Source organism: Kitasatospora sp. NPDC101176, from assembly GCF_044768035.1.
Lineage (GTDB): Bacteria > Actinomycetota > Actinomycetes > Streptomycetales > Streptomycetaceae > Kitasatospora.
Genome location: NZ_JBIWPA010000005.1, coordinates 192003 through 307345 on the forward strand (window position 1 = coordinate 192003; position 115343 = coordinate 307345).

Annotated in this window: 94 protein-coding genes, 4 pseudogenes and 1 riboswitch (1 of these 99 only partly in view); of the genes and pseudogenes, 60 read left to right on the top strand and 38 right to left on the bottom strand. The window is 73.8% G+C overall.

Going from position 1 to position 115343, the window contains the following annotated elements; all coding sequences use genetic code 11:
• Positions 1–143 precede the first annotated feature (143 nt).
• The 10 genes from mltG (ACIRS1_RS10605) to ACIRS1_RS10650 all read left to right on the top strand — a co-directional run bounded on the left by mltG (ACIRS1_RS10605) (position 144) and on the right by ACIRS1_RS10650 (position 11922).
• Positions 144–1412 carry an endolytic transglycosylase MltG gene (gene mltG / locus ACIRS1_RS10605; RefSeq protein WP_402838387.1) on the top strand — a complete coding sequence of 423 codons (1269 nt, stop codon included), beginning with the start codon at positions 144–146 and terminating at the stop codon, positions 1410–1412.
• A 150-nt stretch (positions 1413–1562) separates the two neighbouring features.
• Entirely contained in the window at positions 1563–3488 is a 1926-nt protein-coding gene (gene mltG / locus ACIRS1_RS10610) for an endolytic transglycosylase MltG (RefSeq protein ID WP_402838389.1), read from the top strand.
• Between the two features lie 34 nt (positions 3489–3522).
• Complete coding sequence (locus ACIRS1_RS10615) at positions 3523–4353, top strand: shikimate dehydrogenase (RefSeq protein WP_402838391.1); 831 nt, start codon at positions 3523–3525, stop codon at positions 4351–4353.
• Between the two features lie 262 nt (positions 4354–4615).
• On the top strand, positions 4616–5800 hold the full coding sequence (gene aroC / locus ACIRS1_RS10620; protein WP_360214378.1) for a chorismate synthase: 1185 nt from the start codon (positions 4616–4618) through the stop codon (positions 5798–5800).
• On the top strand, positions 5800–6321 hold the full coding sequence (locus ACIRS1_RS10625) for a shikimate kinase (protein WP_360214376.1): 522 nt from the start codon (positions 5800–5802) through the stop codon (positions 6319–6321). Before aroC ends, ACIRS1_RS10625 begins: the two co-directional genes overlap by 1 nt.
• The gene (aroB, locus tag ACIRS1_RS10630; protein WP_360214374.1) at positions 6314–7405 is read left to right on the top strand and encodes a 3-dehydroquinate synthase; all 1092 of its coding nucleotides are present in this window, start codon (positions 6314–6316) and stop codon (positions 7403–7405) included. The genes ACIRS1_RS10625 and aroB overlap by 8 nt, the downstream gene beginning before the upstream one ends.
• 8 nt (positions 7406–7413) lie before the next feature.
• The gene (gene aroQ / locus ACIRS1_RS10635) at positions 7414–7842 is read left to right on the top strand and encodes a type II 3-dehydroquinate dehydratase (protein ID WP_360214388.1); all 429 of its coding nucleotides are present in this window, start codon (positions 7414–7416) and stop codon (positions 7840–7842) included.
• A gap of 95 nt (positions 7843–7937) precedes the next feature.
• Complete coding sequence (locus ACIRS1_RS10640; protein WP_387900029.1) at positions 7938–8891, top strand: AAA family ATPase; 954 nt, start codon at positions 7938–7940, stop codon at positions 8889–8891.
• A 147-nt stretch (positions 8892–9038) separates the two neighbouring features.
• Positions 9039–9848 carry a DNA-formamidopyrimidine glycosylase family protein gene (locus tag ACIRS1_RS10645; RefSeq protein WP_360214370.1) on the top strand — a complete coding sequence of 270 codons (810 nt, stop codon included), beginning with the start codon at positions 9039–9041 and terminating at the stop codon, positions 9846–9848.
• Positions 9849–9918: 70 nt separating this feature from the next.
• On the top strand, positions 9919–11922 hold the full coding sequence (locus ACIRS1_RS10650) for a hypothetical protein (protein WP_402838395.1): 2004 nt from the start codon (positions 9919–9921) through the stop codon (positions 11920–11922).
• Between the two features lie 26 nt (positions 11923–11948).
• Here ACIRS1_RS10650 and ACIRS1_RS10655 read toward each other — a convergent pair whose 3' ends face one another.
• Both ACIRS1_RS10655 and ACIRS1_RS10660 read right to left on the bottom strand, forming a co-directional pair.
• Positions 11949–13640, bottom strand: a complete 1692-nt coding sequence (locus tag ACIRS1_RS10655) for a hypothetical protein (RefSeq protein WP_402838397.1) — start codon at positions 13638–13640, stop codon at positions 11949–11951.
• Positions 13641–13691: 51 nt separating this feature from the next.
• Entirely contained in the window at positions 13692–14075 is a 384-nt protein-coding gene (locus ACIRS1_RS10660) for a metalloregulator ArsR/SmtB family transcription factor (protein ID WP_360214364.1), read from the bottom strand.
• An 82-nt stretch (positions 14076–14157) separates the two neighbouring features.
• A riboswitch (cobalamin riboswitch) is annotated at positions 14158–14351 on the top strand.
• Between the two features lie 31 nt (positions 14352–14382).
• Here ACIRS1_RS10660 and ACIRS1_RS10665 point away from each other — a divergent pair.
• The 6 genes from ACIRS1_RS10665 (at position 14383) to ACIRS1_RS10690 (ending at position 19856) form a co-directional block, all read left to right on the top strand.
• Entirely contained in the window at positions 14383–15498 is a 1116-nt protein-coding gene (locus ACIRS1_RS10665; RefSeq protein WP_402838399.1) for a HoxN/HupN/NixA family nickel/cobalt transporter, read from the top strand.
• A gap of 117 nt (positions 15499–15615) precedes the next feature.
• The gene (locus ACIRS1_RS10670) at positions 15616–16722 is read left to right on the top strand and encodes an aminopeptidase P family protein (RefSeq protein ID WP_360214360.1); all 1107 of its coding nucleotides are present in this window, start codon (positions 15616–15618) and stop codon (positions 16720–16722) included.
• 76 nt (positions 16723–16798) lie between these two features.
• A complete protein-coding gene (gene efp / locus ACIRS1_RS10675; RefSeq protein WP_350629439.1) occupies positions 16799–17362 on the top strand; it encodes an elongation factor P in 564 nt (187 codons plus the stop codon).
• A gap of 4 nt (positions 17363–17366) precedes the next feature.
• Positions 17367–17804, top strand: a complete 438-nt coding sequence (nusB, locus tag ACIRS1_RS10680) for a transcription antitermination factor NusB (protein ID WP_360214358.1) — start codon at positions 17367–17369, stop codon at positions 17802–17804.
• A gap of 153 nt (positions 17805–17957) precedes the next feature.
• A complete protein-coding gene (locus ACIRS1_RS10685; RefSeq protein WP_402838402.1) occupies positions 17958–18785 on the top strand; it encodes a thioesterase family protein in 828 nt (275 codons plus the stop codon).
• Between the two features lie 150 nt (positions 18786–18935).
• Positions 18936–19856 (top strand): hypothetical protein, encoded by a 921-nt coding sequence (locus ACIRS1_RS10690; RefSeq protein ID WP_387899997.1) that lies wholly within the window; start codon positions 18936–18938, stop codon positions 19854–19856.
• A 130-nt stretch (positions 19857–19986) separates the two neighbouring features.
• Here ACIRS1_RS10690 and ACIRS1_RS10695 read toward each other — a convergent pair whose 3' ends face one another.
• Positions 19987–20490: a transcriptional regulator gene (locus ACIRS1_RS10695; RefSeq protein ID WP_031072501.1), complete on the bottom strand. Its 504-nt coding sequence runs from the start codon at positions 20488–20490 to the stop codon at positions 19987–19989.
• 329 nt (positions 20491–20819) lie between these two features.
• Here ACIRS1_RS10695 and pyrR point away from each other — a divergent pair, with 329 nt between their 5' ends.
• The 14 genes from pyrR to ACIRS1_RS10765 all read left to right on the top strand — a co-directional run bounded on the left by pyrR (position 20820) and on the right by ACIRS1_RS10765 (position 37459).
• Positions 20820–21443 carry a bifunctional pyr operon transcriptional regulator/uracil phosphoribosyltransferase PyrR gene (pyrR, locus tag ACIRS1_RS10700; protein ID WP_360214352.1) on the top strand — a complete coding sequence of 208 codons (624 nt, stop codon included), beginning with the start codon at positions 20820–20822 and terminating at the stop codon, positions 21441–21443.
• 5 nt (positions 21444–21448) lie between these two features.
• Complete coding sequence (locus ACIRS1_RS10705) at positions 21449–22426, top strand: aspartate carbamoyltransferase catalytic subunit (protein ID WP_360214350.1); 978 nt, start codon at positions 21449–21451, stop codon at positions 22424–22426.
• Complete coding sequence (locus ACIRS1_RS10710) at positions 22423–23727, top strand: dihydroorotase (protein WP_402838405.1); 1305 nt, start codon at positions 22423–22425, stop codon at positions 23725–23727. Before ACIRS1_RS10705 ends, ACIRS1_RS10710 begins: the two co-directional genes overlap by 4 nt.
• Complete coding sequence (locus ACIRS1_RS10715; protein WP_402838407.1) at positions 23724–24287, top strand: hypothetical protein; 564 nt, start codon at positions 23724–23726, stop codon at positions 24285–24287. Before ACIRS1_RS10710 ends, ACIRS1_RS10715 begins: the two co-directional genes overlap by 4 nt.
• Entirely contained in the window at positions 24284–25441 is a 1158-nt protein-coding gene (gene carA, locus ACIRS1_RS10720; protein ID WP_360214344.1) for a glutamine-hydrolyzing carbamoyl-phosphate synthase small subunit, read from the top strand. The genes ACIRS1_RS10715 and carA overlap by 4 nt, the downstream gene beginning before the upstream one ends.
• Positions 25434–28742, top strand: a complete 3309-nt coding sequence (gene carB, locus ACIRS1_RS10725; RefSeq protein WP_360214342.1) for a carbamoyl-phosphate synthase large subunit — start codon at positions 25434–25436, stop codon at positions 28740–28742. Before carA ends, carB begins: the two co-directional genes overlap by 8 nt.
• A 105-nt stretch (positions 28743–28847) precedes the next feature.
• Positions 28848–29963, top strand: coding sequence for a quinone-dependent dihydroorotate dehydrogenase (locus ACIRS1_RS10730; RefSeq protein ID WP_402838410.1), 1116 nt, complete (start codon positions 28848–28850; stop codon positions 29961–29963).
• Positions 29964–29992: 29 nt separating this feature from the next.
• Positions 29993–30826 carry an orotidine-5'-phosphate decarboxylase gene (gene pyrF, locus ACIRS1_RS10735; RefSeq protein WP_360214338.1) on the top strand — a complete coding sequence of 278 codons (834 nt, stop codon included), beginning with the start codon at positions 29993–29995 and terminating at the stop codon, positions 30824–30826.
• 372 nt (positions 30827–31198) lie between these two features.
• Positions 31199–31525, top strand: a complete 327-nt coding sequence (mihF, locus tag ACIRS1_RS10740; protein WP_030056187.1) for an integration host factor, actinobacterial type — start codon at positions 31199–31201, stop codon at positions 31523–31525.
• Positions 31526–31574: 49 nt separating this feature from the next.
• Entirely contained in the window at positions 31575–32132 is a 558-nt protein-coding gene (gmk, locus tag ACIRS1_RS10745; protein ID WP_350601852.1) for a guanylate kinase, read from the top strand.
• Positions 32133–32169: 37 nt separating this feature from the next.
• Entirely contained in the window at positions 32170–32436 is a 267-nt protein-coding gene (gene rpoZ / locus ACIRS1_RS10750; RefSeq protein WP_030240625.1) for a DNA-directed RNA polymerase subunit omega, read from the top strand.
• Positions 32437–32678: 242 nt separating this feature from the next.
• Positions 32679–33938 carry a bifunctional phosphopantothenoylcysteine decarboxylase/phosphopantothenate--cysteine ligase CoaBC gene (coaBC, locus tag ACIRS1_RS10755; protein ID WP_360214336.1) on the top strand — a complete coding sequence of 420 codons (1260 nt, stop codon included), beginning with the start codon at positions 32679–32681 and terminating at the stop codon, positions 33936–33938.
• 134 nt (positions 33939–34072) lie between these two features.
• Positions 34073–35281 (top strand): methionine adenosyltransferase, encoded by a 1209-nt coding sequence (gene metK, locus ACIRS1_RS10760; RefSeq protein ID WP_402838413.1) that lies wholly within the window; start codon positions 34073–34075, stop codon positions 35279–35281.
• A gap of 93 nt (positions 35282–35374) precedes the next feature.
• Entirely contained in the window at positions 35375–37459 is a 2085-nt protein-coding gene (locus tag ACIRS1_RS10765; protein WP_402838415.1) for a primosomal protein N', read from the top strand.
• A 179-nt stretch (positions 37460–37638) separates the two neighbouring features.
• On the opposite strand, the gene ACIRS1_RS10770 is transcribed toward ACIRS1_RS10765, so the two are convergent.
• Positions 37639–38250, bottom strand: coding sequence for a hypothetical protein (locus tag ACIRS1_RS10770; RefSeq protein WP_402838417.1), 612 nt, complete (start codon positions 38248–38250; stop codon positions 37639–37641).
• Between the two features lie 279 nt (positions 38251–38529).
• Here ACIRS1_RS10770 and def point away from each other — a divergent pair, with 279 nt between their 5' ends.
• The 3 genes from def (at position 38530) to ACIRS1_RS10785 (ending at position 41632) form a co-directional block, all read left to right on the top strand.
• Positions 38530–39075, top strand: a complete 546-nt coding sequence (gene def, locus ACIRS1_RS10775) for a peptide deformylase (RefSeq protein WP_402838418.1) — start codon at positions 38530–38532, stop codon at positions 39073–39075.
• A gap of 40 nt (positions 39076–39115) precedes the next feature.
• Entirely contained in the window at positions 39116–40060 is a 945-nt protein-coding gene (fmt, locus tag ACIRS1_RS10780; protein ID WP_402838420.1) for a methionyl-tRNA formyltransferase, read from the top strand.
• 138 nt (positions 40061–40198) lie between these two features.
• Positions 40199–41632, top strand: coding sequence for an RsmB/NOP family class I SAM-dependent RNA methyltransferase (locus ACIRS1_RS10785; protein WP_402838422.1), 1434 nt, complete (start codon positions 40199–40201; stop codon positions 41630–41632).
• Positions 41633–41855: 223 nt separating this feature from the next.
• On the opposite strand, the gene ACIRS1_RS10790 is transcribed toward ACIRS1_RS10785, so the two are convergent.
• The 8 genes from ACIRS1_RS10790 to ACIRS1_RS10825 all read right to left on the bottom strand — a co-directional run bounded on the left by ACIRS1_RS10790 (position 41856) and on the right by ACIRS1_RS10825 (position 47912).
• On the bottom strand, positions 41856–42308 hold the full coding sequence (locus ACIRS1_RS10790) for a hypothetical protein (protein ID WP_360214322.1): 453 nt from the start codon (positions 42306–42308) through the stop codon (positions 41856–41858).
• A gap of 136 nt (positions 42309–42444) precedes the next feature.
• Positions 42445–42810, bottom strand: coding sequence for a sulfurtransferase TusA family protein (locus ACIRS1_RS10795; protein ID WP_402838425.1), 366 nt, complete (start codon positions 42808–42810; stop codon positions 42445–42447).
• A gap of 32 nt (positions 42811–42842) precedes the next feature.
• Positions 42843–43376, bottom strand: coding sequence for a MarR family winged helix-turn-helix transcriptional regulator (locus ACIRS1_RS10800; protein WP_402838427.1), 534 nt, complete (start codon positions 43374–43376; stop codon positions 42843–42845).
• 71 nt (positions 43377–43447) lie between these two features.
• Positions 43448–43801: a DUF6204 family protein gene (locus ACIRS1_RS10805; protein ID WP_360214316.1), complete on the bottom strand. Its 354-nt coding sequence runs from the start codon at positions 43799–43801 to the stop codon at positions 43448–43450.
• 155 nt (positions 43802–43956) lie between these two features.
• Complete coding sequence (locus ACIRS1_RS10810; RefSeq protein ID WP_360214314.1) at positions 43957–44661, bottom strand: alpha/beta hydrolase; 705 nt, start codon at positions 44659–44661, stop codon at positions 43957–43959.
• A gap of 321 nt (positions 44662–44982) precedes the next feature.
• A complete protein-coding gene (locus tag ACIRS1_RS10815) occupies positions 44983–46392 on the bottom strand; it encodes a serine/threonine-protein kinase (RefSeq protein ID WP_402838429.1) in 1410 nt (469 codons plus the stop codon).
• 226 nt (positions 46393–46618) lie between these two features.
• Positions 46619–47098, bottom strand: a complete 480-nt coding sequence (locus tag ACIRS1_RS10820; protein WP_402838431.1) for a hypothetical protein — start codon at positions 47096–47098, stop codon at positions 46619–46621.
• Positions 47099–47111: 13 nt separating this feature from the next.
• Complete coding sequence (locus ACIRS1_RS10825) at positions 47112–47912, bottom strand: ArsR/SmtB family transcription factor (protein WP_402838638.1); 801 nt, start codon at positions 47910–47912, stop codon at positions 47112–47114.
• 249 nt (positions 47913–48161) lie between these two features.
• Here ACIRS1_RS10825 and ACIRS1_RS10830 point away from each other — a divergent pair, with 249 nt between their 5' ends.
• Positions 48162–49673, top strand: coding sequence for a PQQ-binding-like beta-propeller repeat protein (locus ACIRS1_RS10830; RefSeq protein ID WP_402838433.1), 1512 nt, complete (start codon positions 48162–48164; stop codon positions 49671–49673).
• Positions 49674–50023: 350 nt separating this feature from the next.
• Complete coding sequence (locus tag ACIRS1_RS10835) at positions 50024–50833, top strand: alpha/beta hydrolase (protein ID WP_360214304.1); 810 nt, start codon at positions 50024–50026, stop codon at positions 50831–50833.
• 38 nt (positions 50834–50871) lie between these two features.
• Here ACIRS1_RS10835 and ACIRS1_RS10840 read toward each other — a convergent pair whose 3' ends face one another.
• The gene (locus ACIRS1_RS10840) at positions 50872–51888 is read right to left on the bottom strand and encodes a helix-turn-helix domain-containing protein (protein WP_402838435.1); all 1017 of its coding nucleotides are present in this window, start codon (positions 51886–51888) and stop codon (positions 50872–50874) included.
• A gap of 265 nt (positions 51889–52153) precedes the next feature.
• On the opposite strand from ACIRS1_RS10840, the gene ACIRS1_RS10845 reads away from it, so the two are divergent.
• Positions 52154–53548, top strand: coding sequence for an alpha/beta fold hydrolase (locus ACIRS1_RS10845; RefSeq protein ID WP_402838437.1), 1395 nt, complete (start codon positions 52154–52156; stop codon positions 53546–53548).
• 122 nt (positions 53549–53670) lie between these two features.
• Here ACIRS1_RS10845 and ACIRS1_RS10850 read toward each other — a convergent pair whose 3' ends face one another.
• The 3 genes from ACIRS1_RS10850 to ACIRS1_RS10860 form a co-directional block, all read right to left on the bottom strand.
• Entirely contained in the window at positions 53671–54228 is a 558-nt protein-coding gene (locus ACIRS1_RS10850; RefSeq protein ID WP_402838439.1) for a hypothetical protein, read from the bottom strand.
• Entirely contained in the window at positions 54225–55367 is a 1143-nt protein-coding gene (locus ACIRS1_RS10855) for a serine hydrolase domain-containing protein (protein ID WP_402838441.1), read from the bottom strand. Before ACIRS1_RS10855 ends, ACIRS1_RS10850 begins: the two co-directional genes overlap by 4 nt.
• 280 nt (positions 55368–55647) lie before the next feature.
• Entirely contained in the window at positions 55648–57105 is a 1458-nt protein-coding gene (locus ACIRS1_RS10860) for a glycosyl hydrolase family 18 protein (RefSeq protein WP_402838443.1), read from the bottom strand.
• A gap of 334 nt (positions 57106–57439) precedes the next feature.
• Here ACIRS1_RS10860 and ACIRS1_RS10865 point away from each other — a divergent pair, with 334 nt between their 5' ends.
• The 5 genes and pseudogenes from ACIRS1_RS10865 (at position 57440) to ACIRS1_RS10885 (ending at position 62313) form a co-directional block, all read left to right on the top strand.
• Positions 57440–58819: a pyridoxal-phosphate dependent enzyme gene (locus ACIRS1_RS10865; protein ID WP_402838445.1), complete on the top strand. Its 1380-nt coding sequence runs from the start codon at positions 57440–57442 to the stop codon at positions 58817–58819.
• Positions 58820–59133: 314 nt separating this feature from the next.
• The gene (locus ACIRS1_RS10870) at positions 59134–60120 is read left to right on the top strand and encodes an aldo/keto reductase (RefSeq protein ID WP_360214289.1); all 987 of its coding nucleotides are present in this window, start codon (positions 59134–59136) and stop codon (positions 60118–60120) included.
• A 130-nt stretch (positions 60121–60250) separates the two neighbouring features.
• Positions 60251–60868, top strand: coding sequence for a TetR/AcrR family transcriptional regulator (locus ACIRS1_RS10875; protein ID WP_360214287.1), 618 nt, complete (start codon positions 60251–60253; stop codon positions 60866–60868).
• A 124-nt stretch (positions 60869–60992) separates the two neighbouring features.
• A pseudogene (locus ACIRS1_RS10880) lies at positions 60993–61490 on the top strand (DUF4188 domain-containing protein); the annotation flags it as partial.
• Positions 61491–61683: 193 nt separating this feature from the next.
• Positions 61684–62313 (top strand): C39 family peptidase, encoded by a 630-nt coding sequence (locus ACIRS1_RS10885; protein ID WP_360214285.1) that lies wholly within the window; start codon positions 61684–61686, stop codon positions 62311–62313.
• 129 nt (positions 62314–62442) lie between these two features.
• On the opposite strand, the gene ACIRS1_RS10890 is transcribed toward ACIRS1_RS10885, so the two are convergent.
• Complete coding sequence (locus ACIRS1_RS10890; protein WP_402838447.1) at positions 62443–63294, bottom strand: hypothetical protein; 852 nt, start codon at positions 63292–63294, stop codon at positions 62443–62445.
• A 333-nt stretch (positions 63295–63627) separates the two neighbouring features.
• Between ACIRS1_RS10890 and rpe the strand changes: the two genes are divergently transcribed.
• The gene (rpe, locus tag ACIRS1_RS10895) at positions 63628–64311 is read left to right on the top strand and encodes a ribulose-phosphate 3-epimerase (protein WP_360214281.1); all 684 of its coding nucleotides are present in this window, start codon (positions 63628–63630) and stop codon (positions 64309–64311) included.
• A 172-nt stretch (positions 64312–64483) separates the two neighbouring features.
• Entirely contained in the window at positions 64484–65443 is a 960-nt protein-coding gene (locus tag ACIRS1_RS10900; RefSeq protein WP_402838449.1) for a pirin family protein, read from the top strand.
• Between the two features lie 114 nt (positions 65444–65557).
• Here the strand turns inward: ACIRS1_RS10900 and ACIRS1_RS10905 are convergent.
• Both ACIRS1_RS10905 and ACIRS1_RS10910 read right to left on the bottom strand, forming a co-directional pair.
• Positions 65558–65905, bottom strand: a pseudogene (locus ACIRS1_RS10905) (glycosyltransferase family 2 protein); the annotation flags it as partial.
• A gap of 158 nt (positions 65906–66063) precedes the next feature.
• Positions 66064–66378 (bottom strand): annotated as a pseudogene (locus tag ACIRS1_RS10910) (formylglycine-generating enzyme family protein); the annotation flags it as partial.
• A gap of 746 nt (positions 66379–67124) precedes the next feature.
• Between ACIRS1_RS10910 and ACIRS1_RS10915 the strand changes: the two are divergent.
• Complete coding sequence (locus tag ACIRS1_RS10915) at positions 67125–68132, top strand: DNA cytosine methyltransferase (protein WP_402838640.1); 1008 nt, start codon at positions 67125–67127, stop codon at positions 68130–68132.
• Between the two features lie 53 nt (positions 68133–68185).
• Here the strand turns inward: ACIRS1_RS10915 and drmB are convergent, their stop codons facing one another.
• Genes drmB through ACIRS1_RS10940 form a run of 5 tightly spaced genes read right to left on the bottom strand, consistent with a single transcriptional unit; the run spans position 68186 to position 80251 of the window.
• A complete protein-coding gene (gene drmB, locus ACIRS1_RS10920) occupies positions 68186–70051 on the bottom strand; it encodes a DrmB family protein (RefSeq protein WP_402838451.1) in 1866 nt (621 codons plus the stop codon).
• Positions 70048–73311, bottom strand: a complete 3264-nt coding sequence (locus ACIRS1_RS10925; protein ID WP_402838453.1) for a helicase-related protein — start codon at positions 73309–73311, stop codon at positions 70048–70050. The genes drmB and ACIRS1_RS10925 overlap by 4 nt, the downstream gene beginning before the upstream one ends.
• Positions 73308–75224: a UvrD-helicase domain-containing protein gene (locus ACIRS1_RS10930; protein WP_402838455.1), complete on the bottom strand. Its 1917-nt coding sequence runs from the start codon at positions 75222–75224 to the stop codon at positions 73308–73310. The genes ACIRS1_RS10925 and ACIRS1_RS10930 overlap by 4 nt, the downstream gene beginning before the upstream one ends.
• A complete protein-coding gene (locus tag ACIRS1_RS10935; RefSeq protein WP_402838457.1) occupies positions 75221–79987 on the bottom strand; it encodes a DEAD/DEAH box helicase in 4767 nt (1588 codons plus the stop codon). The genes ACIRS1_RS10930 and ACIRS1_RS10935 overlap by 4 nt, the downstream gene beginning before the upstream one ends.
• A 54-nt stretch (positions 79988–80041) precedes the next feature.
• Positions 80042–80251: a hypothetical protein gene (locus ACIRS1_RS10940; protein ID WP_402838459.1), complete on the bottom strand. Its 210-nt coding sequence runs from the start codon at positions 80249–80251 to the stop codon at positions 80042–80044.
• A gap of 450 nt (positions 80252–80701) precedes the next feature.
• Here ACIRS1_RS10940 and ACIRS1_RS10945 point away from each other — a divergent pair, with 450 nt between their 5' ends.
• The 3 genes from ACIRS1_RS10945 to ACIRS1_RS10955 are packed head-to-tail and all read left to right on the top strand — an operon-like array spanning position 80702 to position 84719.
• Positions 80702–82843 (top strand): helix-turn-helix transcriptional regulator, encoded by a 2142-nt coding sequence (locus tag ACIRS1_RS10945; protein WP_402838460.1) that lies wholly within the window; start codon positions 80702–80704, stop codon positions 82841–82843.
• A 2-nt stretch (positions 82844–82845) separates the two neighbouring features.
• On the top strand, positions 82846–83850 hold the full coding sequence (locus ACIRS1_RS10950) for a hypothetical protein (protein WP_402838462.1): 1005 nt from the start codon (positions 82846–82848) through the stop codon (positions 83848–83850).
• Positions 83847–84719: a DUF6339 family protein gene (locus ACIRS1_RS10955; protein WP_402838464.1), complete on the top strand. Its 873-nt coding sequence runs from the start codon at positions 83847–83849 to the stop codon at positions 84717–84719. Before ACIRS1_RS10950 ends, ACIRS1_RS10955 begins: the two co-directional genes overlap by 4 nt.
• Here ACIRS1_RS10955 and ACIRS1_RS10960 read toward each other — a convergent pair.
• The 4 genes from ACIRS1_RS10960 to ACIRS1_RS10975 all read right to left on the bottom strand — a co-directional run bounded on the left by ACIRS1_RS10960 (position 84674) and on the right by ACIRS1_RS10975 (position 88353).
• The gene (locus tag ACIRS1_RS10960) at positions 84674–86023 is read right to left on the bottom strand and encodes a DNA cytosine methyltransferase (RefSeq protein WP_402838466.1); all 1350 of its coding nucleotides are present in this window, start codon (positions 86021–86023) and stop codon (positions 84674–84676) included. The genes ACIRS1_RS10955 and ACIRS1_RS10960 overlap by 46 nt on opposite strands.
• The gene (locus tag ACIRS1_RS10965) at positions 86020–86457 is read right to left on the bottom strand and encodes a very short patch repair endonuclease (RefSeq protein ID WP_402838467.1); all 438 of its coding nucleotides are present in this window, start codon (positions 86455–86457) and stop codon (positions 86020–86022) included. Before ACIRS1_RS10965 ends, ACIRS1_RS10960 begins: the two co-directional genes overlap by 4 nt.
• A 247-nt stretch (positions 86458–86704) precedes the next feature.
• Positions 86705–87190 (bottom strand): hypothetical protein, encoded by a 486-nt coding sequence (locus tag ACIRS1_RS10970; protein WP_402838469.1) that lies wholly within the window; start codon positions 87188–87190, stop codon positions 86705–86707.
• Positions 87191–87882: 692 nt separating this feature from the next.
• Positions 87883–88353: a hypothetical protein gene (locus tag ACIRS1_RS10975; RefSeq protein ID WP_402838471.1), complete on the bottom strand. Its 471-nt coding sequence runs from the start codon at positions 88351–88353 to the stop codon at positions 87883–87885.
• 375 nt (positions 88354–88728) lie between these two features.
• Between ACIRS1_RS10975 and ACIRS1_RS10980 the strand changes: the two are divergent.
• Positions 88729–88893, top strand: a pseudogene (locus tag ACIRS1_RS10980) (pirin family protein); the annotation flags it as partial.
• Positions 88894–88984: 91 nt separating this feature from the next.
• On the opposite strand, the gene ACIRS1_RS10985 reads toward ACIRS1_RS10980, so the two are convergent.
• The 4 genes from ACIRS1_RS10985 to ACIRS1_RS11000 form a co-directional block, all read right to left on the bottom strand.
• Positions 88985–89401, bottom strand: coding sequence for a VOC family protein (locus ACIRS1_RS10985; protein WP_360214277.1), 417 nt, complete (start codon positions 89399–89401; stop codon positions 88985–88987).
• 10 nt (positions 89402–89411) lie between these two features.
• On the bottom strand, positions 89412–89849 hold the full coding sequence (locus tag ACIRS1_RS10990; RefSeq protein WP_360214275.1) for a helix-turn-helix transcriptional regulator: 438 nt from the start codon (positions 89847–89849) through the stop codon (positions 89412–89414).
• A gap of 191 nt (positions 89850–90040) precedes the next feature.
• Positions 90041–91276, bottom strand: coding sequence for a cytochrome P450 (locus ACIRS1_RS10995; protein WP_402838473.1), 1236 nt, complete (start codon positions 91274–91276; stop codon positions 90041–90043).
• Positions 91277–91434: 158 nt separating this feature from the next.
• Positions 91435–92076, bottom strand: a complete 642-nt coding sequence (locus ACIRS1_RS11000; protein WP_402838475.1) for a TetR/AcrR family transcriptional regulator — start codon at positions 92074–92076, stop codon at positions 91435–91437.
• Between the two features lie 87 nt (positions 92077–92163).
• On the opposite strand from ACIRS1_RS11000, the gene ACIRS1_RS11005 reads away from it, so the two are divergent.
• Positions 92164–92568: a DUF4345 domain-containing protein gene (locus ACIRS1_RS11005; RefSeq protein ID WP_402838477.1), complete on the top strand. Its 405-nt coding sequence runs from the start codon at positions 92164–92166 to the stop codon at positions 92566–92568.
• 37 nt (positions 92569–92605) lie between these two features.
• Here the strand turns inward: ACIRS1_RS11005 and ACIRS1_RS11010 are convergent, their stop codons facing one another.
• Entirely contained in the window at positions 92606–94219 is a 1614-nt protein-coding gene (locus ACIRS1_RS11010; RefSeq protein WP_402838479.1) for an FAD-dependent monooxygenase, read from the bottom strand.
• A 201-nt stretch (positions 94220–94420) separates the two neighbouring features.
• Here ACIRS1_RS11010 and ACIRS1_RS11015 point away from each other — a divergent pair, with 201 nt between their 5' ends.
• Complete coding sequence (locus tag ACIRS1_RS11015) at positions 94421–95047, top strand: TetR/AcrR family transcriptional regulator (protein ID WP_402838481.1); 627 nt, start codon at positions 94421–94423, stop codon at positions 95045–95047.
• Between the two features lie 170 nt (positions 95048–95217).
• Here the strand turns inward: ACIRS1_RS11015 and ACIRS1_RS11020 are convergent, their stop codons facing one another.
• Entirely contained in the window at positions 95218–95538 is a 321-nt protein-coding gene (locus ACIRS1_RS11020) for a heavy-metal-associated domain-containing protein (protein WP_402838483.1), read from the bottom strand.
• Positions 95539–95803: 265 nt separating this feature from the next.
• Between ACIRS1_RS11020 and metF the strand changes: the two genes are divergently transcribed.
• Entirely contained in the window at positions 95804–96778 is a 975-nt protein-coding gene (gene metF, locus ACIRS1_RS11025) for a methylenetetrahydrofolate reductase [NAD(P)H] (RefSeq protein WP_402838485.1), read from the top strand.
• Positions 96779–96925: 147 nt separating this feature from the next.
• On the opposite strand, the gene ACIRS1_RS11030 is transcribed toward metF, so the two are convergent.
• The gene (locus tag ACIRS1_RS11030; RefSeq protein ID WP_402838487.1) at positions 96926–97891 is read right to left on the bottom strand and encodes a hypothetical protein; all 966 of its coding nucleotides are present in this window, start codon (positions 97889–97891) and stop codon (positions 96926–96928) included.
• Between the two features lie 210 nt (positions 97892–98101).
• On the opposite strand from ACIRS1_RS11030, the gene ACIRS1_RS11035 reads away from it, so the two are divergent.
• Complete coding sequence (locus ACIRS1_RS11035) at positions 98102–99307, top strand: IS110 family transposase (protein ID WP_402838489.1); 1206 nt, start codon at positions 98102–98104, stop codon at positions 99305–99307.
• A gap of 67 nt (positions 99308–99374) precedes the next feature.
• On the opposite strand, the gene ACIRS1_RS11040 is transcribed toward ACIRS1_RS11035, so the two are convergent.
• Positions 99375–99659 (bottom strand): metal-sensitive transcriptional regulator, encoded by a 285-nt coding sequence (locus ACIRS1_RS11040; RefSeq protein WP_402838491.1) that lies wholly within the window; start codon positions 99657–99659, stop codon positions 99375–99377.
• A 277-nt stretch (positions 99660–99936) separates the two neighbouring features.
• Between ACIRS1_RS11040 and ACIRS1_RS11045 the strand changes: the two genes are divergently transcribed.
• Entirely contained in the window at positions 99937–102177 is a 2241-nt protein-coding gene (locus ACIRS1_RS11045; RefSeq protein WP_402838493.1) for a heavy metal translocating P-type ATPase, read from the top strand.
• Positions 102178–102457: 280 nt separating this feature from the next.
• Here the strand turns inward: ACIRS1_RS11045 and ACIRS1_RS11050 are convergent, their stop codons facing one another.
• Positions 102458–104251: a hypothetical protein gene (locus ACIRS1_RS11050; RefSeq protein ID WP_402838495.1), complete on the bottom strand. Its 1794-nt coding sequence runs from the start codon at positions 104249–104251 to the stop codon at positions 102458–102460.
• A 186-nt stretch (positions 104252–104437) separates the two neighbouring features.
• Here ACIRS1_RS11050 and ACIRS1_RS11055 point away from each other — a divergent pair, with 186 nt between their 5' ends.
• The 7 genes from ACIRS1_RS11055 (at position 104438) to ACIRS1_RS11085 (ending at position 115132) form a co-directional block, all read left to right on the top strand.
• Positions 104438–108547, top strand: a complete 4110-nt coding sequence (locus tag ACIRS1_RS11055) for a hypothetical protein (RefSeq protein ID WP_402838497.1) — start codon at positions 104438–104440, stop codon at positions 108545–108547.
• A gap of 191 nt (positions 108548–108738) precedes the next feature.
• Positions 108739–109164 carry a hypothetical protein gene (locus tag ACIRS1_RS11060; protein ID WP_360217914.1) on the top strand — a complete coding sequence of 142 codons (426 nt, stop codon included), beginning with the start codon at positions 108739–108741 and terminating at the stop codon, positions 109162–109164.
• Positions 109161–109961, top strand: a complete 801-nt coding sequence (locus tag ACIRS1_RS11065; protein ID WP_402838500.1) for a nucleotide exchange factor GrpE — start codon at positions 109161–109163, stop codon at positions 109959–109961. Before ACIRS1_RS11060 ends, ACIRS1_RS11065 begins: the two co-directional genes overlap by 4 nt.
• A gap of 31 nt (positions 109962–109992) precedes the next feature.
• Positions 109993–112563 carry an Hsp70 family protein gene (locus ACIRS1_RS11070; protein ID WP_402838502.1) on the top strand — a complete coding sequence of 857 codons (2571 nt, stop codon included), beginning with the start codon at positions 109993–109995 and terminating at the stop codon, positions 112561–112563.
• Positions 112560–112943 (top strand): hypothetical protein, encoded by a 384-nt coding sequence (locus ACIRS1_RS11075; protein ID WP_402838504.1) that lies wholly within the window; start codon positions 112560–112562, stop codon positions 112941–112943. Before ACIRS1_RS11070 ends, ACIRS1_RS11075 begins: the two co-directional genes overlap by 4 nt.
• A 179-nt stretch (positions 112944–113122) precedes the next feature.
• The gene (locus tag ACIRS1_RS11080; protein ID WP_360217902.1) at positions 113123–113362 is read left to right on the top strand and encodes a chaplin; all 240 of its coding nucleotides are present in this window, start codon (positions 113123–113125) and stop codon (positions 113360–113362) included.
• A gap of 99 nt (positions 113363–113461) precedes the next feature.
• Positions 113462–115132, top strand: a complete 1671-nt coding sequence (locus tag ACIRS1_RS11085; RefSeq protein ID WP_402838505.1) for an AMP-binding protein — start codon at positions 113462–113464, stop codon at positions 115130–115132.
• A gap of 88 nt (positions 115133–115220) precedes the next feature.
• Here ACIRS1_RS11085 and ACIRS1_RS11090 read toward each other — a convergent pair whose 3' ends face one another.
• Positions 115221–115343: the 3' portion of an aldo/keto reductase gene (locus ACIRS1_RS11090; protein WP_360217896.1), read on the bottom strand. The gene runs 873 nt beyond the window's last position; the window shows 123 of its 996 coding nt (coding positions 874–996); the start codon falls outside the window, past its right edge — the gene reads right to left on this strand; it ends in the stop codon at positions 115221–115223.

The following is a 115343-nucleotide window of genomic DNA, read 5'->3' on the forward strand; positions in this document are numbered from 1 at the left end:
CGGGGGGGCGGCGCCGCGGCGCGGGCGGGGGGGGGGGGGGGGCGTGGGCGCGCGGGGGGGCGCCGGGGGGGGGGGGGGGGGGGGCGCCCGCCCCCCCCCCCACCCCTCTCGTCTGTTCCGGGACCGCCGAGGGGACACGAGCCATGACCGACCAGGACTTCCACCCGGGGCTCACCCCCGGCCACCTGGGTGCGCCGGTGCTGGAGCCGCAGGGCCGTCCGCCGGGTGCGCGCCGCCCGCGCTCCGATGCACCGGATCCCCACCGGCGGCGCAACGGACTCGCCTGTGCGCTCACGGCGCTCGCCCTGGTCGCGGTGTTCGGCGGGGCCGGACTGGCCGGCTACAGCTGGCTCCAGGGACAGCGCAAGCCCCCGGCCGCCGCGGACTTCGCGGGGGAGGGCGCCGGCAGCGTCCAGGTCTCGGTGCCCGAGGGCGCCGGGCTCTCCCAGATCGCGTCCGCGCTGGTGCGCAACGGGGTGGTGGCCAGCTCGACCGCCTTCACCCGGGCGGCCAAGGGCAGCGCCGCGGCCGCCGGGCGGATCCAGCCCGGCACGTACACCCTGAAGCAGAAGATGTCGGCGGCGGCCGCGCTCGCCATCCTGATCGACCCGGCCAACGCCAACGGCCTGACCATCCCCGAGGGCTGGCGCGGCTACCAGATCTACGCGGCCATCGACAAGAAGCTCAACCTGCCCGAGGGCACCACCCAGCGCACCGCCAAGGACCAGGGCGCCGAGCTGGGCCTGCCGGACTTCGCCAACGGCAGCCCCGAGGGCTACCTCTTCCCCGCGACGTACAGCGTCACCGACGGCACCACCGCGGTCGACCTGCTGAAGCAGATGGTCGAACGGGCCGGCAAGGAGTTCAGCCGGGACGACGCGGACGTCGTCGCGCAGACCCTCGGACAGAGCCTCTACGGGCTGGTCACCGTGGCCAGCATGGTCCAGGGCGAGGCCGACAACACCGAGGACATGGGCAAGGTGGCCCGGGTGATCTACAACCGGCTGGCCAAGGGCATGCCGCTGCAGCTGGACTCCACGATCAACTACGCGCTCGGCCGCTCCACCCTGAACACCACGGTCACCGACACCCGCCTGGACTCCCCGTACAACACCTACCTGCACCCCGGACTGCCGCCCACCCCCATCTCCAACCCGGGGCGGCAGGCGATCATGGCCGCGCTGGACCCGGCACAGGGGGACTGGCTCTACTTCGTGACCGTGAAGCCGGGCGACACCCGCTTCACCGACAGCTTCGACGTGCAGCAGCGCAACGTCGCGGAGTTCAACGCCTACCGCGCGACGGCGAAACCGAGCGCCTCGGCCACGTCCCCGGGCGGCCCGTCGGGTGCCGCCTCCGGCCCGGCGGCGGCCACGCCGGGCAGCGCGCCGGCGGGCGAGGTCGGGCACTGACGCCACGTCCGCCCTGCCGGGGGCGCGTCTGCGGTACGGTAACGTCTCCTCCCAGGCGCTGCGCTAGCACGCCGGTTCGAGAATCATCCGGGACGGCGTCCCGGACGGCCGGTCCGATCCTCCGGCCGTCTTCGTCGGTTAAGGGGATCAATGACCGATCTGGGTCGGGGCTACGGCCCCCAGGGCTCCGAGCCGTGGCACCCCGGTGATCCCGGGTACGGCGGTCAGCAGCCGGTCCCCGGCCAGCAGGACGGCCAGTGGCAGCAGTACCCGCAGGGCCAGCAGGCCTACGGGGACGCGCAGCAGGGGTACCAGCAGCAGCCGATGGACCAGCAGCATCCCGGCCAGCAGGGATACCCGCAGGGGTACCAGCAGCAGATGGGGCAGCAGGGGTACCAGCAGCAGCAGATGCCGCAGCAGGGCTACGGCCAGCAGCAGACGGGGCAGCAGGGATACCCGCAGCAGCAGATGCCGCCGCAGGGCTACGGCCAGCAGCAGTACCCGCAGCAGCAGATGGGGCAGCAGGGGTACCAGCAGCAGATGCCGCCGCAGATGCAGCAGCCGATGGGCCAGCAGCAGATGTCGCAGCAGCAGATGTCACAGCAGGGGTACGCCCAGCAGCCGGGCATGCCGCAGCAGGCCGACATGCAGCAGCAGGGTGTGCAGCAGCCCGGCATGCCGCAGCAGGGCGCCCAGCCCGGGCAGCCGGGCCAGCCGCAGGGCCGGCGCCGGGCACCCCAGCCGGCCGCCCCCGCCCCGGCCTCCGGCCCCGGTCCGGACGGCATCGACTGGGAGGCCGAGGCCGCCGCGCTGGAGGCGGGCGCAGCCCCGGCCGGGCCCGAACCGGAGACCGACGAGTGGGACGGCCACGAGGACGGCCACCACGAGGACGGCGCGTACGCGGAGGAGGAGGCCGAGGCCGGGCAGTCCGGCTTCCTCGGCGACGAGGACAACTCCCGCGACGCGCAGAAGAAGCGCAAGGAGAAGGGCAAGAAGTCCGGGCGCCGCAACGGCGGGGCCTGCCTGCTGGTCGCGCTGGTGCTGCTCGGCGCCATGGGTGGCGCCGGCTGGTGGGGCTACGGCTTCTACCAGGACCACTTCGGTCCGCCGCCGGACTTCACCGGCGAGGGCACCGGCTCCGTCCAGGTCGAGGTCAAGTCGGGCGCCGTCGGCGGGCAGATCGGCCTGGTGCTGAAGAACGCCGGTGTGGTGAAGAGCGTCGACGCCTTCAGCGCGGCGTGCAACGCCGAACCCAAGTGCGGCACCGTCCAGCCCGGCTTCTACGGGCTGAAGAAGGAGATGCCGGCCGCCGACGCGCTCAAGGAACTGCTCGCGCAGGCGGGCGGCGCGGCGATCGTGATCCCCGAGGGCAAGAACTCCAGCGAGATCTACGCCATGATCGACACCAAGCTGAAGCTCGCCAAGGGCACCACCGCGGGCGTCGCCACGGCCCAGGTCAACGACCTCGGCCTGCCCGCGTACGCCCAGGGCAAGGTCGAGGGCTTCCTCTGGCCGACCCGCTACAACATCGCCGACGGCATGAAGCCCGAGGACCTGCTCAAGGCGATGGTGAAGAACGCCACCGACAAGTACGCGAACCTGGACGCCCAGGCCGCCTCGGTGGGCCTCAAGAACGGCTACGAGGTGCTCATCGAGGCGAGCATCCTGCAGCGCGAGGGCAACAACACCGCCGACTTCGCCAAGATGGCCAAGACCATCCAGAACCGGCTGGCCAACGAGCCCGAGACCCACCACCGCCTCGGCATGGACACCACGCTGCAGTACTCGCTGGGCCGCAAGGAGCTCACCAAGAAGGACATGGACGACGCGTCCAACAAGTACAACACCTACATCAACCAGGGTCTGCCGCCGACGCCGATCTCCAACCCCGGCGACGACGCGATCAACGCGGTGCTGCACCCGGCCGACGGCAAGTGGCTGTACTTCATCGCGATGTCCCCGACCGAGACCCGCTTCGCCGAGACGAGCAAGGAGCACTACGCCAACGTCAAGGAGTACTGCCAGGCGGCCGGGCAGGGCTTCGACGAGGCACGCGGCCACTGCACCGCGAAGTAGCCCGGGCCGGACGACAGTTCACGGAGACGAAGCGTTGACCAGCAAGCACCGGGCCGCGGTACTCGGCTCCCCGATCGCCCACTCGCTCTCGCCGGACCTGCACCGCGCCGCCTTCGCGGCGCTCGGTCTGGACTGTTGGCGCTACGACCGTTTCGAGGTGGACGAGGCCGGCCTGCCCGGCTTCCTCGCCGGACTGGACGAGGCCGAGTGGGCCGGGCTGTCGCTGACCATGCCGCTGAAGCGGGCGGTCATCCCGCTGCTCGACGAGGTCAGCGCGGCGGCCCGCGCGGTGGACGCGGTGAACACCGTGGTGTTCACCGCGGACGGCCGGCGCACCGGGGACAACACCGACGTCCCCGGCCTCGTCAACGCGCTGCGCGAGCGCGGCATCACCTCGGTGCCGGAGGCGGCCGTGCTGGGCGCCGGGGCCACCGCCTCCTCGGCGCTCGCGGCGCTCGCCCAGGTCTGCACCGGCGAGGTGACCGTCTACGTGCGCAGCCCGGAGCGCGCCCGCGAGATGGCCGAGCTGGGCGAACGGCTCGGCGTCGCCGTGCGCACCGCGGACTGGGAGCGCGGCGCCGAGGCGCTGGCCCGGCCGCTGACCGTCTCCACCACGCCTGCCGGCGCGACCGACGGCTTCGCCGCGGAGCTGCCGGCCGGGCCGGGGGCGCTGTTCGACGTGCTCTACCACCCGTGGCCGACCGCGCTGGCCGCCGCCTGCGCGGCGCGCGGGGCGACCGTCCTCGGCGGGCTGGACCTCCTGGTGCACCAGGCGGTGCTGCAGAGCGAGGCCTTCACCGGGCGCGGCCCGGGCCCGCTGGCCGCGATGCGGGCGGCGGGCGAACGGGCGCTCGCCGGGCGCTGACGCCGCGGCTGCCCGGTGCCGACGCGGTGCGGGCCGGGAGCCGACGCGGTGCGGCAGGGCGGTGAACCGGTGCGAGCCGGGAGCGGCCGGAGCCCGCTCCTGGCCGGAACCCGTCGTGTACCGTCCCGTCGGTTGGCCGGTTGCCGTCCGGCACGCGGACTGTGCCCACGGGTGCTGCCGGGGCATGAAAGGATTCAGGCACAAGGCACGCCCGGGCGGGCCCCGGCGGTGCCGTGGCCGGTCCGCTGATGAAGGAGCTCCGTTGGGTACGTTGCGCTGGCTGACGGCGGGGGAGTCGCACGGCCCCGCACTCGTCGCGACGCTGGAGGGCCTGCCCGCCGGTGTACCGGTCACCACCGCGGTGGTGGCCGACGCGCTGGCGCGCCGCCGGCTCGGTTACGGTCGCGGCGCACGGATGAAGTTCGAGCAGGACGAGGTGACCTTCCTCGGCGGCGTCCGGCACGGCGAGACCATGGGCAGCCCCGTCGCGATCATGGTCGGCAACACCGAGTGGCCCAAGTGGGACCAGGTCATGTCGGCCGACCCGGTCGACCCGGAGGTGCTGGCCGGCCTGGCCCGCAACGAGGCGCTCACCCGCCCCCGGCCCGGCCACGCCGACCTCGCCGGCATGCAGAAGTACTCGATCGACGAGGCCCGCCCGATCCTCGAGCGCGCCAGCGCCCGCGAGACGGCCGCCCGGGTCGCGCTCGGCGCCGTCGCCCGCGCGTACCTGAAGGAGACCTGCGGGATCGAGATCGTCAGCCACGTGGTCGAGCTGGCCGCCGCCAAGGCCCCGGCCGGCGTCGTCCCGCAGCCCGCCGACGAGGCCCGGCTGGACGCCGACCCGGTCCGCTGCCTGGACGAGGACGCCTCGAAGGCGATGGTCGCCGAGATCGACCAGGCCCACAAGGACGGCGACACCCTCGGCGGCGTCGTCGAGGTGCTCGCCTACGGCGTGCCGGTGGGCCTCGGCTCGCACGTCCACTGGGACCGCCGGCTGGACGCGCGGCTGGCCGCCGCGCTGATGGGCATCCAGGCGATCAAGGGCGTCGAGGTCGGCGACGGCTTCGAGCTGGCCCGGGTGCCCGGCTCCCAGGCGCACGACGAGATCGTCCCCACCCCCGAGGGCGTCCGGCGCACCTCCGGCCGCTCCGGCGGCACCGAGGGCGGCCTGTCCACCGGCGAGGTCCTGCGGGTGCGCGCCGCGATGAAGCCGATCGCCACCGTGCCGCGCGCCCTGCAGACCCTGGACGTGCGCACCGGCGAGCCGGCCAAGGCGCACCACCAGCGCTCGGACGTCTGCGCCGTGCCGGCCGCCGGCATCGTCGCCGAGGCGATGGTCGCGCTGGTGCTGGCCGACGCGGTCAACGAGAAGTTCGGCGGCGACCACGTCACCGAGACCCGCCGCAACGTGCAGAACTACCTCGACCACCTGATCGTCCGGTAATGGGCACCCCGATCGTGGTGCTGGTCGGCCCGCCCGGCAGTGGCAAGTCCACCGTCGGGCGGGCCCTGGCCGACCGCCTCGGCGTCGCCCTCCGGGACACCGACGCGGACATCGAGGCGCTGGCCGGCAAGCCGATCCCGGAGATCTTCATCGACGAGGGCGAGCCGCACTTCCGCGAGCTGGAGGTCCGGGCCGTGCGCGCCGGCGCCGAGGAGCACGACGGCGTCCTCGCGCTCGGCGGCGGTGCGGTGCTGGCCGAGGCCACCCGCGCCCTGCTGCGCGAACTGCCGGTGGTCTTCCTGGAGGTCCCGCTGGCGGACGCGGTCAAGCGGGTCGGCCTGGACGCGCCGCGCCCGCTGCTGGCCGTCAACCCGCGGGCCCGCTGGCGCGAGCTGATGGAGGCCCGCCGCCCCCTCTACCTGGAGGTGGCCACCGCCGTCGTCGACACCGCCGGCCGCACCCCCGAGCAGGTCGCGGACGCCGTACTGGAAGCACTGGAGCTGAAGACCCCCCATGACTGACCCCATCGTCAGGATTCACGTCGGCGGCAGCGCCGGCCACGACCCGTACGACGTGCTGATCGGGCACCAGCTGCTCGGCGAGCTGGCGCCGCTCATCGGCACCCGCGCCAAGCGGGTCGCGCTCATCCACCCCGAGGCGCTGGCCGCCACCGCCGACGCCATCCGCGAGGACCTGCTCGGCGAGGGCTACGAGGCCATCGCGCTGCAGGTGCCCAACGCGGAGGACGCCAAGAGCGCCGAGGTCGCCGCGTACTGCTGGTCGGTGCTCGGCCAGACCGGCTTCACCCGCAGCGACGTCGTCGTCGGCCTCGGTGGCGGCGCCACCACCGACCTGGCCGGCTTCGTCGCCGCCACCTGGCTGCGCGGCGTCCGCTGGATCTCCATGCCCACCACGCTGCTCGGCATGGTCGACGCGGCCGTCGGCGGCAAGACCGGCATCAACATCGCCGAGGGCAAGAACATGGTCGGCGCCTTCCACCCGCCGGTGGGCGTGCTCGCCGACCTCGACACCCTGGCCACCGTGCCCCGGCACGACTACGTGTCCGGCCTCGCCGAGGTCATCAAGTGCGGCTTCATCGCCGACCCGGCCATCCTCGACCTGATCGAGGCCGACCCGGAGGGCGCCAAGACCCCGGACGGCCCGCACACCGTCGAACTGATCCGCCGCGCCATCCAGGTCAAGGCCGACGTCGTCTCCGGGGACCTCAAGGAGTCCGGCCGCCGCGAGATCCTCAACTACGGCCACACCCTCGGCCACGCCATCGAGCGCAACGAGCGCTACAAGTGGCGGCACGGCGCCGCGATCTCCATCGGCATGGTCTTCGCCGCCGAACTCGGCCGCCTGGCCGGCCGGCTGGACGACGAGACCGCCGACCGGCACCGCACCGTGCTGGCCTCCGTCGGCCTGCCGCTGACCTACCAGGCCGCGGCCTGGCCGAAGCTGCTGGACGCCATGAAGATCGACAAGAAGTCGCGCGGCGACCTGATCCGCTTCATCGTCCTGGACGGCCTCGGCAAGACCTCCGTCCTGGAGGGCCCCGACCCGTCCCTGCTGGTCGCCGCCTACGCGGAGGTCTCGGCGTGACCCGGGTCATGGTGCTCAACGGCCCCAACCTCGGCCGGCTCGGCAGCCGCGAGCCCGACGTCTACGGGGCCACCTCCTACGCCGGGCTGGTCGAGCGCTGCACGGCGCTCGGCGGGGAGCTCGGCTTCGAGGTCGAGGTGCACGAGACCAACTCCGAGCAGCAGATGGTCGAGTGGCTGCACGAGGCGGCCGACGGCAAGGTGCCGGTGGTGATCAACCCGGGCGCGTTCACGCACTACTCGTACGCGATGCGGGACGCCGCCGCCCAGCGCACCGCGCCGCTGATCGAGGTGCACATCTCCAACCCGTACGCCCGGGAGACCTTCCGGCACACCTCGGTGATCGCCGCCGTCGCCTCCGGCACCATCGCCGGATTCGGGCTCGGCTCCTACGAGCTGGCCCTGCGGGCGCTGGCCGAACGGCTCACCACGCGCTGACACCCCGTTGACGGCCGGTCAGCGGCCCGGCGGCGGACTGTGCCCGCCGCCGGGCCGACGTGTATCGTCCCCGCTGAGAGGTGTCGGAGGTGACCGTGACGCAGTACGCCGGGAGTGGGCAGGTCCCGCCGCGACCCGTCGCTCCGCCGGTGCCGCCGGGGCCCGCCGGGCCCGGGGCCGGGCCGTCGCTCCCACCGGGAGCGCAGCCGGCGGGGACGGGCCCGATGAGCCCGACGAACCCCGTGGGTCCGATCGGTCCGACGAGCCCCGCAGGTGCGGCCGGACCGCCGCCGATGCCCCCGGCACCCGTGCCGACGCCCGCGCCGGCCCCGGTGCCCGCCGCGCCGGCCCCGCCGGTGTCCGTACCCGGTGCGCCCCCCGTGGCGAGCGCACCGAGCGCGCCCGTCCCCGCCGGGGCCACCGGCCACTTCGTGCTGCCCTCCGGCATGCCCGTCCAGCTGCCCGCCCACCCGCCGCAGCGGCACGCGCCCACCGGGCCGATCGCCGTCCTGCTGATCGGCCCGGCCGGCGCCGGAAAGACCACCGTCGCCCGGTACTGGGCCGAGCGGCGGCCCACCCCGACCGCGCACATCAGCCTGGACGACGTCCGCGAATGGGTGCAGTCCGGCTTCGCCAACCCGCAGTCCGGCTGGAACAACGCCTCCGAGGCGCAGTACCGGCTCGCCCGCCGTACGTGCGGCTTCGCCTGCCGCAACTACCTCGCCAACGGCATCTCCTGCATCATCGACGACGCCGTCTTCCCGGATCGCCCGGCCATCGGACTCGGCGGGTGGAAGCGCCACATCGGACCGGGCATGATCCCCGTCGTGCTGCTGCCCAGCCTCGACTCCGTGCTGCGCCGCAACGCCCGGCGCAACGGCAACCGCCGGCTCGGCGACGAGGAAGTGGCCCGGATCCACGGCCGGATGGCCGGCTGGTACAACTCCGGGCTGCCGATCATCGACAACTCCTACCTGGACGTGGCCGGCACCGCCGCCGAACTGGACCGGGTGATCCTCGCCCGGCTGATGGGCATGCCGGTCCGCTGACCTCCCCGGCCGGGCCCGGCCGTCGGTGGCGGCTGCGATGATGGAGCGGTCCCGTCGGAGCACCGGACCGCCGGGCCGCCAGCCCGCCGGAGCCCCGGCCCGCCGGGGCCCACCAGCCTGTCGAACCACCCGGGGGAGCTGACGCCCGTGCCCGAAGGCCACATCATCCACCGCCTCGCCGCCGAGAACCTGCGCGCCTTCGGCGGCCGACCGGTCGAGGTCTCCAGCCCGCAGGGCCGGTTCGCCGACGAGGCCAAGAGCATCGACGGGCAGCTGCTCACCGCGGCCGAGGCGACGGGCAAGCACCTCTTCCTCGGCTTCGAGGAGGGCGCCTGGGTGCACGTCCACCTCGGCCTCTACGGCGGCTTCACCTTCGCCACCGGCCCCGCCCCCGAACCCGTCGGCCTGGTGAGGCTCCGGCTGGCCAACGACGAGGGCTACGCGGACCTGCGCGGCCCCAACACCTGCGCCCTGGTCACCGGCGCCGAGAAGGCCGGCGTCGCCGCCCGCCTCGGCCCCGACCCGCTGCGCGCCGACGCCGACCCGGAGGCCGCCTGGCGCCGGGTGTCGGCCAGCCGGACGACCGTCGCCGCCCTGCTGATGGACCAGAAGGTGCTGGCCGGGGTCGGCAACGTCTACCGGGCCGAGGTGCTGTTCCGGCACGGCATCAACCCCCACCGGGCCGGCCGCGACCTCACCCGCGCCGAATGGGACGCCGTCTGGGCCGACCTGGTCGCCCTGATGCGCGAGGGCGTCGGCGCCGGCCGGATCGACACCGTCCGCCCCGAGCACACCCCCGAGGCGATGGGCCGCCCGCCGCGCGTCGACGACCACGGCGGCGAGGTCTACGTCTACCGCCGCGCCGCGATGCCCTGCCTGGTCTGCGGCACCGACGTCCGCACCGAGCAGCACGCCTCCCGCAACCTCTTCTGGTGCCCCACCTGCCAGACGACCTGACCGGCCGATCACGCCCCGGCCGGGAGCCCAGCCCGTAGGCTGGGGCCGACCGGCCGGAGGGAGCAGGCGGATGGAGCGGCGGGAGGTGGCCAACACCGTCTCGGGGACGGTGGGGGGCCACGTGGTGCAGGCCCAGAGCATCGGGGCGGTGCACCTGCACCAGGGCCCGCCGCCGCCCGGTACGCCCCGTCAGGTCCGCAGACCGCGGCCCACCTTCGTCAACCGGGAGGGTGAACTCGCCGCCCTGGTCCGGGCGCTCGGCCGGCTCGACGAGCCCGGTCCGGCGGTGGTGGCGTTCACCGGCCTCGGCGGCGTGGGGAAGACGGAACTGATCTCCCAGTTCGTCGCGGCGCACCGCGCGCACCTCCCGGACGGCGACCTCTACGCGGACCTCGCGGCCTACCGCCACCTCGGCGGGGTCGACCTCGGTGAGGTGCTGGCCGGGTTCCTGCGCGCCTTCGGGGCCGAGGTGCCGGCCACCCTGGCCGAGCGGGCCGCGGCGTACCGGACGGTGACGACCGGCAAGCGCGTCCTGGTGTTCCTGGACAACGTCGAGCAGGCGGGGGAGGTCCGCACGCTGCTGCCGTCCGACGGGCTCGTCGTGGTCGCGGGGCGGCGACGCCTGCCCGGTCTGGTCCTCGACGGCGCCGAGGTGCGGCGGCTGGACCCGCTGAGCACCCCGGCCGGTGCGGAGCTGGTGCGCCGCTGGCTCGGGCCCGACCGGGGCACCGACCGGGAGCTGGACGAGCTGGTCGGACTCTGCGGCGGACTGCCGCTGGCACTGAACGCCGTGGGCTTCCAGCTGGTCGACCACGACGAGCTCGATGTCGACCAGGTGGTGGCCGAACTCGCTGACTCGGAGCGGAGGTTGGCGTCGTTGAGCAACGAGGAGGGCGGGGTCGACCGGATGCTCGACCAGGTGTACGGGCGGCTCTCCGGGGCGGCCCGGGCGCTGTACCGGCTGGTCGGTACCGCCCCCGGGCCGTTCGTCTCCGCCGAGCTGGCGGAGGCGGCCGGCGTCGAGCGCGTCCGGGACGGGCTGAGCGAACTGCGCGCGGCCCACCTGCTGGACGAGGTGGTGGACCCGGGGCCGGGGCAGCGGTTCCGCGCACACGACCTGGTGCGTCTGCACGCCCGCCGCACGGCCGGTGAACTCCCCGACCGCACCGGCCTGCTGGCCCGCGCGGTCGCCTACTACCGGGCCCGGGCCGCCGCGGCCGACGCGCTGGTGCTCGGGGAGCGGTTCCGGCTCCAGGAGGCCCCCGACGCCCCGGGGCGGGAGTTCGCCTCCAAGGCGGAGGCGCTGGAGTGGCTCCGGGCCGAACGGGCCGACCTCCGGGAGGCGGTGCGGGCGGCGGCCGAACAGGGCTGGCACGGTGAGGTGTGGCGGTTGTGCGAATCGCTCTGGGCGCTCTACCACAGCGGCAAGAACTACGGGGACTGGATCGAGACGCACCGGCTCGGCGTCGAGTCGGCGCAGTGGGACAACCGCCCGGACGCGGTGATCCGGATGCGCAACCAGCTGGCCCGCGCCCACTACGAGCTCGGGGACCTCCCCCGCGCGGCCGAGCAGCTGGCGCTGGCCTCGGAGCAGCTGGCGCTGGTCGGGGAGCCGCAGCTGAGCGGCGTGCTGCACGAGACGCACGGGCTGCTCTGCCTGGCCGACGGGCGCCCGGAGCAGGCGGTGGAGCTGTTCCGGCTGGCCCTGGAGGACAACCGCACCGATCCGCACGGCGTGGTGGTGCAGAGCTACAACGTCGCCCAGGCGCTGGTCGCGGCCGGGCGCGCGGCGGAGGCGCTGGACGTCCTGGACGAGGCGACGGCGCGGGCGGAGGAGACCGGCGACCCGATGCTGATGCGGCTGCCGCTGGTCCGGGCCCGGGCCCAGCGCGCGCTGGGGCGGCTTGACCTCGCCGTCCGGGCCGCCGAGGACTGCGCGCGGCGGGCTCGCGAACTCGGCCAGCGGGCCAAGGAGGCCGAGGCCTTCACCCTGCTCGCCGCGCTCGCGGAGGAGCTGGGCGACGCGGCACTCGCCGAGCGGGCGCGTGGCCGGCTGGAGGAGCTGAAGGGCTGAAACCGTCACCGTGCCGGGGAAAGGCCTCAGGGCGGCGGGGTGAAGGCCACCCGGGTGCGGTGGCGGCCGGTGCGGATGGTGAGGCCGTGGTCGGGCAGGGTGCCGGGGGCGCCGCCCTCGGCGAGCCAGAGCGCGACGGCCGCGCCGAGCAGCAGCGGGTCGAGCCGGGGCTCGGCGCCGGCCCACGGGGCCTCGGCGCGTGCCTCCAGGAGCTCGCCGGTGCGCAGCCGGAGCGCGCAGCGGTCCCGGGCGAGGGCGGCCACCGTCACGGCGAGGCCGGGGATCCCGTCGGCGGCCTCGACGATCCAGCGCCCGGCCGGCTCCTCGGCGTCGACCTCCGTCCTGGCCAGGACCTCGGCCACGGAGCGCAGTTCCACCGTGGTCTCGGCGGCGTCCAGGGCGAAGAAGCCCCGGGGGTGGCCCTGCGGGTCGATCGGGTACCGGCGTACCGAGACCTCGCCGTCCGCGCACTCGCCCTCGACGTCGTAGGCGGTCGGCCGCTCCGCCGGGAGCGGTACCGGGGCCGGGTAGGGCGGCAGGGCGGTGGGGGTGGTGAGGTCGTCGACCTTGTCCGTCAGGAAGCCGAACAGGACGGGGGCCAGGGCCGGGACGGCCCGGTCGCGCTGGCCGAGGGAGCGGTCGGTGACGGGGCGCAGCAGCTCCGGGTCGTACGTCGCGACGGCCGCTTCGAGCTGGGCGTGCAGGTCGCCGTCCGGGTCGAGCGCGGGTGCCGCCTGGCCGAAGGCGTAGGTGGGGGATCCCGGGTCGAGTTCGGCGGCGCCGGTGGCCACCAGCAGGGTGGGGCGGTCCAATGCCGCGCCGTAGAAGGAGACCGATCCGTGGTCGCCGATCAGCAGGTCGGCGGCGACGAGGGCGGTCTGCCAGCCCTGGTGCGGGGGGATCAGCCTGAGGCCGGAGCCCCGGGCCGTGGCCAGCAGCAGTTCGGGGTCGTGCCGGTCCCAGACGTTGGGGTGCAGGACCACGGCCACGGTGTACTCGTCGGCGGGGAGCGCGGTGACCAGCCGGCGCGGCAGGTCGAGGCAGTGCGCCGCCAGGGAGTGCCTGCTCCAGGTGGAGGTGACGACGACGAGGCGCCGGCCGTCGACGGCCCCGAGGGCGGCGCGGTAGGCGTCCCGCCGGCCGCGGCTGGCCAGCATCCTGGCGAAGGTGAGGTCGCCGACCTCCCGTGCGTGCGGCAGCGCCTCGGGGCAGGTGGCCGCCAGCCGCTCGAACTGCTCCTCGTGTGACAGCCCGATGACCGCGGGGAAGACCCGCCCCCGGTGGGTGAGCTCCTGACGGGACAGGCCGGCGGCACTGACCCCGTCCCCGGTGGACTCGGCGACCAGGCGGTTGTAGCCGGCGCCGTGGGGGAGGACGACGAGCGGGGCGCGCAGCCGGTGCATGGAGGCGTGGACCGCGCAGGACACCGCGAGGTCGAACTCGTACCGGACGGCCTCCTCCCACGGGATGACCGTGACGGCGGGCTGCTGGTCGGCCAGGTAGGGGCCGAGGCCCGCCGTGAACGCCGAGCCCGGGTTGACGGTGAGGTAGCACCGGACGCCGAGCTGCGGGCGGACGAGCAGGGTGAGCACGTCGAGCACCCGGGTGGCCGAGGTGAGCGTGCGGGCGACTGCGAGGACGCGGGCCCGGACGGGCCAGGTCTCCCAGCGGTCTTCGTCGGGCCAGGGCCGGGGCCGGCGCCGCAGGCGGTTCAGCACACGAAGATCGTACTCATCCGGCCCCGCTCCGGCGGGTCCGTCCGGGGCGGGTCAGCCGGTGGCAGCGGTGGGTTCGTGGTGGTCGGCGGCGGCGCAGGGGTCGAGGAGGGGGCGCAGGGCGTCGTCGACGAGCCGGTAGCGCACGACGCGTCCGTCGCGGTCGCCGGTGACCACGCCGGCGGTGCGGAGCAGTCGGAGGGCCTGGGAGACGGCGGGGTCGCGCATGCCGGTGGCGACGGCGAGGTCGGTCACGGCGAGCGGACCGGCGCGGTGCAGGGCGAGCAGGAGGGCGAGCCGGCCCGGGTCGGCGAGCAGGGAGAACCGCTCGGCCCAGGTGCGGACGTGCGCGGTGTCGCCGATGGCGGCGATGGCCTCGCAGACCCGGTGTCCGTCGATGGTGCGGTGGTCCGCGCGGTCGGCCGGTACGAGATGCATGCGGACATTCTCGCAGGCCGGGGCCTGTGATCCTGGACACCTGCGCAGGTGCGCAGCCTTGCATGGGTGGAGCCGGGCCCCCTACGGTGTTGCCCGCCGTGGTGCTCGGGAAGACCGGTGACGGACCCTCAGGGGTCCCAGTCCGGAGCGGCCCTCGCCACTGTGATCGGGGGGAGTCGTCCGTATCCACGACGCCACTGGGCGCTTCGCGCGTCCGGGAAGGCGGGTACGGGTGCCCCGTAAGCCAGGAGACCGGCCACGGCATCTCACGAAGTCTTTCCACGAGGTGCTGGAGCGTGATCCCCGTATGACCCTGCCCGAAACCGCCGCCCCCGGGGCGCCGGCGGCGCCGTCCGCACTGCCGACGTTCCGCTGGAAGCGCGAGGACACCGTCCGCACGGCCGGACTGATGGGCGTGATCCTGGCCATGCACGTGGTCGCGTTCGGGACGCTGTTCTTCCTGGTCGCGCCCCACAACTACGCGGTCGGCACCCAGGTCTTCGGGGTGGGCCTGGGCATCACCGCGTACACCCTCGGCATGCGGCACGCCTTCGACGCCGACCACATCGCGGTGATCGACAACACCACCCGCAAGCTGATGGCGGACGGCAAGCGCCCGGTGTCGGTGGGCTTCTGGTTCGCCCTCGGGCACTCCTCGATGGTGGTCATCATGGCCGCCCTGGTGGCGGGCGGCGCCCAGCTGGCCAACACCCTGATGGACGACGAGTCGACGACCCACCAGTGGCTGGGGATGGTCGGCACGACGGCCTCCGGCGCGTTCCTGTACCTGATCGGCGCGCTCAACCTGGCGGCGCTGGTGGGCATCCTCAAGGTGTTCCGGGCGATGCGGGCCGGGAAGTACGACGAGGCGCAGCTGGAGGAGCACCTGAACTCGCGCGGCTTCCTGGCGAGGGTGCTGAACCGGGCGACGCGGTCGATCACCCGGCCGGGGCAGATGTTCCCGGTGGGCATGGTGCTGGGCCTGGGCTTCGACACCGCGACCGAGGTCACCCTGATGGTGATGGCGGGCTCGGGCGCGGCGGCCGGGCTGCCCTGGTACGCGATCGTCTGCCTGCCGCTGCTCTTCGCCGCCGGGATGAGCCTGTTCGACACGCTGGACGGGACGTTCATGAACTTCGCGTACCAGTGGGCCTTCTCCAACCCGGTGCGCAAGGTGTACTACAACCTGACGATCACGGGGCTGTCGATCGCGGTGGCCTTCGTCATCGGCACGATCGAACTGGTCGGCGTGCTGCACGAGAAGCTCGACCTGACCGACCCGGTGAGCGGTTGGATCGCGGACATCTCGCTGGACAACGTCGGGTACGCGATCGCCGGGTTGTTCGTGGTGGTCTGGGCCGCGGCGATCGGCTACTGGAAGCTGGCCGGGGTCGAGCAGCGCTGGCAGCCGTCCGAGCAGTGACAGCCCCCGGCGGGCCGGTCGGCCCGGGGTGCGAGCCGGGGCGTGCGGGCAGCGGTGACGTGCCCCCTCGGGAGTGCTCGGCGGGCGGAACGGGGTGCGGCTTCGTAGGCTCGACGCATGTCTGATGCGTACGCGGGTCGGCGGGAGCGGGTGAGGGAGCACTGCAGTGCGGCCGGGGCCGATGCGGCGCTGATCACCCGGGCGGCGAACGTGCGGTATCTGACCGGCTGCGCGCCCTGCGGGGCGACGCTGCTGCTCACCAGGGACCGCGCACTGCTGGCGCTGCCGGACGACCTGCCGCCGGACGACACCGGGGAGCACCTGATCGCCCCGGACGTCACCCAGGTGCCGGTGCCGGCTGGGGCGGACACCGCCCTGGCGGCGGCCGAGGCCGCGGCGCGGCTCAGGCTGGCGGCGCTGGCGGTGGAGGAGCACGACCTGACCGTCAGCCGGCACCGGTCGGTGGCCGGCCTGTCCGGCGGTGCCCGGCTGGCCGACCTGGACCGGCTGGTGGAGCGGTTGCGGGTGGTCAAGGACGAACACGAGATCGCCGACCTGCGGATCGCCGCCGAGATCGCCGATCAGGCGCTCGGCGAGCTCCTGGAGTCGATCCTGGTCGGGCGGACGGAGCGGCACCTGGCGATGGAGCTGGAACGCCGGATGATCGACCACGGCGCGGACCGGGCGGCCTTCCCGGTGTCCGTCGGCACCGGCAGCCACTCCGGCCAGCCCGCCCACCAGCCGACCGACCGCCGGGTGGAGGAGGGCGACTTCCTGACCGTGGTGATGGGCGCCCAGTACCGCGGCTACGGCATCTCGACCGCCCGGACCTTCGTGATCGGCGCCGCCCCCGCGCCCTGGCAGGTCGAGCTGCACCGGCTGGTGTTCCGCGCTCAGCGGGCCGCCCGGGAGGCGCTCGGACCAGGCGTGGAGCAGTACGTGCCCGACCGGGCCGCGCGGCAGATCCTGGAGGCGGCCGGCCACACCGAGGCGTCCCCGCACCCGGTGGGGCACGGCATCGGGCTGGAGATCCGGGAGGCGCCGCGCCTCGGCCCTTCGGACATGGGTAAACTGGACAGCCGCGTACCGGTCACCGTCGGTCCTGGGGTCCACCTCCCGGGCAGGGGCGGTGTCCGGATCGAGGACACGCTCGTGGTGCGCCCCCTCGAGGAGGGCGGGCCCGAGCTGCTCACCATCACCACCAAGGAGCTCCTCGCCCTGTGACCGCGGCCCCCGGGCCGTCGGCGGCAGGACGCACCCCTTGGTTCCTTGACAGCTATATCCAGGAGTAAGTGCGCCCGTGGCTTCCACGAACGATCTCAAGAACGGCATGGTCCTCAAGCTGGAGGGCGGCAAGCTCTGGTCCGTCGTCGAGTTCCAGCACGTCAAGCCCGGCAAGGGCCCGGCCTTCGTGCGTACCAAGCTCAAGGAGGTCCTGACGGGCAAGGTCGTCGACAAGACCTTCAACGCGGGCACCAAGGTCGAGACCGCCAACGTCGACAAGCGCGGCATGCAGTTCTCGTACAAGGACGGCGAGAACTTCGTGTTCATGGACATGGACACCTACGACCAGCTGACCATCGAGCCCGCCGTCGTCGGCGACGCCGCCAAGTACCTGCTGGAGGGCTTCGAGGCCCTGGTCGCGCAGAACGAGGGCGCGGTGCTCTACATCGAGCTCCCGGCCGCCGTCGAGCTGACCATCGCCGAGACCGAGCCGGGCGTCCAGGGCGACCGCTCCACCGGTGGCACCAAGCCGGCGACCCTGGAGACCGGCGCCGAGATCCAGGTGCCGCTCTTCATCACCACCGGTGAGAAGGTCAAGGTCGACACCCGCGACGGCAGCTACCTCGGCCGGGTGAAGTAAGTCCGTGTCGGCCGCACGCAGCAAGGCCCGTACCCGGGCCTTCCAGATCCTCTTCGAGGCCGACCACCGCGGGGTCGACCCGCAGCAGGTCCTCGCCGACTGGGTGGCCCGCGCCCGCGAGCCCAAGCCGGAGGAGGGCACCCCGCAGGTCGGTGAGTACACCATGGAACTCATCGAGGGGTACGTCCAGCACGCCCGTCGGATCGACGACCTGATCTCCCAGTACGCGGTGGGCTGGACGCTCGACCGGATGCCGATAGTGGACCGCAACGTCCTGCGGCTCGGTGCGTACGAGCTGATCTGGGAGGACGGCGTCCCGGACGCGGTCGTCCTGGACGAGGCGGTCGAGATCGCCAAGGAGTTCTCCACGGACGACTCCCCGGCCTTCGTCAACGGCCTGCTCGCGCGCTTCCTGGAGCTGAAGCCGAGCATCCGCCGGTAGGCGGTGGCGCCCCGCAGACGGCCGTCGGACCCGGATCCCGGGTGCGACGGCCGTCGCGCGTTTCACCCGGGCGGCGTAAGGTGGTGATCTACTCGCCAGTAACTTGGCGGGCGCAGCCGCACACGTCCCCGCAGTGAAGGGCAGGCCACCCCCATGACCACCGCGACCCGCAGCGAGTTCGACCGGGGCATCGCCCTGACCAGACACGCCGACGAGCCCGGCCGCTACGAGGCCGAACTCGGCCCCGGCTGGCAGATCGGCAGCGGGGTCAACGGCGGGATGCTGCTCGCCGTCGCCGGACACGCGCTGTCGCTGGAGCACGCCGACCACCCGGACCCGGTGTCGATCAGCGGTTACTACCTGTCCGCCTCCACGCCCGGCCCGGCCACCGTCCGCACCGAGGTGCTGCGCAGCGGCCGCGGCCTCTCCACCGGCACCGCCTCGCTGAGCCAGGACGGCGTCGAACGCCTGCGCGTGGTGGCCAGCCACGGTGACCTCTCCACCGTCGAGGGCGACGTGCGCACCACCGCGCAGCCGCCGCAGCTGCCGCCGCCGGACCAGTGCATCGGCGTCGAGCACGCCCCGCCGCAGCTGATCGAGCAGGCGGCGCTGCTGGAGCGCTTCGACCTGCGGCTCGACCCGTCCACCGTGGGCTGGGCACTCGGTCAGCCCTCCGGCAACGGGCGGATCCAGGGCTGGTTCCGGCTCGCCGACGGGCGTGAGCCCGACCCGCTGCTGCTCCTGCTGGTCGCCGACGCGCTGCCGCCCGTCACCTTCGACCTGGGCCTGCCCGGCTGGGCCCCGACCGTGGAGCTGACCGTCCACCTGCGGGCCAGGCCGGTCCCGGGCTGGCTCCGGGTCACCCACGCCACCCGCAACGTGGCCGGCGGCTACTTCGAGGAGGACGCCGAGGTCTGGGACGAGTCCGGCCGGCTGGTCGCGCAGTCCAGGCAGCTGGCCCGGGTGCCTCGCGGGGCCTGATTTCCGCGGAGTTCACCGCGACTTACCGTCGGTTACATTCCTGTGACACGCCGTACGTGTGCGGCGCGCGGTGATGGGGAGGAAGACGGTCAGCGGCGAGCCCGCCGCTGACCGTCACCCGGCGGTCGCCGCCGATGCCAGGAGCCACCGATGAGTAGCCGCAAGGGCCGCGCCCGCCGTAACTCCGACTGCACCGCCGCCGGCCCGCGGCCCGTCGCCCGCGCGCCGCACCGCCGGCAGCGGGCCGAGGGCGGCGAGCAGGCGTTCGTCATCGGCGTGCTGACCAGTGCGGCGGACTTCGCCCGGGCCCGCGCCTGGGGGCTGTCGGACGCACCGGACTTCGAGCGCTACCTGGCCGACACCGCCGAACTGCTGGCCGACGCGGTGGAGCGCTTCGAGGTGGTGCGGGCCCGGATGTTCCACCCGCAGGACTTCGAGGAGTTCTGCGTCCTGCACGGGCTGGACCCGGCGGAGCCGGCCGCCCGCGACCGCTACCTGGTCAACCCGCCGCTGCAGACCCAGCTGCTGGCCTATCAGGGGGAGGAGCTGGCCGGGGACTTCGTGCCGCGGCTGGTCCGGGCCCGGGAGAACGGGCTGACGCTCTGCCACGCCGACCTGCTGCTGGACGGCGGTCTGGTCGGGGGCGCGGGGGAGGCCGACGAGGACCACGCCCGCTGGGTGCGCGCCGCCTACCAGCGCGGCGGCGAGGTGTTCCGCCGGATGCTGGTCGGCGCCGGTGCCGGGGTGTACGAGCTGCGGCTGCGGGTGGACGCGCCGGGCGGCCGGCTGACGGCGGCGGCCCGGGTGCTGCAGTGGGAGGACGGCGTGGTCCGGATCAACGATGAGGACCTGGAGCTGGTCTGCGCGGTGCTCTGCGCGGGGCTGGCGCTGGAGCTGCCCGGGGTGGCGGTGCTGCACGGGTCGCAGGGCTCGGCGGCCTCCTGCGGGGAGTACCTGCCGGCCTCCTGGGCCTGGTCGAGCGGCGGGCAGGACTGGGCGCCGTCGGCCCGGCCGGTGCGGCTGGACGGCGTGGCGGCGCAGCCCGGCTACAGCCTGGGGACGGTCTGCTGACCGCCGGGCGGCGGTGGTGCGGCCGGCGCCGGACGCGCGACGGCGCGGCCCCCGGGGTCCGGGGAGCCGCGCCGTGACGTTTCTGCTGGTACCTGCGTGCTCGCGCTGGCGGGAGCCGGTGCGGCGAGCGTCAGCTCGCCTCCTCCTCGCGCACCGCGCGGCGCGCGTCGGGGTTGAGCACGCCCCAGGAGATCAGCTGCTCGGTGAGGATCGACGGCGACTGGTCGTAGATGACGGCCAGGGTGCGCAGGTCGTCCTGGCGGATCGAGAGGACCTTGCCGTTGTAGTCGCCGCGCTGGCTCTGGATCGTCGCCGCGTAGCGCTGCAGCGGGCCGGCCTTCTCGGACGGGACCTGGGTCAGTCTCTCCAGGTCGAGGACCAGGCGCGGCGGCGGCTCGGCCGCGCCGCCGGGGGTGCCGCCGGGCAGCAGCTCCTGCACGGGCACGCCGTAGAACTCCGCCAGCTCGGCCAGCCGCTGCACGGTGACCGCACGGTCGCCGCGCTCGTACGAGCCGACGACGACTGCCTTCCAGCGCCCCTGGGACTTCTCCTCGACACCGTGCAGGGAGAGCCCCTGCTGAGTGCGGATGGCTCGGAGCTTGCCTCCGAGCTGCTTCGCGTAGTCGCTGGACATTGATCTCCCCGGACGAGATTGCTTCGCGTTCAGTGGTGGGTCACGGGCGATTGCCGACGCCGTTACCGGTGGGTTCGACGTCCGTCTCGTAACTCACTGTGAGGTTACGTAGAGTAAGGTAGCTGCGTCAAGCCGAATGGGGCAGTCGTGCGAATGGCCCGCATCGGGGGTGCGTCCGGGGCGTGAACCGCCGAAGCGGAACGACGGACGTCCGTTTGCCTCCCGGCGCGCTGATACGATGACCGGAAGCCCTCGCCCGGTCGGCGGGGGTCGTCCCAGACATCCTTTAAGGCCCGTCCAGTGAGGCGGGGAAGGAGGTCCGCTTCGGCATGACCACACAGCAGGATTCGACGCCGCGACCGCCGCACCAGGTGCTGGACGGAACGGACATCGCCCGGGTCGTCACCCGGATAGCGCACGAGATCGTCGAGCGCGCCAAGGGCGCGGAGGACGTCGTGCTGCTCGGCATCCACACCAGGGGCGTCCACCTCGCCCGCCGCCTGCACGGCCGGCTGGCCCAGATCACCGGGCGCGAGATCCCGCTGGGCACCCTGGACATCACCATGTACCGGGACGACCTGCGGCTCAAGCCCGCCCGCGCCCTGGAGCACACCGAGATCCCCTCCGGCGGCATCGACGGCAAGCTCGTCATCCTCGTCGACGACGTGCTGTTCTCCGGCCGCACCATCCGGGCCGCGCTCGACGCGCTGAGCGACATCGGCCGCCCGCGTGCCGTGCAGCTCGCCGTCCTGGTCGACCGCGGCCACCGCGAGCTCCCGATCCGGGCCGACTACGTGGGCAAGAACCTCCCCACCTCGCTGCGCGAGGCCGTCCAGGTCCGCCTGGCCGACACCGACGGCGTCGACGCCGTGCTGGTCGGCGACCGCGACCACGCCGCCCGCAGCTCGCAGGCCCTGGCCTCCCAGCCCACCGAACCGCACCTCCCGGAGTAACCCGCGTGAAGCGCCACCTCGTCTCCGCCGCCGATCTCAGCCGCGACGACGCGCTGCTGATCCTGGACACCGCCGAGGAGCTGGCCCAGCTCTCCGGGCGGGCCGTCAAGAAGCTGCCCACGCTGCGCGGCCGCACCGTCGTCAACCTCTTCTTCGAGGACTCGACCCGCACCAAGACCTCCTTCGAGGCCGCGGAGAAGCGGCTCTCCGCCGACGTCATCAACTTCTCCGCCAAGGGCTCCTCGGTCTCCAAGGGCGAGAGCCTCAAGGACACCGCGCTCACCCTGCAGGCGATGGGCGCCGACGCCGTCGTCATCCGCCACCACGCCTCGGGCGCGCCGTCGAGGCTCGCCCAGTCCGACTGGCTGCACGGCAGCGTGATCAACGCCGGTGACGGCACCCACGAGCACCCCACCCAGGCGCTGCTCGACGCGTTCACCATGCGCCGCCACCTCAACCCGGGCCTGGGGCACGACCTGGCCGGGCGCCGGATCACCATCGTCGGCGACGTGCTGCACAGCCGGGTCGCCCGCTCCAACGTCCACCTGCTGACCACCCTCGGCGCCCACGTCACCTTCGTCGCCCCGCCGACGCTGCTGCCGATCGGCATCGAGAACTGGCCGTGCGACATCAGCTACGACCTGGAGAGCGTGCTCCCCAAGACGGACGCGCTGATGATGCTCCGGGTGCAGCGCGAGCGGATGAACGCCGCGTTCTTCCCCACCGAGCGCGAGTACAGCCGCCGCTACGGCCTCAACGGCACCCGGATGGCCCAGCTGCCCGAGCACGCCATCGTGATGCACCCCGGCCCGATGGTCCGCGGCATGGAGATCACCGCCGAGGTCGCCGACTCGCCGCGCTGCACCGTGGTCGAGCAGGTCGCCAACGGCGTCTCCGTCCGGATGGCCGTCCTGTACCTGCTGCTCGGCGGTGCCACCCCCGCCGACGCACCCCGCACCGACACCGTGGAGACCGCCCAGTGACGACCTACCTGATCCGCAACGCCCAGATCCTCGGCGGCGCCCCGCAGGACCTCCACCTGGCCGACGGCGTCATCAAGGCCATCGGCACCGGCCTGGCCGTCGAGGCCGACATCGAGATCGACGCCACCGGGCTGATCGCCCTGCCCGGCCTCGTCGACCTGCACACCCACCTGCGCGAGCCCGGCCGCGAGGACGCCGAGACCGTGCTCACCGGCACCCAGGCCGCGGCGATGGGCGGCTTCACCGCCGTGCACGCGATGGCCAACACCACCCCGGTGGCCGACACCGCGGGCGTCGTCGAGCAGGTCTGGCGGCTCGGCCAGGAGGCCGGCTACTGCGACGTGCAGCCGGTCGGCGCCGTCACCGTCGGCCTGGAGGGCAAGAAGCTCGCCGAGCTCGGTGCGATGCACGAGTCCGCGGCCGGCGTGCGGGTCTTCTCCGACGACGGCAAGTGCGTGGACGACGCGGTGCTGATGCGGCGCGCCCTGGAGTACGTCAAGGCCTTCGACGGCGTCGTCGCCCAGCACGCCCAGGAGCCGCGGTTGACCGAGGGCGCCCAGATGAACGAGGGCCAGGTCTCCGGCGAGCTCGGGCTCGGCGGCTGGCCGGCCGTCGCCGAGGAGTCGATCATCGCCCGCGACGTGCTGCTCGCCGCCCACGTCGGCTCCCGGCTGCACGTGTGCCACGTCTCCACCGCCGGCTCGGTCGAGATCATCCGCTGGGCCAAGGCCAAGGGCTGGGACGTCACCGCCGAGGTCACCCCGCACCACCTGCTGCTCACCGACGAGCTGGTCCGCTCCTACGACCCGGTGTACAAGGTGAACCCGCCGCTGCGCACCGCCGAGGACGTCCAGGCGCTGCGCAAGGCGCTCGCCGACGGCACCATCGACGCCGTCGCCACCGACCACGCGCCGCACCCGGCCGAGGACAAGGACTGCGAGTGGGCCGTCGCCGCGATGGGCATGGTCGGCCTGGAGACCGCCCTGTCGGTCGTGCAGCAGACCATGGTCGAGACCGGCCTGCTGAACTGGGAGGGCGTCGCCGACCGGATGTCGCACCGCCCGGCCCGGATCGGCCGTCTCACCGGCCAGGGCCGGTCCGTCTCGGTCGGTGAGCCGGCGAACCTGGTGCTGTTCGATCCCGCGTACCGTGGTGCCGTGAACCCGGACAGCTTCGCCACCCGCAGCCGCAACACCCCCTACAAGGGCCGTGACCTGCCCGGACGGGTGCACGCCACCTTCCTGCGCGGGCGCGCCACCGTGCTGGCCGGCGAGCTCGCCGAGCAGGGCGGCCTCGCGTGACCGCGCTGCTCCTCGCCCAGGAGCAGGCCAAGGTCACCAACTGGCCCGGGTACATCGGCTGGGCCGTCGGCCTGCTCGTGCTGATCGCCCTCGTGTACTGGCTGATGCGGCAGGGCTGGAACTGGCGGCGCACCCTCCAGTCCGGCATCCCGCCGCTGCCCGCCGTGCCGGACCGGGCCGGCCGGACCATCCTGGAGACCAGCGGCCGGTACCACGGCACCACCACCGCCGGGAACTGGCTCGACCGGGTCGTCGCGCACGGCCTGGGCAACCGCAGCCGGGCCGACCTCACCCTCGGCGAGGACGGCCTGCTGGTACGGCGCCCCGGCGACGTCGACCTCTGGATCCCGGCCGGGCTCCTGACCGGTGCCCGCACGGACTCCGGGATCGCCGGGAAGGTCGTTCCGGCCGGTCTGCTCGTCGTCACCTGGACGCACGGGGAGACCGAGCTGGACTCCGGCTTCCGGGCCGACCACCCCGATGAGCACGCCGCCTGGGTCGAGGCGGTCACTCACCTCGCAACACGTACGACGACGAAGACGGAAGAGGCTTCCCGATGACCGCACCTGCCCCCACCACGCAGCGCCAACGGCGGGAACGCGTCCCCGCCGTGCTCGTCCTGGAGGACGGCCGGACCTTCCGCGGCGAGGCCTACGGCGCGACCGGCGAGACCTTCGGCGAGGCGGTCTTCAACACCGGCATGTCCGGTTACCAGGAGACCCTGACCGACCCGTCGTACCACCGCCAGGTGGTCGTGATGACCGCCCCGCAGATCGGCAACACCGGCTGGAACGACGAGGACGACGAGTCCAAGCAGATCTGGGTCGCCGGCTACGTCGTGCGCGACCCCGCCCGGGTGGCCTCCAACTGGCGCTCCACCCGCTCGCTGGACGAGGAGCTGGTCCGCCAGGGCGTCGTCGGCATCAGCGGCATCGACACCCGGGCGCTGACCCGGCACCTGCGCGAGCGCGGCGCGATGCGCTGCGGCATCTTCTCCGGCGAGGCGCTGGCCGACCAGGCCGCCCTGCTCGCCCGGGTGCAGCAGTCGCCCGAGATGAAGGGCGCCGACCTGTGCGCCGAGGTGGCCACCACCGAGGCGTACGTCGTCCCGGCGATCGGCGAGAAGCGCTTCACCGTCGCCGCGCTGGACCTCGGCATCAAGGGGATGACCCCGCACCGGATGGCCGAGCGCGGCATCGAGGTGCACGTGCTGCCGGCCAACTCGACCCTGGAGGACCTCTACGCGGTCCGGCCGGACGGCGTCTTCTTCTCCAACGGCCCGGGTGACCCGGCCACCGCCGACCACCAGGTCGCCGTGGCGCAGGGCGTGCTGGAGCGCAGGACCCCGTTCTTCGGGATCTGCTTCGGCAACCAGATCCTCGGCCGCGCGCTGGGCTTCGGCACCTACAAGCTCAAGTACGGCCACCGCGGCATCAACCAGCCGGTGCAGGACCGCACCACCGGCAAGGTCGAGGTCACCGCGCACAACCACGGCTTCGCCGTGAACGCGCCGCTGGACAAGGTGAGCGAGACCCCCTACGGGCGGGTCGAGGTCTCCCACGTCTGCCTCAACGACGACGTGGTCGAGGGCCTCCAGGCACTGGACGTCCCCGCCTTCAGCGTGCAGTACCACCCCGAAGCAGCTGCCGGCCCGCACGACGCGGCCTACCTCTTCGACCGTTTCGTGAAGCTCATGGAGGGCCAGCGTGCCTAAGCGCACTGACATCAAGTCCGTCCTGGTGATCGGCTCCGGCCCGATCGTGATCGGCCAGGCCGCCGAGTTCGACTACTCGGGCACGCAGGCCTGCCGGGTCCTCAAGGCCGAGGGCCTGCGGGTCGTGCTGGTCAACTCCAACCCGGCCACGATCATGACCGACCCGGAGATCGCCGACGCCACCTACGTCGAGCCGATCACCCCGGAGTTCGTCGAGCGGATCATCGCCAAGGAGCGCCCCGACGCGCTGCTGCCGACCCTCGGCGGGCAGACCGCGCTCAACACCGCGATCGCGCTGGACGCCAACGGCGTGCTCGCCAAGTACAACGTCGAACTCATCGGCGCCAAGGTCGACTCGATCCACAAGGGCGAGGACCGCGAGCTCTTCAAGGGCGTCGTCGAGGCCGTCAACGCCAAGATCGGCCACGGCGAGTCCGCCCGCTCGGTCATCTGCCACACCATGGACGAGGTGCTCGCCGGCGTCGACACGCTCGGCGGCTACCCGGTCGTCGTCCGCCCCTCCTTCACCATGGGCGGCGCCGGCTCCGGCTTCGCCCACGACGAGGAGGACCTGCGCCGCATCGCCGGCCAGGGCCTGGCCCTCTCGCCGACCACCGAGGTGCTCCTGGAGGAGTCCATCCTCGGCTGGAAGGAGTACGAGCTGGAGCTGATGCGCGACAAGAACGACAACGTCGTGGTCGTCTGCTCCATCGAGAACTTCGACCCGATGGGCGTGCACACCGGTGACTCGATCACCGTCGCCCCGGCGATGACGCTCACCGACCGCGAGTACCAGATCCTGCGCGACGTCGGCATCGCCGTGATCCGCGAGGTCGGCGTGGACACCGGCGGCTGCAACATCCAGTTCGCCGTCAACCCCGACGACGGCCGGGTCATCGTCATCGAGATGAACCCGCGCGTCTCCCGCTCCTCGGCGCTCGCCTCCAAGGCCACCGGCTTCCCGATCGCCAAGATCGCCGCCAAGCTGGCCGTCGGGTACACCCTGGACGAGATCCCCAACGACATCACCGAGCAGACCCCGGCCTCCTTCGAGCCGACCCTCGACTACGTCGTGGTGAAGGTCCCGCGCTTCGCGTTCGAGAAGTTCCCGAGCGCCGACGCCACGCTGACCACCACCATGAAGTCGGTCGGCGAGGCCATGGCCATGGGCCGCAACTTCCCCGAGGCGCTGCAGAAGGCGCTGCGCTCGCTGGAGAAGAAGGGCTCCCAGTTCAGCTGGGTCGGCCCGGTGGGCGACAAGGCCGAGCTGCTGACCAAGGCGGTCGTGCCGACCGACGGCCGGATCAACACCGTCATGGAGGCGATCCGGGCCGGCGCCACCCCGGAGGAGGTCTTCGAGGCCACCAGGATCGACCCGTGGTTCGTCGACCAGCTCTTCCTGCTGGACGAGATCGCCGGTGAGCTGGCCGAGGCCGAGAAGCTCAACCCCGAGCTGCTGCGCCATGCCAAGCGGCACGGCTTCTCCGACCTGCAGATCGGCGAGATCCGCGGCCTGAAGGCGGACGTGGTCCGCGAGGTGCGGCACGCGCTCGGCATCCGCCCGGTGTTCAAGACCGTCGACACCTGCGCCGCCGAGTTCGCCGCCAGGACCCCGTACTTCTACTCGTCCTACGACGAGGAGAACGAGGTCGCCCCGCGCACCAAGCCCGCCGTGATCATCCTCGGCTCCGGCCCGAACCGCATCGGCCAGGGCATCGAGTTCGACTACTCCTGCGTGCACGCCTCCTTCGCGCTGGCCGACGCCGGGTACGAGACCGTGATGGTCAACTGCAACCCGGAGACCGTCTCCACCGACTACGACACCTCCGACCGGCTCTACTTCGAGCCGCTCACCCTGGAGGACGTGCTCGAGATCGTCCACGCCGAGCAGCAGGCCGGCCCGCTGGCCGGCGTGATCGTCCAGCTCGGCGGCCAGACCCCGCTCGGCCTGGCCCAGGCGCTCAAGGACAACGGCGTGCCGATCGTCGGCACCCAGCCCGAGGCGATCGACCTCGCCGAGGAGCGCGGTGCCTTCGGCCGCGTCCTGCGCGACGCCGGGCTGCCGGCCCCCAAGCACGGCACCGCCTTCTCCTTCGCGGAGGCCAAGGCGATCGCCGACGAGATCGGCTACCCGGTGCTCGCCCGCCCGTCCTACGTGCTCGGCGGCCGCGGCATGGAGATCGTCTACGACGAGGCCTCGCTCGCCTCCTACCTGGAGCGCCACGCCGGCCTGATCTCCGAGCACCCGGTGCTCATCGACCGCTTCCTCGACGACGCGGTGGAGATCGACGTCGACGCGCTCTTCGACGGCACCGAGCTGTACCTCGGCGGCGTCATGGAGCACATCGAGGAGGCCGGCATCCACTCCGGCGACTCCGCCTGCGCGCTGCCCCCGATCACCCTCGGCGGCTACGACATCAAGCGCCTGCGCACCTCCACCGAGGCCATCGCGCGCGGTGTCGGCGTCCGCGGTCTGATCAACATCCAGTTCGCGATGGCCGGCGACATCCTCTACGTGCTGGAGGCCAACCCGCGCGCCTCCCGGACCGTCCCGTTCACCTCCAAGGCGACGGCGGTGCCGCTGGCCAAGGCCGCCGCCCGGATCTCGCTCGGCGCCACCATCGCCGAGCTGCGCGCCGAGGGCCTGCTCCCGGCCGAGGGCGACGGCGGCACGCTGCCCGCCGACTGCCCGATCTCGGTCAAGGAGGCCGTGCTGCCCTGGAGCCGCTTCCGCGACGTCCACGGCCGCGGCGTGGACACCGTCCTCGGCCCGGAGATGCGCTCGACCGGTGAGGTCATGGGCATCGACAAGGTCTTCGGCACGGCCTACGCCAAGGCCCAGGCCGGCGCCTACGGCGCGCTGCCGACCAAGGGCAAGGTCTTCGTCTCGGTCGCCAACCGCGACAAGCGCAACCTGGTCTTCCCGGCCCGGGCGCTGGTCAGCCTCGGCTTCGAGGTGCTCGCCACGGCCGGCACCGCCGAGGTGCTGCAGCGCGGGGGCATCCCGTCCACGCTGGTGCGCAAGCACAGCGAGGGCGAGGGCCCGAACGGCGAGAAGACGATCGTCCAGCTGATCCACGACGGCGAGGTCGACCTGATCATCAACACGCCGTACGGCACCGGCGGCCGCCTCGACGGCTACGAGATCCGCACCGCCGCGGTCTCCCGCGGCGTGCCCTGCCTGACCACCATCCAGGCGATGGGCGCGGCCGTCCAGGGCATCGACCGGCTGCTGCGCGACGAGGTCGGCGTGATGTCGCTCCAGGAGCACGCCGAGCTGATCAACGCGGGCCGCAAGTAGCACCACCGCTGTGGGGGGCACCGACGCCAGACGGGTGCCCCCCACTTCCATGCCCTGATCCGGGTGCTCACGGCCGGATCCGGGCCCTGATCCGGGAGTTGGGTTTTGTACAAGCTGCTGTTCGACCTCGTCTTCAAGAAGATGGACCCCGAGAAGGCCCACCACCTCGCCTTCTTCTGGATCCGGCTCGCCTCCTCGGTGCCCGGCCTGCGCACGCTCGTCCGGCTGGTGCTCGCCCCGCGCGACCGCGCCCTGCACACCACCGCCCTCGGCCTCGACCTGCCGGGCCCGTTCGGCCTGGCGGCCGGCTTCGACAAGAACGGCGTAGGCATCGACGGCCTGGCCATGCTCGGCTTCGACTACGTCGAGATCGGCACCATCACCGGCGAGCCCCAGCCGGGCAACCCGACGCCCCGGCTGTTCCGCCTGGTCGAGGACCGCGCGCTGATCAACCGGATGGGCTTCAACAACCAGGGCTCGGCCCGGGTCGCCGCGCGCCTGGCCGCCCGCCCGCACACCAGCTCCACCCCGGTGATCGGCGTCAACATCGGCAAGACCAAGGTCGTCGAGGAGGCCGACGCCGTCGCCGACTACGTCAAGTCCACCGAGCGGCTCGCCAGGTACGCGGACTACCTGGTGGTCAACGTCAGCTCGCCGAACACCCCCGGCCTGCGCAACCTGCAGGCCGTGGACCACCTGCGCCCGCTGCTCGCCGCCGTCCGCGAGGCGGCCGACCGCACCACCGCGCACCACGTCCCGCTGCTGGTCAAGATCGCCCCCGACCTGGCCGACGAGGACGTCGACGCCGTCGCCGACCTCGCCCTCGAACTGGGCCTGGACGGCATCATCGCCACCAACACCACGATCGGGCGCGAGGGCCTGCGGGCCGACACCGCCCGGGTCGAGGAGATCGGCATGGGCGGCCTCTCCGGCGCCCCGCTCAAGGCCCGCGCCCTGGAGGTCCTCCAGCGGCTGCGCGCCCGCACCGGGGGCCGGCTGACGCTGGTCTCGGTCGGCGGCGTGGAGACCGCCGAGGACGCCTGGCAGCGGATCGTCCACGGCGCCGACCTCGTCCAGGGCTACAGCGCCTTCATCTACGAGGGCCCGTTCTGGTGCCGCCGGATCCACCGGGGCCTCTCCGCCCGGATCCGCGCCGCGGGCTTCCGCGACCTGGCCGCGGCCGTCGGCAGCGCCGTCGACGGCGCCGAGACCGCCTCCTGAACCCCCGTACCACCTTCGGAAAGGACGACATGACCCTCGCCCCGTTCGGCGCCCGGCTGCGCCAGGCGCTCGACACCCGCGGCCAGCTCTGCGTCGGCATCGACCCGCACGCCTCCCTGCTCGCCGCCTGGGGGCTCGGCGACGACCTCGCCGGCCTGGAGACCTTCAGCCGCACCGTCGTCGAGGCGCTCGCCGACCGGGTCGCCGTGCTCAAGCCGCAGGCGGCGTTCTTCGAGCGCTTCGGCAGCAAGGGCGTCGCGGTGCTGGAGAAGTCCGTCGAGGAGGCCCGGGCGGCCGGCGCGCTGGTCCTGATGGACGCCAAGCGCGGCGACATCGGCTCCACCATGGCCGCCTACGCGGAGGCCTTCCTGTCGCCCGCCAGCCCGCTGTTCTCGGACGCCGTCACGGTCAGCCCGTACCTGGGCTTCGGCTCGCTGCGCCCGGCGCTCGACCTGGCCCGCGCGCAGGGCTGCGGCGTGTTCGCGCTGGCGCTCACCTCCAACCCGGAGGGCGCCGAGGTGCAGCGCGCCGTCGGTGCGGACGGCGAGCCGGTCGCGGCCGCGGTGCTGCGCCAGCTGGCGGCCGAGAACGCGGGCGCCGCGCCGCTCGGCTCCTTCGGCGCCGTGGTCGGCGCCACGCTCGCCGACGCGGGCGTGGAGCTGGCCATCAACGGCCCGCTGCTGGCTCCCGGCATCGGCGCCCAGGGGGCCACCATGGCGGACCTGCCGCGGGTGTTCGGCGCCTCGGTGATCAACGTGGTGCCGAGCGTCAGCCGGGACGTGCTCAGGCACGGCCCCTCCGTGGCGGCCCTGCGGTCGGCGGCCGAGCGGTTCGTGGGCGAGTACGCGGACGCGGTGAAGTAGGCCCGGCCGGGCCCGCGGACGCGCCCCGGTAGCCGCCCGGTGACCCTGCGCAGTGTCCGCAGGACGGCGGGGCGGCGGGGCCGTTGACGTGAGCGCCGTCACATTGGCGGTGTCAAAGTTTCGCAATCGCGGTCATTTTGCCCTGGAAAGTCCTGGTCGGCCTTGGCTGACCAGGACTTTTCGTGTTCTTTTCCTGACGTGGCGCCGCAATACGGGTAGTGTCCGGCGATAGGTCATCGGAGAGCCGCGAACTCGTAGCTCCCGCAGGTCAAGGGCCCTGTGATTCCACTTGGGTTCGATCTGTGGACGGTGTCCTGGGAACCAAACCAGTCATAGCTCAATCCCTTCCTTCCACACCCTGAGGTGAACGGCGTGGCTCTTCCGCCCCTTACCCCTGAACAGCGCACCGCCGCGCTCGCCAAGGCCGCCGAGGCTCGCCGGGAGCGCGCCGAGGTCAAGAACCGGCTCAAGCACTCCGGCGCCTCCCTGCACGAGGTGATCAAGGCCGGCAAGGCCGACAACGACGTGATCGGCAAGATGAAGGTCTCGGCCCTGCTGGAGTCGCTTCCGGGCGTCGGCAAGGTCCGTGCCAAGCAGATCATGGAGCGCCTCGGCATCAGCGAGAGCCGTCGTGTCCGCGGCCTCGGCACGAACCAGATCGCCTCCCTGGAGCGGGAGTTCGGCGGCGGTGCCGCCTGACCGTGCCCCCGTGGTCCCGGGATCGTCCGCGATCCGGGATAATCGGTGCATGAGTGAGCGTCCGCGGCTGACCGTGCTCTCCGGCCCTTCGGGGGTCGGCAAGAGCACGGTCGTCGCTCATATGAGGAAGCAGCACCCCGAGGTCTGGCTCTCGGTGTCGGCGACGACCCGCCACCCGAGGCCGGGCGAGCAGAACGGGGTCCAGTACCACTTCGTCGACAACGACGAGTTCGACAAGCTGATCGCCAACGGCGAACTGCTGGAGTGGGCCGTCTTCGCCGGCAACCGCTACGGCACCCCGCGCTCGGCGGTGCTGGAGAAGCTGGAGCGCGGCGAGCCCGTCCTGCTGGAGATCGACCTGCAGGGCGCCCGCCAGGTCCGCGAGTCGATGCCCGAGGCGCAGCTGGTCTTCCTGGCCCCGCCGAGCTGGGACGAGCTGGTCCGCCGGCTGACCGGCCGGGGCACCGAGCCGCAGGACGTGATCGAGAAGCGGCTGGAGGCGGCGAAGGTCGAGCTCGCGGCCGAGCCCGAGTTCGACACGACCCTTGTCAACACCTCGGTCGAGCAGGTAGCGGCCGAACTGCTAGCCTTGCTCGGTGTAGCCTGACCTGTCTGTCTTTTCCACCCTTTCGGAAGGTTTTAGCGTGTCCTCTTCCATGACCGCGCCCGAGGGCATCATCAACCCGCCGATCGACGAGCTGCTCGAGGCCACCGACTCCAAGTACAGCCTCGTGATCTACGCCGCCAAGCGCGCGCGCCAGATCAACGCGTACTACTCCCAGCTCGGTGAGGGCCTGCTGGAGTACGTCGGCCCGCTGGTCGACACCCACGTCCACGAGAAGCCGCTGTCGATCGCGCTGCGCGAGATCAACGCGGGCATGCTGACCGCCGAGGCGATCGAGGCCGCCTGAGGCGGGTTCCGGAGCTCTCTGCTCGAAGGGTCCGGCGGAATCGTTTCCGCCGGGCCCTTCGGCGTGCCCGGGGGCCGTCGGTGCCGTGCCCGCGGGGGCCGGGGCCCGGTGCCGCCGGGGGTGCGGCGGGGTGCCGTGGTGTGGCGTGAAGGTGCCGGCGGGCTGTGCCGGGCACCACAGTGCGCGTCGCAGCTGAGGGGTCGTAGGGTGTGCACGTCCCAGGAGTGGAGGAGAGCGGGAGCATGAGCGCGACTTCGGATCCGGCCGGGGTGGAGGCGCCGCGCGTCGTCCTCGGCGTCAGCGGCGGCATCGCCGCCTACAAGGCGTGCGAGCTGCTCCGCAGGTTCACCGAGTCCGGCCACCAGGTCACCGTGGTGCCCACCGCGGCCGCGCTGCACTTCGTCGGCGAGGCCACCTGGGCCGCGCTGTCCGGCCGCCCGGCCGCCACCGAGACCTGGGAGCGCGTGCACGAGGTGCCGCACGTGCGGATCGGCCAGCAGGCCGACCTGGTCGTCGTCGCCCCCGCCACCGCGGACCTGATCGCCAAGGCCGCCCACGGCCTGGCCGACGACCTCCTCACCAACACCCTGCTCACCGCCCGCTGCCCGGTCGTGGTCGCGCCCGCCATGCACACCGAGATGTGGGAGCACCCGGCCACCCGGGAGAACGTCGCCACGCTGCGGCGCCGCGGCGTGATCGTGCTGGAGCCGGCCGTCGGGCGGCTCACCGGCAAGGACACCGGCAAGGGGCGGCTGCCCGAGCCGTCCGCGATCTTCGACGCCTGCCGGTCGGTGCTGCGCCGCGGCGGCGCGGTGCCGACCGACCTGGCCGGCCGGCACGTGGTGGTCTCGGCCGGTGGCACCCGCGAGCCGCTGGACCCGGTGCGCTTCCTCGGCAACCGCTCCTCCGGCAAGCAGGGCTACGCGCTCGCCGTGACGGCAGCGGCGCGCGGGGCGCGCGTGACGTTGGTCTCGGCCAACGCGGAGCTGCCCGACCCGGCCGGGGTCGACGTGGTGCACGTGTCGACCGCGCTGGAACTGCGGGAGGCGGCGCTGAAGGCGGCCGGGGACGCGGACGCCGTGGTCATGGCCGCGGCCGTGGCGGACTTCCGGCCCGCCGAGTACGCCACCGGCAAGATCAAGAAGGTCGAGGGGGTCGAGCCGGCGCCCGTCGCCCTCGTCCGCAATCCCGACGTCCTGGCCGAGCTGTCGGCGCACCGCCCCCGTTCGGGCCAACTGGTCGTGGGTTTCGCGGCGGAGACCGACGACGTGCTCGCGAACGGCCGCGCCAAGCTCGCCCGCAAGGGCTGCGACCTCCTCGTCGTCAACGAGGTGGGCAACGGCAAGGCCTTCGGCACGGACGTCAACGAGGCCGTGGTTCTGGGCTCGGACGGCAGTGAGACGCCCGTTCCGGTCGGTCCGAAGGAGGCCCTCGCGGACGTCGTCTGGGACCTCGTCGCGCGGCGGCTGGAAACCGGCGGGAGCCGATTGAGCCCTGCTTGAGAACGGTCTTGATTTGTGGAAGCGGGTGACGTTCCGCAGAACCGGCCCGTTACACTCCAGGAATCAAGTCTTTCCGGAAGTCCCCGGTCACCGGGGGCCTTCAGTCAGCAGCCGCTGCAACCCCAGGGAGCGCTGTGTCTCGCCGCCTGTTCACCTCGGAGTCCGTCACCGAGGGCCACCCCGACAAGATCGCTGACCAGATCAGCGACACCATCCTTGACGCTCTCCTGCGGGAGGACCCGACCTCCCGGGTCGCCGTGGAGACGCTGATCACCACCGGCCAGGTGCACGTGGCCGGCGAGGTGACCACCAAGGCGTACGCGCCGATCGCCCAGCTCGTCCGGGACAAGATCCTGGAGATCGGCTACGACAGCTCCAAGAAGGGCTTCGACGGCGCCTCCTGCGGCGTCTCGGTGTCCATCGGGGCCCAGTCGCCCGACATCGCCCAGGGCGTCGACACGGCGTACGAGGCTCGGGTCGAGGGCGACGAGGACGACCTGGACAAGCAGGGTGCCGGCGACCAGGGCCTGATGTTCGGCTACGCGTCCGACGAGACGCCCGAGCTCATGCCGCTGCCGATCACCCTGGCGCACCGCCTCTCCCGCCGGCTGACCGAGGTCCGCAAGAACGGGACCATCCCGTACCTGCGGCCCGACGGCAAGACCCAGGTCACCATCGAGTACGACGGCGACAAGGCCGTCCGCCTCGACACCGTGGTGGTCTCCACCCAGCACGCCAGTGACATCGACCTGGAGTCGCTGCTCACCCCGGACATCCGCGAGTTCGTGGTCGAGCCGGAGCTGAAGGCGCTGGCCGAGCAGGGCATCAAGCTCGTCACCGAGGACTACCGCCTGCTGGTCAACCCGACCGGCCGCTTCGAGATCGGCGGCCCGATGGGCGACGCCGGCCTCACCGGCCGCAAGATCATCATCGACACCTACGGCGGCATGGCCCGCCACGGTGGCGGCGCCTTCTCCGGCAAGGACCCGTCCAAGGTCGACCGCTCGGCCGCGTACGCGATGCGCTGGGTGGCGAAGAACATCGTCGCCGCCGGCCTCGCCCGCCGCGCCGAGGTGCAGGTCGCGTACGCGATCGGCAAGGCCGAGCCGGTCGGTCTCTTCGTCGAGACCTTCGGCACCGAGTCCGTGCCCGTGCTGTCCATCCAGAAGGCCGTCAGCGAGGTCTTCGACCTGCGTCCCGCCGCGATCATCCGCGACCTGGACCTGCTGCGCCCGATCTACTCCCAGACCGCCGCGTACGGCCACTTCGGCCGTGAGCTGCCGGACTTCACCTGGGAGCGCACCGACCGGGTCGAGCAGCTGAAGGCCGCCGTCCAGGACTGACCCCGCGCTCGCGAAAGGCGGCGCCCGCCCCGACCGGGGCGGGCGCCGCCTTTCGTGCGCACTGTCGGTGTGACCTGGTAGTACTTGGGAGCGATGAGCAGCACAGGGGAGAACGGGGCCGCCGAGCCGGAGCAGCTGGCGTTCATCCGGGAGACGGTCAAGCGGGCCAAGCCCCGGACGTGGCGCGGCGCCAAGCGCGCCGAGCACCTGCCGGTGGCCCGGGTCGTGGTGGACAAGGGCGTGCTCACCATCGACAAGTTCTTCGACTACGAGGTGCCGGCCGCGATGGCCGAGGAGGCCCGGCCCGGCGTCCGGGTCCGGGTGCGCTTCGGCGCGCGCGTGGTCAAGGGCCAGCGCGAGGGCGGCGAACTGCACGACGGCTTCATCGTCGCCCGGCTGGAGAAGAGCGACTTCCCCGGCCCGCTCGCGCCGCTCGCCCAGGTCCTCTCGCCCGAGCCCGTGCTCACCCCGCACCTCCTCCGGCTCTGCCGGACCGTCGCCGACCGCTACGCCGGCACCCTCGCCGACGTCCTCCAGCTGGCCGTCCCGCCGCGGCACGCCAAGGCCGAGGCCGAACCCTCGCCGCCCCCGCTGCCGCGCCCGCCCGCCCCCGCCCCCGGCGGCTGGCAGCGCTACCCGGCCGGTCCCGACTTCCTCGCCTCGCTCGCCGCCGGCGGCTCGCCGCGCGCCGTCTGGGCGGCGCTGCCCGGCCCCGGCTGGCCGTACGAGATCGCCCGGGCCGTGGCGGCGACGCTCTCCGGCGGGCGCGGCGCGCTCGTCGTGCTGCCCGAGGGGCGGTCCGTCGCCCGGGTCGACCGGGCGCTGACCGAGCTGCTCGGGCCGGGCCGGCACGTCGCGCTGGAGGCCGACCTCGGCCCGCGCGAACGGTACCGGCGCTGGCTCGCGGTGAGCCGCGGCTCGGTGCACGCCGTGATCGGCACCCGCGCCACCATGTTCGCGCCGGTGCGCGACCTCGGCCTGGTCGTCGTCTGGTCCGACGGCGACAACAGCCACAGCGACCCGCGCGCCCCGCACCCGCACGTGCGCGAGGTCGCCCTGCTGCGCGCCGCGGAGGAGGGCGCGGCCGTGCTGCTCGGTGGTCACGCCGTCACGGTGGAGGGCGCGCAGCTGGTCAGCACCGGCTGGGCCCGCCCGCTCGCCGCCGACCGGGAGACCGTGCGGCGGGCCGCACCGAGGGTGCGGACCGTCACGGACCAGGACCAGCACCGCGACGCCGCCGCCCAGGCCGCCCGACTGCCCTCGGTGGCCTGGGAGGCCGCCCGGGAGGCCCTGGCCGCCGGGCACCCGGTGCTCATCCAGGTGCCCCGGCGCGGCTACGTGCCCCGGCTGGCCTGCGGCCGGTGCCGGACCCCGGCCCGCTGCCGGCGCTGCGAGGGCCCGCTGGAGGCTCCCTCCGCCGACGAGGCGCTGAGCTGCGGCTGGTGCGGGCAGGCGGAGACGGAGTGGCACTGCCCCGAGTGCGGCTCGTTCCGGCTGCGGGCCCAGGTGATCGGCGCCCGGCGCACCGCGGAGGAGCTCGGCAAGGCCTTCCCACGGGTCCCGGTGCGCACCTCCGGGCGGGACGCCGTCCTGGCCACCGTCGCCGACGAGCCCTCGCTGGTGATCTCCACCCCCGGCGCGGAGCCGGTCGTCGAGGGCGGCACCGGGTACGGCGCCGCGCTGCTGCTGGACGGCTGGGCCCTGCTGAGCCGGCCCGACCTGCGCGCGGGGGAGGAGACGCTGCGGCTCTGGCTGGCGGCCGCCGCACTGGTCCGGCCCGCCGAGGAGGGCGGGACGGTCGTCGTGGTCGCCGAGCCCTCGGCCCGGCCGGTGCAGGCGCTGGTCCGCTGGGACCCGCTCGGGCACGCCGGGCTGGAGCGCGACGAACGGGCACAGCTGCACTTCCCGCCGGTGTCGCGGATGGCCTCGGTGAGCGGGAGCCCGGCGGCGGTGGCCGACCTGCTGGGGCTGATCCGGCTGCCGTCGGAGGCGGACGTCCTCGGGCCGGTGCCGGCGCCGGCGCTGCGGGGGGAGGAGCAGGAACGCGCTCTATTGCGGGTGCCGCCCGGGCAGGGGGCGGCGCTGGCGGCGGCGCTCAAGGCGGCGCAGATCGCGCGGATCGCGCTGCGGACGCCGGAGGCGGTGCGGGTGCGGGTGGACCCGACCGACATCGGGTAGCCGTGGCGGGGGCGGGGTGCCGGCCTGGGGCGCGCGGCCGGGGTGTGCCGGCCGGGGGTACGGGGGCCGGGGTGCCGGCCGGGGACGCGCTGGGGTGCGGGCCGTGGCGGGGGCGAGGGGCAGGCGCGAGGGGCGGGGTGAGTGGGCCACCCCGCCCCGGGTGGCCCGGGCCGGAAGGGTCAGCCGCGCAGCGGGATGCCGGTGCGGTCGACCGGGGCGCGGTCCGGCGCGGTGCGGTCCCCGGTGGTGCGCTCCAGCGCGCTGCGCTCGAGGGCGGTGCGCTCCAGGGCGTTGCGTTCGAGGGCGGTGCGGTCCAGCCCGCCCTGGCGGGCCGCCGGGACGGTGGCGGCCAGGCCGCCGGACGGCGCCGCCGGCAGCTCCTCGGAACGGTCCGGGCGGCCCGGGCCCGGGACGGCGCCGCTGGCGGCGAGGAGTTCGCTGGTGGGGCGGCGCATCCCGTACCGGCGGTGCACCGCCTGCTTGGTGACCCCGAGGGCCGAGCCCACCGAGTCCCAGGAGAAGCCCAGCGCCCGGTCGAACTCGACCGCCGCCGCCACCAGGGTCTCCACGCTCTCCCGCAGTTCCTGCGCCAGCCGCACCGTCGGCGCGGGCGCCCGCCCGTACACCACGAAGCCGGCCGAGGTGCTCGGGCGGCGCGGCCGGTAGACGTTGCCCAGTTGGGCGGTGAGCGTCCGCAGCGCGTCGACCTGCCGCCTCACCCGCTCGATGTCCCGCACCAGCAGGTGAAGGCTCGCCCGCGCCCGGGCGTCGTGGTTGATCTGCTCGGCCATGGCCTACGTGCCACCTTCCGTACGGTTCGGCTCGGCCGGGGCGCGGTGTCCCGTGCGCCCCGACCCCGGTCAATCTCACTTGACCAACGCCGGAGCGGGGGCCGGGGTAACGCCGCGCGACAGACTCGGGATATGCCAGTAGCCGGTGCCGGGGGTGCGGGAGGGGTGCGCGGCGGGTGCGTCCGCGGGGTCGGGGGCGCGGGCGGAGGCCCCCGCGCGTTGCATAGACTTGGCGGGACCCCAATGCTGCGGATTTCTACGGACAGGAGCCCGTTCCTCGTGGCGATCCAGCCGATCCGTCTCTTCGGAGACCCCGTCCTGCGGGCCACCGCACAGCCGGTGACCACCTTCGACAAGGAACTGCGCACCCTCGTCCGGGACCTCACCGACACCATGCTCGACGCCCCCGGCGCCGGCCTCGCCGCGCCCCAACTCGGCGTCTCCCTGAGGGTGTTCACCTACCACGTGGACGGCGTGACCGGGCACCTGGTCAACCCGGACCTGTCGCTCACCGAGGAGGAGCAGGACGGCCCCGAGGGCTGCCTGTCCCTGCCCGGCCTGCGCTACGACACCAAGCGCGCGTACGGCGTCGTCGCCAAGGGCTTCACCATGTACGGCGACCCGGTCACCCTGGAGGGCACCCGGCTGCTCGCCCGCTGCATCCAGCACGAGACCGACCACCTCGACGGCATCGTCTTCATCGACCGGCTCGACCGCGAGCAGCGCAAGGCCGCCCTGAAGGCGATCCGGGACACCGACTGGGGCGGCGGCCCCGCCCCCGTCGTCAAGGTCTCCCCGCACAGCACCTTCGGCTCCGCGCGCTGACTCCGGCGTCGTCCGCTCCCCCTCTGCAGAAAGGCACTTGATGCGCCTCGTGTTCGCCGGCACCCCCGAGGTCGCCGTTCCCGCCCTGGACGCCCTGCTCGCCTCCGACCGGCACGAGGTCGTCGCGGTGGTCACCCGCCCCGACGCCCCCGCCGGCCGCGGCCGCAAGCTCGTCGCCAGCCCCGTCGCCCAGCGCGCCGAGGAGGCCGGGATCGAGGTCCTCAAGCCGGCGAAGCCGAGCGACCCGGACTTCGTCGCCCGGCTCACCGAACTCGCCCCCGACTGCTGCCCGGTGGTCGCCTACGGCGCACTGCTGCGCCCCGGCACGCTGGAGATCCCCGAGCACGGCTGGGTCAACCTGCACTTCTCGCTGCTGCCCGCCTGGCGCGGCGCGGCGCCCGTCCAGCACGCGGTGCTGGCCGGCGACGAGGTCACCGGCGCGTCCACCTTCCTGATCGAGCAGGGCCTGGACTCCGGCCCGGTCTACGGCGTGATCACCGAGGAGGTCCGCCCCACCGACACCAGCGGCGAACTCCTCACCCGGCTCTCGTTGTCCGGTGCGCGGCTGCTCGCGGCCACCATGGACGGCATCGCGGACGGCTCGCTGCACGCCGTCCCGCAGCCGGCCGAGGGGATCACCCTCGCGCCGAAGATCACCGTCGAGGACGCGCGGATCGAGTGGGCCCACCCCGCGCTGCGGATCGACCGGGTGGTGCGCGGCTGCGCCCCCGCGCCGGGCGCCTGGACGGAGTTCCGCGGCGAGCGCCTGAAGGTCACCGGTCCGGTCCGGCTGCTGCCGGAGTCGGCCGACCTGGCGCCCGGCGAGCTGGCCGTGGTGGGCAAGAACAGCGTGCGGGTCGGCACCGGCAGCCACGACGTCGAGCTCGGCGAGGTCCGCCCGCAGGGCAAGAAGGCGATGCGGGCGGCGGACTGGGCGCGCGGCGCGCGGCTGGAGTCCGGCGAGCGCTTCGCAGCCGGGGCCTGATCCGGCCGGGCTGGCGCTTTGGCGTTACTGTTCGTGGACCGGACCGTTCGGTCCACGAGGACCAGGACGGCGGCAGCCCGACAGCAGCACCCCTGAACGACCAGTACCCGATAGCCACCGCAGCACCTTGAGGCACCGATGACCACTCCCAGCGCCAACCGCGCCCCCCGCCCGCACCGCCGCCCGAAGAAGGACCCGGCCCGGATCGTCGCGTTCCGCGCGCTGCGTGCCGTCGACGAGCGCGACGCCTACGCCAACCTGATCCTGCCGTCGCTGCTGCGCGAGGCCGAGCAGAAGGGCATGGACCGGCGCGACGCCGCCCTCGCCACCGAGCTCGTCTACGGAACCCTGCGGCTGCAGGGCACCTACGACGCGGTCATCGCCGCCTGCATCGACCGGCCGCTCAGCAAGGTCGACCCGCCGGTGCTGGACGTCCTCTCGCTCGGCGCCCACCAGCTGCTCACCACCCGCATCCCCAGCCACGCGGCCGTCTCGGCCACCGTCGAGCTGGCCCGGGTGGTGCTCGGCGACGGCAAGGCCAAGTTCGTCAACGCCGTCCTGCGCCGGATCAGCGCCCACGACCTGGACACCTGGATCGAGCAGGTCGCCCCGCCGTACGACCGGGACGCCGAGGACCACCTCGCCGTCGTCCACTCGCACCCGCGCTGGGTCGTCTCGGCCCTCTGGGACTCGCTCGGGCGCTGGCAGCCCGACGCGTCCGGGCGCACCGCGATCGAGGAGCTGCTGCGGGCCGACAACGAGCGGCCCGAGGTGACGCTCGTCGCCCGGCCCGGCCGGGCCACCGTCGGCGAACTGGCCGACGCGCTGCCCGAGGCGCTGCCCGGCCGGTGGTCCCCGGTCGCCCTGCGGCTCGCCGAGGGCGGTGACCCGGGCGCGCTGACCGCCGTGCAGGAGAACCGCGCCGGCGTCCAGGACGAGGGCAGCCAGCTCGTCGCCCTCGCCCTCGCGAACGCGCCGCTGGACGGCCCCGACCGACTCTGGCTCGACGGCTGCGCCGGCCCCGGCGGCAAGGCCGCGCTGCTCGGCGCCCTCGCCGCCGAACGCGGCGCCGGGCTGGTCGCCAGCGAGAAGCAGCCGCACCGGGCGCGCCTGGTGGCGCGGGCCCTCGACGGCAACCCCGGGCCCTACACCGTGATCGCCGCGGACGGCACCCGCCCGGCCTGGCGCTCCGGCGGCTTCGACCGGGTGCTGGTCGACGTGCCCTGCTCCGGCCTGGGCGCGCTGCGCCGCCGGCCGGAGGCGCGCTGGCGGCGCCGCCCGGCCGACGTCGCGGCCTTCGGCCCGCTCCAGCGGGACCTGCTGCGCTCGGCGGTCGAGGCCACCCGGATCGGCGGCGTGGTCGGCTACGCGACCTGCTCGCCGCACCTCGCCGAGACCCGGGCCGTCGTCGACGACGTGCTGCGCGCCGAGGGCGGCCGTGTCGAGTGGATCGACGCCCGCCCGCTGCTCCCCGGTGTCCCGGCGCTCGGGGACGGGCCGGACGTGCAGCTCTGGCCGCACCTGCACGGGACGGACGCGATGTACCTGGCGCTGCTGCGGCGGACCGCCTGACCCGGTAGCGGCGGCCGACCCCTCCCGGCGGGGAGGGGCGGCGTGCCGTCCCGGTGCGTGTCGGCGGAGGCGGAGCTTCCGGCGCCGCCGTCGACGGTCGGCGGGTGGCCGACAGGTGCTCAACGGGTTCGTGGCGCCGGGGAGTTCGGCAGTCGCACCGGAGCGGTCGGCGCGGGCCGACACGCCCGGGGCCGGCCCGGCCGCCGGTCCGTGCCGGCGGCCGTCACGGCCGGCGCGGCGGGTCGTCCCGCAGGCCGGCGAGGAAGGCGCGGGCCTGGGCGCGCAGCTGGTCGACCGGCGGGTCCTCGCAGATCACCTCCAGGCCGAGCGCGGCACCGTGACCCCGGTGGTAGTAGGACTGGTAGGCGAGGTACGGGCGGTGGTCGTCGGTGGGGTCGAGCCCGACGGCGAAGGTCGCGTAGTGGGTGTGCTCGCCCTCGGAGCCGTCGGACTCCGAACGGGAGAGGTGCCATTCGCACTCGTACGGCTCGGGGTCGGCGGGCAGGTCCAGCAGGGCCTGGGCGAGCCGGCGGACCTCGTCCCGGTCCGTGAAGGGGAGCGACTCGGACCAGTGCGGTGCGGCGGCGACCAGCTCCCAGCCGTCGTCGTGATGGCTGACGGTCAGTGCCCACTCGCCGTCCTGGTCCTGCCAGAGGCAACTGAGGATCGGATCCACGGCGGTCAACCTCCCTGTGGTGCCCGGCTGTTCGGCTCCCCTCATCGTGGCACACCGGGTCGGCGGAGGCTCCGGGGCCCGGCTGAGGGCGGGCCTGCTGTGCTCGCCCCGGCGCCTGCCGGGAGCCGGCGCGGCGTCAGTCGGCGGCCGGGGCGGTGTGCCAGGGGCGGTCGGCGCGGGTGGGGCGGGCGGCGGCCGTGAGGCGCAGGGCGTAGACCTCCCGGTCGGTGGCCGGGTGGGGGACCGGGCCGAGGTAGTCGTGGCCGGTCAGGTGGCACCAGGCGGGCAGGTCGAGCGGGGCGGCGGGGTCCGTGGTGTGGATGTGGACCACCGCGCCGGCCGGCAGGTCCGCGATCCGGGCGCGCAGGCGCAGCAGCAGTTGGACGCAGAGCAGGCCGGTGCCGTCGACGGTCAGGTCGGGGGTGGTGGTGTCGGGCGCCTGGGGCATCGTCCCGTCCTTCCTGGTGCTGGTGCTGGTGTGGGTGGCGCGGGTGATGTTCATGGTGTGGGTGGAGCTCGTGGTGCGGGTTCAGCCTAGGTCGGGGGGCGGCCGGGGCGTTGGTCGGGGGCGGTGCCGCCGAGGCGGGTGAGCAGGGTGGAGAGCCGGCCCAGGTCGTCGGCGCCCCACTGGTCGGCCGTGAACAGGTCGGCGGCGGTCCGGTGGGCGGTGTACAGCATCTCGGCGAGCCGTTCGCGTCCGGTGGGCGTCAGTGCGGCGTAGGCGACCCGGGCGTCGCGCGCCGCCGCCTCCCGGGAGACCAGGCCGATCCGTTCCAGGGGTGCCAGCCCGCGGGTGACGCCGGAGGCGGTGAGGCCGAGGGCCTCGGCGAGGTCGACGCGGCGCATCCGGCCGCCGGGGGCGGCGCCGAGGTGCAGCAGCAGGGTGAAGTCGGAGAGGCTCACGCCGTGCAGGCCGCTGAGGGTGGCGTCGAAGCGCCTGATCACGGCGGCCTGGGCTCGGACGAGGCGCAGGGCGGTGTCGAGCGGGTCCGGCCGGGTGGGGTCGCACGGTGCGGGGCCCGGGTCGGGCTGAGCTGGGTCGGGCGGGTTGGCCTGCGGGGTCATCATTGCTACCTCCTTGACTGCTCAAGCATATCGCCGTGCTCGGCCGTCAAGGAGGTAGCGGAGGGGGGAGGGGGTCAGTCGGCCCGGGCGGCACGGCGCTGCCGCTTGCCGAGCGGAGCCTGGGAGAGGTCCTCCGCCAGCGAGCGCAGGTTCTTGTAGCCGTAGCCGCGCGTGGTCAGCCACTCCTGCGCCGCCAGCTCGGCGCGCTCGGTGGCCGCCAGGACGTCCTCCTCCGCCTCGCCCGAGTCCAGGAAACGGAAGGTGAAGGCGGTGCGGGCGGCGAGGTCGTAACTGAGGTGGCCCTCGGGGGTGAAGGCGGCGCGCAGCACGTCGTGCTCGGGCGCCCGGGCGAGGAGCTCGGCACGCTGCTCGGCGCTGAGGCCGTCGAAGACGCCGCGCACCGTGATGCGGAAGGTTCGAGTGGTCATCCCCCGACCATAGGCGGCCCGGCCGCCCGGTCGCCAACACGATTCCGGGGTGCGGACGTGCGCGGCCGGGCGGGCGCGACGCGCGGCGGGGCGCTGCCCGGCCGGGCACCCGGTGGACGGGGCGCGGTTACGAACAGGCCGCCGGGAGATCGCGGTTACGAACGGGCCGCCGGAAGACGGGTGCAGACGGTGCCCGGAGCGGGCGGGGCCGGTTCGGCGTCGAGCGCGGCGAGGCTGAAGGAGGTGGTGATGGCGCTGATGTCGGCCGCCTCGCGGATCAGGTAGTGGTTGGCGCCGGGTGCCTCGTACCGGGCGAGGTCCGCGCTGACGGGCCGGGCCCGGAGGGCGTACTCGAGCGACTGGACGGCGTTGGCGGCGCTGCGGTCACCGGTGCCGTGGACGATCAGGACGCGGCGGCCGGCGAGCTGTTCGACCGGGTCGCCGCTCGGCAGCCAGGGGGCGATTCCGGCGACCCCGACGACGTTGCGGTGGCCGGCGCACCAGAAGGCGGCGCGTCCGCCGAGGGAGTTGCCGACGAGGACGACGGGGACGTCGCCGTAGCGGCGGGCGAGTTCGTCCAGAGCCCAGCGGGTGTCCACGGCGGTGTCGGCGTCGGCGCCGTTCCAGCCGCTGTAGCGGTAGCGCAGGAGGTGGACGGCGATCCCGTGCGGGCGGCCGCGGGCGGTGAGTTCGGCCGCGAGGTCGCGCAGTCCCAGCTCGGCGACCTTCAGGGGGCCGCGCCGGCTGCGCAGGAAGCCGCCGGGCAGGAGCAGGACGACGCCGGTGACCCGGCCGGTCGCGCCGTCGCCTCCTGGTGGCGGGGTCAGCTGGGCGGCGCGCGGCCGTCGTGCTCGGAACACTCGATCCCTCCCTGGTGCGTACCCGCGGATTCTACGGTTCCGCGGGCGGGTCGTGGTGGTCGGGCGGGGACCGCCGGACCCGGCCGGTGACGCGGGTGCGGGCCACCGTGACCGGGCCCGGCGCGCGCCGGGCGGCGAGGTCCGGGTGTCCACGGCGTCGACCCGAGTCGCCGGAGCGGGCGAGCCCGACGACGGTGTCCCCGCCGGTGCGGCTCGCCTGGTGCGGGTGAGCCGTGCGTGCGCCCGGCCGGCCGGGCGCACGCCGCCCCGGCGCGGGTGGTCGGCGCGGGTGGTCGGGGCGGGTGGCTGGGGCGGCCGCGGTCAGGCCCGGCCGCCCTGCTCCTGTTCGCCGTCGGCCGCCTTCCGGCCGGGGAGCAGCCGGGACAGGTTGCGGCGCTGGGCCCCGGGCGGCGGGGCGATCGCGTGCCGGGGCTCCGGGGAGGGCCCGAGCCCGGCCTTGGCGGCCGCGTCGGCGAGGAAGTCGGAGGCCTGCCGGCGGGCGTTGTCGACGCTGCGGCGCAGGCTGTCGGCGTCGGCGCGCAGCTTGTCGGTCTGACGGCGCAGCAGGTCGGTGCGCTGCTCCGCCTCGGAGAGCTGCTTGAGGCTGGCGGCGGCCCGGGCGGCGGCCTCGCGTTCGATCTCCTCGCCGCGGCGCTGCGCGTCGGCGATGATCTGCCGCGCGGTGGCCTCGCCGCGGGCCCGGACGGCGGCGATGTCCTGCTCCGCCTCGAGGCGCTGCCGGGCGATGCCGGCCTCGAACTGGAGGGCGGCCTGGGCGGCTTGGTCACGGGTCTGCGCGAACAGCCGGTCGGCCTCCTGGCGGCGGGCCAGGACGTACGGGTCCTCCTGGGCGGCGGGGACGTCCCGGACGGTGGCGTGGTGGCCGGCCGGGGTCCGTCCGGCCTGCTCGGCGATGTGCAGCAGGCGGTCGGCGACCTGGTCGGCGTGCGGGGGGCGTCGTCCGGGGTCCTTGGCGAGCAGCTCCAGGACGAGGGCGTCGACCTCGGCGGGGAGTCCGGGCCGCAGGGTGCCGGGCGCGGGCGGGTGGACCTCGCCGTGCTGGCGGATCAGTTCGTACAGGGTGCCGCGGAAGGGGGTGCGGCCGGTGAGGAGCTCGTACAGCAGGCAGCCGAAGGCGTAGAGGTCGGAGCGGGCGTCGAGGCCGCCGCCGTCGAAGCGTTCGGGGGCCATGTAGGCGGGGGTGCCGACGATGACGTTGGTGCTGGTCAGGCCGTCGTCGGCGGCGCCGACCCGGGCGATGCCGAAGTCGACGACCTTGACCGCCCCCGAGGACTGGATCATCACGTTGGCCGGCTTGACGTCGCGGTGGACGACGCCGGCCCGGTGGGCGGTGGCGAGCGCCTGGGAGATCTCGACGGCCCAGGCGAGCGCCTGGTGCAGCGGCAGTGGCCCCTCGCCGAGGTGGCGGCTGAGCGGGGCGCCGTCGAGCAGTTCCATGACCAGGAAGTACAGCGGCCGGCCCGATCCGTCGTGCTGGCCGAAGTCGTGCACGGTGACGATCGACGGGTGGTTGAGCGCGCCGGCGGTGGCGACCTCGCGGACGAACCGGGCGGCGTCCTTCGGGGTGTTGCCGGTGCCCGGGAGCATCACCTTGACGGCGACGAGTCGTTGGATCCGCGCGTCGCGCGCCTTCCAGACCGCGCCGAACGCGCCCTCGCCGATCTGCTCGACCAGTTCGTACCGTCCGTCCAGTACGTCGCCAGGCTGCATCCCCCGCCCCTTTCACGCCCCGGTGCCGCGCCCCGGCCCCGGTTCAACCTACCGCCCCGCGGGGGCGGGCCGTCACCGGTGCCGGGCCCTCGGAGCAGGGCCGGGGCCCGGTCCGGCGCGGCCCGGGCGGCGGGCGTGGGCGGAGGCCGGCGGGGGTGCCGGCCGGCCCGCCGGGCGGAGCGGGAAGTCGGCCCGGCCGACGTCCCACGCCGCCCGGCCCGGAGCGCTACGCGGCGACCAGGGCGCGGAACTGTGCCGTGTGGGCGGGCAGTTCGACGTCGGCGAGGCCGGTGAGCAAATCCCGGAGCGGGAGCGGCCGGTCGACCAGGACCGTGCCGTTCGAGAGCAGCAGGGTGGGCACCGGGGTGTCGAGCTCGGCCTCGCTCAGGCCCGGGCCGGCGAGGGCGCAGAGGGCCTCGCCCTGGACCCGGATGCGTTCCCGGAGGCCGGCGGTGCCGCCGCCCGCGAGGGCGATCGTCCGGTCGATCGTCCAGGTGTCCAGGGCGTGGCGGTTGTCGTAGCCGGTGTTCGCACCCGCGGTGACGGCCGAGACGGCGGCCAGCGTGGTGGCGGTGACCAGGGAGACGTGGGCGAGCACCTGGTCGGCCGTCCACTCGCCGTCCGGCGGGGCGGCCGGTGGGCCGGGGGCCTCGGCGGCGTCGAGGAGGGCGCGGTAGGCCGCGCGGAGCCGGGTGGTGTCGAGCATGCCGTCCGCCCCCTCAGGCCTGTGGGCGGGACATCGCCCAGGGTGCCTGCGGGAGCGCCTCGCCGGTTTCGAGCAGGGACTTGAGGTTGGCCAGCACGGCCGCCCAGCCGTGCGAGATGCCCCGGTACATCTCCAGGTTGGGCAGGTTCTCGTGGGTCACGGTGAGCCGGACGATCGACTCGTGCGGCTCGACGAGGAAGGTCACCACGGAGGCGTCCTCGGCGGGCCGCGGGTCGTCGCCGCCCTTCGGCGCGTCGTCGAAGGTGAGCACCAGCCGGGTCGGCGGTTCTGCCTCCAGGACGCGGCCCACGACGTCGAGGGTGCCGGAGCCGTCCGTCCGGCGGTGCTCCCAGCGGGAGCCGGGCCGCCAGTCGGAGACGTTGGCGTGCGCCCAGTAGCGGGCGGTGAGGTCGGCGTCCGTGAGGGCCTGCCAGACCTGCTCGGCGGTGGCGCGGATGTAGGTGACGTAGACGTAGCTGGGCACGGGGGTGCTGGTGGCGGTCATGGCGTAGTCCTCTGCCTGGTTCTTGACGGCGCTGATCAATTGCAGGTTGGGCTTCTCGAAGCCGGCGATCCAGCGTTCCTCGATCTCGTGGATCGGTACCGGGTTGAGGTAGTGCAGCCGCTCCCGGCCCCGGCGCACGACGGTGACGAGGTTGGCCCGCTGGAGCACGTCCAGGTGCTGGGTGGCGGACTGGCGGGCCATGGCGAGGTGCTCGCACAGCTCGCGCAGGGTCTGGCCGTTCTGCTCGCGCAGGCGGTCGAGGAGGAGGCGGCGGGTGGGGTCGGCCAGTGCTTTGAAGACCGAGTCCATCGCTGATGCTTCGAGGCTCACGATTCGATTATGCAGGTGTTTGCCTGCCTATTGTCAACCGGGGGACGCGCGGGTGGCGGGTGGCGGGTCACGGGCTGGGGGCCGGGGCTGGGCTGGGGGCCGGGGCCGGGCTGGGGCCGGGGCTGGGCCGGGTTTTCCACGCTCTTGGTTTTGGATCTTTCCTTGTCCTGAAATCATCCGATGATCGGCGCTCGTGTGGCGGGCGGCGCTTCACGGAGAGGGACCGGCATGGCCGACGTGCCCGGGGACAAGGGCGTCCGAACGGGGCGGGCCGGCGCGAGGCGGTTCGGGCCGTCCGGGCCCGCCCTGGACCGGGACACCTGGATGGTGGTCTCCGGGGGCCTGCTCGGCGCCTTCTTCGCGAGCATGGGCCTGGCGGTGCTGCTCGGGCCGTCCCAGGGCTTCGGCGGCGACAGCCTCGGATCCATGGGCATCGTCAGCATCCTCGGCCTGATGCCGTGCGCCGCCGGCCTGCTCTGGGCCCTGCTCCACCCCCGGCGCGGCGTCCCCGCCATCGCGGGCGGCGCGGTGCTGGGCGTCGGCGCGTTCGCGCTGTTCGCCGGGACGGGCCTCAACGACGACTGGAAGGCGCCGCCCGACCGGCCGGCCACCGCCCGCGCCGTCGGCAGCTGGACCAGCGGGAACCTCGTCGTCCGGGTCCGGCCCGACCAGGTGGTGGCCTACCGCAGCGGCACCGGCACCGTCGCCTGGCGGTGGACACCCCCCGGCGACGACTCCGTGTGCGCCATGAGCCGCGGCACCGGCCGCGGCCTCGGACTGCTCGGCCACTCCCCGCACGACCAGCCCTGCGGATCCGTGACCGCGCTCGACCTCTCCGACGGCACGGCCCGGTGGACGGCCGTGGCCGACGCCCCCGCCCGGTTCGGCGACACCGCCGAACCGGACCTGCTCGCCGTCGCCGACGACGAGGCCGTCCTCCAGGAACGGACCGACTGGCGGGCCCTGCGCCTCACCGACGGCGCCGCCGCCTGGCGCAGCGACCCGGACACCGGCTGCGCGCCGCTCCAGGTGGCCGGAGGAGCGGCGGCGGTCGTCACCGTCGCCCAGTGCGGGGCGGCCGAACCCGTGCTGCGCTCGCTCTCCCCGGCCGACGGCCGGGAGCAGACGCGGGTCGCGCTCCCCGGTGCAGGCGGACTGCGGAACCTGGCCGTCGTCTCCGTCGAGCCGCTCGCGGTGTGGGTCGACACCCAGGGCGAGCGCGGCACGCACGCTGTCCTCAGCTACGACCGGGCCGGCCGGCAGCGGGCCGCGATACCGGTCACCGGCGACGAGTACGACCTCGACGTGATGCTCGGCGGGGTCCACGCCTTCGACGAGTTCGACGCCCGGCCGCTGTACGGCGGCGTGGTCGTCGGCGACCTGCTGATCGTCCCCGGCAAACGGCCCGACGACGTGCGGATCACCGGCGGCAAGAACCCCAGCCGCACGGCCACCGGGCGGCTGGTCGCCTACTCCCTCGCGGACGGCGCCAAGCGCTGGACGGCCGGGCTGGACGACCAGGTCATCGGCGTGGTGGTCGACGGCCCCTCGGTGTGGGCGCTCACCCGGGACAAGCTCACCAGCGTCGACGCGGCCACCGGGCGGCGGCGCAGCGAACTGGACGTCAACGACACGGTGTCGGTCAACCCCGTCACCCTGTCCGTCACCGGCCGGGAGCGGTTCACCGTGGTGGCGGAGGACGGGACCCGGGACGAGCCCCCGGCGCGCGGCCTCGGCTGAGGGGCGGGGCGGGGGCGGTGACGGGGCGTCGGGGTCGGTCCGGCGGAGCCTGGCCCCGCTCCGCAGCCTGCGCACGGTCGGCCAGGGCCCTGGCCTCGTTGTGGCGGTCGTCGAGCTCGCGGAAGATGGCGGCGGCCCGGGAGAACGGGTGGGGACCCGCGGTGGCCCGGGCTACATCACCTTCGGTGACACCGACGCCCCGGCCGGGCCGTGACCGGCCGGCTCCCGCCGGGTCGGGCCCGCGTCCCCGGCGGCCGCGTCGGCGACCACCGGTTCCGTCACTGATCTGAGCCTTCCGACCGGTTGTGTCAGGCTGGTGGGGGAGCACCGCCGAGATCGGGAGGCTCGTGATGTCCGAGGTCAGGGTCAACGGGGTGTCGCTGCACTACGAGGTCCGTGGCGAGGGCCCCGGGATCGTCCTGGTGCACGGCTCGTGGAGCGACGCCGACGGCTGGGCGCGGGTGCTGCCGGGCCTGGCCGAGTCCACCACCGCCGTCGCCTACGACCGCCGGGGGCACAGCCGCAGCGAGGACCCGCTGACCCAGGGGTCGGTCCACGAGGACGCCGCCGACCTGGCCGGCCTGATCCAGGCCCTCGGCTTCGCCCCCGCCTTCGTCTACGGCGACTCCTACGGCGCCCTGGTGGCCCTCCGGCTGGCGGCCGCCCGTCCCGACCTGATGCGGGGCATCGCCGTCCACGAGCCGCCCGGCACCGGCATCCTGCTCGCCGACCCGGACCTGCGCCCGATCGGCACCGCCTTCGCCGACCGGATCGCCGCCGTCCGGGCGCTGCTGGAGCAGGCGGAGTCGGCGGCCGCCGCCGAGCTGTACGTGGAGACCCTGGCCTTCGGCCCCGGCGCGTGGGAGCAGCTGCCCGCGCCGATCCGGCACACGTACATCCGCAACGCGCCGACCTACCTGGACGAGCTGCGTGACCCCGACGCGCTGGACCTCGACCTGGCCGGCCTGGCGCACTTCACCGATCCCGTGCTGCTGACGCAGAGCGACGACAGCGCCCCGATGTTCGGCGAGGTGCTGGACCTGATCGACCTCACGCTGCCGAAGGCCGAACGGCACCTGTACGCCGGCGCCGGTCACGCTCCGCACCTGTCGCAGCCGGAGGAATGGGTGCAGGCGGTCCTGCCGCGCGCGCTGGTGTGACGCGTACCCAGGGGCGCGGGACGGGCGTACACGCCGGTTCACGAGCCGGCCTCGCCGCCGTCCTCCTGGGCCGCCACCAGTTCCTCGCCGCGCGGCGTCCGCCGGTACAGCACCTCGCGCCCGCTGCGCACCCGGCTCACCAGGCCCGCGCGGTGCAGCACCCCGAGGTGGTACGAGACCGTGCCCGCACTGAGGAAGTGCCGGGCGGCCAGGGCCGCCGTGGTGGCCGGACCGACCAGTGCGGACAGCAGGTCCGCCCGGGTCGGTCCGAGCAGCTGGGCCAGCGAGGGAGCGGGGGCGTGCGGCACGGTCGACGGCACCCGCGGGACCGGGTACATCACCGTCGGCGCGCGGTGCACGCCGTCGACCGGGTCCAGGATGAGGTGGATCTCGTGGCTCACCAGCGTCGGCACCAGCAGGACCATCCGGGCCGGCAGCGCCACCTCGAAGCGGCTCTCCAACTCGATCCGCCCCTCGGCCCAGCACATCTGCGGGGCCAGCGAGTTGAACAGCGCGCCCGAGCCGTGCCGGGCCAGGAACCGGCCCCGCTGGTCGATCTCGGCGTCCAGCACGGCCCGGGCGTCCGCCCAGTACGGGGCGAGCGCCACGTCCCAGTAGCGGCCCAGCTCGTCCGCGACCCGCTCGGCGAAGTAGCGGGGCCCGCGCGCCAGTGTGCGCAGCACGACGTCGGGCACCGGACGGCCGTTCAGCCGGGCCGCGGGCACGCCGTGCTGCACCGTGTCCAGCTCCGCCCGCACCCGCTCCGGCGGCGTCCGGCGGACGGCCTCCAGCTGCTCCGCGACGGTCGGGGCCGGGCCGGTCGGGTGGGGGGAGAGGAAGTCGGGCAGGTAGCCGCCGGCCTGGTCCAGCGCCAGTCCGGACAGCAGCTCCAGCCGCTCCCGCCGCAGCACCCGGCGGGTCCGGCCCACCCAGGCGTACGGGCCGGTGCGGGTGTTCAGCCCGGACGCCATCAGGGTGTTCACCGCCTCGTGCAGCGGTGACACCGCGAAGCGGGTGCGGGCGAGCCCGGTCGAGTCGATGGTGAGCCGGATCACGGCCGCCGTCCTTCCCCCTGCGTCCTGCCCTGCGTGCTGCCCGGTGTCCTGCCCCGCGTGCCGTGCCCGGTGTCCTGCCCCGCGTGCGTCGCCGGACTGCGGCGCACCGCCCGCGCCACCGACGCCGTCCGATGGGCCGTTCGGGTCCTCGACCCTTCGAAGCTGGTCGAATCCTGGCCCTAATCCTCGCGTCCGGAGCGGCCCAGGGCACAGGCTTTTCCGTGACCGCGTCAGTACGGCACGCGGTCCGACCGGAAGGACGAACATGACGAGCACGCGCGGCCGCATCGCCGCCCTGCTGGGCGCCGTCGCGGTGGTCGCCGGCACCACGCTGGCCACTCCCGCCGCCGCCGCCCCGGCGGGCCCCGACCGGCCCGCCTCCGGCAGCGGACTCACCGGGCAGGCCCCCTGCCCGGACCTGCCGGAGTTCACCTGCGCGACCCTCACCGTCCCGCTCGACCACAGCGGCTCCGACCCCGGCACCCTCGGGCTGAAGGTCGCCGTCGGCGGCAACACCCACGCCCCCAAGGGCGATCTGCTCTTCCTCACCGGTGGGCCGGGCCAGCCCGGCGTGCCGCTGGTGAAGCGGGTCGCGGACGGTCTGGCGCCCGTCCTGAAGGACTACCGCCTGGTCATGTTCGACCAGCGGGGCACCGGCGGCGGCGCGCTGCAGTGCCCCGCCCTCCAGGAGCAGATGGGCGCCTCCGACCTCACCCCGCCCACCCCGCAGGCCGTCCGGGACTGCGCGGCCGCGCTCGGCCCCGACCGGCGCCACTACGCCACGGCGGACACCGTCGACGACATCGACCTGCTGCGCCGCGCCCTCGGCGCCCACCGCCTCACGCTGGACGGCGTCTCCTACGGCACCTTCGTCGCCGAGCGGTACGCGCTCGCCCACCCCGGCCACGTGAACCGGCTGGTGCTCGACTCCGTGGTCCCGCAACAGGGTTACGACCCCTTGGACCTCGCCGCCCTGCCGGCCGCTGCCCGGGTGCTGCGGGCCGCCTGCCAGGCCACCGGCTGCACCACCGACCCGGGCGCCGACCTCGCCGAGACCGTCCGCCGCTACCACGACGGACCGGCCGTGCTGGACACGCTCACCAGCTACGAGTTCGTCGACCCGAACTACGGCGGGATCCCGGAGGCCCTGCACGAGGCCGCCGCCGGACACCCCGAGAAGCTCCAGGGCTTCATCGAGGGAGCGCACGAGGGCGACGCGGTGCCGGCCGAATTCCTCAGCCAGGGCCTGCACGCCAGCACCCTGTGCGCCGACGGCCACTACCCGTGGGGCACCTCGGACACCCCGGTGGAGGGCCGGTCGGCGGCGCTGGAGCGCACCCGGCAGCGGCTCACCGCCGAGCAGACCTGGCCGTTCGACCCGGCCACCGCCACCGGGCTCGGCAGCCTGCTGACCTGCCTGGACTGGCCGCGCGAGAAGGTCCCGCCGACCCCGCCCGCGCACCGGAAGCTGCCCGACGTGCCGGTGCTGCTGCTCGGCGGGGACCGTGACCTCTCCACCCCGCTGGAGTGGCTGCACCAGGAGGCCGCCATGGCGCACGACCCGCAGGTCGTGATCGTGCCGGGTGCGGCGCACTCGGTGCAGTCCCGGGACCGCAGCGGCGTCGGGCGCAAGGCGGTGTTCGACTTCCTGCTCGCGTAGCAGGGGACTCCCGCCCGTGCGGCGGGAGTGGACGGACCGTTCGGGACGGGGGTCTGAACGGTCCGTCCGCACGTGGTGCGGGGGATCCTGCCGGTGGGGACGGGGCTCGCGGTGGGCGGGCGTCAGTCCTTCGCCAGGCCCCAGCCGTCGTCCGGGACGGAGCGGTCCGGCTCGGGGCAGTCGGTGTGCTCGTAGCCCCAGAGCAGGGCCTTGTGCAGCAGCCAGTCGTCGAGCGGGGGCGCGTCGCGCTCCTCGCGGTCGACGAGGACGAACACCGCCCGGACCTCCTCGGCCACCGGCACCTCCAGGGTGCGCTGGTCGGGGAGGTTCTCGTACGTCACCGTGTTCCAGGAGCAGCCGGCGGCGGTCAGCGCGGCGACCAGGGACGACTCCGTGACCCGGGTGTCGAGGGTCTGCAACGCGCCCCCGGGAAGCGGCAGTTCGAGGTCCCCGTGCCAGACCGGAAGCGAGAGCGACTGGAGTCGGCGGCAGTGGCAGAACACCGTCACCACGTCGCCCCAGCCGAAGCCGTGCGGCCAGCGGGACGCGCGGTGGATCCGCCCGCCGTCCCAGGGATCCCCGTAGCGGGCGGCGAGTTCGGGCAGCGAGGCGTTGTAGCGGAAGTCGCCGAGGCCGCCGGTGGCGGCCATCGCGGTCAGCCGGGCCAGGAAGTCCGTCACGCCAGGCACCCGCGCAGCGCCTCGATCAGCCTGGTCGCCCGGGCGTCGCCGTGGCCGATCATCCGGTTCGCGACGTACCCGAAGCCGACGCCGAACTCGTCGTCCCCGAAGGCGAACTGGCCGCCGGCGCCGTCGTTGCCGAAGCTGCGGGCGCCGAGCAGCCCGCGGAAGCCGGGGGAGTCGAGCAGCACGCCCGAGCCCCAGCGGGCGCCCATGTCGAAGCCCAGGAAGCCCTGGCCGGAGGAGAGTTCGCGCACCACGTCGGTGACGGTCGCCGCCGCCAGCAGTCGCTCGCCGCCGTCCAGGCCGGTCACGGCCGCCGCGTACAGGCCCGCCAGGCCGGTCGCGGAGGCGACGGCGCCCGCCCCGGGCAGCTCGATCGCGTGCAGGGCCGGGTCGTTCCAGCCGTGCGGGGCATCCAGCCCGGGGAAGACCAGGGCGCCGTTCATGGTGACGATCCGGGTGAGGAGGTGCTCCGGGCCGGGCATCGGGCGGCGGCCCTCCGACTCCACGAGCCTTGCCAGGTCGCCGAGTTCGCTCTCCGGGAGGCCGATCCGGACCGGCAGGCCGAGCGGATCCGCGATCTCCTCGCGGAGGAACGCGCCCGGGGTCAGCCCGGTGATCCGGCGGATCACCTCGCCCACGGCGAAGCCGAACACGTGCCCGTGGTACTCGTGGCCGGCGCCGGGCTCCCAGAGCGGCGGCTGCTCCTCGATCGCCCGCACGACGGGCTCCCAGGCGGCGATCTCCTCGAAGGAGAGCACCGCGTCCAGCGCCGGGATGCCGGCGCGGTGGCCGAGCACCATCCGGGTGGTGACGTCCTGCTTGCCGTTCCGGGCGAACTCGGGCCAGTAGCGGGCGATCGGCGCGTCGAGGTCCAGCCGGCCCCGCTGGGCGAGGAGGTGGGCGAGGATGCTCACCGGGCCCTTGGCGCAGGAGAAGACCGGGACGACGGTCCGCGGCGTCCACGGCCGGCCGGTGCGCTCGTCGGCCGTCCCGCCGTACAGTTCGACGACCTTGCGGCCGCCGACGAACACCGTCACGGCGGCGCCGAGTTCGGGGAACTCCTCGAAGTTGCGGGCGAAGGCGTCCGCGACCGCTCCGTAGCGTTCGTCGGCCCACCCCTGGTACTGCTGCATGGCTCTGCCCGTCCTTCCGGCCCCAAGATCATCGACCGGACCACGCTACGGGAGCGGTGCGACCGGTACGAGGGGTTTTCGCAGGCCGGGGTCGACGGGACGGGCGGAGCCCGCGCGGTGGGCCGCACCGGTGTGACGGACGGGGGTGGTGTGTCGGGAGGGCCGGTGTGGCCGGCGGGACTGCGGCGACGTGCGGCGGGTCCGGTGTGACCGGCAGGACGGCCGGGGACGCGGTGGAGCGGGGGCCGATCCGCCGGCCCGCCGCTCCACCGCGGGCGGGCTACTGCTCGCGGCCGGTGACGTAGAACGGCTTCATGTCGACGACCGCCGCGGTGGCCGTGTGCCCGAGGCCCTCGCGGGCGGCGTTGGTGAGCAGGCCGGGGTCGGCGGCGGCGTGCTCGGCGAACAGGCCGCCCAGACCGCGGGCCCGCACGTACTCCGCCTTGGCGCGCACCGAGCGCGGGGTGTCGAGGGAGAGGAACACGCCGCTGGCGGGGCTGTACAGGAAGTCGGCGTTCGCGGCCGTGTCGGTGTACAGCTCGAAGCCGTTGCGGCCCCGGCCGTTCTCCAGGTCCAGGTGGTGGCGCAGCACGTCGGCGTAGGTGCTCACCCCCGGACGGAACGAACCGAGCGTCCCGCCCGCGTCCCCCTGGTAGCCGCCGCGCAGCGGCGAGACCGCGTCGACCCGGGCCCGGCGCGCATTGCGGGTGGTGGTGGCGTAGCCGACGTGGATGCGGCGCGGGTCCACGCCGAGCCCGTCGGTCAGCCGGGTGACGGCGGCGTCGACGTCGCCCAGCGAGGAGTGGTGGCCGAGCCCGGCCGACCAGGGGCTGCCGAAGAGGTCGAAGGACATCAGGTCGAGCCGGTCGGCGCCCGAGTGCAGCAGCAGCGGGACGTTCATCGCGGCCAGCTGGGCCGGGACGGCCGGGACCGCGACGGCGATGGTGGCGCGGACCCCGGCGGCGGTCAGCGCGGCCCTGGTCTCGCGGACCAGCGCCGCGTACTGCTCCGCACCGTCCGGCCAGCGCCAGTCCAGGTGGAGCGTGGAGAACATCGGGAAACGGCCGAGGAGTCGTGCGACCGAGTCCGCGAACCGGCGGCGCGCGGCGGCGTCCCGGGCGACGGCACCGAAGGCCTCGCCCAGCTCCCAGCCACCCACGTGCAGCCCGACGGCCAGGCCGGGGCTGCGCTCCTGGAGGCGGCGCGCGGCACCGAGCAGGCCCTGCGCCCGCTGCTGGTCGAACAGCGCGCGGTAGTCGTTGGAGACCCAGCCGTCGAAGCCGTAGCCGAAGTAGGCGGCGACGGCGCTCCACGCGTCCGTGAAGACGACCGCGCCGTGGTCGGTGGCCGGGACGCCGAAGTCCTGCGCGGCCTGGGCGGTGGCGGCGGCCAGCGCGCCGCGGTCGCCGACGATGCCGACCAGGCCGAGGACGAGCTCGTCGAAGGCGCCGTCCGCGGCGACGATCCCGGTGAGGTCCGCCCCCGGCCCGCCCTCGGCCCCGCCGTCCTGGGTCAGCCGGCTGTCGTAGGCCCAGGAGGTGTCCAGGAAGCCGGAGACCGTCTGGTGGCCGCTGCGCCGGTAGGTGTTGAAGACGGGCTTGGCGACCCGGCAGGGTGTGTAGGAGAGGCGGCGGTCCTCCGTCGCCGGGTCGAAGCCGTTCTCGGCGTAGGTCCGTTCGGCGGCGTCGACGGCCAGCCCGTCGAGTCCGGGGTCGGACGGGTGCACCAGTTCGCTCATGGGGGCTCTCCCTCGGCGTTTTCGATCACGGAAAGTGCCCGGACGGGTGCCGGGCGTGGTCGCGCGGGCAGCGTAGCGGCCGGGCCGGTCGGTGCGGGCGGGTTCGGGAGAACGGGTTGACGGGCGGTCGGGTGCGTGCGAGCGTGCCCGGCCTCCGGGCGTGGCGTCCGGCTCCCGTCGGGCGCGGGCTTCCGCGGTTTCCGTGATTGCCTTCCGGCTCCCTTCCGGTTCTCGTGCGGTTCCGTGCGGTTCCGTGCGGCGGGTTCGCGCCGTCGCGGCTACCGGACCCCGCGGTCGGGCAGGCTCGGTCGGACACCGAGCGAAGGAGCCCGCCATGGCGGCAGTGCACGAATCCGTTCTCGACGCGATCGGCGGGACGCCCCTGTTCCGCCTCGCCCGCCTGGGCGCCGGGCTCGCCACGCCGGTCTACGCCAAGGCGGAGTTCCTCAACGTCGGAGGCAGCGTCAAGGACCGCGCCGCGCTCTCGATGGTGCTCGCCGCCGAACGGGACGGGCTGCTCCGCCCCGGCGGGACGATCATCGAGGCGACCTCCGGCAACACCGGGATCGGCCTCACCATCGTCGGCCGGCAGCGCGGCTACCGGGTCATCGCCGGGGTGTCCGACCGCTCCAGCGCCGAGAAGTCGGACATCCTGCGGGCGTATGGCGCGGAGGTGGTGACCGCGCCCACGACCGTGCCCGCGGAGGACCCGGCGCACCTGTTCAACGTCGTCGAGCGGCTCGCCCGGGAGATCCCCGGCGCCTGGCTCGCCAACCAGTACGACAACCCGGCCAACCCGGACGCCCACGTGCGCGGCACCGGCCCGGAGATCTGGGAGCAGACCGGGGGCCGGATCACCCACTTCGTCGCGGGCGTCGGCACCGGCGGGACCATCTCCGGCACCGGCGGCCACCTCAAGCGGGTGTCCGGCGGCGAGGTGACGGTGATCGGCGCCGACCCGGAGGCCTCGCTCTACGGCGGCGGGGACGGCAGCCCCTACTTCGTCGAGAGCATCGGCCACTTCCTCCACCCCGACACCGTCGAGGACCGCTGGCCGCAGGCCTACCGGCGGGACGTGGCGGACGCCTTCGAGCGCGTGCCGGACCGCGAGTCCCTGCTGACGGTCCGCCGGCTCGCCCGGGAGGAGGGCATCCTGGCCGGCCCCTCCTCGGGCACCGCCGTCGCCGCGGCCCTGCGGGTGGCGCGCCGGCTCGGGCCGGGCGACCTGGTCGTGGTCCTGCTGCCGGACTCCGGGCGCTCCTACCTGTCCAAGGTGCACAGCGACGACTGGATGCGGCGGTGGGGCTTCCTGGAGGAGCCGGGGGAGGGGGCGCTGCGGTCCTTCCTGGACACCGCCGGCCCGCTCGCGACGGTGACCGCGGACGCGACCATCGGCGGTGCGCTGGAGGCGCTGCGCACCGCGCCGGGGGGCGTCGCGCCGGCCGTCCTGGCGCGGGCCGCACGCCCGTACGGGGTGAGCGCGACGGAGGTGGTCGGCTCGGTGTCGCACGCGGTGCTGGCCGCCGCGCTCGCGGACGGCACGGCGAAGCCCGGCGACCCGGTGGCCGGGCTGCTGGGACCGGCGCTGCCGACGGTCGGGGTCGGGCAGTCGGCGGCCGAGGTGCGGGAGGTGCTCGGCGGGACGTACCCGGCCGCGCTGGTGCTGGTGGACGGGCGCGCGGTCGCGGTGCTCCCGGCGGGGGCGGTCCGTTAGGCGCCGCGCCGCGGGCGGACAGGGGGCGGTCAGGGGGTGAGTCTGCCGGGAACTCTTCGGCAACCCCTCCGCCGCCGGCGACGCCTGGCCCGTGCAGCACGCCGTCACGGCCTCGCTGCTGTGGAGCGCCGTGCTGCTCACGCTCTGCGTGCCGCTCGCCGTACGGGAGTTCGCCACGCACGGGCGGTGAACGCCGCCGGGGCGGTCGGGCCGGCGGGGGCGTGAACGCCGTCGGGGTGGGCAGGGGCCCCGGGGCCGTCCCGGAGGGCGGGATGTGCTGGACACCGGTGCCGGTGCGGCCGAAGGTGGAGCCCATGGAGTTCACCCACCTCGGCCGCACCGGCCTGACCGTCTCCCGACTCTGCCTGGGCACCATGAACTTCGGCCCCTACACCGAGGAGTCCGACGCCCACCGCATCATGGACACCGCCCACGAACGGGGCATCAACTTCTTCGACACCGCCAACGCCTACGGACGCGACGGCGAGGGCAACCTCAAGGGCCGCACCGAGGAGATCATCGGCCGCTGGTTCGCCCAGGGCGGCGGCCGCCGCGAGCGCACCGTGCTCGCCACCAAGGCCTACGCCCCGATGGGCGACTGGCCCAACGAGGGGCGGCTCTCCGCCCTCGCGATCCGCCGGGCCGTCGAGGCCAGCCTGCGCAGACTCCGGACCGACCACATCGACCTGTACCAGATGCACCACATCGACCGGGACACGCCCTGGGAGGAGATCTGGCAGGCGATGGAGCTCCTGGTCGCCCAGGGCAAGGTCATCTACGTCGGCTCCAGCAACTTCGCCGGCTGGCACATCGCCCAGGCCCAGGAGGCCGCCCGCGCCCGGCACTTCCTCGGCCTGGTCAGCGAGCAGTCCCTCTACAACCTGCTCGACCGCACCGTCGAACTGGAGGTCGTCCCCGCCCTCCAGCACTACGGCCTCGGCTTGCTGCCGTGGTCCCCGCTGCGCAGCGGCGTCCTCGGCGGCATCCTGCGCAAGGAGCGCGAGGGCACTCGCGTCCGCGGTGCGCTGGAGCACGCCGGCGCGCTCCTGGAGACCCACCGCGAGCGCCTCCAGGCCTACGAGGACCTCGCCGACGAGCTCGGCACCGACCCCGCCGACCTCGCCCTCGCCTGGCTCCTCTCCCGCCCGGCCGTCACCGCCCCCATCATCGGACCCCGCACCCCGGCCCACCTCGACGCGGCCGTCGCCGCCGTCGACCTGAAGCTCGACCAGAAGACCCTCGACCGCCTCGACGAGATCTTCCCCGGCCACCGGCCGGCCCCGGAGGACTACGCCTGGTAGCCCGCGCCCGCCGCCGCCACCGACCGGGTCCTGCTGGCGGTGGCGGTGGCGGTGGCGGTGGCGGTGCGTGGTGCGCCGGTGCCGATGGTGCGTGGTGGTGGCGGCCGGTCGTTGTGGTAGCAAGGCGGGTATGACGGAACGGCCTGACGGGCGCAGCTCGTACCATCACGGGTCCCTGCCGGAGGCGTTGGTCGGGGCGGCGTTCGAGCTGCTCGACGAGTGCGGCCAGGACAAGGTGAGCATGCGGGAGGTGGCGCGCCGGGCGGGGGTGTCGGCGGGGGCGCCGTTCCGCCACTTCGCGGACCGGCAGGCGTTGTTGACGGCGCTGGCGGACCGGGTGCTGGCGGACTTCGCGCGCTGGCAGGAGGCCGAGGCGGCGTCGGTCGAGGCGGCCGGCGGCTCGGTGATGCGGGCGATCGGGCTCGGGTTCGTCCGGTACGCGCTGCGTCATCCGCGCCGCTTCGAGCTGGTGCGGTCGCGGGTGTTCACGGCCTCGCGGGAGCCGGAGCTGCGGGAGCAGCTGGACGGCATCGACCGGGCGCTGACCGGGATGATCGTGGCGGACCAGGAGGCCGGCCGGCTGCGCCCCGGGGACCCGTTGCTGGTGGGCCTGGCCGGGCAGGCGCTGGTGTACGGGCTGGCGCAGATGATCGTGGACGGGTACCTGCCGGCCGAGAAGGCGGAGGAGCTGGTCGTGCAGGTGCTGGACACCTTCGGTCAGGGGATCGCCAACCGCCCTCCGCAGTAACCGACTTGTGCCCGTGGGGAGCCTTGACCGGGTTACCGGGCCCTGATGTAATCACCGCTTACATGGGGTGTGGAACGGGTACGGGGAGGTCGGGATGTCCACGGGAACGACGTTCGTCCGCTCGATGTTCGCCAAGGCGGCACCGGGCTACACCACCGCGGCCGCCACCGGCGACACCGTGGTGCTGCTCATCGGCATGCGGATCAACCGCTTCTGGGCCGTCCACCACTGGGGCCCGGTGATGTTCGCGATGTTCCGGATGCTGCACGAACTCGCCCGCAGCCCGGAACGGGGCCTGCGCGGGCGCATCCTGCTCACCGCCTCGCCGCGCACCTACTACGTCGTGCAGTACTGGGAGTCCAAGGAGAAGCTGTACCGGTACACCACCGCGCCGGACGGCTTCCACCACACCGTGTGGGGCATCGCCAACCGCAAGCTGCGGGAGGGGAAGGCCCGGCAGCACGTCGGGCTCTGGCACGAGACGTACATCGTGCCGGAGGGCGGCTACGAGTCGATCTACTTCGACATGCCGCCGTTCGGCCTGGCGGGTGCCACCGGCTCGTTGCTGGTGGAGGAGCGCGGGCGGCACGCGGCGGCGCGGCTGGCGTTCCGGTCCGGGACGGGGGGCGGGGCCGGGGTGGCCGGGGAGGGCGGCGTGGGCAATACGAGCGGCGCGTCGGCCGCCGGGAAAGCCGCCGGGAAGGCTGCTGGGAAAGCCGCCGGGAAGGCCGCCGCGGAGGGCGGCGCCGCCTGACCGGGGGCCTGCAGGGAGTGTCGCGGGTCGGTCCGTCGGCGCGGTGTGGGAGCGTCGGGGGATGGCGGACGAGGCTGTGGTGCACCAGGTGCCGTACCACTCCCAGTGGGAGTCGGCGGAGCTGGTGCGGGCGATCATCGACGGGCAGGTCGACGCGGCCGAGGACCCGCGCTGGGGGCAGTCCGGCGCGGGCACCCCGGAGGAGTACGCGTGGTGGTCGTGGCGGCTCTGCGGGGTCGCCTGCCTGCGGATGGCGCTCGACCACTGGTGGGGCCTGGCGCCGCCGGCGCTGACCCTGGCCGAGGAGTGCGTGGCGGCGGGTGCCTACGTCCGGGACGGCGAGAGCCTGCGCGGACTGATCCACACCCCGTTCGCCGCCTACGCCCGGGAGCGCTGGGGACTGGCCGCGCGGGCCGCGGAGTTGACGCCCGAGGAGGTCTCCGCCGCGGTGGCCGACGGGGGGCTGGTGATGGTGTCGGTGCATCCGGCGATCCGCGAGCCGGCCGGTCCGGAGCCGGTCCGGCGGGGCGGGCACCTTGTGCTGGCGGTCGGCACCACGGAGACGGCGGTGGTCCTCCACAACCCCTCCGGGTTCCCGGGGGAGTCGCAGTCCTTCGCGCACGTTCCGTGGCGGGCCTTCGCGCGGTTCTACTCCGGGCGGGGCATCGTCCTCGGGCCGCCGGGGACGTGAGGGGGCCGCCGGGGGCGTGGCGGCCGCCTGGATGCGACGACGGTCGTCGCGCCTCTCGGCGCCCGGTCGCACGGCAGCCGGCCTTACAGCGCCCGGCCCGGACCGGCCGGGCGCCGTGAGGCCCGAGGGCTACGGCTTGTCCGGTAGTCCGGCCGGATTGACCGGGAGGCTGCCCCGACAGAGCGCCGAGATCGGCTTCAACGCGGCCGCCAGGGCGTCCAGTTCGGCCCGCGGGTAGTTCTCCCACACCCGTGCCGCGGCCAGGTCGGTGGCGGCCTCCAGGGACTGGTGCCGGATCCGGCCGAGCTCGGTCACGGTGCCCTCGGGGGTCAGCCAGCCCCGCTCGACCAGCCGGGCCGCGGCCGCCTCCCACTCCTGATCCGTCCACCCGCGCAGCGGCTGGATCATCTCCCGCCGCATGTCCATCGCGCAGCGGACCACCAGTGCCTCGCAGCCGTCCAGCCCGGCCGTCACCAGGGCGGCCACGTGGCCGTCCCCGCGATGCTCGCGCATCACGGTGGCGGCCTGCCAGAGCCGCTCGTACAGCCCGGTGGGCCGGGGGAGCGCGGCGTTGGCGGCGGCGAGCACCCGGCCGACGCAGTCCAGTCGGCCCGCGGCCCGCTCCAGCGCCTCCGCCACCAGCTCGACCTGCTCCTGCGGCACGTGCTCCAGCAGCCGGGCCAGCGCGGCCGCCGAACCCTTCAACCGGGCGGCCAGCGCCTCCTCCGGGCCGGCGTGCGTCCACACCTCGGGCAGCGCCCGCTCGACCAGCGCCGGGGCGAAGTTGAAGAAGGCGGCCGTCACCGGTGCCGCGTCCACTGCGCCCAGCGGTGCCGAACGGCTGGCGAAGTAGCCGCGCCAGGCGCCGTGCAGCCCGACCGCCTCGAAGGCGTCCCGGCCCTCGGGCACGAAGTAGGTGACGGCGTGCACCGGCTCGAAGAGCCACCACAGGGCTCGGGCGGGGTGGACGACATCGGCCATGGCGGGGACCTTCCTCACGGGGACACGGGGACACGGGAACGCGCGGTGGTGCGGCGAAGCGGGAGGGCCCGCGTCCGGCGGGCGCCGGCGGCCCGGGCGTGCGGGTCGTCCCCCTGCTGATGGCCCCGGCCGCCGCCGGGGTAACCCCGCGCGCGGTGTGATGACGGTCACGCGGGGGTGGGGGCGGGCGCCCGGTGCGCCGGTGGCGCGAGATGATGGGGGTGAGGTGTCCGTTCCCAGGGGCGCCTCGGCCACGCGTGGACGCCCGGGCGGATACCCGTGCGGACGCCCGTCGGCGCTCTCGTGTGAACCCTCGTGTGAAGGTAGTCGGTAATGGCGCAGATCAACCCCAGCATCCTGTCCGCGGACTTCGCCCGGCTCGCCGAGGAGGCCGAGGCCGTCAGGGGCTCCGACTGGCTGCACGTGGACGTGATGGACAACCACTTCGTGCCCAACCTGACCCTGGGCGTGCCGATCGTCGAGTCCCTCGCCCGCGCCACCGACATCCCGCTCGACTGCCACCTGATGATCGAGGACCCGGACCGCTGGGCCCCCCAGTACGTCGAGGCCGGCGCCGGCTCCGTCACCTTCCACGTGGAGGCCGCCGCCGCGCCCGTCCGGCTCGCCCGGGAGATCCGCGCCAAGGGCGCCCGCGCCTCGATGGCGCTCAAGCCGGCCACGCCGATCGAGCCGTACGAGGACCTGCTGCCCGAGCTCGACATGCTGCTGATCATGACCGTCGAGCCGGGCTTCGGCGGCCAGGCCTTCCTGGACATCATGCTGCCGAAGATCCGCCGCACCCGGCAGCTGATCGACAAGCACGGCCTGGAACTGTGGCTGCAGGTCGACGGCGGCGTCTCGGCGAGCACCATCGAGCGCTGCGCCGAGGCCGGCGCCGACGTGTTCGTGGCCGGCTCGGCCGTCTACGGCGCCGAGGACCCGGCCGCCGCCGTCGGCAAGCTGCGGGACCTCGCGGCCGCGGCCACCGCCGACGCCTGGTGGGCCTGCTCGCACTGAGCCCGTGGGCCGGGACCCTCGGCAGCGGCGGGTCCCTGCGCGTCCGGGCGGGTCCGAGCGGGTCGAACCGCGCTGACCCGCCCGGCGTGTGGTGGAGGAACCGCCGGCCGTCCTGGAGGATCGGTGCCGAACGCCCCTCGCCCGGCCCCTCTTCGCACGGTGGTGCAGTCACATGAGCAACCTCGACCGCAAGCCCGCCCCGACCACCTGCGGCCGCGAGGCCGACACCGGCCCGGTGCGGGACCTGCTCACCGGCCGTCAGGTCCCGCTCGGCGAGAGCACGGTGGTCCGCCGCCTGCTCCCCAACCTGGGCCGCCGGATGGTCGGCGCCTGGTGCTTCGTCGACCACTACGGCCCCGACGACATCGCCGACGAGCCCGGCATGCAGGTCCCGCCGCACCCTCACATGGGCCTCCAGACCGTCAGCTGGCTCCATCAGGGCGAGGTGCTGCACCGCGACAGCCTCGGCAGCCTGCAGACCGTCCGCCCCCGCGAACTGGGCCTGATGACCTCCGGCCGGGCGATCTCGCACTCCGAGGAGTCCCCGCGCCCGCACGCCCGGTTCCTGCACGGCGCCCAGCTCTGGGTCGCCCTCCCGGACGCCCACCGGCACACCGCCCCCGCCTTCGAGCACCACGCGGACCTGCCCGTGGTCACGGCCCGCGGCCTGCACGGCACCGTCATCCTCGGCACCCTCGACACCGCGACGTCCCCCGGTACCGCCCACACGCCGCTGGTCGGCGCCGACCTCACCCTCACCGAGGGGGCCGACCTCCGGCTCCCCCTCGTCCCCGATTTCGAGTACGCCGTCCTCGCCATGTCCGGCCGCGTCGACGTCGACGGCGTCCCCGTCGAGCCCGGGTCCCTGCTCTACCTCGGCTGCGGCCGCCGCGAACTCCCCCTCCTCGCCCGCACGGACGCCGCCGTCCTCCTCCTCGGCGGCGAGCCCTTCGAGGAGCGGATCGTCATGTGGTGGAACTTCATCGGCCGGTCCGGTGACGAGATCCTCCAGGCCCGCAACGATTGGGAAACCGGCACCCGCTTCGGCCAGGTCCACGGCTACGACGGCGCCCGGCTGAGGGCGCCGGAGCTGCCCGACATCCCGCTGAAGGCGCGTGGGCGGGAGCGCTGATCTGCGGAACTCGTTCGGCCCCGCAGGCACGGCGTCGGGGAACAGGGGGGAGGGCGGCACCATGCCCGCGTCGACGAACAGGACGGCCGGCGCCTGGGCGAGGTGGGCACCGACATTGCGGGCTGCGGCGGAGCCGCGTCGGCTGCCTGGACGCACCACGGTGGTGACCGCCGGGTGCTGGCGGGCGATGTCGAACGTGCCGTCCGTGGAGGAGTCGTCGACCAGGATCATCTCCACGTCGGCCGTGCACTGCTGGGCGCTGATCGCATCCAGCACCGTCGGCAGGGCGAAGTCGGTGTTGCCGGCGTGGATTACGACCGACAGCGCCTGGCCGGCGTCGGCGGGGGGCTGGTGCTGGCCGAGACCAGTGTGCTGGGCGGATCCCGTCGTGAAGTACCGGTGGGTGTCGGCCTGGGTCTTGAGCGTGTCCGCGAGGCTGGTGTGCGTCACGGCCACCTCCATTCGTCGAGTACGGCGGCGGCCTGGGGTCAGCCGCGGGGGGTCGGGGATTCAGTGCAGAGCCGGCCGTTCCGGCAGTGCGAGGAGGTCGGTGAGCAGGACCAGTCCGGCCGGCCTCCGGTGCCTTGCGGTGGGAGCCGCCCGTGATCACGAGGTGCCGATCACGCGGGTCTCACCACCCGGAAGCCCCTGCCTGGCGAGGTGGACTCGGCCGGCGCGGCGTTCGGGAACGTGCGCCTGGCGTACCGCGGAGAGGAGTTGTAGGAACCCCCGCGGATGACGAACCCGTCGCCGATCGTCTTCGGCGCGGTCCACTCCCAGCAGTTGCCCGCCATGTCCCACAGGCCGGTCGGTGTCCGCCCGCGCGGGTGGGAGTCGAGGGGAGTGCGCCGCCCGCAGACGTCGTGCAGATTCGCCCGGCTCTCGTCCGGTTCATCTTCGCCCCACGGGTAGGGACGGCGTTCGGCGCCCGAGACGGCTAACTCCCACTACTTCGACAGCGGCCGGGTACCCAGACGATCGCGAGCCCGGCTCGGTCCCGGCGCTGCGCCTGCTGCTCGCCGACCCCGTCCAGGTCACCGCTGTCCCCGGCCACCCCGTCCCAGCGAAGTCCGGCGGTGGCACCCTGCCCCTGTACTACGCGATCATGCTGCTGCTGGCCGGACTGCTCCCTGCCATCATGGTCACCACCGGCCTGGACGTCGCCCTCGGCTACCTCCCGATGGAACTCGGCCCGAAGCGTGTGTTCCAGCTGGCCGCACCGATCTCCCGCCCCCAGACCCTGCTCGCCAAGGCCGGCATCCGCGCCGGAGCCGCCGTGCTCAGCGGCACCGCGGTCCTCGCCGCCGCCGGCCTGCTCGGCCTCGACACCGCGCACCTGTTCCAGCTCTGGCTGCTCTCGATCGGTACCACCGTCACCGTCGCCACCCTGACCCTCTGCCTGGTCGCGGCGCTTGGCATCCCGGGCCGGCTGCTGGCCCTGCTGCTGGTGAGGATCGATCCGGCGTCCGGTCCGGTCGACGATCGGGGACGATCGCCCCGCACCGGACCTGGCCGGATCGTCGAAGCAAAGATGTTCGAATGCGGTGCAACCGGTTGCCGGCGGTTACGGGAGTGCGTCGTGTGCGTCACAACCGTCGACTGCTTGCCTATGGGAGATGCGATCATCGACGCTCGGGGGCCCGCTCGGGTCACTCTCTCCCGACGAGCACGAACGGTGATCATGGAGGAACCCCAACCCGAACGCCTCAGCTGCCTCGCCGTGTGTGCCGGTGCAGGGGGCCTCGCGCTCGGCCTTGAGCAGGCGGGCTTCGACCCCGTTCTGCTCCTGGACAACCGACCCGTGGCCTGCGAGACCCTACGGCTGAACCGTCCCGACTGGAAGGTCCTCGAAACCGACCTGCTGGACTTCGACCCGTTGGACCATCAGATGGTCTACGACGTGGACCTGCTGGCCGCCGGCCTGCCCCGGGTGAAGGCGAGCGCCGCGGTGAAACGCGAGGACAGCACCGAGGAGCTCCGGCTCCTCGAAGCGACGATCATGCTCATGCACGCCGTACGGCCGCGGGCCCTGCTCATCGAAAACCTTCCCGAGCTGGCCACCAAGCCCGCGTTCGACCCCATCCGCACGACCGTCGCAGCCGAGCTGGAGCACCTCGGATACCGGCACCGGTGGTTTGTCCTCAACGCGATGCACCACGGCGTCCCGCAGGACCGTAAGCAAGGGATCCTGGTGGCGCTGAAGGGGGACGCCATGGACGGCTTCGTCGAGCCGGCGCCCGAAACCGCGCCGCCGATCACCGTAGGGGAGGCGCTGGGCACCTCCATGGCCGCACGTGGCTGGCCCCACGCGACCGCCTGGGCCGCGCAGGCCGACCGGGTCGCCCCGACGTTGGTCGGGGGCTCCTGGAAGCGTGGTGGGGCGGATCTGGGGTTGACCGGGTCGAAGCGGGCCTGGGCTCGGATGCGCGTGAACGGCGGTACCGTCGCCGACGAGGTCCCCGGACCCGACTTCCCCTGGGACGCCTCACTCGGAGTCAAGGAGATGACGCCGCTGACCGTCGAGCAAACGGCGCGGCTCCAGGGCTTTCCGGCGGACTGGGCCTTCGCCGGCGGCAAGACCGCCCGCTACCGCCAAGTGGGCCAGGCTTCGCCGCCCCCGGTGAGCCGGGCCCTTGGGTTTGCGATCCGGACGGCGCTCGGGCGCCCGACGGATCCGGAGCACCGGTGAGCCGGGGTGGGACGGCACACGCGGCGGTCCCACCCCGTATCACTTCCGGAGCCTCACCGGCCGAGCAGGTGCGAGAAGAAGCCGATCGACGGGTCCTCCGGGGTGCCGACCAGGAGCGCCCGGTCGAGCAGGCCGTTGTTGTGCTCGCAACTGGTCTCCGGAAGCATGACGCAGGCGTGGCAGGCCGCCAGGTTGGTACCGCCCGCACCCGAGGTCTCGGTCTCGATGCAGAGTGGGTCGGCGGAACACCATTCGGCCCGATGCACCGCCGAGTGCACGGCCCGCGCGAGGCGGTCGATCTCGCCCTGGGCGACCAGGCCGCCGAGGCTGCCGGCCGAGTCGCTGGTGGCCGTGTAGATCAGCACACCGGCCATCGTCTCGCCCGAGTAGATCCGCTCGCGGAGCGAGGCGGCCGGGTAGCCGGAGTCCAGGCTCCACTCGTTGATCATCACGTGCGCGAAGGTGTGCAGCAGCGCCATGCGCGGGGTGGCGGGGGAGACCGGGACCCGGGTCGGGTCCGAGGCCCGCTCGGCGAGGACCCGCTGGTGTCGGCGTCGGATGCGCTCGACGCGTGCGGCCACGGCGGGCAGTTCGGCCCAGGCGTCGACCCGCTCCTCGTCGAACCGGAGGAAGACACCCTCGCCGTGGACCTCCATGGCGGGCAACCAGTCGGTGGGGGTCAGGGAGAGTGCCGCCTCGTGGCCCTCGTGCGAGGTCTCTGGATCGATCACCCGGGTGAACGCCTTGAGAGCGCGGACCTCGCGAAGCTTCTTCACCAGCATCGGTCCGGCCAGCCCGAGGCCGGCCGGCGGCTTCGGGTCGCCCGTCGGGGGCTCACAGACGAACTGCTCGGTGTGACCGCCGGATTCCTCCGGGTTCCCCACGCACAGGCGCTCGTACTCCACCTCGCGCAGGGCGCGGTAGCGCTGTTCCTGGTCGAGCTCGAGACCCTCCTCGCCGTCGAGGTCCTCGGCTTCCATCGCGGAGAGCAGTTCCACCACCTGCTCGGGGGTCACCGGGGGGCGGGAGCCCTGGAAAATGTAGCCCAGATGGATCCCGATCTCGGCGATGGTGGAGCAGGCGCGGAGCTTCTCCCAGTGCTCGCCCAGCGCCTGGACCCGGGTGTCGCTCCACGGGGGGATGGACAGGGCCGAGCGGAGCACCGGCTGCCACACGGAGGAGGAGCCGCGCTGCAGGGTCCGGGGCGTCAGGGAGCAGGTGTCCTTGGGGGCGTCCTTCAACCACGGACGCTCGCCCCGGCAACCGATCTGCAGCTCCTTGAGGGCACCGGCCCGGAAGGAGCCCTCCATGGACACCTCGGGCACTCCGCAGGAACAGGAGAGCACCACCGAGCGGAGCGAGGAGGTGCGGCCCGAGGACCGGAGGCTCGTCCGGCCGCCGCAGAAACCGGCCTCGCCGTCGCCGCGGTGCCCCCGATGCAGCCACGTCCAGTACGGGAAGTCGGAGAGGTGCCCGTCCTCGCATGCCACCACGAACCGGGAGGGCACCAGGGTCTCGGCGCACTCGCCGCACTCGTTGCGCCCCGCCGGGGAATTGAACTTCCGGACGTGGTCCAGTGCGTGGCACCCGGGGCAGTGGTGCCACAGTGGGAAGCGTCGGACCCGGATGCCGTCGCGACTGTCGTCGCCCGAAGCGGGCGGCAGACGGAAGTGGCTCACGTTCAGTACGCGGGCGAGGCGAGGCTCGTGGATCACGGGGGATTCGTCGCGTGGCCACTGCTCCTGCGCGGCGTCGATGCCCGCGACGATGAACGACTCCTGTTCCACGGCGATCAAGGAACCCACGCCGTAGGTCGTGATCGCCTGGGCCCGGCGGATCGCGCCGCGGCGGGGCAGCGTGCGGGCCGGTGCGGCGGAGCCGGTGCCGGCGCGTCGGCGGCGGGAAGGGGGCGGGGTCATCGGGATGCCTCCACGAAGAGGGCGGACTCGGCGTCGACGTCGCGGAGGGACCACAAGGTCTCCCACGCCTCGACGTCCTCCAGGGCGTCGTTGTAGGGCTTGAGCAGCGAGCGGGTGGGGTTTCCGCGCTTGGGCTCGTAGAACAGACCGTTGTGCGCCTCGGCCTCGTCGTACCACCAGTCGACGAACTCGTCGAAGGCCGCGGCCACGTGGGCGACCTCCTTGGCGGCGGTCTCCGGCGGGGAGACCTGCTCGACCCGTTCGAGGATCCTCGGGCGGATCGTTTCCCTGAGCTCGTCCACGAAGAGGTCGATGTCACCCGCGTTCTCGTTCTCGCGGGCGGCGGGGATCAGGATCCGGGCGAGGGCGACGATCACCGCGTGCAGGCCCCGGGCGCGGGCGCGGGCCGAGAACGGGGTGACCGAGGTGGATTCGACCTCGCGGTAGAGCGCGGAGTGGAAGTGCTGGAAGTTCTCGTAGTGGGAGCGGTCCCGGGAGCGGCCCGCGTTGAGCATCACCGCCACCAGGCCGGGGTGCGCGCGGCCGACCCGGCTGGTGGCCTGGATGTACTCGGCGGTGGTCTGCGGCTGGCCCATGACGGCCATCAGGCCGAGCCGGTTCACGTCCACGCCGACGGCGATCATGTTGGTGGCCAGGAGGACGTCCACGGCGTCCCCGTCCGGGAAGCGTCGCTCGATCTGCTTCAGACGGGCCGGGATGTCGCTGGCGTCGACCCGACTGGTCAGTTCGGAGTAGTTTTCGACGGGGCGGGGCTCGCAGCCGTCCCGGTCCGCGAGGTGTTCCAGGTACGCCACGACGTCGTCGTGGACCTGGAGTTCGGCGGCGGACAGCAGCCGCAGGCTGTTGAAGTAGCCGACCAGGGTCCAGTAGGCGTCGCGGACCCTGTCGGTGGTGTCGGCCCGCGTCGCCTGGTGGAGCAGCGTGGCATAGGTGCGGATCAACAGGGTCGACTGGCTGGTCCCAGGAGCGAGCAGACCCACGTAGCGGCGGGACGCCTTCTCGGCGGCAGCGGTCTCGACGGCGAACCAGGAATCTCGGGCATCCAGGCCGGCCGGCGGGAACTGCCGCACCTCGCGGGAAAACAGCGCCCTGCCCTGCTCGGCTGCCCGGCGGATGGTCGCGGTCGAGGCGATCACCTTGGGGCGGTCGGCGAGCACGTCGACGGCGGTCTCGTAGAGACCGGTCAGGGTGCCGAGCGGACCGGAGATCAGGTGCAGCTCGTCCTGCACGATCAGCTCCGGGGGCGGGGTGGAGTCCTGCCGGTCCCGGTTGAACAGGGCGGCGGTGTCCTTCCGCCAAGGAATCGAGGCGAACTTGTCGACGGTGGCGATGACCAGGGTCGGCCGGGCTCGGTAGACGGTCTGGTCGACCAGGTGCACGGGCAGTCCGTCGGAGAACGCGCAGCTCGGTCCGGGGCAGCGCACGTCCATCCGGACGGCCTCCTCGTCGACCGAGTAGTGGTGGGCGTCGAGGGCGGAGCCGCACCACGGGCAGGCGTGCAGTTGGACCGGGTTCTCCTTCTGGAGCACCCGACCGGCACGGGCCGCGCCGAGCTGTTCGGCGGCCGCCTTCAGGCTGTTCGGGGTGGCGGACCGCCCCACCCACATGCCGAGCGAGATCTCCTCGTCGCCCAGCTCGGCGGGGTTCTCGCGACGCATCCGCTCCATGGCGCAGATCAGGATGGCGGCTCGCTCGAACTGCTGGAGGGTCAGGAGGCGCAAGGTGTAGCGCATCAGGACGGTGACTCCGCCGCCCGCCGGTCCCAGCCGCATCCGGCGAAGGAAGGTGGTCAGTGCGATCAGACCCAGGTACGCCTCGGTCTTGCCACCACCGGTCGGGAACCACAGCAGGTCGGAGATGCTGCGGTCGGGATGCTTCGGGTCGTCCACCCCGGCCAGGCAGAGCAGCACGAAGGAGATCTGGAAGGGGCGCCAGCGCGCGGCCGCCAGGTCCGGCTCGCCGTTCCGGCCGTTGCGGACCCAGTCGCTACGGGCCCGCTGGGTCGCCATGGCCCGGTTGGCCAGGCGGAAGGCGCGCATCAGATCGGGCTTGTCACGGAGCAGGGCGATGCCCTCCCGGATCCGCTCCAGGGCCTCACCGCAGGAGCGGATCGCCGCGGACGCGGCCTGGTCGTACGGGGTGCCCGCGAGCGCCGCGGCCTCGTCCCGCTTCCGTCCGATCCACCGTTCGTAGCCCGCTGCCAGCCCTTCCAGCGCGGCGATCACCTCGGCATCGGGGGCCTCGGCGAGGCCGAGCATGGTGAGCGCCTGGTCGTCGATCTCCGGGTTGGAGTCGGTGAGCAGCACCTCGTGGGTGGGCACGAACTCGGTGCGGACCTCCGCCACGGCCGCGTGCCTCATGTCGGTGAGCCCGACCGAGGCGGGGGTCCAGTCCCAGACCGCCGCACAGCCGTGGCCGGCGGCGAAGGTCGGGGCGTGCCGGTGCAGCAGCCAGCCGGCCTCCAGCTCCGCGTCCACGGCGGCCAGGGCGGCGGGACGTTCCACGAAGGCGCTGGACCCGTCGGCGGCGCGGACCGTCAGACCGGTCTGGAAGAGGGCGAAGGCGTCCTGGAGCTCCCGTTCGCCCACCTTGCGGACGTTGACCAGGGCAACCGTGACGGTGACGGTGCCGGTCTCCGGTGCCGGGCGGCGCACGTGGACCTCCAACCGCGCCGTCCCGTCCAGGAGGTCCCGGGACGCGTCGCGGCCCGGCCGCGTGACGTCGATCGTGGTGTCCGGCAGGTCCAACTCCCTCCGGCGCCAGCGTTCCCGCTGGTCGGAGGTGGTGCGGGCCTCGCTGCGCCGGGCCGAGACCTTGCGCCCTTCGGCGTCCTCCGGCTCGTAGACCGCGGCGCGCGCCGATACCACGATCTCCCGTGCCTCGTCGAGGTCGACCGCGAAGGTCAGGCCGACGGAGGAGGGACGCCGGTCACCGGCGTTCGGGCGCTCGGCAGCCGAGCCGGACTCGTCCGGGCCGCCCGCCCCGGTGACGGGTTCCTCGTCCAGGCCGTCCTCCTCGGCGGAGTCCTCACGGACGCGCAGGCGGGCGTCGGCGTCGGCGGGGCGGGGGAAGAGCACGCCGACGGGGTAACGGGTGATCGGCGCGTCCTGGTCCAGGACCTCGGCGCGGTCCTCGGCCGAGTCGTCGGCGTCGGGGCCCAGCAGCTCCCGGCGGAGCCGGGCCACCAGGTCTTCGCGGACCTCGTAGTGCGCGGCGTGCCGCCCTGCGTGGATGGTCATTCCTGCTCCTCCTCGGCGCCGGCGAAGTGCCGGAACCGTCCGATTCCGCTGATGCGCGGGGCGATCCACACCCCGCGGTCGCCGAGGCCGGCGTTGGCCCCGGCGGCAGTGCTGCCCGCGACCGATTCCAGGCAGTCGACGCGCAGGCCGGAGATCTCCTCGGGCCACCGGATGTCCCAGGCCGGACCGACCTTCAGGACCGCGTGGAGATGGCTCCTGAACACCTCGGAAGCCGACCCGATCTCCCGTCCCTCGTGCAGCAGCGCGTAGCCGGGGCTCTGCTCGGGACCCAGGGGGAGCGTGTCACGCAGTCGGAACGTCACCGGATCCCCCGGCCGCACCCGCTCCAGCAGGTGCGACTGAGCGGCGGGTGCGTCGTGCGCGGCGTCGGCCGGTTCCCGTGCGCAGACGTCTCCCGCCCGCACCTCGATGCCGTCGCGGCGCCACCTCAGCCGTGGGTTGAGGACTCCCCGGTACCAACGGTCGGTCGGCTTGTGCCGGAGCAGCGTCGCGGTCACCGGCGCCGCGATGCGGTACAGGTCCTCACGGGCCCGGGTCATCGCGACGTAGAGGGCGCGGGCCTCGGCGGGAGTGTCGAGTTCGTCGTCCTGCCGGCGCAGTTCGGCCACGGTCGGCGGGGTGAGCAGCACCACCCGGTCGAACTCCAGCCCCTTGGAGCGGTGCACCGTGGACACGACCAGCCGGGCCGGTTCCGGATCGGCCAGCTCGTCCGGGAACCGGTGCTCGGCCACCAGCCCGCGCAGCCGGGCCGCGTCGACGGTGCCCCGACCGTTGCCCCGGGCGGCTCCGCGCAGGGCCCGCCACACCCGGTCCGGGTCGGTGCCCTCGGGCACCGGTATCGCGAGGAGCAGCTCGCGCAGTCGCGCCTCGGTGAGGGTGGCGGCCTCGGTGCGGCGCAGCAGCTCGGCCACCCAGTGGGGCACCGGACGGTCCTGGAGCGAGCGGCGCAGCGCATGCGGTACGCCCTGTTCCTGCAGCAGTTGCGAGACGAGCAGGGCCTGCCGGTTGTCGCGGGTCAGGATCGCGCAGGTGCCGGGGAAGGAGCGCAGCGAGTCGAGGGTGAACGGGTCGGTGAGCGGGCCCAGGTCGGGGAGGTCGAGCAGCAGTTCGCGCAGCTCGCCGTGGAGCCGTTCGGCCGCCGCGTCGGCGCCCTCGGGGGCACTGCCGATGCCCTGGACGGCACGGCCGAGCGGGAGTGCCGTGCGCGCTTCGGGCGTGGCGGCCCGGAAGTTCCGCGTCAGCGCCAGCTCCACCAGGTCCTCGGCGTAGGAGGCGCGCACCCAGCGGAGGAAGAGGTCGGTACGGTCGGCGTACTCCTCCGGGTCCTGGATCTGGAAGTCGTAGATCGCCTGGGCGGAGTCGCCGACGAGGGTGAATCCGCAGGTGTCCTGCAGGCGGTCGAGCAGCGATTCCACCATCTCCCGGCGCGCACCCACCAGGTCCTGCACCTCGTCGACGATCAGGTGGGCCGGCGGACCGGCCTCCAGGGACTCCATCGCGCCCTTCTCGATCGCGTCGGTGGCGGCTCGGATGCGCTCGTCGAACGACAGCGCCGACCACTCGCCGTCCGGGTACGCCTGCACCAGCAGCGAGTACGCCCACGAGTCGAAGGTCTGCACCCGCACCCGCCGGGCGTGCTCACCGTGCCGGGCGATCCGGTCCCGAAGCTCGCGGACGGCGGCGCGGGAGAAGCTGAGCACCAGCAGTTCGCCGGCCTCCAGGGCCTCGTCCGGGTCGGCGTGGCCGACGAGCGCGTCCATGCGGCGCACCAGGGTGTGCGTCTTGCCCGTGCCCGCCCCGGCGGTGACCAGCAAGCGAGTGTCCCAGGGCCGGTCCACGACGGCCTGTTGCTCGGCCGTGAGGACCGGGTCGTCCTCGGAGGGGAGGATCACTTCTTGCTCCAAAGGTGCTCGAACGCGGTGAAGGCGAGAGCGGTGTCGAAGTTCCGGATGTTGTCCCGGACGTTGAGGATCAGGCAGGTGTCCTTGCCGCCGTTGCGCGGGCCGCGCAGACCGCGCCCGATCATCTGCTGGTACACGTTCGGACTGTAGACGGGCCGGGCGACGACCACCGCGCGGGTGGCGGGGGCGTCGAAGCCCTGGGTGAGGACGCCGTAGTTGGTGAGCACCCGCACCCGGCCGTCGCGGAAGTCCCGGATGCGGGCGCGACGGTCGTTGTCGGAGGTGGTGGCGTCCACCGAGGAAGCGGAGATGTTTTCGTCCGCCAGCCTGGCAGCCAGGTACTTGGCGTGCTCCACCGAGGTGGCGAACACCAGCACCGGCCAGTCGTCGTCCATCGCCGCGATCTCCGTGATGATCCGACGGCTGCGGTCGTGGTCGTCGGCCAGCCGCTGTTCGGCGGCCTTGGACAGCAGGCTGAACTGCTCGGCACTCGCCCGTTCCTGACGGTCCAGCTCGATGGTGCCGCCGATCAGTTCCTTGTGCTCCACCCGGGCGAGCACGCCCAGCTCCTGGAGGTGCCCGTAGGCGTCGCCGGAGGGGAAGACGCCCTCGTCCAGCCGGCGGGCGCCGAACCGGTTGACCAGCCGGCGGGTCTCCTCCTCGTTGTGGCCGCGGAACGGGGTGGCAGTGAGGCCGAGCAGGTGCCGTTCGGTCCGGTGCTGGGTCAGGCCGAGCAGGCTCAGGATCTCGGTGTAGCTCGGACTGGTCGCCACGTGCGCTTCGTCCACCACCACCAGCGCGGCGGCGCGGAGCCAGGCGTACCGGTCGGTGTCCAGGCAGACCCGCAGCTTGGCGTCGGTGGCAACCACGAGCTGCGGCCCGTCGGAGGCCGCGGCGGCCTCGTTCGAGGCCCACAGCCGGTTGATGGTCAGCCGGTCCTGTGCCCCCGCCTTGCTCCAGACGAACTGCCAGCTCTGCACGGCCTGTTCGCACAGCTCCTCGGTCTGGGCGATCCACAGGATGGGCCCCTTGAGGGCACCGGTCTGCTTGACCCAGCGGATGACCGCCTCGGCGGTGACGCGCGTCTTGCCCGCGCCGGTGGGCAGGGACAGCATGGCGCGCTGCGGGGTGAACCGGTCGAGCATCTCGAAGATGTTGAGGGCGAGCCGCTCCTGGTAGTCGTGCAGGCGCGGGAAGTCCCGGGGGCCCTCCACGGTCAGGCTCTGTTCGAGGGCCGGGGCCCGGTAGCCGGCGAAGGGTGCGGGCAGACCGAGGTCGGCGACGAAGGAGACCGCCGACGGACCGCCGGTGTAGGAGGAAGGAGCGCTCGGGAAGCGCTCCAGGATGTCGCGGGCGTGGATCTTGAGCACGGTGTCGCCGTGGGCGTTGAACGCCATCTGGGCGATCCGACGGCCGGATGGCCCGGCGCCGTCGGAATCCTGGCGCTCGGCCTCCAGGAGCCCGGCGGGGAGCCGATCGCGCAACGCCTGCGCCCCTATCAGCAGCTCCAGCTTGGCCGTCACGTCCTCGGCCCCGCGGATCGCCTTCAGCGTGGATCGCACCTGCTCGTCCTGCTCCTGGCGGGTCTGGGCGTCCAGAACCGCCCGGCAGCCCGTCTCGCCCATGCGCAGGCCCAGCTCCCGGTCCACGGCGCGGAGCGCGCCGAGCCGGTCCAGGGAGTCCAGGACCTTGATCACGTTGCCCTGGCGCGCACTCTCCAGGGACTTCGCCCGGGCGCCGTGCGGGGTTCGGACCACTTCCTCCAGAGCGGAGCAGCGCAGCAACGTGTACGTGCCGGCCGAGCTGCCCATCTTCTGGCGCAGCGTCGGGAACTCCTCGACCAACGGGACCGGTTCCACGGTCGACTCGTGTCGGGTCTCCCGACTGACGACGTCGTCGTGGCGCAGCATGCCCCAGCGCTCGATCATGAGCTCGGCGGACTCCCGGTCCGGCATCAGCAGTGCCGGCACCCGCTCGGCGCGCAGCGAGCGGTACTCGTCCGGGTCGGCGGCGACGGCGATCTCGCCGTCCTCCCGGATATCCCAGGCGTCGCCGACCCGGCAGCGGGTCAGCGAGTCCTCGGGGAAGTCGATCTCCAGTCGGGTCAGCAGGGCGTAGGTGGAGCCGACGAACGCGTCGTCCTTGCTCTCCTGCAACTTCCCGAGGAGCTGCTCCCATTGCTGCGCGCGGACCTTCTCGACGCTGCTCGCGAGTCCCAGCTTGCGTGCCTTCTCCGTACTGAGCGACGCCACCGGGAGCACGTCACGGTACGCGTCGAGTTGGGGGCCCACCGCCTCCTTGAGGAGCTTGAGCCCCTGCGAGGTCTTCACCCGACCGTGCCGACCGAGCATCCAGCGGATCGGGGATACCACGGACTGGCGCGTGGCGGCCTGTGCTCCGATCTGCAGCGTCCAGCTTTCGATCAGGGCGGCATCGGGCAGCGCCTGGAGGAAGGCCGCGCGGGCCTCCTCCGAGAGCCGGGGCAGCAGGTGCAGCGGCCCGCCGACAGGAGAGCCCTCGATCCTGGTCCTGGCCAGGGTGGGCCGGCTCGCCCCGTCGTCGAGCTTGCGGCAGTAGGCCCTGTGCAGGGTCTCCCGGTACTCCTCGAACCAGGGCTCCTCCACGGGTCGGTGGCCGGAGGTCGGTCGGTCCCGCAGGCCCAACTCGCGGAAGAAGCCCGTGTCGTCGGAGTGGAAGCGCATGTCCACCGCGATCTCGGGGTCGCTCTCCGCGGTGACGACGACGCCGGGAAGCAGGCAGTCCCGGACGAGACGGAAGCGACCGTCCGCGGTGCGCACCATCAGGGTGTCCGCGGGCGCCGGAATGCGGCCGGTCACCTCGTGGCCCACCACCGAGGAACCCGCCCGGTGGAACAGCTCCCAGAAGCGGGTCCACTCCTGCGGGCCGTACGCGGCGAAGCCCTGGTCGAGGACGCTGACGAAACGCCCCCGGACGTCGGCCTCCTGGATGCCGAGAGTGGTGAGGGCGGAGGAGAGCGACGGGTCGTCGGACAGGGCGCGGTCGACGTAGACCAGCGACTCCCGCAGTCCGTCCTCCTCGGTGCGCCGGTAGACCAGGCTGCCCAGCGGGGCGACCAGCCCGTGCTCCTCGGTGAGGACGATCCTCGCCTTCCGGGCCTCGGTGGCACAGGCGGCGTTCGAAGCGATCATGTCGGCGACGATCCGGATGGCGGCCGCCGAGGCCTGCGCCGAGCCGTCCGAGGCCAGCGCCTCCAACCACGCGACGACCGAGGCACGCTGCCGTCCGGCGGCGGCCAGGATGTGCTGGACCTTGCCCGACCGCAGGTCCGTGACCTCGACCGAGGGGTGCACCCAGTCGCGAGGGCGGCCCGCGTACGCGTGCCAGATCCGCAGCCAGCGGTTGACCGCGCTGCTGTCCTTGCCCAGGTCGGGATGGATGTTCAGGTCACGGGGCGTGCGCAGCACACCGTCCTGGTCGGGCAGCGACGGGCGCGCCGCCGCGGCGGCCCAGATCTGCTCGGTGAGCAGACGGTCGGCCCAACTGATCGTCTCCACGCCCTTGCTGCGACCGGGCAGCAGCGGGAGGTACGCGCCGGGGTCCTCCGCCGGGGCGAGCTCGGGCAGCGACTCGACCACCAGGCGGGCCGCGACCCGGATCATCTCGACGTTGAACGGCGAGGAGTCGAGCAGGTTCTGCCGGTCCTCGTTGGTCTTCCAGGCACCGTTCAGGATGCCGCTGAGGGTCATCTCGTACTTGGTCGGGAAGAACGACCAGAACCGGCCCCGGCCGCGGGCGTCGGCCGCGCTGAGCACCCCGGTCTTGTCGTCGGCGCGGTAGGCCGGAACCGCCCAGGCCAGGTCGATGGAGACCCGGTCGTGCAGTTCGCCGGCGTCGCGGCGGGCGGCCTCGGTCGGCTCGTGGGCGACGGTGAAGACCCGCCACTGCGAGCTCGCAGGCTGCTTGCCGACGCGCTCCTCGTGGATCGTGTGCAGGCTGCCGTCCTGCTCGGACCGGAGGGCACGGCGCGAGACCCGGCCCGGCCGGCGGTCCTCCAGTACCACCTGGCCCACGTGCGGGGAGAACAGGTGGAAGCCCGAGGGGAACTCCTCGCGGGTGTCGTGGCCGGCCATGCCTTGGTGGCCGTGCATGTCCTTGCCCAGCCGGTCGGCGGCGCCGGGGAGCAGCGGGAGGCGGACCACCGTGGTGGCCCACTCGAGCAGCTCGTCCAGTACGGGATCCCGGCGGCGCTCTGCCGCCATGTCCAGCTCGCGGGCCATCCGCAGGACAGGCGCCTCGAACTCCTCGCCGAGCCGCTCGCGAACGCCGGGGACGTTCCGGATCAACTCGTGCGACCAGGCGCGGTCGAAGCCGAAACTCCCTCCGCTGCTGAAGAATTCGGGCGCGTCGGTCACCACCAGGACCGACTTCACACCCACGCCGAACCGGCCGATCTGTCCGCCGCGCTTGCGGGACATGCTCATGCGAAGGATGGTCTCGGCACCCTCGGGCGTCACGGGGTCGCCCTGGTTGGCGCAGTACAGGTGGGTGCCGGTGAGGACGACGTGGATCCGGCCGCCGGGCTCGCCGCGCAGCTCATCGGCCGCGTTCTGGACGAGCTCGAAGAGCTGCCGGTCGCCGTACCCACCCTGGGTGATGCGGCGTTCGCCGTTGGCGTGTTCGGGGATCAGGCCCGGATCGATGCCGTAGGTCTCCAGGACGCGGAGGGACTGCTCGACGACGGTACGGATCACCGAGGACTGCGGATCGGCCACGAATGTTTCCACTTCGGATGTGGTGGGCGGTGGGAACGGACGCCGGAGGCGCCGTCAGCGGGCGTGGCGCACGGTGATCCGGACGATGCGCTGACAGTTGCCGGGGTTCCGACGCGGGCGGCGCGCCCGGGCCTCGGCGTCGCGGATGGCGTTCCGGTAGGCGGTGACCATGTCGTGGTCGACGCCGTAGAGGTAGAGGTAGGCGCCGAGGTCCTGTGGGGCCTCGGCGGCGAGCCGGTCGTACGTGGTGACGATGGAACGCATGCGGTGGAGCGGGGAATCCTGCGGGGACACCGGAGCTACCTGCGCTTTCACTTCGTGGGGACGTGCACGATGGAGTGCTGCGAGGTGGTGCGAGAGAATCGAGCCGAGGAAATGTGCAAAGGGCTCGTGAAAGGCGAAAAGATGCACGCCTTGGCATGTTCCCGGCTGCTGCCGGAGGAAGATGACGAGCAGTCAACCACGCTCGGCAAGCTCTGCGCAAGGAGGGGCGGTGCGAATCTCATATTCCACCAAAACGGATCCCCGGTATGAAATCGGGCAAATTCAAAGGCTCTTCGGGTACTCATTTTCGATGGGCGACGAGATGTCTTCCAGTGAGTCGCCGGACCTGTCAAGGGTCGGTTGACAGGGGGGTTTCGCTGTCAACAGCGATGCGGTAGCGTGGCTCCCACCTCGTGAAACAGGCCATGCGGAAGCAGAAGCGGGTGGGACGTGAAGGCGGCTGAGGAGTTCGGTCCCTGGCTGGCGCGCCAGCTCAGGAATGCGGGAAAGAGCCAGACCGATCTGGCGCTGGAACTGGAGGTGACCCGGGCCGCCGTCTCGGCTTGGATCGTCGGCCGTTCCGTGCCCCGGGACGAGACCATTCGGCGCATCGCCGAAGTGCTCAACACCGACCTGGAGACCGTCCACACGCGCAGCGCCGACGCCCAACTCGCCTTGCCCGTCCAGTGGTATCACAGACCGGCCCATGCCGACGGTGGCAGGGAGTACGGCAACGCCGCGGCGTTCGCGTTCGAGGCCGACGTCTCGGTGCTCGCCCGCGAAGCCACGCAGAACAGCCTCGACGCGCGCCTCGACCCCGCCGAGCCCGTGCGGGTGCGGTACACCCTGCACGAACTCACCGGCGAGTCCCTCGCCCGCTTCCGCGAGGCCATCGACTGGGAGAGCCTGCGGCCGCACTACGACGCGCTCACCGCCGACGGCGGGAAGCAGAGCAAGGTCTCGCGCACGATCGCGGCCGGACTGCGTGACATGTACCAGCACGACCGCCTCGTGCTGCTCCGCGTCGACGACTACAACGCCACCGGTCTGACCGGCGGCGACTACGAGGACGGGCTCTTCGCCGCCGTCGTCCGTCGCCAACTCGACAGTCACAAGCGGGACCTCGGCGCCGGTGGTTCCTACGGCCTGGGCAAGGCCACGCTGTGGGCCACCAGCCGACTCGGCTTGGTGCTGATCAACTCCACCCTCTCGGAGCCCCACGAGGGCCGCACCGAGCGACGTCTCATCGGCCGGCTCGACCTCCCCTGGCGCGAGGTCGACGGCCGGGCGTGTGCCGGCCCGGCCTGGTTCGGACGTCCCGATCCGACCACCGAGTCCGCGGACGTGGTCCGTTCCTGGTGGGCCGACGAAGCGACCGTCGAGAAGCTCCACCTCACGCGTGAGAGCGCGGCACCCGGCACCTCCTTTCTCATCGTCGGTGCCCACGACGTGGCCAGCCTGCTGGCCGTCAACGGCGCCGTGGACGACGAGGAGACCGGTGAGGACGACGATTCCGTCCACCGCATGCACGCCCGGCTCGTCGACGCGCTCGGCCGCAACTTCTGGGCCGCGATGACCGGCGGCGGCGACCGCAAGCCGCACCTGGAGGCGTCCGTCCGCACGTTCCGCAACGGCGAAGTCCTCATCCCCGAGGAGCACGTGGATCCGGCCGTGGCCCAGCCCTCCCGTACCCGCGCCCTGCGGGCCTTCCTCGAGGGGGCCACCGTCGACCGGCTCACCGGCCCCGGCCAGGTCGCACGAGTGGGTGTTCCGCTCAACGTGCCCCTCCACGGCGGCCAAGTGCGCGGTGGGGTGCCGCACGAGGCGGTGCTCCTGGTCACCGGCGCCGACGACGCCGACGACCGCCACAACCGGATGGTCTCCATGCGGGGCAATCGCATGACCGTCAAGGACAGTGCCGTCACCAACATCCCGATCGGTACCAACCCCTTCCAGGCGATCCTCCTCACCGGACGCGCGGCGGGTCCCGAGGCACCCGGTGCCGAGGCCGCCGAGGAGTTCCTCCGCGCGTCCGAGCCCCCGGAGCACAACAAGTGGGGGCAGACGGAGGAACTGCGTCTGTCCTACTCGCCCTCCGCCCACCGGCGCATCGCCGCCTTGACCGCCGCGGCGAACGCGGCCGTGCGTGACCTCGTGGCCGTGCCCAAGGCCAAGCGCCGGAACGGGGGAGAGGCCAAGATCGCCGGCCGGCTCAAGGTGGGCGGTGGCGGCCCGAAGAAGGCGCGTCCCGGCGCGGCCGCGGCCCTGCCCGAACTGGACAACGTGGACGCGCTGATCGACGGGACGGGCGCCTGGTCGGTCACGGTCGACCTTCGGATGGCCCCCGGGGTGGACACGGATCGTCCGGTCACCCCGGTCGCCAAGTTCGACGTGCGCTCCGGCCCCCGGCCGGCCGCCCCCTGGAAGGAACTCGTCGCCATCAGCGGTTGCGAGGTCGTCGACGGCTCCCTTCAGCTGTCGCCGGGAAGCCGCAAGGCCGTCTTCCGGGGCGTCACCGATGTCTCCCGGCACCCGGTCCGGGCCCAGCTGACCGGACTGGTCGTCGAACTCCGCAGCGGAAAGGGGGAGTAGGCGTGAAGGTCTACCCCTACCGGCGGCTCACCGGGAACGTCTCCTGGCGCGTCGACAGCGCCCAGCTCAAGGCGGAGGGCGAGCCCTGGGAGGACGTGGAGAGCAAGTACCTGTCCACCGTCGAACGCGTCGTCGCCCTCGGGCTCGACGAGGACCGCCCCGATTGGACCCAGGCCCGACTGCGCCTGTCCGCGGGCCTCCCGGCCAAGGCCCTCGATCCCTCGGGCCCTTGGCAGGACGTCAAGTTGCTCGCCGTCCTCGCCGAGCGGGCCACCAACACCCGGACGACGGTGGAGTTTGCCGCCGTCTCCGCGGACGGCCGCGAGCGGACCGCCGAGCTGTACGTCCACCGTTGCGACCTCCTCGATCGGGCTTCCCTCACGGTGCACGTGGTGGCCACCGTCGACGGAGTGCCGGGTCGGGTGATCGCCACATCCGACGTGGAGTGGTTCGTCGACGTCATCGAGGCCGTGCCGTCGTTGGCTCGCGAACTCGAGGTCAGGATGGTCAACTTCGGGGCAGGGGCCAGTCGCCTCCAGCGCTACAAGGACTCCCCGTGGCTGGTCGACACCACCGGTCGGATCCCCGTCGTCCGGGTCAACACCGACTTCGACGGCCTCGGTGACCTGATGGGTGCCGACGGCGGGACCGGACCGGAGGCGACCGTCCGGGAACTCCTCCTCGCGCAGATGTGCTCCGAGGTCTGGACGGCGGTCTTCCACTCCGCGGTCGGTGACCTGGAGGTCGAGGAGGACGGTACCCCGGTGTTCCCGCACGGTTGGCAGGGCGAGGTGCTCCGCGAGATGCTCCCCGACATGTACGCCGACCGTGAGCCGGAGCAGGCGTTGCGAGCGGTCCATGCGGCGCGCACGGGATCCTCCGCCACCGGATGGGGGGAACTCCAATCCCGGATCCACTTCGCCGCCTCCCGGCGCGCCGGCGTCCCACGGACGCTGTCCACCACCATCCGTGACCTGGAACGCCTCGCACAGGGGGACGACGCATGACCGACCGACCCGGTTACCTCCCGGAGCGCCTCGCCCTGCTGCCGAACGCCGAGGCGGCGGACTTCCTCACCGAGGGGCTGCTCACCGGTCGCGAGGACGTGCCCGGCATCAAGCTCAACGAGCTCACTGAACGGCTTCCGCACGAGGACCGGAGGGGGGAGCTGCGGCCCGTCCGCGACCTGGTCGAGGACGCCGTGACCTACTGCCGCGGCAACGGTTTCAAGGCGACCCAGGCCGATGCCTGGCTTGCTCCGCGCCTCCACGCGGCGCTGCGGCTCACCCGCAGGGAGGCGGCCGACCCCGCCTTCTGGAACTACCTCGCGCTCGGCGTCGCCCCGGACTACGTGGTCTGGCGGCACCTCGCGGAGCCCAAGGACGGCAAGCCCGCCAAGGTGGCGGCGGAGCGCTTCCGCGGGCAGTACCACAAGCAGGCCTTCGCCCGCCTCTGGTGGGCGGCCGAGCTCTTCCGCGACGGCGCGGACTACGAGCCCGTCGTCACGGCCTGCGGCAGCCAGGACATCCTCAACACCGCTCTGCGCATGTCCGTGATCAACCACCGGCCCACGGCGCAGGCGATCGTCCGGCTGGTCGCGAAGGGGGTCGTCACGACCGGGCGCGAGGTCAACGCGCTCGCCGGAGCCGTGAACGCCTCCGCCGCGACGCTGATGTACGACGTGATCGCCCCCGACGCGGAGCGTGAGTCCCGCCCCCTGCTCGACTGGATCGCCGAGGCCGAGACCGCCCGCCAGGTATCACGGCACGTGCTCCCGACCGGTCCCCAGGAGGAACCGGCGCCGCAACTCTCCGTGAGCACCCTGGTGGACTACTTCGCCGACCTCTTCGCGGAGGAGGCCGAGAGGGAGGACTGATCCTCGGGCTTCGGGCAGTTCGGGCCGCAGCCCACCTCCGGAATGTCGCAGCCACCCTTCTTGCGAAGAAGGATGTGCTCCTCGGGGGTGGGCACCTCCCAGGTGTCCCGGAACCTCTCCTCGGCCGCGGTCGGCAGGGACAGGGCCGAGGCCAGCACGTGCATGCCGAACAGCGGGGGTACGGCATTGCCCACCTGCTGTGACTGGTCGCCGCTCGACCAGGGGTAGTCGGGCGGGAAGGTCTGAAGGACGCCAGCCTCCCGAATGGTCAGCCGCTCCGGGTGGTGCGGCCGGAGATCCGGGTGCTGGACGGCATTGCGGGAGACCTTCCCGGTGACCGTGAACGACGGCTGCCGGTCCGTGCGGATGCCGCGATTCTCCGAGACGCCACCGGTGCTGTAGTTCGACCTGATCTGGAACGGAACCTTCCTGCGCTCGGGTCCCGACTTCACCCCGAGCACTTCACCCATCGAGACCCACGGCTTGAGCGGCGTGGTGCCTTCCACCACCGGCAGTGCCGTCTGGCGGGGCCGGGCCGTCGCCTTCTCGTCATCCGGGCCGCCCAGCTCCGGATTGTGCGGGCTGAACGTGTGGTGGGTCGGGTGCGGAAGACGAGGGCTGCCGTGTTCGGCGAGTCGCGCGATCAGGATCGTCCGCCGGCGGCTCTGGGGGACGCCGTACGCCTCGGTGTGCAGGGTCGCGACCTCGGCGACCTTGTACTTCACCCTCGTCCCGTCCGTGCCGGGCAGGCCCTTCTCCAAGGCATCCTTGTAGACCCTCCAGAGGTTCTTGACCTGGGGGACCTGCTCGAGAACGATCACGTCGAAGGGCCGATTCCCCCGCTTCTCGCAGCCGAGCGCCTTGATCGCGTACCGCAGGGGCTCCAGGACCAGAGTCGTCCGGTGGTCCCCGGTCAGCTTCTCGAGCTCTTCCAGCTGCGCGTCGATCTCCTCGTCGGAGGAACCTTCGATCAACGCGTGGATGAGATTCTCCACCTCGCCCAGCGCCTTGCGGCCCGCACCGTTGCCCGCCACCGAGTACGTCTGGCACGGTGGGCCGCCGGCCAGCACGTTCAGCTCTGCGGGGAGCTCGTCGAACCTGTCCCGACGCACCGCGCTGACGTCTGCGTGCCACGTCTCCAGCCCGGCCTTGTAGCGCGTGTCACAGGCGTTCTTGTCCCACTCGATCCCGAGCGACTGCACCCCGAGCATGTGTGCAGCCACGTCGAGCCCGCCCGGACCGGCGAACAGGTCCAACATGTACGGCTTCTCGAGAAATGGGGCGGCTGCGTCGGAGCTGGTCATGTGGTGAGAGTGTAGCCGGCCGGCCGACGTTCCCGGACCAGTGTGGCGATCCGCTCGGCGGCCTCCAGGGGGTTCTCGTGCTCCCAGACGCGCACCGACAGCCAGCCGGCCTCGGCGAGGCGGGTGTCCGTGTCGCGGTCCCTGGTGCGGTTCTTCTCGATCTTCTCTCTCCAGAACTCGGCGTTGTTCTTCGGCCACGTCGCGTGCTCGGGGCAGCCGTGCCAGAAGCAGCCGTCGACGAAGACCGCGACGCGCGCCGGGCCGAACAGGACGTCGGCCTCGCGGCGCACGTCCTTGAGCGGCCTGCGGTGGACCCGGTAGCGGAGACCGGCGGCGTGCAGGGTCCTGCGGAGGGCGACCTCGATGTCCGTGTCGTGACTGCGCTGCTTGCTCATCCGCGCGCGGATCTTCGGAGTGGTCTCCAGGGAGGGCATGGTTCCATTCTGGCGCCTCGGGGGCGGGGTGGGGTCAGGGGGTGGAGAGGATCAGGCGGCGGGTGGTGTTGTGGTAGTAGAGGCGGGTGATCTCGGCGAGGATGTCGGGCTCTCCGCCGCTATGACAGCGCTGACCCGGGGCTCGTTCCTGTGGTTCGATCCCGTCGGGCAGTACTGCGCCGACGGGACCGTGCTCCGGAGCCGAGTCGCCGGCGATGTGCCAGGGCTCGCCGCCAAGCGAGCACCGTCAGGTCTGACGTATGAGCTTCACGCCCCGCCAGTCGGGGAGGTAGGGAAGAAGCCAGGGCAGCCTCCGCCCAGGCCGGTGAAGCGGTACGTCGTGGCGGAGGCGAGCACGCTGCTCGGGGTGGGGCAGGCCCTCCCGGAGGCAGTACCGGGCGAGGGCGGTGGTGAACGCCGAGTGCAGGACTGAGCGCACGCCCTGGCCGCGTCCGGAGCGGGGTCGGCTGCCGGCACGGACGTCCATGCCGTACTGGTCGTACTCGGCGAACTCGGCGAACTCGACCGAGGGAACGGACCAGGCCTCCAGCGTTCGCCTCAGAACGTCGTCGAAGTTGGAGAGCACGTGGGCGGGGATGTGGCGGGCGGGCCGATGGGAGAGGACCGCGCCTGCCCCGTCAAGCTTGGACAGTCGGTCGTCCGGTTCCTCGATGCGGGCGTGGAGTTCGAGTTCGCGTTCGGCGGCCGAGCAGGCCGCCAGGAGTTTGTCCATGTGCGTCCGCAACGGGTCGAGGCGCTCCTCGGCCTGGGAGATCTCGGTGTCGAGCTCGCTGGCCCGTAGAAGCAGGACGTCCCTCCGTCCGACCAGCGTCCAGCTGGGTCCGAAGGTCGGCGATGGTCGGGAGGAGATCGGCGAGGAGCGAGCTGGTCTTGGCGGATTCGACGGCCGCATGCAGCTGGGTCGTCTCCTGCTCCCCGTGGCCGTGGTGTTGATGTTCGGGTTCGGCGCCGCAGAAGACGCAGGTGCCGACACGGAAGTACCCGAGGATGCTGCCGGCTTCGCTGACCATCGCGAGGCGGTCGAGGTCGGAGCGGTACTACTGGTCCAGCAGCCCGAAGCGGGTGAGCAGGTCGTGGACCTCGGCGAGGCGGGTTTCGACGGCGGCGAGTTCCTGTGCGGCGTTCATGCGGTCGGAGACTGCGCCGACGTGGCGGTCGATGATCACCTGCAGGGAGCGGGACTGGCCGTCGATGGTGGCCTGGATCCGCGTCAGCCGTTCGCGCAGCCGGGAGGCGTTCTCCCGGGTGGTCAGCTTGGCGGAGAGTTCGACGACGATCTGGTCGAGGAGCCCGATCGTCCTCGCCGGTCAGCAGGTACTTCATCACCGAGGCGGCGGCGGTCTTGCCGGTGTCCGCACTCGACCGCAGGACGGGGGAGAGGGGGGTCGCCCATGTGGGTCTCGGTCACAGGGGCAGGTGGACGAGGTCGGCCAGGGCCAGTCCGCGGGTGCCGCCGGCGTCGCTCTTGCGGATCCGGGCGTCGGCATAGCCGAGTTCTGCGAGGAGCAAGACGGAGAGGCTGCGGGAGCTGCCGGCGCGGTGGACCGCGGTCAGTTCCCGGTCGGACCTCCGGGTGACCAGGTCACGCAAGTCCTCGTAGTGGACGGCGACGGTGCTGGCGCCAGGTCGCCGGACGAGGGTGATCGGCGTTCCGTCGGGCATCTGCAGCCCGAGGAGGATCTGGCTGTAGCCCTCGGCTTCCGGGATGAGCGGCAGACGCGCGCCACCGAGCATGTACTCGATGGACTCGACGATGAAGGACTTGCCGGTGTCGGACGCGCCGTAGATGACGGTGAGCTCGGGGCCGAAGGCCACACGGGCGGTGGGCTTTCCGGAGCCCGCGTACGTGAGGTGGGTCAGTCGCAGGTCAGCCACGGGAAACCTCGGGGGGTAGGGGTCTCTCGGCTGGCGGCTGAGCAGCGCACGGGTGGCAGCCCGGACGTCAGTGCCGGGCGCGTACTGGTGGACGGGCCCATCTGGCGCGTTCGCGCAGGCGCTGGACGTAGGGGGCTTCGAGGAGTTCGACGAACGCGGGCCCCGTTCCGTCGTGCGGTAGACGAGGCCGTCGTCCGCGGGCTCGAGCCGGGCCAGCTCGGCGCGGATCAGGACGAGCAGCGCCTTGGCTGCCCATGCCGCGGCTGAGGTTGATGGTGGCCGTGGTTGTCGACTCCAGGGTGTCTTGCTGACCTTCTGCTGACCCAGGATGGTCGAGCAGGCGTCTGACCTGGGAAGAACTGTGAAACGCGTGGTATGTGGTGGAACTTCATCGGCCGCTCCACCGAGGAGATCGCCCGGGCCCGCACCGACTGGGAGACGGGCTCGCGCTTCGGCACCGTCCACGGCTACGCCGGCGCCCGCCTCCCGGCCCCGGAGCTGCCCGCCACCCCGCTGAAACCCCGCGGCCGCGAGCGCTGACGCGCGGCACGCGGACGGGTCCGCGCACCGGGGGTGGGCGGACCCGTTCGGGGGTCGTTCGGGGCGGCTCAGGGGGCCGCCCGGGGGGTGGTCAGTTGGTGCGCGGCTGGCTGAAGCGGACCATGTTGCCCGCGGGGTCGCGGAAGGCGCAGTCGCGGACGCCGTACGGCTGGTTGATCGGCTCCTGGATGACCTCGGCGCCGGCGGCGCGGATCCGCTCGAAGGTGGCGTCGCAGTCCTCGGTGCGGAAGATCACCGCGCGCAGCAGGCCCTTGGCCATCAGGTCGGCCACGGCCTTGCGGTCGGCGTCGTCGGCGTTGGGGTCGGCGAGCGGGGGCTCCAGGACGATGTCCACCTCCGGCTGCGCGGACGAGCCGATGGTCACCCAGCGGAGGTCCCCGAAGGCGACGTCGTTGCGCACCTCGAGGCCCAGCGCGTCACGGTAGAAGCCGAGCGCCTTGTCGTGGTCGTCGACGGTGATGAAGGTCTGTCCAACTTTGATGTCCATGTCCTTCACGCTACTTAGCTCCCGGACCTCCTGCTTCTCCGTTCCTGACCGGCCGGGTGTAGACCTTCGCGACGCAGGCCGGGACGGCGGCGTCCTCGTAGTGGTCCCGGGCCCGGTAGGCGCTCGGGCTCTCGCCGACCAACTGGGTGAACCGGGTGCTGAACGAGCCCAGCGAGGTACAGCCCACCGCCATGCAGACGTCGGTCACCGAGAGGTCGCCGCGCCGCAGCAGCGCCATGGCGCGCTCGATCCGGCGGGTCATGAGGTAGCCGTACGGCGTCTCGCCGAAGGCGGTGCGGAAGCTGCGGGAGAAGTGGCCGGGGGACATCAGGGCGGTCTGGGCGAGCGCGGGGACGTCCAGCGGCTGCGCGTACTCGCGGTCCATGCGATCACGGGCCTGGCGCAGCCGGACGAGGTCGGGGAGTGGCACACGGGACGCACGGGACATGCCGGCCAGCCTAGCGGGCCGACCGGGCCGGGTCGCGCCGTTGCCGGGGCGGGGTGCGGACAGTGCCGGACGGGAACCGGGAATCCGGTCAATTGCGCTGTGGAGGTGGCGGGTTGAACGTGTGTGCGGGTGTGTCCGGAGGGGTGTCCGGTGGGCCGCCGGGGCGGGCCGCCCCCCCCGGCGGCGCGTGGTCACCAGGCCGCCGGGAGGCGGGCCGGGCTGCGGGTGGTGGTGCCGAGCTGCCAGGCGATCCGGTGGACGGGCGTGGTGAGGTGCAGGCCGGGGAGGGCGGTGGCGAGGCGGCGGAGGGACTCCCGCATCTCGAGCCGCATCCGCCAGGCGCCGAGGCAGTAGTGGGGGCCGGCGCTGAAGGCGAGGGTGGGGGCCGGGAGGGCGGTGTCGAGGTCGGCGTCGAGGCCGTCGGGGAAGACGGCGCGGTCGCGGTTGGCGCTGCCCAGGTTGACGGCGAGGACGGCGCCGGCGGGGATGTCGACGCCGCCGAGGCCGACCGGCTCGGTGGCGCGGCGGGTGGTGGCCTCGTCGTCGCCGAGGGGGATGAAGTGGAGCAGGCGTTCGGTGGTGCGCTCGGTGGTGTCCGGGTCGGCGAGGCGGGGCCAGTGCTCGGGGCGTTCGCCGAGCAGGTAGACCAGGGCGTTGCCGAGGGCGCCGGTGACGCTCTCGTTGCCGCTGGCGGTGAGCCCGCAGACGAGGTGGACGAGCGACTCCTCGGGGACTCCGCCGTCCTGGTCGGCGGCGTGCACCAGGCGGCTGACGAGGTCGTCGCCGGGTGTGCGCCGCCGGCGGGCGATCAGTTCGGCGGTGAAGGCGGCGTACTCGGCGAGGGCGCTCTCCGGGTCCTGGGCGGGGTCCTGGGCGGACCGGTCCTGGGTGGCGGGGGTGTCCGCCCCGCCGTCGGCGAGGACGGCGCGGGTCCAGCGGCGCAGGCGTTCCGCGTCGAGGTGGTCCGGTCCGTCGCCGTCGAGGCCCATCAGGCGGGTGGTGACGGCGAAGGGCACCGGGCGGGTGAAGGCGGTGACGAGGTCGGCCGGGGGGCCGGCGGCCGCGAGTGCGTCGACGGCCTGCTGGACGGCCTCGGCGACCCAGGGCTGCCAGTCGGCGATGGCGCGGGCGGTGAAGGCGCGCTGGACGGTGCTGCGCAGCCGGCGGTGGGCGGGGCCGTCCTGGTTGAACAGGGAGGCGGGGTTGCTGGCCACGTCGGCGCCGCCGCCGGGGGTGCCGACGGTGTGCAGGGCGCCGCGGGTGAAGCGCGGGTCGGTGAGGGCCTGTCGGACGTCGTGGTAGCGGGTGACCAGCCAGGCCGGGGTGCCGTCGGGCAGGGTGGTGGGGTGGGGCGCCCGGGCGGGGGTGACGGGGAGTCGGTGGAGCGGGGGGAGGTCGGTCCCGGTGTCGGGTGCGGCGGAGGACATGGGTCCCTTCGGGGGTCGGGGTCCAGCGCTGAAGTGAGGATCCAACTGTGTGATTTTCATGGGAAATTGACGTCTTTGGGCGTGTTTCCCGCTGGATCCCGATGGTAGCGATTGCGCCCCTGCCGAACGGGGTTCCCGCCGATGGTCGGGGGTTCATCTCAGTGGCTCGGGTCGGCCCTCGGTCCGGCGGCCGCGTCGGCACTCGGGTCGGCGGGCAGCAGCGGGCGCAGGGCGCCGAGCACCGCGCCGATGCAGGCGTCGCGTAGCTCCTCGCGGGTGCAGCTCTCCTCGGTGAGCCAGTCGACGACCAGGACCCGGACGAACACCAGCCAGCCGCCGAGGACCTGTGAGACCGCCCGCCGGGCCGTCTCGTCCGCGAGGGGGAGGACGCCGAGCAGGCGGCCGCGCAGGGTGTCGAGTTCGCCGGTGATGATCGTCTGGATCACCGGGTCGCCGGCCAGGACGCGGTTGGCGGCGAGCACGGCGTGCCGGTTGGCGACGAAGTAGTCCAGATGGGCGTCCATGCCCTCGACGAGCTGTTCGAGCAGGGTGTCGGCGGGGTCGAAGCGGGACTTGGCGAGCAGCTCGTCGGCGGCCTGCCGGTAGACGGCGGCGAACAGGTCGTGCTTGCCCGGGAAGTGACGGTAGAGCAGGGCGCGCGAGACGCCGGCCTGTTCGGCGACCTCCTCCATCAGCACCTCCTCGTACGGGCGGGCGGCGAAGAGCCGGGCGCCGACGGAGAGCAGCTGGGCGCGGCGGTCGGCGGGGGACAGGCGGCGGCGCCGTTGGTGGACTGGCATGCGGCGAAGGCTACTTGACACGTGTCCACTAGTGCGCGCTAGCTTAGTGGACACGTGTCAACTAACCGTCCGACGGGTGGTGGGTTCATGGCCAGGGTTCTGCGGGTGCTCGGGTGGACGATGGGGGTCGCCTGCGTGGCGATCGGCTTCTACCACCTGCTGGCGGGGAACGCGGCGATCCCGGGCGAGGAGGACGCCGGTGCGACGGTCGACAGCTTCGGCCGGTTCATGGGCGCGATCTTCGCCGGTTACGGCGCGGCCTGGCTGTGGGCCGTCCGGCAGTCGCCGGTGCCGGCCCGCGCGGTGCGGTGGCTGACGGCGGTGTTCCTGCTGGGCGGGCTCGGCCGGGTGCTGTCGATCGCGGTGGCCGGGTGGCCGGACGGGTTCCAGGTGGTGCTGATGGTGGTCGAACTGGGCCTGTCCCCGGTGTACTTCCTGCTCGCGGACGCGGACGAGCGGGCCGCCGCCGCCCGCGTCCGATCGGCGGGCTGACCGGCGGGCCGAGGGACCCGGCCCGCCGGGCAGGCGCTCAGCTGCTCAGGCCGAAGCCCTTCAGGTGGGCGGTGAGCGCGGCCCGGTCCGGCCGCCCCGCCGTCAGCGAGACGTAGCCGTCCGGCCGGACCAGGGCGACGGCCGTGCCGCTCAGTCCGTAGGCGCGGCCGACGTGGCCGCCCGGGTCGGTGACGACGGCCCGGCGCAGGCGACCGGCCCGTTCGAGCCCGTCGAGCCACTCCCGTCCGTCGAGCCCGTCGAGCCCGTCGAGCCCGTCGGGCCGCCCGGGCGGTGCGGTCGGGCCGGTCGGCGCGGGCCGTCCGGCGAGGGTCAGCAGGGTGAAGTGGGTGCCGCGGAAGACGTCGAACAGCCGGGTGGGCGTGCCGTCGGCGGTGGTGCAGGGGGCGTCCGGGGCGCGGTCCCCGGCACGGATGCCGGTGCTGTCGTCCAGGTCGAGGCCGAGCGGGCCGCCCCGGTAGCCGACCGAGAGCCCGGTGAGGTCGGCGCCCGCGGTACCCGCCAGACTGGCGAACTGCGCGGACAGGGCGCGGGCGCCGTCGGCGGAGAACAGCGCCTTGTGCTGGGCGGAGGTGGCGGCGAGGACGGTGGCGGCGACGGGCAGCCGTTCGGCCTGGTAGCTGTCGAGCAGGGCGTCGGGAGCGCCGCGCAGTACCGCGGCGAGCTTCCAGCTGAGGTTGTGCGCGTCCTGGATGCCGGTGTTCATGCCCTGGCCGCCGGCCGCGGAGTGGCAGTGCGCGGCGTCACCGGCGAGCAGGACCCGGCCCTGGCGGTAGCGCTCGACCATGCGGACGGTCGGCCGCCACACCGTGGACCAGGACGGTTCGTGCAGCCGGACCCCGGGCAGGCCGGCGCGTTCGGCGAACAGCCGGCGGAAGGTGTCCAGGGTGGGGGCGGGCGGCTCGCCGGCCGCGCTCGGCGGGACGGAGGCGTGGATGGCCCAGTTGTCGTCCTCGCGCATCGGCACCAGCACCATGGCGCCCGCGCCGAGGTCGGGGTGGTTCCAGACGTGCATGAGGTCGGGGTCGAGCCCGTCCACGGCGAGCGAGGCCATCAGGAAGCGTTCCTGGTCCCAGGTCTCGCCGAGGAACGGGATGCCGGCCAGCTTGCGGACGGTGCTGCGGCCGCCGTCGCAGCCGACCAGGTAGCGGGCGCGGAGGTGTTCCGTCGTGGCGCCGCGCCGGACGGTGGCCAGGACGCCCTCGGGGTCCTGCCGGTGGTCGAGCAGCTCGGCGTCGAGTTCGACGGTGACGCCGTACCCGGCGAGCCGGTCGCGCAGGACGGCCTCGGTGTGGTGCTGGCCGAGCAGCAGCATGCCGGGGTGGGGCCGGTCCGGGGTCGCGGCGCCGGCGGGCCGAGGGGCGACCTCGTGGACGATCCGGACGCCCTGGTAGCTGCGGACCCCGAGGTCCGACCGGCCGCGGGCGAGGATGCCGTCGACGACGCCGAGGTCGTCGAACACCTCCAGCGTCCGGGAGTTGACGCCCTTGCCGCGGACGCCGCGGTCGCGGAACCGCGGCTCGCGTTCGAGGACGCGGCAGTCGATCCCGGCGCGGGCCAGTCCGAGGGCGAGGGCGAGGCCCACCGGGCCTGCGCCGACCACCAGGACGTCGGTCGTTCGGAGAGTGCGCATGACGGGTTCCCCCCAGGTCATCCGGCCATAAGATACGGCGCGTTTCTTAGCCGCGACTGTAGACTCATCCGGATAAGAAACGCAACGTATCTACGAATCGACGAAGGTCGGGTGCGGCACTCGATGGCGGACGGCGGATCGGCAGCGGGCAGATCGGCGGCAGGCGGAGCGGCGAGGGGTGGAGCGGCGCCCGGCGGACCGGTGACGTCCGGCGCGCCGGAGGGCGAAGAGGTCCGCGGCAGGCCCTCGCGGCGCCGCGGCGACGAGCTGGAACGGGCGATCCTCGACGCCGTCTGGGCCGAACTCGCCGACCACGGCTACGACCGGCTCACCATGGACGGCGTCGCCGCCCGGGCCCGGACCAGCAAGCCGGTGCTGTACCGCCGCTGGCCGAACCGGGCGGCGGTCGTCGTCGCCGCCCTCGGCCGCAACGCCCCCGACTACCGGGAGCCGCCGGACACCGGTGACCTGAAGACCGACCTGGCGCTCTTCCTGCGCGGTCTGCTGCACCGCTTCGACGACCTGCCGACCGGCGCCGTGCACGGGTTCCTGATCGACCTGATGCGCGACCCCGAGCTCCGCGGGATCTTCCGCGGCGGCCTGACCGCGCAGGGGCCGGTGAGCAGCCTGGAGGCGATGATGCGCCGGGCCGTCGACCGGGGCGAGATCGACCCCGCGCGGCTCACCCCACGGGTCCTCTCCCTCCCGCTCGACCTGCTGCGCGACGCCTTCCTGATCGGCGGGACGGTGCCGCCCGACCGGGTCGTCGACGAGATCCTCGACGAGGTCGTCCTCCCCCTGTTGCGGGCGCCGTCCGACGCGCGGTGACCGGCCGGACCGCCGGGGGTGCCCCGCTCCGGGGTGCCCGCGCCCTGCGGGCCCGCTCCTTGCGCACCCCCACCTGACGCACCCCCGCCCGGCATACCCCCACCCGGTAACGCGGAGCGGCCCCCGGCGACCTGATCGTCGGGGGCCGCTCCGCGTCGTGCCGCGGTCCGTCAGCCGTCCAGGCGGCCGACCAGCTCGTAGCCGGCCTCGTCGATGGCGGCGGCGACGGCCTCGTCGGAGAGCGGGGCGGTGCTGTCGACGGTGACCCGGCCGGTGGCGAGGTCCACGGCGACGGCGCCCACGCCGTCGATCCGCTGGAGCTCGGCGGTCACCGCGGTGACGCAGTGCCCGCAGGTCATGCCCTTCACCTGGAAGACGGCCAGGCCGGCCGTCGCGGCGGCGGGGGTGTCGGTGGCGCCGGTGCCGGTGCCGCACGAGCCGCAGCAGGAGGCGGTCTCGGTGGACTCGACGGTGACGGCGATCTCGGTCATGGCTGTGCTCCTGTCATCGTGCCGGGCGCCGGCCGCGCGATCCGGTCGGCTGCTTCACCGCTGAAGCTAGCATACCCCCAGGGGGTAATTGAAGAGGGGTGTGGAGCGGCCGGGAGCGGGCGGGTGGACCGCCTCCAGCGATCGTCAAGTCATCCTTGTGGCGGTCCTGTTGCGCCCTCCGGGGCAGGGTGGAACGCCCGCCGGCATCCCGGGCCGGCCGGCCCCTCGGCAGGCCGCCGACCCCACCACACGAGGTGAGCACCCCATGGACCACATCACCCGCCCCGGCCCGCGCGGCCTGCGCGAGATCCTGGCGGCCGGCGAGCGGACCTACTCCTTCGAGTTCTTTCCCGCCAAGGACGAGGCCGGCGAACGCGCCCTGTGGGCCGCCATCCGGCGGGTGGAGGCGGTGGCGCCGACCTTCGTGTCCGTCACCTACGGCGCCGGCGGCTCCTCGCGCGACCGCACCATCGGGACCACCGAACGGATCGCCGCCCAGACCACGCTGCGCCCCGTCGCGCACCTCACCGCCGTCGGCCACTCCACTGCCGAGCTGCAGGCCGTCCTGCGGCGCTACGCGGATGTCGGGATCCGGGACGTGCTGGCCCTGCGCGGCGACCCGCCCGGGGACCCGAACGGTGTCTGGCGGCCGCATCCGCAGGGACTGCGGCACGCCGCCGAACTGGTCGAACTCGTCCGGGGCTGCGGTGCGTTCACGGTCGGCGTGGCGGCCTTCCCGGAGCGCCACCCGCGTTCGGCGGACTGGTCCGAGGACATCCGGCACTTCGTCGCCAAGTGCCGGGCGGGGGCGGACTACGCCGTCACCCAGATGTTCTTCGAGGTCGAGCACTACCTGCGGCTGCGCGACCGGCTGGCGGCGGCCGGCTGCGACACCCCGGTCATCCCGGAGATCATGCCGGCCACCGACGTCCGCCAGATCGCCCGCTTCGCCGAGCTGAGCGGTGCCTCCTTCCCGCCCGCGCTCGCCGCCGCGCTGGAGGCCGCCCGCGGCGACCGGGCGGCGTCCCACCGCATCGGGGTGGACCACGCGACCCGGATGGCCGAGCGCCTGCTCGGGGAGGGGGTGCCCGGGCTGCACTTCATCACGTTGAACCGCTCGACGGCGGCCCTGGAGATCCACCGGAACCTGGGACTGGACCGCCCGGCGCCACTGGGCTCCGCGGCGCCGTCGTGCTCCCCGGCGCCACAGGACCGGCCGCTGACCGGCGCCCGGGCCTGAAACCCGGCCCGATCCCGATCCCGATCCCGGACCCGGGCCCGGGCCGGGCGCCGCCCCGCCGCCCCGCCGCCGAATCCGCCGAAGCCGTCGAAGCCGCCGCGCCGGACGGTCCGTGGTGGACCGCCCGGCACGGCGCGCAGGTGGGTCTCAGTGCTGGTGGGCCACGGTCTCCCCGGTGGTCGGGGCGGGCTCGCCGGCCGGGGTGGCCGGTCCGGCCGGGGCGGCCGCCGGGCCCGGGGTGGCGGCGCCGTCGGTGGTGACGGTGAAGGCGGCGGTGTGCACGGCGTCCTGCTGCTTGAAGTCGAGGAAGAGCCGGTAGCTCCCGGCGCTCGGCGCGGTGGTGGTGAAGCCGATCTCCGGACCCGGGGCGGTGGTGTCCGGGTGGACGTGGAGGTAGGCGAGGTCCCCGGCCCGGAGGGCGACCAGGTGGCCGGAGGCGCCGAGGTAGGGCTGGAGGTCGGTGACCGGTCGGCCGTCCCGGGTGACGGTCAGGGTGAGCCGCCCGCTGCGCCCGGGGGTGAGCTCGCCGCCGAGGGCGACGGTGTAGCCGTCGACGGTGACGGTCCGTCCGGTCTCGGGCAGTGCCGCGGGCCGCAGGTCGCCGGCGGCGTGCAGATCGGCGCCCAGGGTGAGGCCCTCGGTGGCGCCGGCGGGGGTGAAGTCCGCGAAGACCCGGTAGGTGCCGGCGGCCGGCAGCGCGGCGGTGGCGCTCCAGGTGCCGTCGGCGGCGCGGGTGGGGTGCAGGTGCTGGTACCCGGAGAGGTCGCGCGGGGCGACGATCAGGTGCAGTTCCTTCTCGTGCGAGGGCTGGAAGGCGGTGACGGCCCGGCCGTCGGCGCCGAGGATCCGGAAGCGCAGGTCGGTGGGGGTGCCGGCGGTGACGAAGGGGTCGTCGAGGCTGAGGGTGTAGCCGCGCTCGGAGACCTGCAGCCCGCCGGGCAGGTGGTCGGCCGGGGTCGCGGCCTCGGTGTGTCCGGCGTGTCCGCCGTGCCCGGTGGTGCCGGCGGGCGCGGGGGCGGGACCGCGTCCGGTGGCGTGGCCGACGCCGAGGGCGAGGCCGAAGGCGGCGGTGAGCCCGGCGGTGAAGGCGGTGATCTTCAGGGTGGTGTTCATGGCGGGTCCCTAAGAATGTGAGGCGGTCCGGGAGGACCGGGTGTGGCTGATGGCGGGTTGCCGTTGATGGCTCGAGGAGAATGGCCGCCCGGTCCTTCGGGACGCTCCGACCACTGATTGAGAACTGCGGTCATCGCTGGTTAGGGACCTGTCGGCGGAGTGTTCTTCGGGCCACGAATGGCTGGTCACGAGGGATACGGAGCGACGGGCTTGAGCACGGTGCACGAGCGGGTATGGGTCGGCATCGATGCCGGCAAGGGGCATCACTGGGCGGTGGCCGTCGATGCAGACGGCGAGATCTTGTTCTCGACGAAGGTGATCAACGACGAGTCGCAGATCCTCAACCTCCTCGAGACGGCTCGGGAGAAGGCCGGCGAGGTGCGGTGGGCGGTGGACATCTCCGGCCGTGCCTCGACTCTGCTGCTGGCTCTGCTGGTCGCTCACGGTCAGCACGTCGTCTACGTACCCGGCCGCACCGTCAACCGCATGTCCGGGGCCTACCAGGGCGAGGGCAAGACCGACGCCAAGGACGCGCGCGTCATCGCCGACCAGGCCCGCATGCGCCCCAAGGGCTTCGCCCGGCTGAACACTCCGCCTGAGCTGGTCAGCACAGTCCAGCTGCTGACCAACCACCGGGCCGACCTGATCGCGGACCGGGTGCGGTTGATCAACCGGCTGCGCGATCTCCTGGTAGGCATCTGCCCGGCCCTGGAGCGGGCCTTCGACTACTCCGCGGCCAAGGGACCGGTCGTGATGCTGACCGAGTACCAGACCCCGGCTGCCCTGCGGCGGATCGGCGTCACGCGGCTGACGACCTGGCTGGAGCGCCGCAAGGTCCGCGGTGCCGACACGGTTGCCGCCAAGGCGGTGGAGGCCGCCCAGTCGCAGACGGCCGAACTGCCCGGCGAGAAGCGGTCCGCGAAGCTGGTCCGCGACCTTGCCCACCAACTGCTCGCTCTGGACGAGCGGATCAAGGACAACGACCGGGAGATCCGCGAGATCTTCCGCGCCGACGAGCGGGCCGAGATCATCGAGTCGATGCCCGGCATGGGCCCGATCCTGGGCGCCGAGTTCGTCGCCATCGTCGGTGATCTGTCCGGCTACCTGGACGCGGGCCGCCTGGCCTCCCATGCTGGGCTGGCCCCGGTCGCCAGGGACTCCGGGCGCCGCACCGGCAACTACCACCGGCCCAAGCGGTACAACCGTCGCCTGCGTTGGCTCTTCTACATGTCGGCCCAGACCGCGATGATGCGGCCGGGTCCATCGCGGGACTACTACCTCAAGAAGCGAGGCGAAGGGCTGCTGCACACGCAGGCTCTGCTCGCACTTGCCCGCCGAAGGGTCGACGTGCTCTGGGCGATGCTGCGTGACAAGAGGCTCTTCACCCCCGCTCCGCCGGTCACGCAGTCGGCTTGACACGATCATTGAGATTCTCCTCGGTGGTGGGCGGCGGGCGCGGGCGGATGCGGCGCGGGTGGAGCGGTCAGGCGCGCAGGAGGCGGGCGATGGCGCGGGAGGCCTCGGCGACCTTGGTGTCGGCGGCCGCGGTGCCGCCGTCGGCGACGGCGTCCTGGACGCAGTGCGCGAGGTGGCCGTCGAGCAGGATCAGGGCGACGGACTGGAGGGCCTTGGTGGCGGCCGAGACCTGGGTGAGCACGTCGATGCAGTAGGTGTCGTCGGCGACCATCCGCTGGAGGCCGCGGACCTGGCCCTCGATCCGGCGCAGTCGGCGCCGCAGGCGGTCCTGGTCGTGCCGGTAGCCGGTCATGCGGGCCTCCTCGGGAGCTCCGGCGGGGCGCTGCCGGCCCCGGTCCGATGCCCCGAGTGAATACCCCGCTGGGGTATCGAGTCAAGCGGTTCGGGCGGTCCGGAGAATACGGGAGGGGGGTATCGGTCAAGCCTTGCTCTGGATACCCCTTAGGGGTATAAATGAACTCGGCGCCGCCCGATACCCCCCATGGGTACCAGTTCGGTGGGTCCGGATCCGGCGGTGCCACCCGGCACGTCGCACGCGCCCTGTCCGACGACAGTCACGAGGAGCAACGATGACCACCCAGGCACCCGCCTCCACGGAGGTGGAACTCTCGATCGGCGGCATGACCTGCGCCTCGTGCGCGGCCCGCATCGAGAAGAAGCTGAACCGGATGGACGGCGTCTCGGCGAGCGTCAACTACGCCACCGAGAAGGCGAAGGTCTCCTACGAGGGCGACGTCGCGGTCGCCGACCTGATCGCCACCGTCGAGGCCACCGGCTACACCGCGGCGCTTCCCGCGCCGCCGGCCGCCGAGGGTGCGGGCGGGCCCGCGGAGCCGGCCGACGAGCTGGCCCCGCTGCGGCAGCGGCTGTTCACCGCGGTGGCCCTGGCGGTGCCGGTGATCGCGATGGCGATGGTGCCGGCCCTGCAGTTCGACAACTGGCAGTGGCTCTCGCTGACCCTGGCCGCCCCCGTGGTCACCTACGCCGCCTGGCCGTTCCACCGCGCCGCCTGGACCAACCTCCGGCACGGCGCGGCGACGATGGACACCCTGGTCTCGCTCGGCACCGGCGCCGCCTTCCTCTGGTCGCTGTGGGCGCTGTTCCTCGGCGACGCGGGCATGCCGGGCATGCGGCACGGCTTCGAACTGACCATCGCCCGCAGTGACGGCTCGTCGAACATCTACCTGGAGGCCGCCGCCGGCGTCACCGCCTTCATCCTGGCCGGCCGCTACTTCGAGGCCCGCTCCAAGCGCACCGCCGGGGCCGCCCTCAAGGCGCTGCTGGAGCTGGGGGCCAAGGACGTGGCCGTCCTGCGGGCCGGGCAGGAGGTGCGGATCCCGGTCGCGGAGCTCGCGGTGGGCGACCGGTTCGTGGTGCGCCCCGGGGAGAAGGTCGCCACCGACGGCACGGTGGTCGAGGGCGCCTCGGCCGTCGACGCCTCGATGCTGACCGGTGAGTCGGTGCCCGTGGAGGTCTCCGTCGGCGACGCGGTCACCGGTGCGACCGTCAACGCGGGCGGGCGGCTGGTCGTCGAGGCCACCAGGGTCGGCGCCGACACCCAGCTCGCCCGGATGGCCCGGCTGGTCGAGGACGCGCAGAACGGAAAGGCCGCCGCCCAGCGGCTCGCCGACCGCATCTCCGCCGTCTTCGTGCCGATCGTGATCACCCTCGCGGTGGCCACCCTCGGCTACTGGCTGGGCACCGGCGAGGGCTGGACCGCGGCCTTCACCGCGGCCGTCGCGGTGCTGATCATCGCCTGCCCGTGCGCCCTCGGCCTGGCCACCCCGACCGCGCTCATGGTCGGCACCGGCCGCGGCGCCCAGCTCGGCATCCTGATCAAGGGCCCCGAGGTGCTGGAGAACACCCGCAAGGTCGACACCGTCGTCCTGGACAAGACCGGCACCGTCACCACCGGACGGATGACCCTGCTCGCCGTGCACACCGCCGAGGGCGTCACCGAGGCCGAGGCCCTGCGCCTGGCCGGCGCCCTGGAACACGCCTCCGAACACCCCATCGCCCGGGCCATCGCCACCGCCGCGGCCAGGGCCGGTGTGCTGCCCGCCGTCGAGGGCTTCGAGAACGTGCCGGGACTGGGCGTCCAGGGCGTGGTGGACGGCCACGCGGTGGTCGCCGGCCGGGAGGCGCTGCTGAACGACTGGTCGCAGTACCTGCCCGGGCACCTGGCCGAGGCCAAGCGCACCGCCGAGGCGGCCGGCCGTACCGCGATCGCGGTCGGCTGGGACGGTGCGGCGCGGGCCGTGCTGGAGGTCGCCGACGCCGTCAAGCCGACCAGTGCCGAGGCGATCGCCCGGCTGCGCGCCCTGGGCCTGACGCCGGTGCTGCTGACCGGGGACAACCGCGCGGCCGCCGAGGCCGTCGCCGCCGAGGTCGGCATCGCCCCGGAGCACGTCATCGCCGAGGTCATGCCGCAGGACAAGGTGGACACCGTCCGCCGGCTGCAGGCCGAGGGCCGGGTCGTGGCCATGGTCGGCGACGGCGTCAACGACGCGGCCGCGCTCGCCCAGGCCGACCTCGGCCTGGCCATGGGCACCGGCACCGACGCCGCCATCGAGGCCGGCGACCTCACCCTCGTCCGCGGGGACCTACGGGCCGCCGCCGACGCGATCCGGCTCTCCCGCCGCACGCTGGCCACCATCAAGAGCAACCTGTTCTGGGCGTTCGGCTACAACGTCGCGGCGATCCCGCTGGCCGCGGCCGGACTGCTCAACCCGATGATCGCGGGCGGGGCGATGGCCTTCTCCTCGGTCTTCGTGGTCACCAACAGCCTGCGGCTGCGCCGCTTCCGCTGAGCGGCACCGCCGACGGGTGCGACCGGGAGCACCACCGAGGGCCAGCACCGAGGGCCAGCACCGAGTAGCACCGCCGAGCAGCACCGCCGAGGAGCACCGCGCCGCGGCCCCGGAACCCACCAGGTTCCGGAGCCGCGGCGCGTTCCGGCCGAGCACCCACGGCGAGGCCGGGCCCGGGGGCCCCTCCGGCCCTGTCCGGTCCGGGAGCGGCGCCGGCCCTGCTCCGGCCCCGGGGTCAGCCCTGCGCCGGCCCCGGGTAAGCCCGGTGCCGGCCCCGGCGTCAGCCCTGTTCCGGCAGGGCCACCGGCAGCCAGCGGTACGCAGCGTCCTCCTGCCAGCACTGCAACTCGCCCTCCACCACCGCGGCCAGGCACAGCCGCCAGTCGTCGCCGACCGCGAGCGCGACCCGGGTTGCCGGGCGCAGCGTGGGCCGCCACCAGCGCGGGCGGCGGGAGGCGCCGCCGGCCGGCAGCCGCAGCCGGACCCCGCCCGCGCCGGCCAGCGCGACGGTCGGGCCGCCCCGGTGCCCGGCCACCGCGACGCCCAGGGCGGGTTCGCCGTCGCCGATCTCGGCGCCCGGCCCGGCGCCCGCCCCGAGCGGGTGCAGCCGGACGGAGCCGTCCGTTCGCAGCGTGACGGCCTGCGGCCCGGCGGAGGTGAGGGCCAGGGCCCCGGCGCGCGGTGCCCCGGGCGGTCCGACCGGGGCCGGGTGCTCCGCCGAGCCGGGCCGCCAGCTCAGCACCTGTTCCCGGTGTTCGACCAGGACCAGCCAGGATCCGGGGCGTTCCTCCAGGGCGGCGAGCACCCGGTCGGCCGGGCAGCCGGGCAGCTCCCGGCCGGTGAGGGTGAGCCCGGGCGCCCAGCGGTAGGAGCGCAGTGCGCCGCCGACCGCCGTCCAGACCGTCATCTCCCCGGCCGGGTCGACGCCCCCGGCGAGCCCGCTGACGCCGCGCGCGGCCTCCCACCAGCCGGCCGCGGTGCCGACCCAGAGCGATCCGCCGCGGTCCTCGGCGCAGACCACCAGCTCGCCCTGCCGGCCTGCCCAGCCGGCCGTCAACTCGCGGACGGGGCCGGGCCCCTGGCCGGTCGGCAGCCGGTGGCCGGGGTGTCCGGGGCCGGTCAGGGCGGTGCCGTCCGGGCCGCCGGTGACCAGCAGCGGCCGGCCGGCCCGGTCGGGCAGTACGGCCAGGCCCGCGGTGCGCGCCACCGGCCGGTGGGCGCGCAGCAGTTCGCGTCCGCGGCCGACCCAGGGGCCGAGCGGGGCGGGGCGGCGCTGCGGGTCGCGGGCCAGCGGCTCGCAGGCCCACCGGACCAGCTCCTCGCCGTAGCCGGCGGCGAGCAGTTCGGCGCGGGCCTGTTCGGCGGCGAGCCGGTGGTCGAGGCGACCGTGGTCGGGTAGCAGCAGGGTGCGCGCGAGGGTGCCGACGGCGAACAGGTCCTTGGCCGTGGTGGGGAAGCCGCCGACCTGCTCGGCCTCCGGCGGGACGTGGCCGGGGGTGAACACGGCGACGGTCAGGGTGTGGTCGAGCGGGGCCAGGAAGGTCAGGTCGATCAGTTTGACCTGGCCGTGGGCGTCCACCAGGACGTTGGCGGGGGAGATGTCGCGGTGCACCCAGCGCTTGCGGTGCAGCTCGTCGACGATCCGGCAGAGCCGGGACAGGACCTCGGCCGCCGCGGCCGGCCCGCCGCGCTGGGTGCGGGCCCAGGTGTGCAGCGGGACCCCTTCGACCCAGGGGGAGATCTGGTAGCCGAGCAGACCGCCGGCGGGCAGGGCGCCGGGCTGGTGCGGGGAGGGCCCGAGCAGGAAGCTGGGCACCACCAGGTCGGTGACGCCCAGGCGGTGGGCGTTGTGCGAGACGTCGTCCCAGCGGCCGAGCCAGCGGCGGACCTCGGAGGGGTCGCGCTCCAGCATGATCTTCGCGGCGACGAGCTCCTTGAGCCCGCTGTGGCCGGTGCGCACCGCCCGCCACACCTCGGCCTCGCCGCCCCGGTGGTGGAACTCCAGGAGCTCGTACTGCTCGGGGTCGAACTCCGGCCCGAACCGGAGCCCGGGTACCCAACGCGACTCGGACACTCGACCCCCGACTCGATGCCTCGGCTTTTCAGCTGATCCCAGGATAGTGCTCTCCGCTGTTCGGACGTCCCACGAAGGGCCTATCCTGCATTCGATCGGACAACATCATGACAGTACGTCAACTCATGATCATCGCCAGCATTTTGATCATGACATCGGTGGATCTGACCAGCAGGGGGACGGTGCATGGTGCAGCTCGCGGTGCTGCTGATCGTGGTGGCACTGGTCGGTGCGGCCGCCGTCGTACTGGCCCGGCGCCACCGCGCCCTGGACGCCGGGACGGTGGCCGCGGCCCTCGCCACGGCCGCCGAACGGCTCGCCGCCGGCAAGGCCCCGCAGGCCCGGCGCCGCTACGCCCGGCTCGCCCGCCGGCTCGCCGAGGGCCCCGCCGAACTGCTCCCGCAACGCGGCCTCGCCCTCCTCGGCCAAGCCGAGGCCACCATCCCCACCGGAGACCAGCAGGCCACCCTCGCCCTGCACCGCGAGGCCTTCCCGCTGCTCGCCGACCCGGCCCGGCAACTGCCCCGGTGGAGCCTGCGGCGCCTCGCCGCGGAACGCACCGCCGCCGCCGACGGCGACCTCGGGCCGGTCCTCGCCCTGCTGCAGGCCACCGCCGACGGCGCCGAACCCGGGGAGGAGGTCGAGGCCGTCGCCCGCACCCGGGACTGGCTGCAACGCCTCTGCCGCGAAGGCAGCCCCGCACAGCGCGAGCACACCACCGCCGCCGCCCTCGCCGCCCTGCCCGGCCGCGACTGGCCCGTCCTCGCCCGCGCCGCCCAGCTGCGCGGCACCGACCGGGCCGTCGAGGCCGAGACCCTGCTCGCCGCGGCCGCCCCCGGCGGCAGCGGCGAACTCTGGTTCCGCTGGGGCGCCCAGCTGTTCACCCTGCACCGCGACGAACCCGCCGTCGTCGCCTTCGACGAGGCGCTGCGCCGCGGCGCCGGCGACCCCTCCCCGTGGGGGCGCGGACCGGCGCTGCGCACCGAGACCCTGCTCTTCCGCGGCCTCGCCCGCCAGCGGCTCGGCGCCACCGACGCCGCCTGGGCCGACCTCGCGGCCGCCGCCACCGAGGCCCCCGGCGACCCCCGCCCCCGCTACGCGCTCGGCCGGCTCGCCCTGCTGCTCGGCGCCGACGAACAGGCCCGGGAGCAGTTCGCCGCCGCCCTCGCCGTCCAACCCGGCTTCGCCCCGGCCGGGTTCGGCCTCGCCCTGGTCAACGAGCGGGCCGACCGCCCCGCCGAGGCCGCCGCCGACTACCGAGCCGCCCTCGACCGGGCACCCGACTGGCGCCCCGCCCGGGTCCGGCTCGGCGCCGCCCTGCTCGCCGCCGGCCGCGCCGCCGAGGCCGAACCGCTGCTCCGCGCCGAGGCCGACCGCGAACCGGACTCCCGCTGGGCCCGGATCGCCGCCTTCCACCACGGCCTCGCGCTGTCCCGCACCGACGACCCGGCCGGGGCGCTGACCCGCTGGGAACCGCTGCAGGACGAGGAGCTGCACGACCGCCTCGCCCTCGCCCGCGACCGGCTCGCCCGCACCCGACTGGCCGCCGACCCGGCCGCCGCCCGGGAGCTCTGGCAGCGGGCCGCCGCCGAGCACCCGGCCGCCCCCGGCTACCGTGCCGCGCTGCGCGAAGCCGCGCTGCGCGAGGCCGCCCACCTGCTGGTCACCGGCCGCGACCGGGCCGAGGAACGCGAACGGGCCGCCGCCGCCCTCGCCCTCGCCGACACCCTGCCCGGCGCGATCACCCACCGGCAGGCCCGGCTGCGCGCCGCCCTGGCCCTGGCCGAGGGCCGGACCGAGCCCCTGGCCGGTCTGCTCGACCCCGCCGCCGGACCGCGCGAGCGCTACCACCTGGCCGCCGCCGCCCTGCTGGCCGGCCGCCCGGTGCAGACCATCGCGCTGCTCGCCCCGCTCGCACCCGACCCGGCCGGCGACCCGGCGCTCGCCCGGCTGCGCGCCCTGCTGGCCGAACGCGCCGGCAACTGGGCCGCCGCACTGGACTGGTACCGCCACTTCCTCACCGCCGGCCCGGCCCCCGCACCGCAGGCCGCCCCGGCCGACTGCGCCGTCTGCGCCGGTCCGGCCACCGGCGCCTGCGGCGGCTGCGGCCGCGAGGCCTGCGCCGCCCACCTGCACCGGGCCGCCGAGGGCGCCCCGGCGCGCTGCGTCCGCTGCGCCGGGCCCGCGCTGCGCGCCGTCCTGGACTGCGCCCGCCGGGCCGGCACGCCCGAGCAGGCCGAACCCGTCCTCGCCGCCTGGGCCCGGGCCTTCGGCGACAGCCCCGCGGCCGGGCCCGTCCGGCTCGACCTGGCCCTGCTCCGCGCCGAACTCGGCCGACTGGACGAGGCGCTGGCCGAGCTGCCCGCGCAGGCAGGGGCCGCCCGCAGCGCCGTCCTGCTCCGCCGGGCCGCCGCCGCGCTCGACGCGGGGGAGCCCGGACGGGCCGCCGGCGACCTGCGCCAGGCCCTCGGCCACACCCCGGACCACCCGCAGGCCGGCCCCGCCCTCGTCCTGCTCGCCGAGCACGAGGCCCACCAGCACGCCGTCGAGGGCCGCCACCGGGAGGCCTGGGACGGCTACCACGCGCTGCTGCTCCGGGACCCGGCCCAGCCGCGGCTGCTGCACGCCCTCGGACTCGCCGGCTACCGGCTCGCCGCCGCGGCTCCCGAGGGCACCGAACCCGACGAGCGGACCTGGGCGTGGACGCTCGGCTGCCTGGTCGCCGCCCTGCACCAGCCCGAGCTGTGGGCGGAGTCCGCCCGGATCACCGGCCGCCCGCTCGAACCCCAGCGGATCGCCACCGCCCGCACCGCGCTCACCGACCGCCTCCGGGACGACCTGCGGGCACTGGATCGCGCCGCCGGCCGCGGCGGCGACGAGGTCACCGCCTGGACCCTGCGGCTCGGCATGGAGACCCACAGCGCCGACGCCTTCGCCCGGGAGGACGTCCGCCTGGCGCTGCCCGGCCGCCCCGCCCGCCGCCTGGCGCTCGGCCCCGCGCTCGACCGGCTGCTCCGGCAGGAGCCCGGACTCGCCGCCTGGGCGGCCGCCTTCGACCGGGCCGTAGAGCCCTGGCGGCGGCTCGGGGAGCCCGACGGACACCCGCTGGCCCGGGCGCTCGACCTGTTCGGCGGGCTCGGACCGCAGCACTACCTCCTCCTCCAGGGCCGTCAGGCCGCCGCGGTCGGCGCCCTGGACGCCGTGCCCGAGACCGAACGCGGCGCCGACTGGCAGGCCCTGCTCGCCGAGAGCCTGGTCGGCCAGGCCCGCGAGCACCACCGCAACCAGGACTGGCGCGAGGCCCTCGACTGCCTCACCCGCGCCGGCACCGTACCCGGCGCCGTGCTGCCCGCCGACGCCCCGGCGATCGCCGCCGAGTCCGGCCTGCGGGCGGCCCGCGCCCTGCTCAAGACCAGCGACGACGACCAGGCGGGAGCGACCGAACTCCTGGAGAAGGCGCTGGCCCTGGCCCCCGACCACGCCGAGGTGCGCGGCGACCTCGGCGCCACCTACGCCCAGTGGGCCCGGAAGATCAACAACGAGACGAAGGACTACCCGCGCGCCCTGGGCCTGCTCCGCAAGAGCCTCGCACTCACCCCCGGCGACCCGACCGCCCGGCACTTCCTGGAGGCCGCCCTCGGCAACCGGGCCAGCCAGCTCAGCCGGCCCGACGCCTCGGACGCGGAGCTGGAGGAGGCCGCCGAGGCCTGGCGGGAGCTGATCTCGCTCAACCCGGACCCGGACCACCGGCACGGCCTCGCCTTCGTGCTGCGCCACCTCGCCCGCTCCGCCGCCTTCGCCGACCAGCGCACCCTCGCCGTCGGCCGGATGGCCGACGCGCTGCGCGCCGACCCGGACTGGGACGGCGACCCGGAGCGCGAGGCGCCGCGCCGGGTCGGCGTGATGCTCGCCAACCACGTGCTGGACAACCTGCAGGACAGCCCGTTCACCACGCAGGCCGCCATGCTCCGCAAGGCCAGGTCCTACGACGACTCGCCCGACATCCGGCGGCTGATGGTCAGCGTCTGGCGCGGCGAGGCCGTCGGCCACTACGAGGCCCGCCGCTACCCCGACGCGATCCGTCTCCTGGAAGAGGCGCTCGAGCTGTCCGGAACCCCCGAGGACGTCGCCAAGCTGCACACCGAACTCGGCGTGGTGTTCAGCTCCTACGCCGTCGCCCGGGCCAACGCCCGCGGGTTCCGGGAGGCCCGCGCCCTGATCCGCCAGGCCGTCGAGCACAACCCGGACGACCGGGAGCTGCGGGCCCTCCAGCGGAGGATCAACGCGCTCCGCTGACGGCAACCGCCGTGCCGCCGGTGCCGTCCTCAGGTGGTGGGGCGTCAGATTCCCTGTCCCGAGGCCGAGTCTGGAGCCACAGGACGTATGCGGCAGGGCGCACGCCACCGGACGTGAGCCGCACGTCAAAAGCTGCAAGCCGCAAGCCGCTAGCCGTGATTCGTGAGTCGTGAGGAGAGAAACCGCCCGCCATGCCACTGCACGAACCGTCGCCGTACGAGGTCCTGGGCGTTGCGCTCACGGCCGGCGTGCGCGAGATCAACCTGGCCGTCGGACCGGCGATGAAGGCCGGCCGCTTCACCCGTCAGCAGATCCAGGACGCCGCCGCGCTGCTGCGCCACCCCGACCGGCGGCTGGAGGCGGACCTCCAGCGGCCGCTGCCGCCGGAGCCCGTCGACCAGGCCGCGGGGCTGCTGGCGCCCGCCCTCGCCGAGCCGCTGCTGGTCGTCGAGCGCCCGGCGCTGCCGCCCGCCGCCTCCCTGCTGGCGCTGCACCGGGCCGAGCTGGCCGCCGACTTCACCGAACCCGCCCCCGGCGGCGCCGACCCCGAACCGCCCGTCCCCGCCCGCTACGCCGCCGACCTGTCGGTGCTGCCGCAGATCGAGGTACCCGAGTGACCGACGCACCGACCGACGTACCGACCGCCGACCCCATCGCCGGCCCGGCCGACGGCCTCCGGCCGCTGGACGTCCCGCAGCGCGCGCTGGAGGTCGACCTCGACCAGGCGTTCAGCCAACTCCTCTTCCGGGCCTCGCTGTTGCAGCGGCTCCGGGCGGAGGAGGCGCAGACCGCCCGGGCCACCCAGCGTGACCTGCTGGGCATCCTGGTCGAGGTCGACGACGCGCTGGCCTCGCTCGGCCTGGACCAGGAACTGGTGCTGCTCGGGCGCGGCGCCGGGATCGAGGCCACCCGTCGCCGGCTGCTCGGCCGGCTGGCCAAGGCCGGCGTGCGCCCGATGCGGCTGGAGGGCCTGGCGGCGGACCCGGCGCTGACCGAGATCGTCGGCGTGGAGCCGCGGGCCGGGGTGGCGCCGGAGACGGTCCTGCGGACGGTCATCACCGGGTTCTTCTGGGGCGAGGAGGTGCTGCGCCGGGCACAGGTGGTCGTCGCCGCGCCGCCGGGGCCGGACCCGGCGCCGGAGCCGGTCCACGCGGCGGACACCGGGGGCCCCGGGGGCTTCGAGGGGTTCGGAGGCGCGGGCGCCACCGAGGACCCCGGGCCGGCGGACCCCGCGACGCCGGACGTCGCCGGGGAGCCGGCACCGGAGCCCGGGCCCGAACCGGAGCTCGGGCCCGAACCGGAGCCGGAACCGGAGCAGGCCGCGGGACCCGGGGGGCCCGGGCGGCCCGCCGTCCGGCCCCCGGCCCGCCGGAAGGGCGCGGCCGCCGGTGCCCGGCGCAGGCGCAAGAAGTAGCCAGGACCACGAGGGGCAAGAGGGGAACGACATGTACCGCACACTCGGCATCGACCTGGGCACCACCAACTCCGTGGTGGCCCACCTGCGCCGGGGCGAGCCGGAGATCATCTTCAACCGGCAGAACCAGGAGGCCACGCCCTCCGTGGTCGGCAGCGGCCGCAAGGGCGAGCTGCTGGTCGGCTCCACCGCACGCAGCCGGACCGCCGTCGACGGCGCCAACGTGATCCGCTCGGTGAAGCGCTTCATGGGCCGCAAGTTCAAGGACCCGCAGGTCCAGGCGGCCCTGAAGGAGGTCGACTACAAGGTCACCGCGGGCACCGACGGCGACGTCAACGTCTGGTTCAACGGCCGTTCCTACACCCCGATCGAGATCTCCGCGATCATCCTGCACCGCCTCAAGGAGGACGCCGAGCAGCGCCTCGGCGAGCCCTTCCACCGGGCCGTGATCACCGTGCCCGCGTACTTCGGCGAGCGGCAGGTCGCGGCCACCCAGGAGGCGGGCCGGATGGCCGGCCTGCACGTGCTGCGGATCATCAACGAGCCGACCGCCGCCGCGCTCGCCTACGGGATCACCACCGAGGCGGGCGACGAGGGCCGGACCGTCCTGGTCTACGACCTCGGCGGCGGCACCTTCGACATCTCGATCCTGCTGCTGGTGCCGGGCTCGGTCTCGGTGCTCGGCATCGAGGGCGACAACCTGCTCGGCGGCGACGACTTCGACCGCGCCATCACCACCGCGCTGCTGGAGGACATCCGCGAGGAGTACGGCGCCGACTACCAGCCGGACCTGCGGGACCGCCCCAAGATCGCCTCCACCGCCGAGACCATCAAGATCGAGCTCTCCCACCAGGAGGCCTCCGAGGTCATCCTGCCCGGCCTCGGCGCCGGCCAACTGGTGCTGGAGACCGAGTTCGAGCGGGCCCGTTTCGAGGAGCTGATCGAGGCCCGGATCGAGCGCACCATCGAACTGACCCACAAGGCCATCATGCAGGCCAACCTCACCGTGGGGGACGTCGACGAGGTGGTGCTGGTCGGCGGCTCCACCGCCATCCCGCTGGTGGCCCGGCGGCTCGGCGAGGTGTTCGGCCCCCGGCGGATCCGGCGCGGCGTCAACCCGATGCAGTGCGTGGCGCTCGGCGCGGCCGTGCAGTCCGCGCTGGTCGGCGAGGTGGAGTGCCCCGAGTGCCGGGCCCCCGGCGACCTCTCCGCCTCCAACTGCGCCAACTGCGCGACCTCGCTGCTCGGCGGCCCCCGGATCTCCTGCACCGGCTGCCACATCCCGTTCGACGCCGAGGCCGCGGCCTGCCCCAAGTGCGGTCTGGAGGCGAGCGGTTCGCCCGCCCCCCGGTCGGCCGCGCCGGTGCGGTCGCAGGCCCCGACCGTCGCCCACGGGGAGAACTGCCCGCGCTGCGGGACTCCCGCCGCGCCCGGCGTCACCGCCTGCGGGCTGTGCGGCGAGGCCCTCAACTCCGCGGCACCCGGCGGCACCAGGGTGGCCTCCACGGCCGCCGAGGACGTCGGTCTGCGCTGTGCGGCCTGCGGCGTGGTCAACCCGCCGGGCAGCGAGGTCTGCCAGGGCTGCGGCGAGCTGATGCAGGTCACCAACCCGTTCGACATCACGCCGAAGAACCTCGGCATCGAGCTCAACGACGGCCGGCTGGCCGTGATCATCCCCAAGAACACCAGCTACCCGACCGGTTCACCGGTCAGCCGGGAGTTCGTGGTCGCCGCCAGCGGCCGCCAGCGTCTGGAGGTCGCGGTCTACGAGGGCGAGCACGAGATCGCCCAGCAGAACGAGCTGATCGGCCACCTGACCCTGCGGCTGCCGGCCGGGCTCGGCGGCCGCACCCCGGTGGAGGTCTCCTTCGGCCTGGACCGGGACCGCACGATCACCCTCTCGGTGCGGATCCAGGGGGGCGGCGAGAAGACCGTCAAGCTGGAGCGGGTCACCCTGGACCCGGAGCTCAAGGTCCAGGTCGAGGAGCAGCAGCGGCAGATCGAGTCCTTCACCGACCGCTGGGGCGGCGAGCTGACCGAGGCCGAACTGCGCGAGGCGCAGCAGCTCATGGACCGGCTGGACGACCTGGCCGCCGGCCAGACCCGCGGCCAGTCGGTGGACGAGGCGCTGGAGCGGGCCCAGCGCCAGCTCCGCGCCCAGCGCTGGGTGCGCGGCTCGGAGGCGTACCTGAGCCTGTTCCTCCACTACTGCGAGAAGCACCTCGACCCGAGCGACCTGGACCGGCTGCGGTCCGTGGCCGCCGAGCTGCGGCTGCGCCGCGAGGCCGCCGACTGGGAGGGCGCGATGGTCGCGGCCCAGCGGGCGGACGAGCTGTGCGACTCGCTCGGGCACACCTTCCGGATGCTCACCATGTGCAACGTCTACGTGAACCAGAACATGGTCTCGCCGGCGCTGTCCCAGCTGATCATGGCGGAGCTGCGGGGGCTGGACGAGGGCGTGGAGGCGCCGAACATGGAGAAGGTCAACCGGCACATGTCGAACCTGCTGGCCCTGTACGCGCAGGCGCAGCGGGAGCTGGGCAGCGAGCCGCCGGCGGAGTCGCTGGGCCCGGTGCGGCCCGAGGAGGCGGGGCCGCGATGAGCTCCTCCGAGAGCACCGGGACGAGCCCGGCGGGCGAGGCCCCCGCGTACGACAACCCCGCGCCCGGCGGCCCCGGGCCGCAGGTGCCCGCCCCGCGGGCGGGGGGGCCCGCGGTGCCCCCGCTGGAGGTGCCCTGCCCGCAGTGCGCCGTCCCGGCGGATCCGGAGGGCCTGCGCTGCCCCTCCTGCCGGGAGGACCTCGCGGCGCTGGTCCGGCTGCGGCACGCGGGCCGGATCGACTACAACGAGGCGCTGGCGGCCCTGCGGACCGGGGACGACGCGGCCGCCCGGGTGCTGTTGCGGCGGTCGCTGGCGGCCGAGCCCGGGCTGCGGCCGGCCCGGGACCTGCTGGACGCGCTGGTGACCCGGACGGGCGACTGACCGGTGGCGGCGGCGGTGGGCCCGTCGGAAGCGGGCCCACCGCCGCCGCCCACGGGGTGCGGGCAGCCGACACGCCCTCCAAGCGAGCAATCCGGGCGTTCCCCGGGTGGCGTCGCGTCTGATCGGAGGTGAGTGTGATCGTCACACGGATGTTCGCCACCCTCACAAGGAGTGACGCAATGCGTATTCGCACCACCCTCGCCGCCACCGCGCTCGCCGCCGTCGCCGTCCTCGCCGGTGCCGGCACCGCCGCCGCCGGCGACGCCACCGCCAACGGTGTCGCGTTCGGCTCGCCGGGCGTCCTGTCCGGCAACCAGATCCAGATCCCGATCAACCTCGAGGCCAATGTCTGCGGCAACACGATCGGTGTCATCTCGATCCTGAACCCGGCCATCGGGAACACCTGCATCAACGGCTGACCCCCGGCACCGGGGCCGCCCGTCGCACCTGACGGGCGGCCCCGGTGGCGTGTCCGCACCCCCGTTCGGGGGTGGCGGCGCGGCGCCCGGGCCGGGAGCATGGTGCCCGTCCCGCCCCGCCGTACCCAGGAGCCGTACGTGCCGATCCAGCCGACCCCGCGCAGCTACTCCTCCGGCAGCGCGGACGTCCCGCTGCTCGGCGACACCATCGGGGAGAACCTCGACCGCGCGGTGCGCGCCTTCCCCGGGCGGGACGCCCTCGTCGACCGGGCCACCGCCCGCCGCTGGACCTACGCCGAACTCGCCGCCGACGTCGACGCGCTGGCGCTCGGTCTGCTCGACCTCGGGATCGCCAAGGGCGACCGGGTCGGCATCTGGGCCCCCAACTGCGCCGAGTGGACGCTCACCCAGTACGCCACCGCCAAGCTCGGCGCGATCCTGGTGACCGTCAACCCCGCCTACCGCCCGCACGAGCTGGAGTACGTGCTGAACCAGTCGGGCATCCGGCTGCTGGTCGCCGCCGAGCGCTTCAGGACCTCGGACTACGCCGGGATGATCGAGGAGGTGCGGCCCCGCTGCCCGGAGCTGGAGCGCGTGGTGCTGATCGGCGGCCCCGGCTGGGACGCGCTGCTGGCCGCCGGACGCCGTGGCGACCCCGCCCGACTGGCCGAACGCGGAGCCGAGCTGGCCCCCGACGACCCGATCAACATCCAGTACACCTCGGGCACCACCGGCTTCCCCAAGGGCGCCACCCTCTCGCACCACAACATCCTCAACAACGGGTACTTCGTGGGCGAGTTGCTCGACTACACCGAGCAGGACCGGATCTGCGTCCCGGTGCCCTTCTACCACTGCTTCGGCATGGTGATGGGCAACCTCGCCGCCACCTCGCACGGCGCCTGCACCGTCATCCCCGCCCCGTCCTTCGACCCCGGGGCCACCCTGGCCGCCGTGGCCGCCGAGCGCTGCACCTCGCTGTACGGCGTGCCGACCATGTTCATCGCCGAGCTCGCCGACCCGGACTTCGACCGGCACGACCTCTCCAGCCTGCGCACCGGCATCATGGCCGGTTCGCCCTGCCCGACCGAGGTGATGAAGGAGGTCATCGAGCGGATGGGCATGGCGGAGGTGTCCATCTGCTACGGCATGACCGAGACCTCGCCGGTCTCCACCCAGACCCGCACCGACGACCCGGTCGAGCGCCGGGTCTCCACCGTCGGCCGGGTCGGCCCCCACCTGGAGGTCAAGGTCGTCGACCCGGTCACCGGCCGCACCGTCCCGCGCGGCGAGCCCGGAGAACTCTGCACCCGCGGCTACTCCGTGATGCTCGGCTACTGGGGCGAGCCGGAGCGCACCGCCGAGGCCGTCGACGCCGCCCGTTGGATGCACACCGGGGACCTCGCCGTGATGGACGGGGACGGCTACCTCGCCATCACCGGCCGGATCAAGGACATGGTGATCCGGGGCGGGGAGAACCTCTACCCGCGCGAGATCGAGGAGTTCCTGCACGGCCACCCCGACATCCTCGACGTCCAGGTCATCGGGGTGCCCGATCCGAAGTACGGCGAGGAGCTGATGGCGTGGATCCGGATGCGCGGGGGCGCCGAGCCGCTCACGGCCGAGGCCGTCCGCGCCTACTGCACCGGCCGGCTGGCCCACGTGAAGATCCCGCGCTACGTGCACGTGGTCGAGGAGTTCCCGATGACCGTCACCGGCAAGATCCGCAAGGTCGAGATGCGGGAGATGGCGGTGCGCCTCCTCAACCCGTGAGCCGTCCGCCCGGGTGAGCCGTCCGCGCGTGCGCCGCGCACGGGCCGGCGGCCCGGGGTGCCCCCGCCTGCGGGCACCCCGGGGTGCCTCACCAGCGGTGGTGGACCAGCGCGCGGATGCGGCGGTCGTAGAGCTCGGCCGCCCCGGCCAGCACGCGTTCCGGGAGCGGCGGCAGGGCGGCGGCCGCGGAGTTGGCCGCCGCCTGGGCGGG

What these genes read in the sequence shown, in the direction of transcription:
- mltG (WP_402838387.1), top strand. Translation starts at nt 144, where the DNA reads ATGACCGACCAGGACTTCCACCCGGGGCTCACCCCCGGCCACCTGGGT.
- mltG (WP_402838389.1), top strand. Translation starts at nt 1,563, where the DNA reads ATGACCGATCTGGGTCGGGGCTACGGCCCCCAGGGCTCCGAGCCGTGG.
- ACIRS1_RS10625 (WP_360214376.1), top strand. Translation starts at nt 5,800, where the DNA reads ATGGGCACCCCGATCGTGGTGCTGGTCGGCCCGCCCGGCAGTGGCAAG.
- aroB (WP_360214374.1), top strand. Translation starts at nt 6,314, where the DNA reads ATGACTGACCCCATCGTCAGGATTCACGTCGGCGGCAGCGCCGGCCAC.
- aroQ (WP_360214388.1), top strand. Translation starts at nt 7,414, where the DNA reads ATGGTGCTCAACGGCCCCAACCTCGGCCGGCTCGGCAGCCGCGAGCCC.
- ACIRS1_RS10650 (WP_402838395.1), top strand. Translation starts at nt 9,919, where the DNA reads ATGGAGCGGCGGGAGGTGGCCAACACCGTCTCGGGGACGGTGGGGGGC.
- ACIRS1_RS10660 (WP_360214364.1), bottom strand. Translation starts at nt 14,075, where the DNA reads ATGCATCTCGTACCGGCCGACCGCGCGGACCACCGCACCATCGACGGA.
- ACIRS1_RS10665 (WP_402838399.1), top strand. Translation starts at nt 14,383, where the DNA reads ATGACCCTGCCCGAAACCGCCGCCCCCGGGGCGCCGGCGGCGCCGTCC.
- ACIRS1_RS10670 (WP_360214360.1), top strand. Translation starts at nt 15,616, where the DNA reads ATGTCTGATGCGTACGCGGGTCGGCGGGAGCGGGTGAGGGAGCACTGC.
- ACIRS1_RS10685 (WP_402838402.1), top strand. Translation starts at nt 17,958, where the DNA reads ATGACCACCGCGACCCGCAGCGAGTTCGACCGGGGCATCGCCCTGACC.
- ACIRS1_RS10690 (WP_387899997.1), top strand. Translation starts at nt 18,936, where the DNA reads ATGAGTAGCCGCAAGGGCCGCGCCCGCCGTAACTCCGACTGCACCGCC.
- ACIRS1_RS10695 (WP_031072501.1), bottom strand. Translation starts at nt 20,490, where the DNA reads ATGTCCAGCGACTACGCGAAGCAGCTCGGAGGCAAGCTCCGAGCCATC.
- pyrR (WP_360214352.1), top strand. Translation starts at nt 20,820, where the DNA reads ATGACCACACAGCAGGATTCGACGCCGCGACCGCCGCACCAGGTGCTG.
- carA (WP_360214344.1), top strand. Translation starts at nt 24,284, where the DNA reads ATGACCGCACCTGCCCCCACCACGCAGCGCCAACGGCGGGAACGCGTC.
- pyrF (WP_360214338.1), top strand. Translation starts at nt 29,993, where the DNA reads ATGACCCTCGCCCCGTTCGGCGCCCGGCTGCGCCAGGCGCTCGACACC.
- gmk (WP_350601852.1), top strand. Translation starts at nt 31,575, where the DNA reads ATGAGTGAGCGTCCGCGGCTGACCGTGCTCTCCGGCCCTTCGGGGGTC.
- coaBC (WP_360214336.1), top strand. Translation starts at nt 32,679, where the DNA reads ATGAGCGCGACTTCGGATCCGGCCGGGGTGGAGGCGCCGCGCGTCGTC.
- ACIRS1_RS10765 (WP_402838415.1), top strand. Translation starts at nt 35,375, where the DNA reads ATGAGCAGCACAGGGGAGAACGGGGCCGCCGAGCCGGAGCAGCTGGCG.
- ACIRS1_RS10770 (WP_402838417.1), bottom strand. Translation starts at nt 38,250, where the DNA reads ATGGCCGAGCAGATCAACCACGACGCCCGGGCGCGGGCGAGCCTTCAC.
- fmt (WP_402838420.1), top strand. Translation starts at nt 39,116, where the DNA reads ATGCGCCTCGTGTTCGCCGGCACCCCCGAGGTCGCCGTTCCCGCCCTG.
- ACIRS1_RS10785 (WP_402838422.1), top strand. Translation starts at nt 40,199, where the DNA reads ATGACCACTCCCAGCGCCAACCGCGCCCCCCGCCCGCACCGCCGCCCG.
- ACIRS1_RS10795 (WP_402838425.1), bottom strand. Translation starts at nt 42,810, where the DNA reads ATGAACATCACCCGCGCCACCCACACCAGCACCAGCACCAGGAAGGAC.
- ACIRS1_RS10800 (WP_402838427.1), bottom strand. Translation starts at nt 43,376, where the DNA reads ATGATGACCCCGCAGGCCAACCCGCCCGACCCAGCTCAGCCCGACCCG.
- ACIRS1_RS10805 (WP_360214316.1), bottom strand. Translation starts at nt 43,801, where the DNA reads ATGACCACTCGAACCTTCCGCATCACGGTGCGCGGCGTCTTCGACGGC.
- ACIRS1_RS10815 (WP_402838429.1), bottom strand. Translation starts at nt 46,392, where the DNA reads ATGCAGCCTGGCGACGTACTGGACGGACGGTACGAACTGGTCGAGCAG.
- ACIRS1_RS10820 (WP_402838431.1), bottom strand. Translation starts at nt 47,098, where the DNA reads ATGCTCGACACCACCCGGCTCCGCGCGGCCTACCGCGCCCTCCTCGAC.
- ACIRS1_RS10825 (WP_402838638.1), bottom strand. Translation starts at nt 47,912, where the DNA reads ATGGACTCGGTCTTCAAAGCACTGGCCGACCCCACCCGCCGCCTCCTC.
- ACIRS1_RS10830 (WP_402838433.1), top strand. Translation starts at nt 48,162, where the DNA reads ATGGCCGACGTGCCCGGGGACAAGGGCGTCCGAACGGGGCGGGCCGGC.
- ACIRS1_RS10835 (WP_360214304.1), top strand. Translation starts at nt 50,024, where the DNA reads ATGTCCGAGGTCAGGGTCAACGGGGTGTCGCTGCACTACGAGGTCCGT.
- ACIRS1_RS10845 (WP_402838437.1), top strand. Translation starts at nt 52,154, where the DNA reads ATGACGAGCACGCGCGGCCGCATCGCCGCCCTGCTGGGCGCCGTCGCG.
- ACIRS1_RS10855 (WP_402838441.1), bottom strand. Translation starts at nt 55,367, where the DNA reads ATGCAGCAGTACCAGGGGTGGGCCGACGAACGCTACGGAGCGGTCGCG.
- ACIRS1_RS10860 (WP_402838443.1), bottom strand. Translation starts at nt 57,105, where the DNA reads ATGAGCGAACTGGTGCACCCGTCCGACCCCGGACTCGACGGGCTGGCC.
- ACIRS1_RS10865 (WP_402838445.1), top strand. Translation starts at nt 57,440, where the DNA reads ATGGCGGCAGTGCACGAATCCGTTCTCGACGCGATCGGCGGGACGCCC.
- ACIRS1_RS10870 (WP_360214289.1), top strand. Translation starts at nt 59,134, where the DNA reads ATGGAGTTCACCCACCTCGGCCGCACCGGCCTGACCGTCTCCCGACTC.
- ACIRS1_RS10875 (WP_360214287.1), top strand. Translation starts at nt 60,251, where the DNA reads ATGACGGAACGGCCTGACGGGCGCAGCTCGTACCATCACGGGTCCCTG.
- ACIRS1_RS10885 (WP_360214285.1), top strand. Translation starts at nt 61,684, where the DNA reads ATGGCGGACGAGGCTGTGGTGCACCAGGTGCCGTACCACTCCCAGTGG.
- ACIRS1_RS10890 (WP_402838447.1), bottom strand. Translation starts at nt 63,294, where the DNA reads ATGGCCGATGTCGTCCACCCCGCCCGAGCCCTGTGGTGGCTCTTCGAG.
- rpe (WP_360214281.1), top strand. Translation starts at nt 63,628, where the DNA reads ATGGCGCAGATCAACCCCAGCATCCTGTCCGCGGACTTCGCCCGGCTC.
- ACIRS1_RS10900 (WP_402838449.1), top strand. Translation starts at nt 64,484, where the DNA reads ATGAGCAACCTCGACCGCAAGCCCGCCCCGACCACCTGCGGCCGCGAG.
- ACIRS1_RS10915 (WP_402838640.1), top strand. Translation starts at nt 67,125, where the DNA reads ATGGAGGAACCCCAACCCGAACGCCTCAGCTGCCTCGCCGTGTGTGCC.
- drmB (WP_402838451.1), bottom strand. Translation starts at nt 70,051, where the DNA reads ATGACCCCGCCCCCTTCCCGCCGCCGACGCGCCGGCACCGGCTCCGCC.
- ACIRS1_RS10925 (WP_402838453.1), bottom strand. Translation starts at nt 73,311, where the DNA reads ATGACCATCCACGCAGGGCGGCACGCCGCGCACTACGAGGTCCGCGAA.
- ACIRS1_RS10940 (WP_402838459.1), bottom strand. Translation starts at nt 80,251, where the DNA reads ATGCGTTCCATCGTCACCACGTACGACCGGCTCGCCGCCGAGGCCCCA.
- ACIRS1_RS10955 (WP_402838464.1), top strand. Translation starts at nt 83,847, where the DNA reads ATGACCGACCGACCCGGTTACCTCCCGGAGCGCCTCGCCCTGCTGCCG.
- ACIRS1_RS10960 (WP_402838466.1), bottom strand. Translation starts at nt 86,023, where the DNA reads ATGACCAGCTCCGACGCAGCCGCCCCATTTCTCGAGAAGCCGTACATG.
- ACIRS1_RS10965 (WP_402838467.1), bottom strand. Translation starts at nt 86,457, where the DNA reads ATGCCCTCCCTGGAGACCACTCCGAAGATCCGCGCGCGGATGAGCAAG.
- ACIRS1_RS10970 (WP_402838469.1), bottom strand. Translation starts at nt 87,190, where the DNA reads ATGGACAAACTCCTGGCGGCCTGCTCGGCCGCCGAACGCGAACTCGAA.
- ACIRS1_RS10985 (WP_360214277.1), bottom strand. Translation starts at nt 89,401, where the DNA reads ATGGACATCAAAGTTGGACAGACCTTCATCACCGTCGACGACCACGAC.
- ACIRS1_RS10990 (WP_360214275.1), bottom strand. Translation starts at nt 89,849, where the DNA reads ATGTCCCGTGCGTCCCGTGTGCCACTCCCCGACCTCGTCCGGCTGCGC.
- ACIRS1_RS10995 (WP_402838473.1), bottom strand. Translation starts at nt 91,276, where the DNA reads ATGTCCTCCGCCGCACCCGACACCGGGACCGACCTCCCCCCGCTCCAC.
- ACIRS1_RS11000 (WP_402838475.1), bottom strand. Translation starts at nt 92,076, where the DNA reads ATGCCAGTCCACCAACGGCGCCGCCGCCTGTCCCCCGCCGACCGCCGC.
- ACIRS1_RS11005 (WP_402838477.1), top strand. Translation starts at nt 92,164, where the DNA reads ATGGCCAGGGTTCTGCGGGTGCTCGGGTGGACGATGGGGGTCGCCTGC.
- ACIRS1_RS11010 (WP_402838479.1), bottom strand. Translation starts at nt 94,219, where the DNA reads ATGCGCACTCTCCGAACGACCGACGTCCTGGTGGTCGGCGCAGGCCCG.
- ACIRS1_RS11020 (WP_402838483.1), bottom strand. Translation starts at nt 95,538, where the DNA reads ATGACCGAGATCGCCGTCACCGTCGAGTCCACCGAGACCGCCTCCTGC.
- metF (WP_402838485.1), top strand. Translation starts at nt 95,804, where the DNA reads ATGGACCACATCACCCGCCCCGGCCCGCGCGGCCTGCGCGAGATCCTG.
- ACIRS1_RS11030 (WP_402838487.1), bottom strand. Translation starts at nt 97,891, where the DNA reads ATGAACACCACCCTGAAGATCACCGCCTTCACCGCCGGGCTCACCGCC.
- ACIRS1_RS11040 (WP_402838491.1), bottom strand. Translation starts at nt 99,659, where the DNA reads ATGACCGGCTACCGGCACGACCAGGACCGCCTGCGGCGCCGACTGCGC.
- ACIRS1_RS11045 (WP_402838493.1), top strand. Translation starts at nt 99,937, where the DNA reads ATGACCACCCAGGCACCCGCCTCCACGGAGGTGGAACTCTCGATCGGC.
- ACIRS1_RS11055 (WP_402838497.1), top strand. Translation starts at nt 104,438, where the DNA reads ATGGTGCAGCTCGCGGTGCTGCTGATCGTGGTGGCACTGGTCGGTGCG.
- ACIRS1_RS11060 (WP_360217914.1), top strand. Translation starts at nt 108,739, where the DNA reads ATGCCACTGCACGAACCGTCGCCGTACGAGGTCCTGGGCGTTGCGCTC.
- ACIRS1_RS11070 (WP_402838502.1), top strand. Translation starts at nt 109,993, where the DNA reads ATGTACCGCACACTCGGCATCGACCTGGGCACCACCAACTCCGTGGTG.
- ACIRS1_RS11075 (WP_402838504.1), top strand. Translation starts at nt 112,560, where the DNA reads ATGAGCTCCTCCGAGAGCACCGGGACGAGCCCGGCGGGCGAGGCCCCC.
- ACIRS1_RS11080 (WP_360217902.1), top strand. Translation starts at nt 113,123, where the DNA reads ATGCGTATTCGCACCACCCTCGCCGCCACCGCGCTCGCCGCCGTCGCC.
- ACIRS1_RS11085 (WP_402838505.1), top strand. Translation starts at nt 113,462, where the DNA reads ATGGTGCCCGTCCCGCCCCGCCGTACCCAGGAGCCGTACGTGCCGATC.